Below are 86,496 nucleotides of genomic sequence, written 5' to 3'. Positions count from 1 at the left end.
GTTTTATCTCCGATAAAATTTCATACGACATAGCTTATTTTTTCTCTCGCTGATGATGCAAATTACGCAGATCGTAAAAATCTGTGCAATTCGTGTGATCTGTGGGAATAATGTATACCACTTTAAATCGTTAAGAAAATAAAAGTAAAGCCTACCACAAATCTATTTAAAATCTTATAATAAAAAAGCGCTCCAAATGAATTGAAGCGCTAATATTTTAATCTCCGATGAGATGTTTTCTTAAGCGTTTTCTAAGATATAAGAGAACATCAATGGCGCACAGATCGTCGCATCACTTTCAACGATAAATTTCGGTGTAGTGATATCCAGTTTACCCCAAGTGATCTTCTCATTTGGAACTGCTCCCGAATATGACCCGTAAGATGTAGTAGAGTCAGAAATCTGGCAGAAATAAGACCAGAAAGGAATGTCATGCATTTCCATATCCTGATATAACATTGGTACTACACAAATAGGGAAATCTCCTGCGATACCGCCACCAATCTGGAAGAACCCAACTCCTTTTCCTCCTGAGTTTTTAGTATACCAGTCAGCAAGGTAAGTCATATATTCGATTCCAGATTTCATTGTAGTAGGCTTAAGCTCTCCTTTGATGCAGTAAGAAGCGAAGATGTTACCCATTGTAGAATCTTCCCATCCCGGAACTACGATTGGTAGGTTAGCTTCTGCAGCAGCAATCATCCAGGAATTTTCTCTAGGAATTTCATAATACTGTTCCAATACTCCTGAAAGGATCATTTTGTACATGAATTCGTGAGGGAAATATCTTTCTCCTTTAGCTTCTGCGTCTTTCCAGATCTCTACGATATGTTTTTGTAATCTTCTGAAAGCTTCTTCTTCAGGGATACAAGTATCTGTAACTCTGTTCAGACCTCTTTCCAAAAGATCCCACTCATCCTGAGCCGTTAAATCTCTATAATGAGGAACTCTTTCATAGTGAGAGTGTGCTACAAGGTTCATTAAATCTTCTTCAAGGTTAGCCCCTGTACAAGAGATAAAATCTACTTTTCCCTGACGGATCATTTCAGCAAGAATCTTCCCTAATTCAGCAGTAGACATTGCTCCCGCCAAAGTAATCATCATTTTTCCGCCATCTTTAAGATGTGCAACATATCCTTTAGAAGCATCCACCAATGCAGCTGCGTTGAAGTGCAGGTAATACTTTTCTATGAATTCAGTTATCGGTTTGCTCATTTTTTTAATTTTTGCAAAGATAAAACTTAAAAACGGAATGCAGCGAAAGCACTTGAAGAAAGTATAAGAGAGGCGTCTTTTTTTATCATTTGTTAAATAGAAGCGTCTCAGTTGTTGAAAACGCAAGGGTACAAAAGATTTTAAAGCTTTATGAATATTTTAAGGCGCAAGAAAATCGAAGATTTTCAGCAAGGGAAAGCATCATTTTTGCACAAATTGCACAGATTTTTATTTTATATTATCCGAAAAATCAGCATGTGATAAAAAATAAATTGTACAGTAAAAATTTTATCGAAGATAAAACCCTTATGCCTTAAAGTAGGAGCCATGTCAAAAAATTTGCGGCTTTGCATTTTCCAACATTAAAAGTTTATAAAAAAGCGCGACCCAAAATGAGCCACGCTTTCATTAACAATCAACTTAAATAATATTTAGCAGAAATTTATCCTTCCCAGGCTTCCACTTTCAGGATTTCTATTTTTCTTTCTCCGTCTCTGAAAGGCCAGCTGATAACATCTCCTACCTTATACCCTACTACTGCAAGAGCAATATCAGACAGAATGGAGTGTTTGTTCTTTGTAAGCTTTTGTTTCGTGGAGGGTACGAAAATGTATTCATGTTCAAAATCCAGGGTATGGTCTTTTAATGTTACTTTTCTATCAACTGTAACAACATCAGCAGGCAGATCTCTTCTCAGGACCTGTTTTGCTTTTCTGAGTTCTTCGGTCAATCTTTTTTCTTCTTCGATGCTCACTTTTTTTCTTCTCAGTGTATCTTTTATAGCATCATAAATTCCGGTGGTTACAATAATATGATTAGACATTTTCTTCAATTTTTTAATTTAAAATACAGTTGTTCTCTGACGATCCAATGTAGAAGCCAGGCGTACAACAGCCTTCTTCTATAGAAAACTGCAAAAAACAATATATAAAATCCGAAATGAGTCCCTGCCTTGGATCCTGACAGGGCTTAGATAATGAAGTCCTTGGAACTTTTCAGAAAAGAATCTGTATGAAGATAAAGTAAAGACAGCAGCAATCCTGGCCGGCGGTGTTCTGCAGATAAAAAGATTGTTGCTGTCATTATCAATTATTATTAATTCAAACAAAGATACGGCTTAAAAACGGAATGTAGCGGCTGCACTTAAAGAAACTCTGTGCAAACCTTCTTTTTGATCATCATCAAATTTATAAGTCACTCCGTTATACTTCATTTTATTCAGGGTTCCGCCACTTAATCCTACTTTTGGCCCTATCATAAAATTCTTGCTTACCTGATATTGATATCCAAGATCAACTTCTGCCCCAAAAGTACTTCCAGTACCTTTTACAGATCCTGTTTTTGTAGTATAAGACAGTACTCCCAACGCCACGTCTGCAAATACCTTATGTCTCGTATCCAGATGATTATTTGAAATAAGTCCGGAGAAACCGAAAAATGTAATATGATCCTTTGTCGTTACAGGAACAGATACTGGCATTCCATCTACATAACCAAGCAGAAATCCGTCGCTTGATGCACTGTAGTTAGAATATTTTACTCCGAATCCAAGCCCGTTTTTTACTTCATAATGGGCTGCAATATCAAAGTTCAGTCCATTTTTCAGGTCTTTTACATATTCTTTTTCTTCTTTGCTAAGTCCGGGAATTGTCTTTGCAGTTCTCCATGCATATCCTATGGAAGGTCTGATAGAAAATTTCTGAGCGAAAGACATGATGGAGATTGAGAACACTCCAGCTAAAATTAATTTTTTTATCATCGTTTTAAAGTTTCCGGCATAAATAAAATTTTCTACCGGAGAAACCAATTAAAACCTGAAACGTCTGCTTTCTTTTTTATCCGAAAGCTTTTTCTTATTATCCAGTCTTTTTTGTTTCTGACCTTTTGAAGGCTTGGTTGCTGTTCTTTTTTTCGGAACAATGAGTGCTTTGTTTACCATTTCAAGTATTTTTTCAATGGCTTTATTTTTATTCATCAGTTGTGTTCTGCTTTCAGAAACTGAGAGGAATAAAAAACCGTCTGCATTGATCCTGTTTTTCAGTTTAAGCTGAATCAATACTTTTTCGTCTTCATTAAAAAACTCTGATGTATCTACTTTCCAAAGTACAGTGACTGCAGTCTCCACTTTATTGACATTTTGTCCTCCTGCACCGCTGCTGCGGGAAGTTTTAAAGCTGAGTTCTTTTGAAAAGTCTTTCATTTTTTAAGATTTTGAGATACCGGAATCAACTAGAGATCTCCAGTTAAATTTTTATACAATTCCAATCTGTTTACCTTCCCGTTGGGAGTTCTCGGAATTTCTCTGATGAAAACAATGTCTTTCGGCCTGTGGAAATTTTTCTCAAATAGTATTTCTGAAACTTTCCTTTTTACCTCATCAGATTCATTTCCTTCTATAATCAATATCAATTTCTGGCCCAAACTTTCATCCGGCAACCCCGCAAATATGGCCTCATTTGGGAGTTCTTTTTTTACCAGGGCTTCCAGGGCTTCCGGAAAAATTTTTGCACCTCCGGAATTAATCACATTATCAATTCTTCCGAGAAATTTAAACTGTTTTTTATTCTTAATCTCAACTAAATCATTAGTTTGCAATTCTGAAGCATTTACATTGGGAGCAAAGATCTTCAGACAACCTCTGTCATCTAAAGAGATCGCTACATTTTCAAAAACGGTGAAATACTCTTCCTGTTCCGGCATTAATTGTTTTAATCCGATATGGGAAAGGGTTTCAGACATTCCATAGGTTTCAAAAATCCGGTTGGAAGGACTAAGGTTCATATGCCGGATTTTATTTTTCAGGCTTTCTGAAACAGCAGCACCACCAATGATCAGGTTTTTAATCAGATGAAGTTTTTCCAGTGAGTTTTCTACCTGGAGAGGTGTCATCGCACAAAAATCTATTTCTTCATTCAGATTTTCAAGAGGCTTTAAAGAAGGATCAGTAACTTTTAATTGTAATTTTCTTTCTAGAGAACGGACAATCATCATTTTACCGGAAATGTATTCTACAGGCAGGCAAAGCAATGCCGTATCACCTCCTTTTAATCCTAAAAAATTACAGGTCATTACTGCTGAATTGACCATTTTCTTTTTTTCAATTTCAAAAATTTTCGGCACTCCGGTAGAACCTGAAGTCTGGACATTTACTCCTGTTTTTTGTGAAAACCATTCTTCCAGAAAATCTTTTACTTTCTTTTCAAATTCTGTAGAGAATGATAATTGATTAATAGTGAGATTATTGAAGTCTATCAGCATGTTTTCCGTGAATAAATTCTACAGTAAATTTAAAAAAAATTTCAAAAAGTTCTTGTATATAAAGAAAAAAGCTGTAAATTTGCACCACTAAAACAAACAGAGACTCATGGTGTAGCGGTAACACTACTGATTTTGGTTCAGTCATCTGGGGTTCGAATCCCTGTGAGTCTACAAACCATCCTTTTTTAAGGATGGTTTTTGTTTTTTTATTCTTATTCAATCTAATTTCCTATTTGCAATACAATAAATAGCCACTGTAAATTACAATGGTCATTATTCATAAAATATAATTTCTTACAGTTTACCTTGCATTTAAAAGATTTATTTTCAAACTCTTTTTTTTACAAATAATGTTTTTTTGAGACTAATCATCTTCGCTATAGCAAGCTAATTGATACATATATTTGTCAAAATCTTCATTGAAATCATTTTCAACAAAAGGTTTTAATTTAAAAAACTGTTCTTTTGTTATGTTCTGTAACAACTAAAAAAGTCTTGTAAGTATCACTTTATACTGTAAGCTTGCATCTCCATTGTTAGTAAGATCTATTGTTCCGGCTGTGGGCATTGTTAATGTATAATTAAATGCAATATTAGTACCTCCTGCAGCACAATTTGGAATGCCTGACCAAACAACTGATGTTGTATATCTGTTTACTTCAGTAAAAGCAGGCGCTTTATCGGTGGTGTCTGTGTTTAAAATTCCATCCATTCCTTTAATAGAGAAAGAATTGTTAATAGCATTATTAGTGACGTAATACTCTGCAATACCAATACGCCCACAACTATTACTGACATTGACCACAGCTTTATATACCGCATTATTGGCAAGTCCAGCAATCAAAGTATTTGTAGCACCTGGTGTTATGGTAACAGTGTTATTAATAACCGTTCCATAAATGTTATCAACAGCTTTATTCAAAACCCCATTTGCATCTGAATATACCGGCGTAATAAGGGTAGCGCCTGCTGCTACATCCATGGTTCTTACTCTGGTACTACCGGCAACATCCAAGGTATTGGTAGGAGTATTGGTAGCGACACCTATATTACCAAGGGTTAGATCCATTGCCCAATCACTTCCACCAGGAATACGGGAAATAATAAATACCCCGTTATTCCCGTTGAAATTAGGATTTATACCCATTACTGCCTGTTTCACTCCCGTAGTTCCCGTAGTTCTTAAGATCGATAATATGGAGTTATTGGTAATAGGATTTTCTATCAGTAATCCCGTATTGGTAGCTTCACCTCCTCCAATACCTGTGGCTGTTCCCCTATTTTTTATATGGAGATTCGATAATGGTGTTAGGTTACCGATACCTACATTTCCTTCAGAAGTTACTGTGAAGTCATTGGCTTGCTGGACGTCAGTTGGAACACCGGTTGCAGGATTGTCTTTTGCCCCATCTACATGGAGCATACCTTGAGGGTTTGATGTATTTATCCCTACCTGTGAAAACGCAATGATAGAAAACAATATCATTGCCAAAGAGATTAAATTTTTTTTCATTTTTTAAGATTTAAAATGGTGTAATTTGAGTATTTAATTCAATACATTTATTTATGATTGTTATTCAAATAAACATATATAAAAATCAAATTTACACTTTTAAAACGATCACAATATTAAATTAACATAAATAACTCATAATAAAAATAATATTCTCAACACAATAATTGTAATTTTTATTATATACCACGCCCTCTCAGGAAATAGTAAGATAAAAAAAGTACTTTTTTCAAAAACATCTTGAAAAAAGTGGTCTTAAGGAATTAATTGACTCTATTTCATCTGATAAATATTACAATCCTGAACCTGATGACTTTTTTATTAATTTACTGCAACCGCATAAATCGCATTTTCAGACCATACTCCTCCCACTTTACCCAATCCGGCGCCTGTCACAGTACCACTAGCCTGAGTATTCCCTACAATATATCGATACGTTTTGGTTGTCCCGGATGTATTATTAATTTGTACTGTACCCGTAGCAACACTATATTTTTGTCCACCATTAAACGGTCCTTCCAATTGAAAACTCATTAAAGTAGGTCTTATGACATCTGCTGACTGAGTGCCGGTTTGTCCAATGGTTGTAAGATTTGCATCTGAAAAAGTACTTCTTACAAACATCCAGTCACTTGCTGTAATTGTTCCCTGCGGTATTAATAGTAATGAAATGGTAACCATCCATCTTCCCGGAGGTAAAGTAATGGAAGAACCAGTATATCTAAAATCAGAAAATTGGGAAAATGGGACATCATATCCTCCGCCCAATGTTCCTACAGCAACATTTGACGCGGCTCTCTGCCATGTTGCCACGCCATTGGCATCAGAAGTTAATATCTTATTGGCCCCTTGTGTACCATCTACAATTTTTAATGCGCCATTCGTTGAGGAACGTACATCCAATACATTTGTGGGCGCCGTTGTGCCAATACCTACTCTGCCATTTTTATTCAGAGTCATTAAGGGGTCTCCTGCAGCCGGAGCTCCTGCAAACAATTGTAGTACATTGGCAGCGTTTCCCAATCCATAAAAATCATCTCCTGCAGCACTGTTCCATAATGCCAGTTTTTTTCCGTTACCGCTTCCCAAATCCAACATATTCTTAGGAGTTGTTGTTCCTATACCCACTCTGTTGGTAACTGCATCTACCGAAAATGTACTTCCATCCACTGAAAAGTGACTGGTTCCTGCGGTAGCAGTACTTGTAAAGGCTAAAGAACCGGTTCCCTGAGCTACTGTACGGGATCCTGTAAGTGTTCCGTTTGAATTGTAAATATTAGTATTTGCAGGAAGGTCCTTCCATGTTGCAACACCATTCGCGTCTGATGTTAAAACTTTGGCATTTCCCTGTGTTCCATCGACAATTTTTAGAGCTCCATTGGCTGTAGAGCGGATATCCAGTTTATTGGTAGGGTTTACTGTTCCTACTCCGACATTTCCGTTATTAAGCACTGTAAAATCATTAGACTGTTGAGCTGTAGTTGGAACTCCTGTTGAAACATTATCTTTGGCACCATCCACATGAAAAGAGCCTTGAGGATTTGGAGTATTTATCCCTACCTGAGAGAAGAATAAATTTGAGAAAAGCATTCCTGATGAAATGATTATTTTTTTCATTTGTTTAGGTTTAAAAAATGTTTGATGTTTATTTTTTTTCTTGTGTGTATTTAGAATCGTACTGAAAAACATGACCGGTCTGAAATTTCTCTGTGTCCGAATTAGATGATGCAAACTTATTGACTCTAAATAAAAAAAAATCTACATCAAAGACACTTCAAAAAATAAAACATTGATAAACAATCAATTAAAACCAAAAAGAAGTAACTTTGAAGTAAGTGAAAAAAGTGAATTATTGGCTCTCCATAAGCAAAATTCTGTGATAAAGATGGAAATTATAAAGCTCTGCAACTTCAAAAGCTTTATCATTAAAAAAGGCAGGGACGTTACTATCCCCGCCCATAAACACAAACACTTAAGAATGAAAAAAATTTTCGTAGTAAATGTATCAATATTATGCAGCCTGGCTACTACTTTAAAAATACTTCACTTAATAATGAATTAAAAGACAATATTTTATATATTCGAGGGTGTATTTTTGAAGTGTATTTTTTATGATATATTTATGTAAAAGTTTCTACTATTACTTAATTTTTTAAAACATATTCATAAAAAAGTTATTTTTGTTTTAATAATTTTAAAAAATATGTTCCCCAATTTTAGAATTAAAACATTATACCTGATTTTCTTTTCTTTCTCTGCATTTTTGATGCTCAAGACTTTTCTTTTCAGCCCGAACCCATAAAAACCACATTAGAATACAGAAAGAAATTAGATGCCAAAGGAGCTTTGCAGTTTAATATTAGTGCTCTTAAAAAGTATGAAGAAAATAATAATACTAAAGGTATAATTATGGCCTATACCAATATAGGAAGTCTATTAAACGGACTTGGCAGAAACAAGGAAAGTTTGCAGTATCTTGACAAGGCTAAAAAAGAATTGTTTCATAGTAATGATCCTTTTCTAAAGGCTAATTTGTATAATGAATACGGAAGAACCTATACAAGTCTTGGGCTTTACGAGCAATCCAATGCAGCCTTTGACCAAGCAAAATCTTTTATAAAGAAAATTCCTGACCTTAAACAGAGAGAATTTGCTGAGGCCTACAACTATTCGTGGAAACAGCAAAACTTACCAAAGGATAAAAACCTTGACTCTTTACAGACCCTAAAAAAGAAAATAATGGGTGTAAAGCCTACTATAACTTCTTATACCAGAACAGCAGATCAATTTATTGCTAAAAAAAATCATTTGGATTCTGCTGAATATTATATGAATAAAGCCATCGCTCTTTCAGGAAATGCATCTGATATTGAAAAAGCAACGGCCTGGTTCAGCTATGGAGATCTCTTTAATGTGAAAGGAGATAAAGAAAAGGCACTTCAATATTATCTGAAATCACTCGATATATTTCAAAAAACGGAAAATACTCCAACCTCCCTGCTGACGGTTTATGATACGCTTTCGAGTGTTTATAAGTCTTTAAATGAAATTGATAAATCCAATGAATATCTGAGAAAATATACTGTTCTTAATGATGAGATCAACAAAAATGAAAAAGAAGCCATCAATCTTGCTGTTAATAAACTCATTGAATTAAAGCATGAGGAGAAGGAAAAAGAAAGAAAAACATTTTATGCAATAGCGCTGGTTATTATCGTTATATTTTTAATAGTATTCTATTTTATCCGAAAAATCTATATTCAAAAGGAACTTAAGAAAGATAAAATTATTGAAAAGAAGATTCTTGAAACGGATGTTCTAAAATTAAAAGTAAATGATTCATTTGACGAAATTATCCAGCTGATGGAGAGTAGAAGTCCCTTATTTCTCACGCGTTTTAAAGAAGTATATCCTGAATTTTACGAAAAATTAATTACCCATACCCCCGAACTTACAGAACATGATGTAAAATTCAGTGCATATATCAGATTAAATCTTACGAATAAAGAAATCTGCCAATATGAAAACATTAGTTTGCGGGGAATAGAGACAAAAAGATACAGACTTAAGAAAAAACTGAAGCTGCCATCAAGCACTGAACTTCAGAAGTGGATTCTGGAGCTTTAAGATATTTTGCTTGATTTAAAAAAAGACCTCTATTCGAGGTCTTCTTTTGTTTATATGTAAATATGTATTATTTTTTGAGCTCATCAATTTCTTCCTGTATCGATTTGATTCTATCCCTTAATTCCTGGCTTACTTTCCCCGGAATCTTTTTTATCTTTCTTAAATCCAGAGCCAGCATAATGGAAGCTATTCCCATAAAAATAAAGGAAACACCGGTAAGGGTAACTAATGAAATTCCCGTAAATACCGGATTAAAAATCAGCAGCAGGGAAAATATAATGCCTCCCACACTGGCAAGAGCAACATTTCCCCAGCTCATTATCTTCATGCTTTTCAGGTCAAATGCAAAGCCCAGTAATTGAAATGAACGGAACAGCAAGGTAAATCCGATGACAAAAGGAAGTACTGCCATAGAAATCTGAGGATTTGCGATAAGATAAATTCCTATTGCAGTGGTTAATAATCCACTCACTAGAAACCAGCCCCAACCCTGCAGGGATTTGCTGTTCTGTAAGGAAAAGAATATTTCAGTAATACCCGAAAATAAGAATGAAACACTGAAAAAGATAGAAAGTGTCACATACGTTGCAAGCGGTACACTGAAAACATAAAAACCGCAGATAAGGAAAAGAATTCCGAAGATTAAAGGGATGTACCAGTGCTTTACGGTATTGGTAAAAGTTTGAAATAAATTGGCCATAAGAGTGTTTTTTGGTCATGCCTACTTTTTTGTAACGGTTTTCGGCTTCTCCGCAGGTATCACAAACAGATTATAATTTTCACCTGAATTTGAAATATAACGTCTTACTAATATATGAAAAATAAGCGGAAATACGAAGTACTCACTCAATGAATGTTGCATTTCTCCTCCACTTAGAAAGTATCTCTAAAAATTTTCAGAAACAAAAAAGGTGAAAATCTTTTAATTTTCACCTTTCCAAAAACATGTTTAAATGTGTTTATTTTTAATTCGGTTTGTACAATTTGTACATTACGAACAAAAAGCCAATCCATATCGGGATCAGAATTACCTGAATTTCCATACCTGTAATACTCATTAATCCTAAAATCAGAATTAAAAATGCAATGCAGATATAGTTGGATACCGGATAAAATATAGATGGGAATTTTGAATGTATTCCCTCTGCATTTATTGATTTTTTGAACTTTAAATGGGTGTAGCATATCATAAGCCAGTTGATGATCAGTGTAGATACAACCAAAGCCATCAAATATTCAAAGGCTTTCTCCGGTACCAGTTTATTGATTATAATACAGATTCCTGCGAAGCATGAAGATATAATGATCGCATTGGTAGGAACTGAGTTTTTGTTCAGTTTTTTCAGGAATTTCGGAGCATTTCCCTGCTGAGCCAATCCGAAAAGCATTCTGCTGTTACTGTAAACACTGCTGTTGTACACTGACAACGCAGCTGTTAAAACAATCAGGTTAAGAACATTCGCTATTAATGTATTGAACTGAATCACTTTTCCAAAAAGGCTGAATTCGAGACCATTCAGATTTTGAAATACCATTACAAACGGGCTGGATCCTTCTGTAATATCTCTCCAGGGACTTAAAGAAAATAAAATAACCAACGCTCCCACATAGAAAATAAGGATTCTATAGATCACCTGATTGGTTGCCTGCGGAATCGTTTTCTCCGGGTTTTTGGCTTCTGCAGCCGTAATTCCGATAAGCTCAAGCCCTCCGAATGAGAACATGATCATTGCCATAGCTGCAAATAGTCCTGAATATCCGTTTTCTGTTTTGTTAAATAATCCTTTGGGAAAAAAACCTCCGTCATTCCACAGATTGGTAATTGTCGCTTTTTCTCCTCCTGTCCCGCTTATTAAAAGATAGACTCCGAAAATAATCATCGCAATAATAGCCACTACCTTGATAATGGAAAACCAGAATTCTGTTTCTCCGTAAACTTTTACGGATGCCAGATTAAGCGCATTAATGACCACAAAGAAGAATAAACTGGAAACCCAGAGTGGTATTTCCGGCCACCAAAAATGGATATAGTGCCCAATTGCCGTAAGTTCTGCCATACTCACCAGAATATAGAGAATCCAGTAGTTCCATCCGGAAGCAAATCCCGGAAAATTTCCCCAATATTTGTAGGCAAAGTAGCTAAAACTTCCAGAAACGGGTTCCTGAACTACCATTTCACCCAGCTGACGCATAATAAAAAAGGCAATAATACCTGCTAAAGCATAGCCTAAAATTACGGACGGTCCAGCCAGTACCGCTGCCGGTCCGATTCCCAGAAATAACCCTGTTCCGATGGCTCCACCAAGGGCAATTAATTGTATGTGTCGGTTTGTTAATCCTCTAACTAAAGTCTCGTTTTGTCCTGTTTTATTTTCGTTGCTCATTGAATGAATTATTCGGTCGCTAAATATATAAAAACTTTTCAGAGAAATTCACATTCCATGGGGTAAATTGAGAATTCAGCCTCATCCGTATATTTTCTTTTTACATCATTATAAATAAAGTTCAGAATACAGTTACAAAAATAGTTTTAATAATTGTAGTTAAGATTCTATCCTACCTTGTTTTCCATCTCATTCAGAGCAAAAAAAATGATCACTTTCTATTGTTGGAAAGAGATCATTTTTAATACATTATCTAAGCAATTAAGGTTTATAAAAATTCTTTGGGAACTGAAATATTATTCTTTTTCATGTATTCCAAAAGATTTTGATATTTATCTTCATATTCATCGTTTCCGCACTTATGCGAAATACTGCAGATGTCAGATGGCTTGATGTCTAAAATATCAGATATTTTAGTCAGTATCTCCAGGTTGATCTTCACCTTGGAATTCTCAATATCGGAATATGCCTTTTGGGAAATGCCCATTTCAAAGGCCATGTACTCCTGCGTAAGATCTTTGCTCCTACGTATTTTCCTGATATTTTGTCCACATACTTTCATCGCTTTTGTTTTAGTAGTTTTCGGTATATTTTAGAAGATTAGCTATTAGCCTCTAACAAAGTTAATAAATACCTTTGGCAAAACATTACACACGTTACATGATATTTATTTTCAGCATAAAAAAGACTTAAAAATACGCCTTTTTTCAGAGAAAATATCACTTCGGTAAACACTATTGGAATTTATGGAGACGCAAAAATTTAATTATGACAATAATATTGTCAGAGCATTCCTCTATGCGACTATCGCATTCGGACTTGTAGGATTTCTGCTGGGGCTTACAGCTGCATTGATGCTTTTTTATCCTGAATTGCCTGAATTTTTATTCGGTACGGATGATACAACTATTAAAAGCTTGGCTTCAGGTAATATTCAGGGGCTGATCAATACACAGGGAGCCATGGGCTTCGGAAGGATCAGAATGCTTCATACCAGTGCTGTAATTTTTGCTTTTGTATGTAATTCCTTTTTCTGCGGTGCTTATTACAGTATGCAGAGGCTTCTTAAAACCAGAATGTACAGTGACACCCTTTCATGGATTCACTTCTGGTCATGGCAGCTGATGATCGTCAGTGTGGTTATTACATTCCTTATGGGAATCAATACTTCTAAAGAATATGCCGAACATGAATGGCCCATCGATATCTTAATTGCATTCTCATGGATCATTTTCGGAATCAATATGTTCGGAACTATTGCCAAAAGAAGAGTAAGACATTTGTACGTAGCCATCTGGTTCTATATGGCAACCTGGCTTGCAGTAGCAATGCTTCACATCTTCAATAACCTGGAAGTTCCGTTATCTTTCACAAGCTGGAAATCTTATTCTGTATATGCAGGTGTAAAAGATGCATTAGTACAATGGTGGTATGGCCACAATGCGGTTGCATTCGTATTAACCACCCCTGTATTAGGTCTTATGTATTACTTTATGCCAAAAGCAGCTCAGCGACCGGTATTCTCATACAAACTATCCATTATTCACTTCTGGTCGCTGATCTTCGTATATCTTTGGGCCGGGCCTCACCACCTGCAATATACAGCTTTACCGGCATGGGCTCAGGCGGTAGGAACAGGGTTCTCTATTATGCTTATTGCTCCGTCATGGGGAGGAATGCTGAATGGCCTTCTTACCTTAAGAGGAGCCTGGGATAAGGTAAGAGAAAATCCGATTCTTAAATTCTTTGTAGTAGCGGTTACATGCTATGGTATGGCTACTTTCGAAGGACCTTTACTCGCTACAAAATCATTAAATAAAATTGGTCACTATACAGACTGGGTTATCGGACACGTACACATTGGTGCACTCGGATGGAATGGTTTTATGGCATTCGGAATTGTTTATTACCTGGTTCCTATTATGTGGAGAACATCTCTTTGGTCTAAAAAACTGGCCAACTGGCACTTCTGGCTGGGAACTTTAGGAATTATCTTCTATGCAGTTCCAATGTATATATCTGGATTTACGCAAGGATTGATGTGGAAACAGTTCAACCCGGACGGAACCTTATTATGGAAAAACTGGCTGGATACTGTAACAGCTGTCATTCCTTACTATAAAATGAGATTCTTAGGAGGACTATTTTATCTTTCAGGAGCTATCCTGATGGTTATAAATGTTATTAAAACAATCAAAGCCGGTTCATTCCAGAAAGAAGTTCCTGCAGAAGCTCCTGCCTTAGCCAATATCGGAAGTTCAAGAAAAGAAGGTGAAGGCTTACACCTTTGGCTGGAAAGAACGCCTACTCTTCTTTCTGTATTAGCTTTCATTACAGTAGCAATTGGTGGATTGGTGGAGATTGTTCCTACACTGTCACTGAAGCAAAGTGTTCCGACAATTACTGCCGTAAAACCATACACGCCACTGGAACTGGAAGGTAGAGACTTATATATCCGTGAAGGATGTAACTCATGCCACTCACAAATGATCAGACCTTTCCGTGATGAAGTCGTAAGATTTGAAGGGAAAAACGGACAGTACTCCAAAGCAGGAGAATTCGTATACGACAGACCATTCTTATGGGGATCAAAAAGAACAGGACCGGATCTTCACAGAGAAGGAGGAAGAAACCCGGATTCATGGCACTTCAAACACATGTACAACCCAAGAATTACTTCTGCCGGTTCCATTATGCCACGTTTCCCATGGTTAATCAGTAATAAACTGGACAGAACACAAATGGTGGATAAAATGAAACTGATGAAAAATGTCTTCGATGTTCCTTATACAAAAGCCCAGATAGATTCTGCCAGCCAATGGGCGGACAACCAGTCCAAAGCAATTGTACAGAGAATTTATTCTGAAGCAACGGATGTAAAAGATCAGATGGCCAAAGAAAAAACAGCAAAAGGATCTGCCTATGTACCACTTGAACAAAGAGAAATTGTAGCCATGATTGCTTACCTCCAGAGGTTAGGTACAGACATCAAAACGACACAGGTACAAACCGCAAGCGTAAAGTAACATTTAAAATTAAACTGCAATGAAAACGAGAACCCCCATTTCAATATATATCGCAACAACGATAGGTTTAACGATCATGGCCTTTGAAATGTTCGCCGGAGATTCAGGATATTTTTCTTCTCCTTTTTTCTGGGCGCTGATACTAATTGCCATTATCCTGCTGCTGATCATGAATTCGATTGGTGACCTGGTAGAAAATGAAAGTTTCAACAGATTATCCGAGGAAGAAAAAAAACAATATCTGGAAGAAAAAAAGATTCCTTATTACCAGAAATTATGGAACTCTGCGTTCAAAAAGCAAAGCGCTACAGAAGAAAAAGATATTCTTATCGACCATGGTTTTGATGGAATTACAGAGCTGGACAACTCGCTTCCGAAATGGTGGATTGGCTTATTCTGGTTCGGATGTATTTTCTGTGCCGTATATCTGGTAGCCTTCTCTTTTACAGATTATGCCCATCCTGATGCAGAATACACGAAGGAAACAAAAACCATGCTGGCTTCCATAGAAGAGTATGAGAAAACGGCACCTCAGATCAATCTGGAATCTGCAAAATACAGTGCTGATAATATTGCCGAAGGACAGGAACTTTTTAAAACGAATTGTGTTACCTGCCACGGAGACGGAGGAAAAGGAGGTATAGGTCCGAACCTTACCGATACCCACTGGATCAATATTAAAGAAAAAAGCTTATTTAAAAATGTTTTCTGGATGCTTGAAAACGGCTCTCCGAACAATCCTACCATGAGACCTTTCATTAAAGAAGGAACCATTACCGGAAGAGATGCAGAGAAAATTGCCGCTTATATTTATCACATCAATCAGGAAACCGCTCCTATCACTACGGCACAAGGTGGTGCAGCTCCTCAGGGAGAAGAAGTGAAATGGGAGAACGGAAACAACTAAAATTATTATTATCTATCAATAAACCATGCCACGCCCCCTTCACAACTACTAACATTTGAATTTCATTTTTGCTAACTAACCTTTTCAACATTAAAAAATGATAAAAGGGGGCGTTTTTTAAACATAATAATCCCTGCCTTGACTCGTCTTACTCAACTATTCACTTGACAACTACAAACTAAAAATTCCATAATAAGACAGCCAAGGCAGGATTTTTGCATTCGCAAAGGGTACCACAACAAAGACCAAATAAAATAGTATTGTTATCTTTGTTAGAAACCTCATCGCATTTGAAACTGAAAATCAACACCACAAAACTCTTAAGGCGTATTGTAATAACCTTTATTTCAATATTGGTTCTTCTTACCCTGTTGATACTAAGCTTAAGGCTTCCAGCCGTTCAAAATTTCATCAAAGACAAACTCATTGTTTACCTTGAGAAAAAAATCAAAACTCCCGTAAGCCTGGAAAGAGTCTATATAGGATTCCCGAACAGCCTTGTCATGGAGAACCTTTATCTCAAAGGACAGGACGTAGATACTCTTCTGGCAGTGAAGAAACTGGATGTAGGTTTACATATGCTGAAGCTTCTTAATTCTACGGCAGATATTACTTCTGTTGAAATGGAAGGAGCACGTGCCAATGTAGTGAGGAAACCGGATGGCAAATTCAATTTTGATTATATCATTGATGCTTTTGCTTCCAGTGATAAAGAAGAAAGCCCATCCAAACCCTTTATTATTTCCCTTGATAAAATCAATTTAAAAGATGTTGGGGTAACATTTAACGACCAGCAATCGAAGAATGATATTCAGCTCTATTTTAAGTCATTCGATACCAGAGTTAAAACTTTTGATCTCAGCAAAAATAAGTATGCTGTTAATGATATCAATCTCGACGGATTAAAATTAAAGTTAAAGCAGGGACTTGTAGAAGAAGTTGCCAACAAGGTGGAGAAAAAAGTAGATTCTCTTAATGAAAAAAAGCCTATGAATATTGGCTTAAGAGGAATCAAGCTTACTCATTTCGACATTGATTACGGCGATGAAAACACCAAAACATTTGCAAAAGTTATATTCAAAGAACTTAGCACTAAGGTCAACAAACTGGATCTTGAAAACAACGCTTTCAACGTAGCGAATGTTTTTCTTTCGGGAGCAGACATTAATGCCAATCTTTATCTTCCCGCTCAGAATGCCAATCCTAAAACAACCAAAGAACCTGAAGTTTCCAAAGCCTCTGATCAGGATAAAGCTATGAAACTCCTCTTAGGAAAACTTGTTTTGAACGATGTAAAGGTCAATTATAACAATACCGCTATCGCTCCTACTAAACAGGGAATGGACTTCAACCACCTTAATTTTTCAAAGATGAACGTGGAGGTGAGAAGCTTCAAAATGGAGAACAACACCTTTGCAGGAACAGTAAACTCAGCAGAAATCAAAGAAGGCAGAGGGCTGGATATTCAAAAGTTCAATACCGATTTTGTGTATGCTGAAAAGGAGGCTTATCTTAAAGATCTTTATCTGCAGACTCCAAAAACAATACTGCGTGATGAGGTTGTTTTAAACTATAATTCTATCGACCAGCTTAGCTCAAACTTAGGTGCTGTAAAGATTTCGGCCAATATCAAAGATTCAAAAATAGGGTTTTCCGACATTCTGAATCTGGTTCCGACATTGAGAAATACGGTTCCGTTCAATAAATATCCGAATGCTATCCTAAACGTAAATGCGAATGTAAAAGGAAGCGTGAATGATCTTTTAATTCAGGATCTCAAAGTTTCAGGGCTGGATCAGCTAAGGGTAATGGCTTCCGGAAGGATCAAAAATGCGATGAATCCGGATCAGTTGTATTATGACCTGAGAATAGGGGAATTTTCATCCAATGCTAAGACGATATTCAATCTTGTCCCTAAAAATACAATCCCTTCGAATATTTCGCTTCCTTCCCATTTCAGCATCAAAGGAAATGCAAAAGGAACAACGAAAGCGATAAATACAGATCTCAACCTCTACTCTACTTTGGGAAACGCTGCCATCATCGCACAGGTAGACATGCGAAGAAAAAATCATGAATTGTATGATGTGAAAGCCAATCTTCAGGGTATACAGGTTGGGAAAATCATTCAGAATAAAGATATTGGTCCTATCACTGCACAAATTGCAGCCAAAGGGGAAAGTTTTGATTTTAAAAATGCCAATGCAGATTTAAAAGGTCACGTTGCTTCCGCAGTCTACAAAGGATATCGTTACCAAAACATGAACCTTACCGGAAAGATCAATAAAGGAGCTTATCATGTTATTTTAGATTCAAAAGACCCGAATGCCAGTTTGCAGCTGACCGCTTCCGGGGTTTATGACGAAAAAAATCCTACGGTAAAAGTGAACGGAGAAGTCATCAAACTGGATGTCAACAAACTTGGCTTCTATGAAAAACCAATGATTATTGCCGGAAAAATTGATGGAGATTTCACCAGCTTAGATCCCAATAATTTAAATGGATATCTCAACCTTAAAGATTTCGCGTTCTCGGATACCAAAGAGGTTTATCCTGTACAGGAAGTCAATCTGAAGGCTTCTTCCACAACAGATTCTACTCAGATTATTTTCAATTCCCAGATCGCAGATGTGGAACTGAAAGGTAAATATAAATTGACTCAGATTTTTGGTGCTTTAACGAAAACTGTGAATCAGTATTACCAGTTCCAGAAGCCGGATAACAAACAGAAAATTGATCCAGGACAACATTTTACTTTTACGGCTAAAATCAAAAATGATGATCTGATCAGAAAGTTTGCGCCGGATCTGAAAGATTTTGAAACCATCAATCTTGTTGGAAATTATGATGCAGATTCTCAGAAAATTGAAATTGACGGCCAAATACCAAGATTATTATATGGTGAAAATACCATTGAAAAAGGTGCTTTAAAAGTCACCAATGAAAATCAGGCATTGCAGTACAGTCTGAATGTAGCGGCTTTAAAAAGCTCAAGCTTTTCTTTAAATAAAATCAGTATTGATGGGGATGTTGCGGACAATACCATCCGATACAATGTTACCACAAAAGATGAGAAAGACGCCACTCAGTTCCTGATTGCAGGAAATGCAAAATCGTTGAATGATATTACCGAAATATCTCTGAACCCGAACGGGTTGAAACTGAATTATACGGACTGGAATGTTGCTGAAAACAATAAAATTCAGATCAGCAATAAAGGAATTCTGGCGGATAACTTCATCTTGTCTAATGGCAGCAGTGAAATTGCTGTACAGTCTGAAAGCAGCAGCCCAAGCAGCCCTTTGAATATTTCGTTGAAAGATTTTAAAATTGAAACCATTACGGAACTTATTAAAAAAGATACGGTTCTGGCAAGAGGAACGATCAATGGTACGGCGCAGCTTCGTGATGTGACTAAAAATATGACATTCACTTCCGACCTGAATATTTCAGACTTAATTGTCTATGGAAGTCCTGTCGGAAACCTTGCTGTAAAAGTGAATAATGCCTCACCGAAGGTTTTAAATGCTGATATTGCCCTTTCGGGAAATAACAATGACGTAAAAATCCTTGGGGATTATAATACCTCTTCCAGTACTTTTGATCTGAATATGGCGATCAACCAGCTTCAGATGAAGAGTATTCAGGGATTCTCTATGAATGCTATTACCAATACAGAAGGTTATCTATCAGGAAACTTAAAGATCAGCGGAACTACAGATAAACCGAATATTTTAGGAAAAGTGAAATTCAATGATGCCGGATTGGAAATTGCCAAAACGGGAAGTGATTTCAGACACCTTAGTGATGAAATAGATTTTACCAGCCGCGGAATTGAGTTTGATCAGTTCAAAATCAAAGACAAGGACGGAAATGCTCTTGTGGTGGACGGGCAGGTTCTTACCCAAACCTACAGAGATTTTGCCTTTAATCTGGATGTGAATGCAAAAGACTTCAAAGTTGTCAATTCAGAGAAATCAAATGATGCGATGATGTATGGTATTCTGGCCATTGATGCCGGACTTCATATTCGTGGAAACCTTGATCTTCCAAAAGTAGACGGAAGACTGAGCGTGGCAGACAACACTGATTTCACGTTTGTTCTTCCTCAATCCAGCCCTACTTTACAGGAGAGAGATGGTATTGTAGAATTTGTGGATCAGGATCAGGTGGTTTTAAACAAAACAATCAAAGCAGATTCTCTTAATGCGCAGAGCCGCATCAAAGGAATGGATGTAAGTGTTAATATTGAAGTCAGCAAAGAGGCAAAACTGTCGCTGATCATTGATAAAGCCAATGGTGATTTTGTACAGCTTCAGGGTGAAGCTGAATTAACCGGAGGAATAGATCCGTCAGGAAAAACTACGCTGGTAGGAGTATATGAAGTGGAAAAAGGAAGTTATGATCTTTCGGTGAGTTTCCTGAAACGTAAATTTGACATTCAGAAAGGCAGTACCATTACCTGGACAGGTGAACCTACTATGGCTCAAATGGATATTACTGCCGTATATAAAACAGAAGCACCACCTATTGACCTTGTGGAGCAGCAGATCAGTGGAGAGAGTGCCTCAACCATGAATCAGTTTAAGCAGAGGGTTCCTTTCAATGCTTTATTGAAAATGAAAGGAGAATTATTGAAACCTCAGCTTACTTTCGATATTACTACAGATGAGAAAAATAATTCTGTATCTACGAATGTAAAAGATGTTGTAGATCAGAAACTTGCCCAGATAAGAACTCAGGAGTCTGAGCTGAACAAACAGGTATTTGCCTTATTGCTTCTGAACCGTTTTATAGGAGAAAATCCGTTTGAAAGCGGTGCCGGAATGTCTGCAGAAACCATGGCAAGACAGAGTGTGAGTAAAATCCTTTCCCAGCAGCTGAATAATCTTGCAGCAGGCCTGATTAAAGGAGTAGATCTTAATTTTGGACTTGATTCTTCAGAAGATTATTCCACCGGAGAGAAAAATACCCGCACCGACCTGAATGTAGATATCAGTAAAAAATTATTGAATGACCGACTAAAAGTAACGGTAGGAAGTAACTTCGGACTGGAAGGCCAGGCACGCCAGAATGAAAACATGACCAATATTGCGGGGAATGTATCCGTAGATTACAGCCTTTCCAAAGATGGAAGGTATATGCTTCGTGCTTATCGTAAGGATGAATATCAGGTAGCTCTTCAGGGACAGATCATAGAAACCGGCGTCGGATTTATTATTACATTGGATTATGACAAGTTCCGGGAGATTTTCCAGAAATCTAAAGAGAAAAAGCAGAAAAAAAATCAAAATAACCAAGTGGTAGAATTTAAATAATGAATAATAAGTTCCATATATATTGTAAGTATCTGTTGGTTTCCGGGATGGCATCCACGGTAATCTCGTGCGGCAACACCAGGTTTTTGAAAGAGGGCCAGATGCTCTATACGGGAGCCAAAGTAAAGATTGAAAATGATACGATTTCCAAAAAAGAAAAAAAAGATCTTGAGTCTGCACTGGAAGCGAATCTCACTCCAAAGCCTAATTCCACATTTTTAGGACTACGTCCCAAGCTGTATTTTTATAATATTGCCAAGGAGCCTAAAAAAGACAAAGGCTTTAATTACTGGCTTAAATATAAAGTGGGTGAAAAACCAGTATTATTGGGAGATGTAGATCGTGAGTTCAATAAAGATATCATTGAAAATTATTCTGAAAACAAAGGATATTTCAATGCCAGAGCTACTTATGACACTGTTTCAAAGAACAAAAAAGCTCAGGTTATTTATACAGTAAGGCCTGGTTCAAGATACCTGATAGACGGTGTAAAATTCCAGAAAGATTCTACACTGGTCAATCATGAAATTCAAAACCTTACGGAGAAAACTCTTCTTAAAAACGGAAGACCATTTGACCTGGATGTCATCAAAGCAGAAAGAGAAAGAATTGACAACAGGCTAAAGGAACGAGGTTTTTATTATTTCCATCCTGATAATATTATCGTGCAGGCGGACAGTACGGTGAGTAAAAATCATAAAGTTGAACTTAACGTAAAACTAAAAGATAACACTCCTGATTTGGCAACGCAGCAGTTCAGTATTGATAATGTTATCGTATTTCCCAATTACAATATTCAGGATGTAAAAGATGGTAAATACAGTATCCCGATGGATAAAGATTCTCTTTCCAAATATCGTTTTGATGACATTTACGTCATTGATCCGCAGCATAAATTTAAACCGAAAATTTTTGACAGAGCTTTATATTTCAAAAAAGGAGATCTTTACAACCGTTCGAACCACAATTTAACTCTTAACCGATTGATCAGTCTGGGAGTATTCAAATTTGTAAAGAACGAGTTTATTGTATCTGATTCTTTAAGCCATAAATTTGATGCCTATTATTTGTTGACTCCAAGACAGGTACAATCGCTTCGTTTGGAAGCATTGGGAAGGACCAATTCCGCCAACTATGCGGGTAGTGAGCTGAACCTGAACTGGACCCACAGAAATTTCTTCAGAGGTGCAGAACAATTTAAAGCTGCCATCTATGGAGCTTTTGATTTCCAGATGGGAGGGGCTCAAAATGCCAATAATATTTTCCGTGCAGGAACAAACGTACAGCTTTCAATCCCACGAATTGTAGCACCATTTCGTTTTCATTCTTCCAGTGAATTTGTTCCCAGAACGAATATCACATTGGGATATGAATTCCAGAACAGAACACAATATTATACCCTAAATAATTTCACCGGATCATTCGGATATGTGTGGAAAGAAAACGCAAGAAAAGAACATGATCTGAAAGTGATTGATATTACTTTGGTGTCCCCGGCAAAGGTTACCGCAGAATATGATTCAATATCAAAGAAGAATCCAGCAATGGCAAGAGTTGTGGCAAAGCAGCTTATTTTCGGCCCTACCTATTCTTATACCTATACCAATACCATGCTTCCAAAGACCAACACCGTTTATTATAAAGGTACGCTTGATCTTGCTGGAAATATTACGGGATTGCTTACCGGAGCTGATGTAAAAAAAGATAAGGAAAAGAAAATATTTGGTATTCCTTTCAGCCAATATGTAAAGATTGAAAACGATTTCAGATTCTATCATAAGTTCAGTGAAAAGTCTTCACTGGCTACGAGATTTATTGGAGGAATTGCCTATCCATACGGAAACTCAGAGTATATTCCTTTCTCTAAACAGTTTTTCTCAGGAGGAAGTAACAGTATCAGGGCATTCCGTGCAAGAACATTAGGACCGGGAAGTTTTGACCCGAGAACTATAGATCCTGGGACTTACTTTGACCAGTCCGGAGATATCAAACTGGAATTAAATGCAGAGTACAGAGTCAATCTTTATAAATTTTTAAATGCTGCCGTGTTTGTAGATGCCGGAAATATCTGGCTTCTTCATGATGATGAAAACAGACCCGGGGCTAAGTTTTCAAAAGATTTTTTAAATGAAATTGCGGTGGGAGCCGGAGTAGGTCTGAGACTGGATTTTTCTATCCTGATTTTAAGACTGGATCTTGCGATGCCACTGAGAGTTCCTTACTATCAGAAAGGGGACAGATGGGCCTTCGATAAAATTAATTTCGGAGACTCAAGCTGGAGAAAAGACAATCTTGTTTTAAATATTGCCATCGGATATCCTTTTTAATATGATCAAAACCGCTAAATTTTTCTGGGAAGTTTTAAAAGATACATTCACTGAATGGAACAATTCTACTGCATCAAAAGATTCAGCAAGTCTTGCGTATTATGCCATCTTTTCTATTCCGGGATTATTGATTATTATTATCTGGGTACTTGGAAATTTCTTTGGGGAAGAAGCCATTCGCGGACAGATCAGCACACAGATCAGTGGTATTATGGGACCGGACGTGGCAAAAAGTATCGAAGGTATGCTCGCCGGTGCTCTTATTGACAAAAAGAATATTTTTATGAAGGCAGTTGGAGTTGGATCATTGGTTTTCGGTTCTACTACACTCTTCTTTCAGCTGCAACATTCATTAAATACACTTTGGGAAGTAGAAGCTGCTCCCAAAAAGGCATTAGTCAAATTTTTACTGGACAGAGCGAATTCTTTGGGAATGATTCTTATTCTGGGATTTCTTCTGATGATTACCATGATTTTATCTTCTCTGATCAGCCTTTTTAATACGATTATCACCCAATATTTTGGTTTTGAAACGTATATGTTGGTAGAGGTCGTCAATTTCGCCGTCGGTTTTGGCCTTGTGATGCTGTTATTTGCTTTGATGTTTAAAGTACTGCCCGATGTTTTAGTCAGCTGGAAACCGGTATGGAAAGGAGCATTCCTGACTACGGTTTTATTTACCCTCGGAAAATTTTTATTAAGTCTTTATTTTAATCAGGTAAAACCTACTTCAGCCTTTGGTGCTGCTGGAACAGTCATTCTGATTATGATGTGGATCAATTATTCCTGTATGCTGATATTCTTCGGCGCAGAATTTACTAAAGTATATACTTACAAAAAGGGATATAAAGTAGTTCTTTCCAAACATGCACGATGGACTCCTGCTAAGTTGTATGCGGATAGTCTGAAACAGATGCAGGGTGAAAGTAGCGATAAAACGTAGGTTCGGGTTACAGGGTTCGGGTTGCGAGATTTTGAGATCCGGGATATTTCTGATACGAGATTATTGATATATAAAAAAGAAGAAAGCCTCCTGAAAAATTTCAGGAGGCTTTCTATTTTTACATTCTGTTTACGGTTCCGATTCCCAAGAGTTCCAACGATTTTTTAATTGTCTTTGCTGTGAGATCTGAAATATTCAAACGGAATTGTTTTACATTTTCATCTTCCTGATTCAGAATCGGATTATTCTGATAGAAAGAGTTGTATGCTTTCACAAGATCGTATACATAGTTTGCCACCAAAGCCGGGCTTAAAGTTTCCGCTGATTTAGCGACTACAGTTTTAAAGTTGGCCAACTGCATGATCAATTCTTTTTCAGACTGATTTAATTCAATATCCGCTGTTTCTGTCTGCAAAGTACCTGCTTTAGACAATAATGACTGAATTCGCGCATAGGTATATTGAATAAACGGCCCTGTATTTCCATTGAAATCAATACTTTCTGCAGGGTTGAAAAGCATCTTTTTCTTTGGATCTACTTTCAGCATAAAATATTTTAAAGCTCCCAATCCTACTGTTTCATAAGATGCTTCTTTATCTTCTTCAGAAAGGTTCTCCAGTTTTCCTAATTCCTGAGCTTTGGATTTTGCTGTTTCATACATTTCCTGCATCAGATCATCCGCATCTACTACAGTTCCTTCACGGGATTTCATTTTACCTTCAGGAAGCTCTACCATCCCGTAAGAAAGGTGGAATAACTGATCTGCCCATTCATATCCTAATTTTTTCAGGATTTTAAATAAAACCTGGAAGTGATAATCCTGTTCGTTTCCTACAGTATAGATCAGTTTCTGGATATTATTTTGCTTAAAACGCTCCACTGCCGTTCCAAGATCCTGAGTCATATAGACTGAAGTACCGTCTGAACGAAGTAACAGCTTCTGATCAAGACCTTCATCGGTAAGGTCACACCAAACAGAACCGTCTTCTTTCTGATACAAAACGCCTTTATCCAATCCTGCCTGAATAAGATCTTTTCCTAAAATATAGGTATTGCTTTCATACTGAACCTGGTCAAAGCCAACGCCTAATCTCTTATACGTTTCATTGAATCCTTTATAAACCCATGAATTCATTTCCGCCCAAAGCGCTCTCACTGTTTCATCTCCATTTTCCCAATCCAACAGCATTTTCTGAGCTTCCTTCATTACCGGAGCATCTTTTTTAGCCTGCTCTTCTCCTACCCCTTGTTCTACAAGCTCTGCAATTTCTTTTTTATAATTTTTGTCAAATTCTACATAATAGTTTCCAACAAATTTGTCTCCTTTGGTATTGGTTGTTTCAGGAGTTGCTCCGTTCCCGAATTTCTCCCATGCCAGCATAGATTTACAGATGTGAATCCCTCTGTCATTGATGATCTGAGTTTTGATTACATCATATCCGGCCTCTTTTAAAATCTGAGCGACTGAGAATCCTAATAAATTATTTCTGATATGCCCTAAATGCAATGGTTTGTTGGTATTTGGTGAAGAATATTCTACCATTACCGTGGCATTTTTCTTTTCTATAGTGGAAAAATTCTTGCTTACCGATCTGAAGTTATCCACAAACAGCTGGTTTTTCACTTTAACATTCAGGAAACCTTTTACTACATTAAAGCTTTCGAAAAGTTCCGTCTGTTCTGTTAACGCTTCACCTAATTCAACCCCGATACTTTCAGGATTTTTCTTCAATTGTTTTACCAACGGAAAAGTGACAATGGTGAAATCACCTTCAAATTCTGTTTTATTTTCCTGAACTTCCAGTTTCATGTCTTTTAACTGATATACATTTAAAATAACCTCCGAAAGTTTTTCTTCTATAATATCTTTAATATTCATGTGTTCATACTTATTTTTTCATAGGCCACATGTAATTAGCCCGTATTTCATTTCAAAATTTTGAAGTACAAATATACGGAAAGAGTTCGGTAACAATTACCGAACTCTTTTATTAATTCATAAACGTTATTCCTTTAGCTTTTAAGCTATAGAGTTATTAATAACATTTGTCCGGATTGTAAATTCTACAAGGTCCATTTTCTGTATACTGACAAGTTCCTTCCGGACAACTCTGTCCTGGCTGGGGAACCCATCCACCTGCAATTTTTTTTAATTCTGATTTCGATAATTTTTTTAGATTTTTCATAATAATATTTTTTAATTTAGTTTGTAAAGGCTGTAAAAGTCTCATTAGACTAAGATAATAAATTAATATGAAATAAAAAATCAATTTAAAAATAATCTCACATATCTATCCAACCGATATCATTGACCTTACGTTATAATTACAAATAAAAAAACCGCCCGAAGGCGGTTTCTTAAGTATTTTTATTCTTTTATATAAACTAATACAGCATCATCATTACCTGTGATTCCATCTACATTTTTAGAACCGTCAGCAATTTTAAGCTCAGTAGCTGAAAAATCTTCCACTGTTTTTTGTGAGGTTTTACTCACTCCCGCTTCCGTATAAGTAAGTGTTAATTTACCATACATCTTATCGTAGGCCCATTTCCCTGAATAGGACTCAGGCTTTATACACTCTTCTGATCCAACACCAGCTTCATATCTTTCATACACTCCCGAAAAGTCGGTATTAATAAGTATCTGTCCCTTTTTTTCACAAGTGGATACAGGATAGCTTTTCCCTTTAAACTCATATCGGGATGGCTTCCATGTACCATTAATACCTACTTCTTCTGTTATAGAATTACTTCTGTCATCACCACTGCTGCATGAAATAATTCCCATTATGGCAATAAGCCCGATCAAAAACTTCATATTGTATTGTATATTTTTTTTAAACAAGATATTCCTGTATTGCTACAGGAATACCATTTATTATTAACTTCAAAGGACAATTACACTAATTTACGTCCCAGAAAATTTTTGTTGATACTTTATCTCCTCCAATTTTTGCAGCAGCTTTCTCAACATTAGTTTTGTTAAGCAAATATTCCTGATCAGAATACTTCATTCTTACCGGAACAGATTCTACTGCAGAATCTTCTGGATTTTCAAACACAGGGTAGTTTAATCTTCTCGCAAAATTCCATGCCTGGAATCCTTTATTAAACATTGCAACCCAAGCCTGGAAACCAATTGATTTTCTCCAGTTTGAAGCATCGTAAGGATTGGTGGCAATAAATGTAGCTGCAACTGTAGGAGAAATTCCATATTCTGTCATGGAGGCTGTGATTGCTTGTCCATAAAGGCCTGCTGCTGTTCCTCCTACACTAAATCCGCGTGCTGCTGCTTCAGCTCTTAAGAATGAAATTTCTGAGTAATCTAATAAAAACCCTTGAGCATTCTCTGCAATAAGCATATATCCATCTTCTCCTGCATCATTAGGTTTTGAAGAAGTCATATGGGAGTATGCACCAAATGAGTTACCAGATCCATAAACACCTCCTACATAACTTCCTCCTACTTTAGTAAACCATTTTCCTCTTCTAGGATCTGAAGTAGAATTCATATAGTTTACTAACATTTCTGATGGAATAAAGTCATTTCTACCAGATTGCACTACCTCTTGATAAACAGGATTAGCAAATAATCCCGAAGGGAAAGCAGTTAATCCAAAGTTATCCTCTTTACCCTCAAATAATCCCGCAGCATAAGCAGCTTCTGCATGGGTTTTAGCTAATGTCGGATCAACGTCTGCTAATGTTACTGCTAATCTGAATTTTAAGGAATTACCCATTTTTTTCCAATTTGTCATATTTCCCTTATAGAACAAATCGTCTGTATAACCACTTTCACTAGTATTGATCATGGCTGTAGCAGCATCTATTCTTTTGATCAAATCTATGTAAATTGTTTTTGCATCGTCATAAGGAATTTCTGAAGCCCCTGGATTTCCAGGAACAGCTTTTAAAGCTCCAAAATAAGGAACATCTCCATAGGTATCAACCAGATTTGCCCACGCGTATACGCTAATAAGTTCAATTATTGCTTCATTATTGGCTTTCTTTGCAGCACTCATTCCTTCATTTTGAAGAAATTGTTTTGCATCTCTAAGGGCAGAAAGAACCCCTGGCGAATGAACAACAGCAGAACTAGTAGCCATTAATCTGTTATAATGATTTCGTGGTATAGGTCGTGTAACCATGTCATAGTTGGATTCATCAATATAGGTTGTTTGTGCCCACTGCTGAGTAAATAACCTTGCTATATTATTATTAACGTTTGGTGTTAATAATTGTGATATTAATTCCTGCTCTGCACTTGCCACCAATAATCCTGAAGGAACAATTGACGGGTGTTTTGGGTCTTCATTCAAAGATGTGATATCACGTTCACAAGAAGTGGTGGCCACAGTTAAAGAAATTAGACTTAATATTAAAATTATCTTTTTCATGTTTTTGTTAGAATTTTAATGTTACATTGATACCGATGTCACGTGTTGTAGGAAGCACTCCAATAGAGTTTCCTTTTGAAGCCAACCCGTTTCCAGTTCCTGCTTCAGGATCTGCATAAGGTAAATTTTTGTGGATGATCCAAAGGTTTCTTCCAACTAAAGAAATTTTAGCTTCCTGTATAGAAGTATTAGCAAGAATTGATTTTGGAAGACTGTAACCAATACTAGCTTCTCGCAACTTCACGTAAGAAGCATCATACACGAATCTGCTATTCGGCATTCTTCTATATCCATCTACGTTACCAAAAGTATCAGGTGAACTTGTAGGAGTTGTATTTACCTGTCCGTTAGGATTTACACCAGGATGAACAACACCTGCAGTTCTGTAGTCACCTACAGCTGTTTCTTCATATAATCCGGTAGCAAGACCATAATACATATCTGTAGAGAATACATCTCCACCATGCTTGATATCAATTAGGAAACTAACAGAAATTCCTTTATAAGTAAAGCTGTTTCTGATACCTCCAATCCAATCCGGAGTAATATTACCAATTACCTGATTTGGATTTCTTAAATATCTACCGTTAGCTGGATCTATTACGCGTTCTCCATTAGCATTATAGACATAATCTGAACCAACCAAGGCTCCAAATGCCTGCCCTACTCTCGCGTTTAGAGAAACTCCTCCCTGATATTGTGCTAACAAATAGTTTTGAGAATCACCATAAAGGGATACCACTTCATTTTCGTTTTTAGACCAGTTGACATCAATATCCCAGCTAAAGTTAGAATTTTTAATTGGCGTACCATTTAACTGAACTTCAATACCTTTATTATTAATCTGCCCTGCATTTACAAGGAAGGTTCTATACCCAGTAGCTGAAGAAACCGGAAGATTGATGATTTGATCAAGAGTACGCGTTTTATAAACAGCAATATCAAAACCTAATCTATTTTTTAAGAATTGAGCTTCCATACCGAATTCTACTTCTTTTGATCTCTGTGGCTTAAGATCTGGATTTGCTAAGAAATACGACTGATTAACCAATCCTGTGCTTCCAAATCCTCCTCTTACTCTATAAGTATTATTTAATTGATAATTCACAGTGGATGAACCTACTTCTGCATAATTAGCTCTTACTTTCCAGAAACTTAACCAGTTTTGCTTCCATAATTCTGAAAGAATTAAAGACCCTGTTGCTGAATAGTAATCATAAGTATTATTAGCTTTTGGAAGATTTGAACTTCTGTCTACTCTATACGTTCCGTCTACAAATAATAAATTTTTATATCCGAAAGAAGCCGTTGCATATAAACTCGATGTAAGCCATTTTGCATAGTTTTCATCTGGCGGAATGATTGGACTTGCAGAGTTAGAAATTGCAAATAACCCCGGCGTTGCAAGACCACCTTCTGTACTTACATACACAGCATCACTTAGGTTCCTCCTTACGTTTCCTCCTACGATACCGCTAACATTTAAGTCTTCTATAATATCGAATTTATAATTAGCGAATAAATCAAAATTGGTTTCAGAAGTTCTTACATCCTGACGGGAATATCCTGAAGTCACATTATTTCCTGAAGCTCCAAATGCCTGTGGTAATGAGCCATTAGCCAACCTCTCTTCAATCAGCATTTGCATGTTGTCGTAAGATAATTTCCCAGTAATTCCAAAGTTCTTTGAGATATCATACTTCAACTGTGCATAACTGAATGTTCTTGTTCTGGAGTCAGTTTGATAGTTATTATATCTCTGGAAATATGGGTTATTCCAATAAGCAGGTGTTCCATCTGCTCCAGAAGTTCTGTTCCATGTATTGTTACTGTTATTTGTTCTGGCATAAGCGTCTCTTAACTCATAAATGTCAACGTTTGTCTGCCACCATTGCCTGAACCCAGTTACAATATTATCGGAATATCCTGTTTCATTTCTACCTTTCGTATCCTGAATTGTTAAAGTTGAAAATACTGTAGCATGAAGTTTATCTGTAAAGTCATAGCTGAACTTTGCCGTTAAGTTATTTTTTCTCAAATCTGAATTTGGTAATAAACCATTGGAAAGCATATTTGAATATGACAAAGATATGTTTGATGATTTATTTCCTTTCTCTAATGAAATTGAGTTAACATAAGTTACCGGAGTCTCAAAGAATTTAATTGGGCCATTTTTAGCGGCAACCCAAGGTGTTGCCTTCCCATAATAAGGAGAGGTCGGATCGTAGGAATACCATTGACGAACTAACAAATTAGGATTAAACTCGGCTCCATAAGAAGCATCTTCGGTAAATGGCACCTGAAGTTCTCCAGTATTAGGATCATGGTTGAAATATTCATTACCATTGTCTCCGTATAATGGGCCATAACCGGCTCCATATCTTGATTGATATTTAGGGAAAGTAGATTTATCAATAAAACCTACATTGATGTTTGAGTTCAATGTTACTCCCCAACTTCCGTCTTGTTTTCCACGACCACTTTTGGTAACAATCAAAATTACACCATCACTTCCTCTTTCGCCGTATAAAGCAGAAGCAGCAGCTCCTTTCAAAACATTTATACTTTCAATATCATTCTGATTGATATCAGACAAGAAGTTTCCGTAATCAAAAACACTTCCCTTAACACTTCCGTTATTCACAGGAGATCCATCAAGTACGATAAGCGGAGATCCTCCTGACAAAGATTTATATCCTCTGATCAATAAGTTTGATGATCCACCAAAGTTGTTGTTTGTGTTAACCTGAAGACCGGCTACTTTACCTGAAAGTAGTCCTGCGACGTTCCCCGTATTTGTTGTTCCACCTGTTAGTGCTTCCGCTTTTACTTCTTCAGAAGCATACCCCAGAGATTTTTTCTCTCTCTTAATTCCGAGTGCGGTTACAACCACGCCCTCGATCTCTTTTGTTTTAATAGTATCATTCTTTTGCTGGGCATTTGCAACAGCTATAGAAGAAGATAATACTAAAACAAGAAGACTTGCTGTTAGTTTCTTCATATCAAATTAATTTTGTACCCTACAAATTTGTAAAACTTTCTTAATACCACAAAGCAAAAATTAAAAAAAATACACATATTTCAAAATTCAAAAACAAAAACAACAAATAACGCACTAAAATTAGTTAAAAACTAAATATTTAACAAAAACAAGTTGTTTAATCATTATATTTTTTTAAGAAATAATAACAATCATTTAAATTGATATTATCTATATTAACAAGAATCAAATAGAAATAAAACAACCTGAATATCAATAATTTGAAAAAAAATAAATAAGAAAACAGCGTATATCCCACCAATCATACTATGCTTAGCATATTTATATACAGGAAGAGAAATTAGATCTAAAAAATAAAAAAACCGCCCGAAGGCGGTAAAATATATTAAAATTGTTTTTATAAGAATTAGTTCTGATTCCAGAATGGAGTTGTTTGGTTCTTAGTAAAACATTGAGCGTTTGAAATCTGAGGAACGTTCGCTGAGTTAGCAACATATTCAGATGAAGGATACATTAATCTGTACGGCTTATTAGGCTTCGCTGAAGTTGTTGCCATAGGAGTAATCGGGAAACCAGTTCTGTTATAATCAATGAAAGATTCTGTAGGGTTAATTCCAGCAGTAGCTAACCATTTCTGAGTCATGATTGCTTCAATCTTATTATCATTAGTACCAGTCCATCCTAAACCTACCTTAGCTTGGATTGCAGCAATATAGGTAGCAGAAGAGCCTGCTGTGGCATATAAGTAATCAAAAGATGCTTTGATACCATTTTCGAACTTAGCCTGACCATTAGCGAAGATAGATGGATATCTAACAGCTGCTTCAGCCTGAAGAAACTCACTTTCTGAACGGGTCATTAAAACCCCTGATTTAGCAGAACCTACTGAAGTCAGTTGAGCAGTAGTACTAGGACTACCTTGACCAAATATCCAACCATTTCCAAATCTTGAAACCGTTGTAAGATCTGTCGGAGCTCCTGGTTGACCAGGTGTAGCACCTTGCCTAACACCTTTTACAACAGGAAGACCATTATAAGTAACTAAAGAGAACATTCTTGCTCTTCTTCCATCAATGATACCATTAAACTTCTGATAAACATTATCTGTCATATTATAAGGATTACCATTAAGGCAAGTAGCAATATGCTCAGATGCCGTAAATAATGTATTATTCTGCAACTGAGAGTTTGAACTGTTTCTTACATAGTATCCATAAAATGGATTCTGTTGATCATCATTAGCAGCACTGTATCCAGGGTTTACTAAAACATCTGCTTCTACGAATTTTGCTCCTGATAAAGTCTGAAGTTGCTGATCTCTAAAAGCAGCCATTGATCCTGTTACTTTAGACATTCTTATCAACATTCTTAACTTCACAGTATTCGCAAGACGCTTCCAGCTATCCATTGTTCCCTGAAAAACAATATCAGTGGCACCTAGTTCAAGTGCAGCGGCATTTCCATTATCTATAAGAGTGATAGCATCATTCAGACCAAGAATTAATGATTTGTAGATTTCTTCATCATTGTCATATTTTGGAGTTGCATTAGCCTGACCCATAAATGCTTGAGAATATGGAGCATCGCCATATAAATCTACGATAGTTTGCATGTAAAAAGCTTTCATCACTTTTGCAGCAGCTACATAGTTATCATATTTGTGAGTAGAGTTATCATATTTCTCAATAGCAACGAAGTTACTTACGTTTCTGTATAATCCATCCCAAATCTGTGGATAAAAAGAACTATCTACATTCAAAGTATATTCATTCCCAAACGGAGCTCCAAAAGAATAAGAGTTACCTGCATAGGAATTCATCATAAGACCACCAAATCTATTCATCCATGTAGCTTGTGTTCTATAAGTCTGAGCAACAGCACCAGGGAACAATAAAGTTGGCGTAATAGCTTCTGCATGGATACTATTTGGATTTTCATTAATATCCAGATAATGATCACATGAAGTCAACGTCATAGAGGCAACAATTAAACCTAGTATTGTATATTTAAATTTTTTCATTTTCAAGTAATAATTAATTAAAGTTTAGAAAGATGCTTTAAGATTCACCCCAAAGCTTCTAGTTGATGGATACTGTGTTGTATAAGCAAAACCAGCAGCATTTCCTGTTGTACTTGCAGTTTCGGGATCCGCGTAGTTTCTATTGTTATCCGCATACTTAAAGAATGGGTTCCTTGAGTAAACACCTACTGTCAATGAATTCAAGAATGTAGAACTTAAGACTGATTTTGGTATATCATAGCTTAATGCAATTTCTCTAATCTTTAACGCGGTAGCATCAACTACTAAGTTTTCTCCAACAGCTCTATACGCACTACTTGAGAAGTAGTTGGTAACGTTAGTATAAGTTCCTGCTCCACCTACTGGTGTATTGTTAGGAGTGTATATCGGATTTGCTGCAGTACCCGTGTTTTGTACTGAGTTAGGAACAACATATCCTTGAGTTCTATCAAATTCAGCTGATTCTTCTAACCCTCCTGTAAAGGCAAGTAGGTTTTTCGTAAACGAAACAAATTTACCTCCTTTTCTAAAGTCTCCCATTGCAGATAATGTGAATCCTTTATACTTAATATTAGTTGAGAACCCAAGAATATAATCAGGAGTAGCTCTTCCTAAAACCTGAAGATTACTTGTTGTTAAAGGATTTCCTTTAGAGTCAACAATAATTCTTCCTTGATCGTCTCTCTGGAATGCACTTCCTTTGATAACAGGAAAATCAGATCCTTTCACAGCGAAAATACCTACTGCTGCTGAACTACTGCTTAATAAAGATACTTCATCAGCACCATCAGCCAATTCCAATACTTTAGATCTGTAAGTAGAATATGACACTTTCATATCCCAGGTAAAATCACTTGTTTTGATTGGCGTTAACCCTAAATCAAGCTCAAGCCCTCTTAATCTCATTTTACCCACATTATCAAGAATACTTGTTAATCCAGATGCACTTGATGCAGTTCTTGCAGTAATTAAGTCATCAGTTGTAGATTGATAAACAGAAGCATCTAATCTGATTCTGTCTTTTAGGAATCCTAGAGATAATCCAAAATCTAAAGTATTAACAAATTCAGGTTTAATATTTACTGATGTAGGTGTTTGATTATTAATATATGAACTTAAACCATTAAATGGAAAACCTGTTGGGAACACTCCGATTTCATCTGTTCTGTAAGGATCTACTGCAGTTGTATTACCTACTCTTGTAAATGAACCTGTAATTTTTGCGTAGTTAAGAATATCTCCTTTTAAGCTCTGAAATGCTTTAGTTGGTACAAAAGACAAACCTACTGAATAATAAGGATAAACAGGATTTGTTCTTTTCCCAGAGCTATATGGTCTTGTTGACAATACAGAAGACTGCTCAATTCTAAATGTAGAGTTTAAGAATAAATAATCATTATAGTTTAAATCCAAGTTAGCAAATCCAGCAATAATTCTACTGTTTGTCTGATAGTTATCTAAATTAGCACTTGAATAAGGATCTGGATTAAGTACATTTTTGATATGATACCATCCTGCAATATCTAAATTATTACCTCCTACAGATGTTACATTAAATGTTCTGTCCTGAATGTTATTCCCGATGTTAAACTTTAATCCGATTTTATCTGTTAGCTCGTAATTAAAGTTCACCATTAAGTCACCATAGTAATTTCTCTCCTTAGATGTACTTTCATAGAACCAAGACGTTATATCACCATTTCCTAAATCACCGAAAGTAATTCCATCAATAGATGTTCCAGGAAGATTATATGTTTTAGTAAAAATTGCACCATCATTATGTCTCGTATAAGTCATACCTCTAGTTGTAACGTTTCCGTTATACGTAATATTGATATTCTTATTCAATTCATAATCTAAACCAAGAATGGCACTAAAGTAATCACTATGTCTGTCATATCTTTCATGATCGATAGTCCAGTATGGATTTACAGCATATCCAGTGTAGTAGCCTTCAATTCCACTATTTCTATAAAGCTTAATGTTATTATTAGTAGGAGTTTGAAGAATATCATCATATAAAGATGAGTTGGTAGTGGATACTATTCTATTAATATAGTTGATATTACCATCAATTTTCAGTTTTCCAATTTTTTTACCAGCTTTAAATATAAAACTATTTTGTCTCAGTTTATCACCCTCAACTACGAAATTATTTTCTGTTCTATTCGCAGAGAATGACACATAAGAATCAGCTCCACCAGCAGTTGCTGTAATTCCATTTTGAGTTAATACTCCTGTTGAAAAGAATTTACTCATGAAATTTTTAACCGGAGCATATTTTTCATAAATAAATGATCCATCAGCCTGCGGAAGACCTGAAGGCATCATAGTCCCTCCGATAGCGGGATTATCATAAGCAGCTCCCCAAGACATGTTTTCCCATGGCACATAGTTTGTACCACCATAACTTACATCACTCCATCCTTCATCCTGAACTCCTTTACCGTATTTTTGCTGAACCTTTGGAAGCATGAAAACATTAGAAATATCAATAGATGAATTGAATGTCATCTGAAGTTTTTCAGATTTCGTACCTCTTTTTGTTGTTACGATAATTACCCCGTTAACCCCTTGTTGCCCATAAAGAGCCGCTCCCTGTAAACCTTTAATTACGTTAATATTTTCAATTGCTTCAGGTGGTATCTGCTGTAAAATATCAGCAGATGAAATTACGTTATCAATTACAATTAATGCTTGGTTATTACCTGTAATAGACTTAGCACCTCTTAAGACAACTCTATAGCTAGGATCTACACCATTATTTGTCAAATTGATTTGTAAACCTGAAACCTTACCTGTCAGCGCCTGTACAGCAGTTGGTGCAGACGCCTGATTCAATTCTTTTGTCGTTACGACTTGCTGTGTATTTGTTATCGCATCCGCCTTCCTTTTAATACCTAAGGCTCCGGTAACAACTATCTCCTCAATATTTTTGGTTTTTAGAGTATCCTTGGTGTTTTGGGCTGATACCATCATAAATGATGACGATAGTACAACCGCGAAAACACTCGCAGTTAATTTCTTCATATCAAATTCAATTATTTTTACAGATTACAAATATGTGAAAGTTTCACAAAACAACCAAAAAAAATGTTAACGTTTTATAATTTTTTAAAACCCCTATCTTAAAAACATAGCAAAACTAGTAAGTTATTAAAAAAATCGACATTATTTAATCAATATAAAAAAAACAACTAATTAGCAAACTCAATACAAATACTTAAAAACAATATTACTATACTTGTTATACTACAAAAACAATAATAATCACATAAAATATTTTCCTGCAAAATTTTATATTTTTGCAGTATAGATACAATTCATGGAGCTAATAAAAAACTGGTCAAACCTTTACATTGAGGCGGGATGTGATGAAGTAGGAAGAGGATGTTTAAGTGGTCCGGTGGTAGCGGCAGCAGTAATTTTGGATGATGATTTTAAACAAAATCTGGTTAATGATTCAAAGAAATTAACGTTCAAAACCCGTATGGAACTGGATAGTTATATTAAAGATAATGTGAAAAACTACGCCATTGCAGAGCTTCCACCGTCCTTCATTGACGAACATAATATTCTCAATGCAAGTATCCATGCAATGCATCGTGCGCTGGACAAACTAACGATAACTCCTGAGCTTATTCTGGTGGACGGGAATAAATTTCATCCTTATAACTACATCCCTCATCAATGTATTATCAAGGGAGATTCTAAAGTATTATCGATTGCTGCAGCGTCTATTCTTGCCAAAAATTATAGAGACAAGTTAATGATTCAGCTTCATGAAGAACATCCTGAATATGGGTGGGATACCAATTTTGGCTATGCTACTAAAAAACATCAGGATGCACTTATTAAACATGGACCGACCCGATATCACAGACAGTCTTTCAGACTTAAATACGATTAAAAGTTACTGATTTTCAATTATTAAATTTTCATCCACTGATTGGAAATTTAAAATTATTCTAAATAAATTACACATAAAAAAAGAGAAGCAATTGAACAATTGCTTCTCTTTTTTAACGTATTATTAAGAATTTATTTCTTTTTATTTCTTTGTTGTTCCTGAGCTTTTTGCTGCTCCTGAGCCTTCTCCATCATTTCTCTCATTCTCTTCTGGAACTTGCCTTCCGCTTTCGGTTTTTCCTTATTAGACTGAATCTGGGCATGGATTTTCTTTTCATCCAGGATCAAATACTTAATAACAAGGATGATCAGGATGTTAATCGCATTCGATACAAAATAATACCATGAAAGACCTGAAGCCGAAGTATTAAGGAAGAACAGGAATGTAATCGGGAAGATATACATTAACACCTTCATATTTGGCATTCCTTCCTGCTGAGGCTGCTGCATATTTCCTGAAGTCATAACAGTATAGATTAAAATAACAACTGTACAGGCTAAAGCGAAAATACTTAAATGGTCTCCAAGGAAAGGAACTTTAAACGGAAGCTTGATCAAATCATCATACGCTGTCAAATCTTTGGCAAACCAGAACCCTTGGCCTCTAAGATCAATAAAGTTCGGGAAGAAACGGAACAAAGCATAGAAGATAGGAATCTGAACTAATGCCGGTAAACATCCCGCCATCTGATTCACTCCAGCTTTTCTGTACACTTCCATCGTTGCCTGCTGCTTCTTCATCGGATCTGCATCCTTGAACTTCGCGTTCACCTCATCAATTTCAGGACGGATCACCTTCATCATAGCACTTAGTTTGTGCTGCTTATACATAATTGGCGACAGGATCAGCTTTACGATGATCGTCATTACAAAAATCACCCAACCTGCTGATAATCCCCACGCAGCGATAATACTGTATAACCACATGAAGAAATAACGGTTCATTGCCCCGATGAATGACCAGCCTAACGGAAGGATTTCATCAAAATTCTTATCGTAAGATTTAAGCAATGGCAAATCCAATGGCATAAAATACCATGTGAAATCCTGGTTCAGCTCGCTTCCTGTCATTTGAACGAAACCTTCGTAATTGAATTTCTTCAGATACTCTCCTTCTTCAACATTCTCCTGATTACCTTTACTTTGTGTAAATCCGTTTTTAGCTTCAATGACTGAAGAGAAAAACTGCTGTTTTACACCAATCCAGTTAAGAGTTTCTTTTTCCTCTTCCATTGTGGTTCTTCCATCATAATCATAGTCTTTATAATTATTGAAGGCATAAGAAAATTCTGAGTGAGACTGCTCCTGAGCTCTACCTTTTTCAAGGTTTCTTACATTATAATCCCAGATAAAATCTGCTTTGTTATCAGAAGTAATTTTAGAAAGTCCTTGAGTTCTTACTTTAAAATCAAGGGTATATTTTGGTAATAGTGTGTAAATGAATTGAATGACAGCACCATTGTAATCTGCAGTTAAGGTTACAGCATTTCCATTAACAGCTGGTGAGAAAACTAAATCTTTAGTATTAACGATTTTCCCTGTTTTATCTTTAAACTGAAAACCGTAGTTTGAGTTATTCTTAGTAATAAGATAAAGCGGCTGATCTGCATTATCTGTTTTGTGGTTGTAGGCTTTATATTTTAAAAGTTCTACTTTGGAAACCTGTCCTCCTAAGCTTGAAAATTCAAGTTTCAATTGATTATTCCCAAGACTTGCTGTCTGAATGGCGTTAGGAGTTACATTTGGATTGATATTGCTTGCCTGAGTTTGCTTTACGGCATTTTTTGCCTGTTCCGTTTTCTGCTCCTGAGCTTTCAACTCCGCTTCTTTCGTTTGTTTGTTCTGGAAATAGAACATAAAACCGAAGAGAACAAGGCATAAAACCGCGAAACTAATCATTTGCTTCTTATCGATTCCGTTGTTTTGTTGCATTTTATTTTATATTAAAATTTTAAATTTAAAATGTACATACTGGTGTACGTAATTTGAGCTGACAAAAATACTGTTTTTTTATCAAAACTCTATGCTTTACGTTGTTACTATATAATAAACTCAAGCTGAGAATAATCAGCCTGAGTTTATGGGTAGACGTTTATGATAAAATTTTACCTTATTTCTTTTCGCAAGCTTTGATGAAAGCTCTGAATAGCGGATGCGGTGTTGCTACCGTACTCTTATATTCCGGGTGATACTGAACTCCTACATAGAAAGGGTGATCAGGAAGTTCCAGGGCTTCTACCAAACCGGTTTCAGGGTTGGTACCTGTAGCAAGGAAACCATTCTTTTCAAATTCCTGAAGATAATCACTGTTGAATTCATAACGGTGACGGTGTCTTTCAGAGATATTTTTGTTTCCGTAGATATCGTATAATTTAGAACCGTTTTTCAATGAGCACTTCCATGCTCCAAGACGCATTGTTCCTCCTTTATCTACAACATTTTTCTGTTCTTCCATCAAAGAAATTACAGGATCAGGAGTAGCGGTATCAAATTCCATAGAGTTTGCTTTGGTATGTCCTAAAACATTTCTTGCAAATTCAATCGTCATAATCTGCATTCCTAAACAGATTCCCAACATTGGAATTTTATTTTCTCTTGCATATTTTGCGGTAAGAACTTTTCCTTCAATTCCTCTGTCTCCAAAACCTGGAGCTACAAGGATACCATTCACACCTTTCAGTGTATCTTTGATATTTTCTTCCGTAATATCTCCACTGTATACCCATCTTACTTTTACTTCAGTTTCAAGGTCAGCACCTGCATGTTTGAATGCTTCAGCAATAGAGATATAAGAATCCTGAAGGGAAACATATTTTCCAACCAATGCAATTTCAACAGTTTTCTTAGGGTTCTGGAATTTTTTAAGGAAACTCTTCCAGTCTTTAAGATCAGCATCTTTATCACTTTTCAGATCCAGCTCTTTCAGAACTACATCATCGAAATTCTGCTTCTGAAGATACATTGGAACTTCATAGATGGTTTCAAGATCTTTACATTCGATAACGTTATCTAAAGGAACATTACAGAACTGAGCTAATTTTGCTCTCTGATCTTTAGGAATCTTATGTTCTGTTCTGCACACCAAAACATCTGCCATAATTCCGCTTTCCATCAACTGACGAACGGAGTGCTGGGATGGTTTTGTTTTCAATTCTCCACTTGAAGCCAGATAAGGCAATAAAGTAAGGTGAATCACCATAGAATTGCTCTCTCCCAATTCCCATTTCAACTGGCGAACAGTTTCAATGTAGGGTAAAGATTCAATATCCCCTACAGTTCCTCCAATCTCAGTAATGATGATATCGTAGTTCTGTTTTGAAAGAATTTTAATTCTACGTTTGATTTCGTTAGTAATATGAGGAATCACCTGAACTGTTTTTCCAAGGAAGTCTCCTTTTCTTTCTTTTTCAATTACAGTCTGGTAGATTTTTCCTGTAGTAACGTTGTTGTTTTGGGATGTAGGAGCATCAAGATAACGCTCGTAGTGGCCTAAATCCAGATCCGTCTCTGCACCATCTTCAGTCACATAACACTCTCCGTGCTCATAAGGATTCAAAGTTCCTGGGTCGATATTGATATAAGGATCTAATTTTTGGATCGTTACATTAAAGCCGCGTGATTTTAGTAGAAGTCCCAGAGAAGCAGAAACGATTCCCTTTCCCAAAGATGAAGTTACACCTCCTGTCACAAAGATGTACTTTGTATTCTTTTTACTCATTAGATTAGGTTTGTGCAAAGTTAGGGGAAAAAGAAATACAAAGCAATCTTTTACATTTTGAAAATGATAAAACACCCTTCAAACAACTATAAAACCGGATAAAAATTTTTATTATTATTAATCTAAACAAATGAAACAAAGCTGCAACCAAAAGGATTTTCGCCTATCAACAAAAAAGATTTTCCATTTGAACGGAAAACCTTTTTTATATTTTATATTCTGAATATTATTGCTTAGTCAGTTCAAAGTAAGCTGTTACTTCAACATCTTTCGCGATTCCGGCTCCTGACGGGTCATATTTGATTCCATAATCCAGACGATTCACGGTAAATTTAGTCTGAATTCCCATAATTTCTTTTCCGTCCTTATTTTTTGTAATTCCTCCAAACGTAACCGGAGCAGTGATTTCTTTTTCCACGCCCTTCATCGTCAGTTTCCCTTTTACGATGTAATTATTGTTCTTATCTTTTGTAACGGAAGAACTCTTAAATTCAATCGTAGGATATTTGGTAACTTCGAAAAACTCTTCGCTGATAAGATGTCTGTCTCTCATGTCCACTCCTGTATTAATGGAAGGGACACTGATAGAAAAGCTCAAATCGGCATTATCCAGATTAGCACCACCAGTGGCTGCTTTTCCGTCAAATTTATCAAACCTTCCCTGCACAAAACTGATGCCCATGTGCTTGATATTAAAGTTGATTGATGAATGCATCTGGTCCACCTGCCAGCTTCCCTGTCCAAAAGCAACAATACTTAACAACCCAAATACGAAAGATAAAAATACTTTTTTCATTGTAATGATATTTTACATTAATATATTTTAATTGAATAAAGCTAAGATATGAAAGATATTCCTATCGCAGACGTATTAGTTTTTTTATATTAACCCCATTTACATTCTGAAAAAAAAATGCTTTTTTATAACTTCGCAGTATGGCAAAACTGAAAACAGCATATTTCTGTCAAAACTGCGGAACCCAGTATCCTCAATGGCTGGGGCAATGTAAAAACTGTGGAGAGTGGAATACATTAGTGGAAGAGGTTGTAGAAAAACCTTCTCACAAAACGCCTCCCTTTTCGAAAACCAAACAACATGTTATCAATATTGTTGAAGTGGAAACGAGCGAAGAGCCGAGAATAAAAACACCTTCCGAAGAGCTGAACCGTGTTTTAGGAGGCGGCATCGTTTTAGGTTCTGTAACTCTGATTGGTGGTGAACCGGGAATCGGGAAATCTACCCTTCTGCTTCAGCTTGCTTTAAAAATGAAGAAAAAAATCTTCTATGTTTCCGGGGAAGAAAGTGCTTCTCAGATCAAAATGAGAGCAGACAGGCTTACGGATATTCAGAATCCGAACTGTTTTCTTTTTACGGAAACTTCACTGGAAAAAATCCTTCATGAGGCTAAAAAGCTGGAGCCGGATTTCATGATTATCGATTCTATACAGACCCTTCAGTCTCAATTGATAGAAAGTTCTCCGGGAACAGTATCCCAAATCCGCGAATGCTCCAATGAGATCATCAAATATGCCAAAGAAAACAATACTCCGGTATTTCTTGTAGGCCACATCACCAAAGACGGACAGATTGCCGGACCAAAGGTTCTTGAGCACATGGTGGATGTCGTCCTGAATTTTGACGGAGACCGGAATCACCTGTTCAGATTACTAAGAGCCAATAAAAACCGTTTCGGATCCACTTCAGAAATCGGAATTTATGAAATGATCTCACAGGGATTGAAAGAGATTAAAAACCCTTCGGAAATTCTGATTACCAAAAAGTTTGAGGAACTTTCAGGGAACTCCGTTGCAGTAACTCTGGAAGGAAACCGACCGATGCTTCTTGAAATACAGGCATTGGTAAGTACCGCCGTTTATGGTACTCCTCAAAGAAGCAGCACCGGTTTTGATTCCAAAAGACTGAATATGCTTTTGGCCGTACTGGAAAAAAGAGCAGGTTTTCAGTTGGGAGCAAAAGACGTCTTCCTTAATATTACCGGAGGAATAAAGACAGACGATCCGGCACTGGATCTGGCAGTGATCGCTTCTGTTCTTTCATCCAATGAGGATATCGCTATTTCCGAACATTACTGCTTTGCCGGAGAAATTGGTCTGAGTGGAGAAATACGTCCGGTAGCCCAGATTGAACAGAGAATTACTGAAGCGGAAAAATTGGGTTATGAAAAAATATTTGTTTCCAACCTTAATAAAATCCCGAAAAGAAAATTTGGAATCAAGATTGAAGAAGTGAGTAAAATTGAGGATTTTCACGAGAGGCTTTTCTAAGGTGAATGGTTAATTGATATTTGGATAAAAAATTCACAAGCGAAGCGGATTCACTATTATCAAACATTCACATTTAATTCATACCTTTAATTTATGAATTATCTGGCTCATTCATTTCTTTCTTTTACCGACGGGCAGATCGTGGGGCAATTTCTCGAGGATTTCATCCGCAACAGAGATCGTTTTTCTTTCCCGAAGGAAATTCAGGACGGAATTACCCTGCACAGAGCGATTGATACATTTACAGATTCTCATCCTGCTATTCACGAAGCCAAAAAAGTATTTGCTCCTTTGGTAAGACTGTACGCCGGTGCATTTGTGGATGTATCAATGGACCATTTTGTAGCCAGAGATCTTTCCCTGAATTCCCTGGCAGAATGGAAAGCACATTCTCTGCATGTTTACAGTGTTTTGAATGCCCACGAACAGTGGCTCCCTGAAAATTTTAAAAAGATGCTGGCTAAAATGGAACAGGATGACTGGCTTTATAATTACCGTGAAGACTGGGGAATTAAATTCAGTATTCAGAATGTACTGAATAAAGCAAAATATCTGGATAAAGATATTCCTGTTTTTGAAGCTTTTTTAAAGAATAAAGATCATCTTCAGCAGTGTTATGACGATTTTTTTCCTGATCTTCTTGTTCATGCAAAAGGGATCAGCACATTACTCCAGCTGGAAAACTGATATTCTTAAAACTGTTTATAGAGATAACGGTTGGGATAGGTAAGTTTTTCACTGTTTCTTTGCCCGTTTACAATGATATGAACAATATTGATCTGATCATCAAAAAGGTTATATAAAAAACTGACAGCTGCTTCTACTTTTTTCGGAACGGGCACCGGTTCTGACTCAAGAAAGATATCTACAGATTCCTGATCTTCTTCATAACCAATATAATTTACTTTTAAAAATTTGTTATCAGCCTTTAACCTGAAATATTCTGAACAATATTTTTGCAGGGCATCATTCAGTTTCGCTTTATATTTTTCGTCATTAAAATGGAAAGCACTTCCATATTTTTTCCCCAGCCCATTTTCCATGTCATCAAGAAAGAATCTTCCGGTCACTTCAAAGGTTCTGGATTTTGAATTATAATTAATTTCAACAGATCCTACATGGTATGGATGAACCACATCACTGCTCACAAAGCTCTGAAAAACAATCGTCATCAAAAAAAGAAATCCCCAAAAAAACTTACCCGACATGAATTTTATTTTACAGCAAATATAAAAAAAGCAGCAGTTATACAACCGCTGCTTTTGATTATAATGGATTGATGAATTTATTGCTTCATTACTTTTTTCGTAATTTTTGTGTTATCATCCAATGCAATGGTAAACAGATACGTTCCTCTTACCAGTTCTGAAACATCAATTTTACCGGAATTTTTATCTACATTGACCGTTTTAATCAATTTTCCTGAAACATCATAAATAGTTACTGCTCCTTTAGAATATCTGCCTAACGATACATTTACAAAATCTTTTGCAGGATTCGGGGTGATGTTCACTTCTGAATTTATTTTCACATCCGCTGTTCCCAATGTTGTTCCTGTTTTTACAAAATATCCGCCAAAGCCTGTCGTCTGGAAGCTCACTTCCCAATATTGGTAAGTATCATTCCAGATAATATCTGCAATATTTGGGGTAATAATTGTGGCAGTCCCTCCAAAAGAAGCTACGGTACCTGTAGTACTGGTTCCTGTATATTTTTCGATAAGAAGATTTGCTTTATTCGCAACATCAGTAGGTGAAGTAGGTAATTTTACTCCATTGGTCAGATTATAGGCATCGAAATCACTCTGTTTGAAATATAAGGTTACTTTACCGGTAGCTGTGGTAGTGTTTGCATCCGAATTGATTTCATATCTTCTTGCCACATAGTTGGGCTGTGCATTATCAACCCACACTTTGGATGTTACATTTCCTGTTACGGTACTGGCTGTTTCTTTTTCTATTCTTGAGATAAGCTGGCAGGAATTTGTAAAATAATTGTAACCATTTGTCACCGTACTGGCTTTCGTCTGGTTGGATGTTGCTAAATTCTTTACTTCAGCAACATTTTCGTAGACCACGGCTCTCATTTTAAGATCAAATGTTCTTGAAGTCCAGGTAGTACCGTCTGTAGAAGTCTTAGATCTGTTATTCACTACTGCATTTTCAGCTTTCATGGCAATCCTTCCTCCTAATCCGTTTACGACAATATAAAATTCTTTTCCGGTTACCATTTGAATATTCAGATCTGAAAGGTTCACATAATTCCAGGTAAATCTTTGAACGTTATTAAGCCATGAAGTAATGGTTTTAGTTGCTATAATATCTCCGGGGTTTCCATTGGCATCCACTTTTCTGATTTGGATATCAACCGGAATATCCGAAGGAAGAGAAGTACCTGTTAAGAATGAAAAACCGCCCAGTTTTCCTGTCAATGTCGGCGTATATCTTACTGCCAGGGCAATATTATCAAAGTAATAATTTGATTCTGTATTGGCAATAATATAAGGTTCATCGTATCCTACAGTTTCAAAATTAGACTTTACACATCCTAATTCATCCGTAACAGCTTTGTAAATATCTAATTTCCCATATCCCCATCTCATATTGGGAACAGTTCCTGTTGCCCCATCCATTCTTGCATTGGAAGTAAGACGTGCTTTCACCTGGGCGGCTGTTAATGAAGGATTAGCCTGAAGCAGTAAGCCTACAGCTCCTGCTACCCCCGGTGAAGACATACTTGTTCCCTGGTTTTTTACATAATAATTGGTTCCGGCAATGATATCTGTTGAGCCAGGAGCGGAATCGGCTGATCGGGAAGAAATCACGTTCTGTCCTGAGCCTGCAATATCCGGTTTCTGGACACCATCTACTCTTGGCCCCTGGGCACTGAATGAAGAGATGGATTCTTGCGGAGTAAGTGTAAAGTAGCCGCTTGCTCCACTGTACCAACTGGCTCTTCCCATATAAGAAGCTACCGTAATGGCGTTGGAAGCATTCCCCGGTGATCCTACAATATATTCATTATCCCCGTTTTGTAAGGTGGTTTGCACTCCCTGACTATACAGCCAGCCGTGGGCTGTGATCTGCTGGGTTCCGTTGTTGGTAATTTCCAATGAATAATTCCCCTGAACATTGGTGGTTCCGGAGGTTCTGGTCACTACCAACTGTACATATCTTTTATTGTTGTCGTTACTCCAATAGTTGTACATGGTTGCGGTAAGACCTCCTCCTAATATAGTATGAGCGGTGTTTGTACTGATATTCTGCGTATACTGCTGTCCGTCCGGAGTGGTTAATTTTGCAGTAACGGGAGTATTGTCATTGGCATACATAATGAATGAGAATACTGAAGCTGCGGAAGTGTTGCTTGCTACGGTAAAGTTATATGTTTGTGCCGCACCGGCTGCAATATCTACTTTTCTGTGAAGATTAGCTCCGTAATCATTTCCTGCAGAAATCACAACAACTCTTCCCGCTCCTGAAGTGGTAAAACTATTCACTGCTACTTCATGGCTGGAAGTTCCGTCGTGGGCACTGCTCTGACCACCGATACTCATATTAACAACAATGGGCTTATTAAGAGCCGTTGCTACGTTCTTGAAATACGTTAAAGCATTAATGGTATTGGTTGTGGGGAAAGACCCGTTTCCACCTTTTACAAAAACAATATCTGCATCAGATGAGAATCCCTTATGTCTTTTATCGGCAAAGGCTGCACCATTCCCGGCTGCTGTACCCGAAACGTGGGTTCCGTGACCATTAATATCATTTTCACGAACAAAACCTGTTGGTGTTCCGTCCAGTTCATCTTCAATCTGCGCTCTGGTATATTCTACACCAGTAGAAAACCCTACCGGAGCAGTTTCCCCCGCCTGTGCAGTTAATGTCTGATCCCAAATAGAAACAATTCTGCTTTTGGTCTGATCATCGGCTTTTCTGAAATCCGGGTGTTTCCAGTCTATTCCGCTGTCATAAATTCCTACCAGAACACCTGTTCCGTTATAAGCGGTGTTATTGAAAACTCCCTCCTGCAAAAGACTTGCTCCGGACTGAGCTCTGCTCACATCATTATGAAGTTCATCAAATTCCGGCGCCATTACAGAGGTTACATAAGGAAGCTGCATCAGTCTTTCAATATCTTCAATGGTAACCAAAGCTGTGGAGAAAGCCGGCAGCTGGCTCTGAATAATAAAACCGTCTGCTTTCAGTTTTTCCGGTTCTTTGGTATAAATAATACATGAATACATGGTTTGTGCTCCCTTTGAAGTCACTACCAGATGCTTATCAAGTTTCATATCAGGACGTTCCAAATCTTTAACAGATCTTCCATTGGCAATATTTTCCTTATTTTTCAATAAAATATCAAACCGGGAGTCAAGTTTTTGTACCTGTCCGTAAAATGCATAGGAATATAATCCTAAAAACGCTGCTGCAGCATTTCTGAGAAGCTTCGCTCCTCCGGGTGAAATGTTTACATTTGTAGAAAATAATTTTTTAATATCCATAATTCATTTTTAAGCAATACAATTATACAATTTTTATTCAATATATCAATAAGCCAAGATATTAACAACAATCAAGCTTAAAAATTAAACCAGATAATAAAATCAACCATATTTTAACAATATATTCAAAATATAAAATTTTTTAACCAAAATGCAGGATTTTCTTTTTTATTTAAACCTTGGATGGGAACACATTATTTCACTGGATGCCCTTGATCATCAGCTTTTTGTTCTGGCTTTAATTGCTGTTTATTCTTACAGTGACTGGAAAAAAATTCTGATTCTTGTTACGGCATTCACCATTGGACATTCCATTACATTAGCACTGAGTATTCTGGATATTTTCAGAGTTCCTTCTGACTGGGTGGAATTTTTAATTCCTTTAACCATTGTTCTGACCTCTCTGGATAATATTATCATGAAAAACCAGAAACAAACTCTGATGCGGGCCAACTATTATCTTGCACTGATCTTCGGCCTTGTTCATGGGATGGGATTTGCCAACACCGCAAGAGTAATGATTGCCAAAAGCCAGAGTATAGCCTTACCTCTGCTTGGCTTCAATATCGGGCTGGAACTTGGCCAGATTGTAATTGTTTTTGCTATTTTGATCGTCCTTTTCATTCTGCTCAATCTTTTTAAAGTGAATAAAAAAGACTGGATTTTATTTGTCTCTTCAGGTGTATTTGCTTTATCCCTAAAAATGACTTTGGAAAGAATTCCTTTTTAAAATTTAAATATTCATATTAATTCAACAGGTAATTACTATCTTTGATCATTAAAAAATCATTTCGGTTATGAAACTAAAAGTTGTTATACTTTCACTTTCTGTATTTGCATATACAGGTTTCACCGCACAAAATATTCAGAATAACCCTGGCAGCAATCATGGCAACAAGTTTGAGCAGCTGGGCACTATTCTGCCAACACCCAACATTTACAGAACGGCATCAGGAGCTCCCGGTCACGGATACTGGCAGAACAGGGCCGACTACAACATTACCGCTTATCTGGATGAGGATAAAAGAAATCTGAAAGGTTCAGAAACGGTGACTTATTACAACAATTCTCCTGATGATCTGGATTATATCTGGCTTCAGCTTGATGAAAATGAACATTCCAGCATTAGAAACGCCGGGTATGATACATCATCTGTTCTTCACCCTTCAACAACAGACCAGCAGCTTAAAGTAACGGAACTTCCTGTTAAGGATAACGGGTATGGTGTAAGTCTTGAGAAAGTGACTGATGCTTCAGGTAGTCCTTTGAAATATACAGTCAACAAGACTATGATGCGTATTGATCTTCCCAAGGTTTTGAAAAAGGGCGAGAAATTCGTTTTCAAAGTAGACTGGAACTACAATATTCCCAACAGAATCAAAATGGGCGGCCGCGGCGGTTATGAAAATTTCCCAGAAGACGGCAACGATCTGTATACCATGGCACAATGGTACCCAAGAATGTGCGTGTATAGTGATTTCCAGGGCTGGCAGAACCATCAGTTTACCGGAAGAGGTGAATTTGCGCTGGTTTTCGGAGACTTTAAAGTGTCAATGAATGTTCCTTCCGATCATATTGTTGGCGGAACCGGAGAGTGTAAAAATTACGACCAGGTATTAACACCTGATCAGCTGTCAAGATACAGAAAAGCTGAAAATGCTTCTGAACCTATCGAAATTGTAACTTTGGACGAAGCCAAGAAAGCGGAAAAAAATCATTCAAAACAAAGAAAAACATGGGTTTTTGAAGCGAAGGATGTTCGTGATTTTGCATGGACTTCTTCCCGAAAATTTGTCTGGGACGGAATGCTTGTAACCATTCCTGAAAACAATAATAAAGTAATGGCCATGAGCTTTTATCCAAAGGAATCTTACGGTCTTTACAGAAAGTTTTCCACAAAAGCGGTTGCTCATACCATTAAAACCTACTCAGAATTTACCATTCCTTATCCATACCCGGTAGCCCAATCTGTAGAAGCGGCCAGCGGAATGGAATATCCGATGATCTGTTTCAACTTCGGAAGAACCGAGAAAGACGGAACCTATTCTGAAGGAACCAAAAACGGAATGCTTGGAGTGATTATTCATGAAGTAGGACACAACTTCTTCCCAATGATCATCAATTCTGATGAAAGACAGTGGGCATGGATGGATGAAGGTCTGAACACCTTTACAGAATACCTTACAGAAGAAAAATGGGATAATAAGTTCCCTTCCAAAAGAGGACCGGCATGGACCATCGTAGATTATATGAAACTGCCGAAAGATCAGCTGGAACCTATCATGAGCAACTCTGAAAATATTGTTCAGTATGGACCGAACGCGTATTCAAAACCTGCGACAGGACTGAATATTCTTCGTGAAACAATCATGGGAAGAGAGCTTTTCGACAAAGCTTTCAAAACGTATGCTAAAAGATGGGCTTTCAAACACCCTGAACCTGCAGATTTATTCCGTACCATGGAAGATGCCAGCGGTGAAGACCTTGACTGGTTCTGGAGAGGATGGTTTTACGGTACAGACCCTGTAGATATCGCTATTGATAAAGTAACGGTAGCCGTTCCTAATCTTGAGAGTGATCCTAAAGCTGCTGCTGAAATAAAATATCAGGTAGAAAAACCATTGGTCAACAATTTTGAAGATCTTTCAAAAATCAGAAACAGAGAAGATAAGAATATTAAATTCTATGTAGACGGCGATAAGGAGGTTCAGGATTTCTATTACAAATATGACAGAGGCCAGGAAAAGGTAGATAATAATAAGCAATACAGCATCAAAACCGAAGCTGGTCTTCCTTTAGATGCTAAGGATAAAGAGAAATTCAAAAATATTACAGGATATCAGATCGATTTTGTCAACAAGGGCGGATTGGTAATGCCTATCATTCTTGAGTTCACATTTGAAGACGGTTCAAAAGTGTATGATAAATCTGCTGCACAGATCTGGAGGCTGAATGAACAAAAAGTTTCCAAGACCTATTATTTTGATAAGAAAGTGAAATCTATTCAGCTTGATCCCATGAGAGAAACGGCTGATATTGATACCAGCAATAATTTCTGGAGCAGTACCGGAACGGGTACTGAAACTTCTAAATTCCAGCTTTTCAAACAAAAACAGGAAGGCGGAAATGTAAGAGGAGGCTCAACCGGAAAGGTTAATCCAATGCAGGCTGCAGGAAAAAGTTAAAACCAAGAAGTTGTAAACTTTAACAAATATAACACTACTTCGTATGAAAGATGATAGAATTATTGTTTTTAATATGAGGTAGTGTTTTTTTGCTTAAATCTGCCTAACCAAAAGTTCAGGAATCAATTGAACTTCTATACAATACCAACACCTGTTTTCCGTCTATAAAAAAATATAACAACCTGACTTAAAAAGTTTTATATTTGAATAAACATCAATGTCAAAAACCTGATTGACAATAAATGTTCAGGATAAAAAAAACAAAATATTACTTATGAAAAATGCCAAATTACTAAGCAGAGATGCTCAGAAATCGATCAATGGCGGACTTGCTGCCAGACTTGTATGCTGCGAACGCGATGAAAACGGAAAATGTACTTTATGGATCGGACCGGGACAAAATTGTCCTTAATCTGCAACCTGATAACAATTAAAATAAAGCCGGAGTTTTCCGGCTTTTCTGTTTTATATTCTCAAGCTCCGGATTTCGGATAAAAACCTTTAATAACTGATAATCAAAATTTTATTAAAAAATCACGAACAAAAATATATCACATTACAAGGAAAAACAGTATCTTTGATATACTTCTTTTACACCAAATGTCAAAATCCTGATTGACTTTAAATGCTCAGGATGTACAAACCAAAATATTTTTAACTATGAAAAATGCCAAAGTATTAAGCAGAGATGCTCAGAAATCTATCAATGGCGGAGCAGCAGGACGTATTTGCTGTGAGTACAATTACAAAGGACAATGTATCCTGTGGATCGGACCTGGACAATATTGCCCATAGTTCAATCCTTAGATAACAACTAAAAAAAGAGGCTGTCTCAAAGGTTAAATAATTTGACTTTTGTCATTCTGACGAAGGAAGAATCTTGCTTCTAACCATATAAGATTCTTCACTTCATTTTATTTCGTTCAGAATGACACTTTGGAACAACCTCTTTTTAACTTAAATGTTCTTTTACATTCTTTTTATAGGTTCTTCCCAAAGGAAGTTCATCACCATTTTTCAAAAAAACATGGCTGGAATTATACGAATTAATATGTTCTGATAATACAATATAAGACTTATGGATCCGGATAAATCCCAAATGCTGAAATTTCTCTTCAAAATTGGACATTCTCTCCAGAATCATATATTTTTTCAAAGGCGTCATCAAAACAATATATTCACCGAATCCCTGTATCCACAGAATATCTTTAAGGAAAACCTTGTTCATCACATAATTGGATTTGAACATAATAAAATCTTCCTGCTGCCGGCTGCCGGCCGAACTTTTAAACTGAACAAAATCCCTTGCTTTATGGACTGCTTTTTTAAAGGTATCAAAATCCACAGGCTTGATAAGATAATGAACGACATCCAGCTCAAAGGCTTTCACGGCATACTTTGTTTCCAGGGTAAGAAAAATACACAACGGCGGATCAGGAAGCTGCTGCAAAAGCTCTACTCCATTGATTCCAGGCATATTGATATCAAAAACAACCAGATCTACTTTATGGGCCTTCAGAAATGCAAGCGCTTCCTCCGGTTTCTGAAATGAAGCCAGCAGATCAACTCCTTCAAGCTGATCACAATATTGTTTTACAAGCTGTAATGCAGGATATTCATCATCTACATTAACGATAGTCAGGTTAGCCATTGATAATAATTGTTAAAGCAATTTTATACTGATCATTTTCTTTCGGGCCGGAATAAAATTCATACTGATCAGGATAAAATTTTTCCAATATATGAATTATGGCTTCATTTCCCAACCCGTGATAATCAGATTCAGCGACAAGAGTTCTATCTTTCCCGACAGAATTTATAATTTCAAAATACAGTTCAGAACGCTCGATATTACAGAATAATCTGATAAAACCATGAGCATCTTCCCCTATTGCTGAATGTTTTAAAGCATTTTCAAATAATGTAAGGAGTATTGCAGACGGAATTTCAGCAATGTCAAATTCTTCCTGATCTTCGATATCCATGACAATATCCAGCTGATCATTATATTTAAGCTGATACAAAGCAGCAAGTGCCTTCAGGGAAGAAAATTCCTGGGAAACGGTTACTTTTTCTTTTCCGCTGTCATAAATAATATATTTCAAAAGCTTGCTCAACTGCAAAATAGAATCCGATGTCTTCTCCGAATGGGTGACACTGTTGGCATAGATATTATTAAGGGTATTCAGCAAAAAATGAGGGTTCAGTTTAGACTTCAGCAAATCAAGATAAAGCTGATCTTTTTCTTCTCCAAGGCTGATCACATCCTGTTCTATTAAAAATTTGTCTTTGGTAATTCCCAAAAAAGAACCCACCAGAATGATGATTCCCTGTGAGATGTACACGTTATACAAAAACCCGACGTGGTAGCCTTTACCACTGAAATCCATTTGAAAAACGGCAGGTTCCCAAAGAATTCTGAAAAGACTGGACCCCAGAAAGAGGATCAGAGCATAGAGGATAAACTCCGGGTATTTATTGGACAAATAGAACCGGGGAACCAGATAATAGTACACCAGATAGTAAATTCCCACATTGAAAATGGTGTTCAAAATAATGCTTATTACCAACTGAGTTGAGTCCAAGAAGTAGTTTTCGGTGAAATAAGTCATCAAAATGAAGATAAAAAGGAAAAAAATGTGCTGAAACCTCAACAAAAATTTCCAACGGTATTTCATAAGGCTTTCCAGAATTTTACCACTAAATAAAATTCTGATAATCAATAATATAAAAATAAAATTAATGATTAAAAACATAGTCCATACCTTATTTTGAAACGCCTCAAATATAAATATCTTTTTGTCTCAAAATGCAGTTCGTTGAGAAAAACTGTCATTGATTGAAAAATTCCAGAGCCGCTCTTTCTAATAAATATATTTGAAAAAGTACAATATTAACCCAATATTCTATGAAAATCAATATAAAATTAACCCTTATTTTATCATTATGCTTATTCAACGGACTTTACAGCCAGAGTAAAGATAATTACAATATGTGGTTTCAGTACCTGATGTCGGCAAAACTTACCGATAAAAGTACTTTAACTGCACTTACCCAGTACCGTTCCTTCGATCTGGCTTATGACACAAGACTTTTTCTGGTAAATGCTTATGTAGATTATGAAGTGGCTGAAAATATAAGACCTGCTGCAGGAGCTATGTTTCTGATCCTCGAATCTTACAATGCTGACGATTCTAAAAAAATACGGTATGAAAAGAGACCATTCCAACAGGTAACTGCTGATTATTATATCGGAAGGACATCAGTTTCCAACCGCCTTAGGGTGGAAGAGCGTTTTCTCAGCAACCCCGATGAATTCGAGGTAAGACTCCGGTATCTGATCTCTGTCCGCATTCCTTTCAACAAAAAAGGAGAAAAAGAAAAACTCTACGGTATTCTTAAAAATGAAATAAGAATGAATATGGATAAAGCAGAACCTTTCGACAGCAATCGTATTACCGCAGGCCTTGGAATAAAAGTGGGCAAAAATTCTGCTCTGGAACTGGCCTTTATCAATCAGATGGAAACCGGAAAAACAAGCAATTACGGATTTATAGGCTTCAGAAACAGTTTTGACTGGAGAAAAAAGAAACAACAATAACCTCATTAATATTTATAGATAACTATGCTTACATTTCTTGGTTTTTTAATGATTTTCATCTTCATGATCCTGATCATGAACAAAAAGATGACCCCGCTTACGGCTTTGGTCATTGTGCCGGTAACTATAGCCCTTTTTGCAGGCTTTGGTCCTCAGTTGGGAGACATGATGAAAAACGGTGTCAAAGAAATAGCTCTGACCGGTGTTATGCTGATCTTTGCCATCCTTTATTTCAGTTTAATGATAGACACGGGGCTTTTTGAACCGTTAGTGAATATAATTTTAAAAGCAGTTGGCGACAATCCCATCAAAACAACAATAGGAACTGCTGTTCTTACTGCGTTGGTTTCATTGGATGGTGATGGTTCATCCACCTATTTAATTGTCGTGGCCGCTATGCTTCCGTTGTATAAAAAACAAGGAATGAATCCGCTGATTCTTACATGTATTATTATGCTTGCCGGGCAGATTATGAATATTCTTCCCTGGGGAGGACCAACAGCAAGGGTAATGAGTTCCCTGAAGCTTGGCCACACTGAAATATTTGTGCCTATGATTCCTATTATGGCTATAGGTATCCTGTGGGTTATATTTGTTGCCTATATTTTGGGCAGAAGGGAAAAAATACGAATTGCAAAACATGGTAAATTTACACGCTACAACAGCAATGATATTATTGGCGAAGCAGATCCTGCACTTCGCCGCCCGAAACTGATTCTGATCAATCTTGCCCTTACCATTACCCTTTTGGTAGTCATGATTCTTGATATTGTTCCTTTAGGAATTGCCTTTATGATTGCTTTCTGTATCGCTTCCATCATCAATTATCCAAAATTAAAAGACCAACAGAAAATCATTTCCAAACATGCAGGAAATGCCCTATCAGTGGCCGGAATGATCTTTGGAGCCGGAATTTTTACGGGAATTCTGAACGGATCGGGTATTATGCAGGCAATGGGAAACAGTATGATAGAAATAGTTCCTAAGAGCTGGGGCGGTTATATGAATATTGTGACAGCCTTATTCAGTATACCGTTTACTTTTTTCCTATCCAATGATGCCTACTACTTTGGGATATTGCCCATTATCGTTGCTACCGGTCATCAATTGGGAATTTCACCGGAAATATTGGGAAGAGCAAGTCTTATCGGGCAGGGTTCTCACCTTCTCAGTCCATTGGTTCCGTCTACTTATCTGTTGGTATCGCTGGCGGGTGTGGAGTTTTCAGATCATTTGAAATATACATTAAAGTGGGCCTTAGGATCATCAGTCATCATGTTGCTGAGTGCATTGATTCTTGGTATTATATAAGGTTATATCTTTGAATTTCGTAATCTTATTATCTATAAAAAAGTGAATGATGAAAACTGTTAAGCAAAAAACATTTACAGACTCCTATTTAAGAAACCTTACCCTGTATGTTTTCACGGCTATTATCTGTGGCGCATTAACGGGTTATTATTTTCCGGAAGTCGGTAAACAGCTGGAAAAGGTAAGCAGTTACTTTTTTATGCTTCTTGAGGTGCTGATCATTCCTGTTATTTTCATTGCGGTGACCTATGGCGTAAGCTATATTTTCAGTACTAAAAATGCTTTTAAAATTGTAATCCAGATGGTTCTGTATTTTTTAATCATCACTTCCATAAGCATTGTATTGGGAATCGGGTCCGGTCTTCTTTTAAAGCCGGGAGCCAACACAGGAATTATTATTTCTTCGCACAAGGCACTTCCGGAAAGATTTTTAACAACGGCCAGCAACCCACTGCATATCAGCAACTATGTACTTTTTCTTTTCATATCCATATCTGCGGGAATTGTGATTGGTGTTTCGAAGAAGAGAAATAACATCTTTAAAGCTTTAGACGCAGGAAGAAATCTGTTTTTCAGGCTCATCAAATATGTGTATCTGTTTCTGCCGATAGTCATTTTCTGTAATATCGCTTATGGCATTTCTGTATATGGAATCAATACTTTGCTGCCCTTAAGTAAAATTGTGGCCACCGTATATCTTACCAGTGTATTTTTTATTTTCGGAATATTAGGGATTGTAACGGCTTACTTTAAGATCAATCTCTGGGATTTTTTAATCAGCATCAAAGAGGAAATTATTCTGGTAGTAGCTACTTCTTCTTCCAAGATGGCATTCCCTATGATTTTTGATAAAATGGAATCTCAGGGCTATGACCGGAAAATTCTTCGTCTTATAATTCCTCTCGGATACAATTTTAATCTGGCGGGCGCCTGCATTTATCTTTCAATATCGTGTATTTTCCTGGTCCAGTTATATAATATTCCTCTTACGTTACAGGATTATTTCTGGCTTTTTATCACCATTTCCATTGCTTCCAAAACGGCTTCGGGAGTACCGGGATCAGGTTTTCTTGCGCTGATGTTTACCCTAAGCAGGTTTGGAAAAATTCCCACCACAGATCTTGCATTGCTGTACAGTGTAGACCGCTTTATGAATGAAGCCAGATCTGTCACCAATTTCATCGGCATTTCGGTTTCCGCTGCCATTATTTCAAAACTTAATCAAAATTCTATTCCTTTAAAAAATGATGTTTCCTGATTTTACCCACCTTCTCAATGACATATTACAAAACCCTGCAAAATCGATAGCCATTATCGGCAATCTGATCCTTATCGAAAGCCTTCTCTCCGTAGACAATGCTGCCGTATTGGCGACCATCGTCATGGACCTGCCCGAACATCAAAGAAAAAAAGCCCTGAAATATGGAATTCTTGGAGCTTATATATTTCGAGGGCTTGCTCTTATTTTCGCCTCCGTACTCATTTCCGTCTGGTGGCTGAAACCACTGGGAGGGTTGTACCTGATCTATATTTCCTTTGACTGGTTTGTCAAAAAAATAAAAAACACAAATGATGAAGAAAATCCGGAGGAAAACCCGGACAAAGAATCCAGCTGGCTGTATAAAAATTCGATCGGGCTGCTGGGGCAGTTCTGGGCAACGGTTGCTATTGTGGAGGTAATGGATCTTGCTTTCTCCATAGATAATGTCTTTGCGGCAGTCGCTTTTTCAGATAATTTACTTCTGATTACGTTGGGGGTTTTTATTGGAATTTTAGCCATGAGATTTATTGCGCAGTGGTTTGTCCGTTTGATGCAGGTATTTCCTTTCCTGGAAACGGCAGCTTTTATTGTCATTGCTATTTTAGGAATTAAATTAAGCCTGTCCTTATACGAGCACTTCTACCCTGCTACGGCATTCGCTCATTTCTTAGGCAGCCATACCATGGAAATTTTAGTTTCCGCCATTACCGTCCTGTTGTTTGTAGTACCGGTAACAACCAGTTATCTTTTCGGATTTCCGGCCCGCAAAAAATAATTTTTCTGCCAAATTTTCACATTCGGAAATAAAAATCTGCCATTTCAGCCATCAGCGTCTCATGGCATACATTTAGAGAATTACAACACAGAAATAATTAAAAAATTAAATATATTATGTCAGTAAACTTTAAACCATTGGCAGACAGAGTTCTGGTAGAGCCAATCGCAGCAGAAACTAAAACAGCTTCAGGAATCATTATCCCGGACACTGCAAAGGAAAAGCCGCAAGAAGGTACTGTAGTAGCAGTAGGTCCTGGTAAAAAAGACGAGCCTACAACGGTTCAGGTAGGTGACAAAGTACTTTATGGTAAATATTCAGGTTCTGAATTGAAGTTGGAAGGTAAAGATTATTTGATCGTAAGAGAAGCTGATTTATTGGGAATCATTGGGTAAAAGCAGCAGGCATTAAGCTATAAGCAGTAGGCAATGAGAGACTACAAAAAATATGATACCTGGAAAATTTCTCATGAATTGGTAAAAGAAATTTATATTATTTCTGAAAGTTTTCCTAAATCTGAGTTTTTTGGTCTTACTTCTCAAATAAGAAGGGCCGCTGTTTCTATTCCTACCAATATCGCAGAAGGCTGTGGCAGATCCACAGATAAAGAATTTGCAAGATTTATAGAAATAAGTATAGGTTCTACAAACGAAACCGAATATCTTCTTTTTCTTTCTTGTGATTTAGGATTTACTTCTGAAGATAAAATAGCAGCACTTAATGCAACGCTCAATTTAACCCGGCAAAAACTTATACAACTTAGAAAAAAATTATTAAATAATAATTAATTGCTAAAGGTAAAAAGCTTATCGCTTAAAGCCTATAGCCCAAAGCTTAAAAATTATGGCAAAAGAAATAAAATTCGATATTGAATCAAGAGACGCTCTAAAAAGAGGGGTTGATGCATTAGCAAATGCAGTAAAAGTAACTTTAGGTCCTAAAGGGAGAAACGTAGTAATCGAAAAATCTTTCGGTGCTCCACACGTAACTAAGGATGGTGTTTCTGTAGCAAAAGAAATCGAACTTGAAGATAAGGTAGAAAACATGGGAGCTCAGATGGTAAAAGAAGTGGCTTCCAAAACCAATGATATCGCAGGAGACGGTACTACTACCGCTACTGTATTGGCACAGGCTATCGTAAGAGAAGGTCTTAAGAACGTAGCGGCTGGTGCTAACCCGATGGATCTTAAAAGAGGAATCGACAAAGCGGTAACTGCTGTTGTGGAAAACCTTAAATCTCAATCTCAGGAGGTTGGAGATTCTTCAGAAAAAATCAAGCAGGTTGCTTCTATTTCTGCCAACAACGATGATACCATCGGTTCTTTAATCGCTGAAGCGTTCGGAAAAGTAGGTAAAGAAGGAGTAATCACTGTAGAAGAGGCTAAAGGTACTGATACAACCGTAGACGTTGTAGAAGGTATGCAGTTCGACAGAGGATACCAGTCACCTTACTTCGTGACCAACCCTGAGAAAATGTTAGCTGAACTTGAAAACCCATATATCCTTTTAGTAGAGAAGAAAATCTCTTCAATGAAAGAATTGCTACCGGTTCTTGAACCAATTGCACAAGGTGGTAAGTCTCTATTAATCATCTCTGAAGAAGTTGAAGGAGAAGCTTTAGCTACTCTGGTAGTCAACAAACTAAGAGGTTCTCTTAAAATTGCTGCTGTAAAAGCTCCAGGATTCGGAGACAGAAGAAAAGCAATGTTAGAAGATATCGCGATCCTTACAGGTGGACAGGTGATTTCTGAAGAGCAAGGTTTCACTATGGAGAACATCTCTTTAGATATGCTTGGAACTGCTGAGAAAGTAACGATCGACAAAGACAACACTACAGTTGTAAACGGTGGTGGTGACGAAGCGAAAATCAAAGGAAGAGTTGCTCAGATCAAAGCTCAGATGGAAACTACAACTTCTGACTACGACAGAGAAAAACTTCAGGAAAGATTAGCTAAGTTAGCTGGTGGTGTTGCTGTACTTTACGTAGGAGCTGCTTCTGAAGTAGAAATGAAAGAGAAAAAAGACAGAGTAGATGATGCCCTACACGCTACAAGAGCTGCTGTTGAAGAAGGTATCGTTGCCGGTGGTGGTGTTGCTTTAGTAAGAGCCATCTCTGCACTTGACAATCTTTCAGGATCTAACGCTGACGAAACTACAGGGATCAAAATCGTTAAGAGAGCTATCGAAGAGCCATTAAGACAAATCGTTGCCAATGCAGGTGGTGAAGGTTCTGTAATCGTTGCTAAAGTAGCAGAAGGATCAGGAGACTTCGGGTACAACGCGAAAACTGACGAGTATGTTCACATGCTTGAAGCAGGAATCATTGACCCAACTAAAGTAACAAGAGTTGCCCTTGAAAACGCAGCTTCTGTATCTGGAATGCTTTTAACAACTGAATGTGTTATCACTGAAGTGAAGAGCGCTGAACCAGCTATGCCAATGGGTGGTGGAATGCCAGGAATGATGTAACAGCGTAAGCTGAGACAATTTAATATACTAACCGCTCTGCTTTTTGTAGGGCGGTTTTTTTGTATGTAAATCTAAGGCAAGATATTTAGATTGGAATCCTTGTCATGGTTTAAAACCTTGACAAGGATCTGCTTAATATACTTGAAAACGTAGCTTCTGTATCTGAAATGTTTTTAACAACAGAACGTATAATCATTAAAGTGAAGAATGCTGAACCAACTATCCCGGATTTAGGACTAACATATTCTTAATTCTATATCTAAATAAAAACTGCTCTTTTTTTAGAGCAGTTTTTCATAATTCTTGATTATAATTTTCTAATATACTAATAAATTTTGCTTCATTTTTATATCTATTTTTAACATCAGGTAAAAACATTTTAGCTTCTACTCCATCTTTCAATATTTCTTCCAAGAGTTTGTAAAAATTATCATCATCTCCCATCGATGCATATATAGCAGCTTTAGTGCCTACAATTCTTTTATCATCAGAGGTATTTATAACTTTTTCAATAGTACTTATAGCAGATTCATAATCTCCTTTCAATCTATAGTAATTTGCAAGTGCATTAAAATACTCTTCATTTTTATTTTTAATCTTAGACAAAGTTGAATATGATTCCTCAATTTTATTTGAATTTAATAGAAAGTAAATTTTCCTAAAATAATATTTATCTGAATTTTCGATAATCAAAGCTTTTTCAATATATTCTATTGCTGTTTCGTAATCTTCAATATCACCATATAAATCTGCTATATGCGCATAAAATTCAGGTCTCTTATTATCTAACGATATTGCTTCTTCAAAAGATTTTAAGGATTCCTTGTATCTTCCTAAATGACTATAAATCAACCCATATAGATCATAGAGTATAGCTTTATTCTTAAAAGATAATTCATCTGCTTTTTGAACGGAAACTAAAGCATCATCATATTTCTTTAAATCTATTAATACACCAGCCTTTTTGAAATGGATTAATGGATTTTCTGATTCATATTTATCAATTATTTCCAAAGCTAAATCATCATCCCCTTTAGAAGAATATATGTCTACCAATCTAATTAAATTATATTCATTTTCGGGAAATTCCTCAAAAATACGTATTGACATATCCTTTGCTTTCTCATCTTCCTTATTATTTAAATAGCAAGTCACTAAATTATCTAAAATCATTATATCATCAGATTGTAACTGAAGATATTTTTCGAAGTTGATTATTGCTTGTCCCCAGTTCTTATCTTTTTGAAAGTGAATTCCCAATACACGATATTTTTCTTTATCACTTAACAAATAATCTTTTAATGGTGTAGAAGTAATTTTCAATTGTGTATCAATTAACTTTTTATGCTGTAATGCTGGGAAATTAATGATAAAACTAACAAACTCCTGAATATAACCAGCATAAGGATAGTAAGCACCATTAATATTATAATGCCTTTCTAGATTATACATATTATCAGGATCATCATCTTCTGTTTCATTCTTTTTATATGTAGTATTGCATACTATATATTTGAAAGAATCTGGATAAGGTGATTTTTCTAATACTTCAATGAACTTTTCAATATTTTCTCCATCATAATTATCATAAATGTTATCAAACAATGGATTATTCTCCTTAAAAAAAGGTAAAAAATAATTATATGGGTTTTCTTTAAAATAGGGGTTTTCAAAAACTTTTTCTGTAAAATTGTATTCTCCAATACCAACAACAAGAATATATTCAACTATTTGCTGACAAGCTTCTTGTGCTTTGAGGTTTAAAGTTAAAGATTTAACTTTCTTCTTAATTGGATCAAATCTTAACCACTTATTACCTAAATGATTTAATATCATAACTAAATACGTAAGTGCTCTTTTCCATACTCTATCTTCATTATCATTTATAAAGTCAACTAATAATGAAATTTTTTTTTCATCAGCTTTATTAAATATAAATAAACTACAAGTTAATGCACTTACTAACTGACATCTTTCAAACCATTTATGGTTCTCATAATCATGCCTAATTCTATTAATTTCATCAAATGTTTCCTTTGATAATTTTTCTGTTGCATATATAGTATCAAAGAGCATCTGAAGATGAGTATTTTTATACTCTTTATCAAAAGTTTTAAGATAATCTAAATCGCCATAAATAAGTTGATCAATTTTTGTTTTTATATCATGCATTTCAGACGCTAATGACTTATTACCTGGATCATTCTTAAGTTCATCAATTTTATTCTTTATTAAAAGAGTTAATTCTTCAATACTATTATCTTTTGTATCCAATATATTGGCACTTACATCATCAATAATGCTAGCAGTTTTTTCTTGAATAAGCGCATTCAAATAACTAACTAAAGAATCATTCCAATTATCAATAAAAATTTTTTTTACATCATATTCCGAAAAATCTCCAGTATCACTTGTTGAAAAAATAAAATGATTTGCAATTGTATGATTGTTATATAATTTTTTTATTTTAGTAAAAAGTTCATTTACGAACGGATCTGAAAGACTAAATCCCAAAAATAAAAGAGTATAATTTTTAAAAAATGTACTTAGAGCATCTTCATTAGAATTGTTTTTTGAATATATAGACTTATAGTCACTTTCAAATAAGACTATTGTTTCTGGGTTCTTAAAATCACCATGAATTTTATAGAGAAATTTAGCATTATCTTTTTGAGCTTTTAAAGTCATGAAAATATTTTCATTTCCAAAAATATCAATTCTTGGATCTTCTGGTTTATTGTATTCTAAAATCCTGTCGTAATTAGTTGTAACAATTCTTGAAGAGAGTTCCCAAAGTAATTTATGTACACCAGAATCTAGCCTATCTTCATTATTAAGACTATTAAAAACCTCATAAACATATTCCTTAGCCTTTGTTCTATATTGATCACCACTTTTAGAATCTTGTTCAATCTTATTCAAAATCTCTAATGGGCTTCTTGAACCATTTAATATAGAGCGTTTTAAGTTGGTAAAACTTAAATCCGAAGTATCTGAAAAATTAGAATTAAGATCATCTAAAATTCCTGCAACTAAATTTTGCCACGAGGGATAGTTTAATGGTAATGATGCTCCTGCACCTATAAAAAGCACAAGTTTATTATTTCTAATAGCTTTCTTTAAATTTTCATCAATCATTAGTTATAAATTATTCACATTTAAACAAAAGTAATAATTTTACCTATAAATTATATTAAGCAAAATAATATTTGGATTCTAAAGCAAAATAAAATTGGCCACAGCTGGTGTGAGCATCATGCTAGTATCCTAGAAATTCAATAATCCCCTGCTGCGCAAAGTCTCCCGACTTTGCGTAAAAAAATTAATAATCCAAAGTCAGGACACTTTGGATAGCAAATGCCAGCACATCATCTTTTAACCTGAATAAAATACCCTCACTCTCCCATTTCCTATCCCCCAACTTTTACTTATATTTGTTTCTATAACGTACACAAATATGCAAAACAAAAAAATACATCAGGGGAGAAATATCAAGCGTTTTCGGGAGATGTTGGGCATCAAGCAGGAGGCTTTGGCTTTTGATCTTGGTGAAGACTGGAACCAGAAGAAGGTTTCGCTTTTGGAGCAGAAAGAAACTGTAGAAGAGGATATTTTAGAAAAGATTTCCCAGATTCTGCAAATTCCGGTGGAAGCCATTGAAAATATGGATGAGGAACAAGCAGTAAATATTATTGCCAATACTTTTAATAATAGTCCACTTTTGAATGGGACAAATGTAAATAGTACAATTTATCCCTTAGATAAGCTCATCCAACTACACGAAGAAAAAATTGCGCTGTACGAAAGAATGCTGAAAGAAAAGGATGAAATGATGGCCAGGCTGGAGCAATTGATTCAGAAATAAAAAAACAAAACTAATAACCAACCCTTCATGAAACTCTATACTTTCATAGCAGTATTATTCTTGCTGTCCTTCAGCTGTGCAAGAAAAGACCAATACCGTGTCGGCCAGCAATGGAACTACAAAACCCGTCCTACCGAAAAAAGTTCTACCCTTACCATATTAAAGATTGAAGAATATCCTGAAACCGGAAAAGTGATTCATATTTCTGTCAGCGGTTTGAAGATGAAAAACCCTGCCAGTCCTACTGGGTATGCAGAAAACCTCAGCCATCTTCCCCTATCAGAAGAAGCTTTGAACAAAAGTGTCATCAGCCTGAAAAAAGAGGCCTACAAAAAACCAGACTCCCTTGAAATGGATGGATATTCTTACTGGAAAAAAGAATTTGATAAAGGAAATGCCGGGATATTTACGATTCCTGTTTCTGAGATCGTAAGTACAATGGAAAAATCTATTGTTGCAGGGGATTATATTAAGTAAAATAATAATATTACCAGCTCTACAAAGTCACCGATTTTGCACAATAAAATATCAGAAGTAACCAACTCAAGTATTATAATCAATGAGTATAAATAACTACAAATTGAAACTTAAGTATATTTTTCCAGTATTTTTAACTATCTATTTATATAGCCACAATTCATGTTCTTCTGGTTCTTCAAAGGAAAATAATATTGAAGCTATCCAAAAAAAAGAAATGGAAGCAACCAATAAAATGTATCAAAATACCGGAAAATTAATTAGTGGATTTGAATTCAAATTAAAAGCAACTAAAGAACAGGAAAAAGAATGGAGTGATGGATATATTCCCTGGATCAGCTTAAGTAATCCTGAATCTCAAATTAAACAATTAGTTGATGCAGATGAAAAAATTATAAAATATCAAACTATTAATATTATTTTTGATTATCCACTAAATAACCCTGCTATTTTTGAATTTAAAAATTCAAATTATTTCAGTAGAAAAGATTTGATTCTTGCTATAAGTAAAAAATATCATGAGATATACAATGAAGAAGAAAAGTCTTCAAAAATCAAAACAATTCCATTAGATGAGAGAACTGGAATAATAAACAGAAATGAAACTCAAGGAAAATATGGGATTTGGGGTCATGACTTATCCGATTTAGATTTAAGCAGTATTGAAGTCTACGAAACAGATGAAGGAAAAATTAATATTCTTTTAATTATTGAATCTTAATATTTAAAGCCCAGATCCGCAAGTCTCAGATACGACTGACAATTTATTGTGATTAAGAATATTGTCATGAACAGAAGAACATTAATAAAATAAAGCTATACATGAAAAAAAAATTACTATTAGGAATCTTGTTCTCTGTTTCAATTTCTTTTCACATTAAAGCTCAGGATTTTCCACAAAAATTTGAAAAGGAATTTTGCACTTGTTTATCTGGTAAAACAAATTATACTGATGAAACATTTAAAACTTGTTCCTATGAAGTAATGTCAAAACTTCAGAAAGATTTTGAAAACTTCCATAACAGCACAGCTAACAAAAACAGAGATGATTTCATGAAAGATTTTATGATCAGATTAATAAATAATTGTGATCCTTTCTATATTCATATGGCTGATGTAAAGAAAACAGGAATGGACAAGTTTAGAAATGATTACAAAGAAATAAGTATCGATTCTCTAAAAAATAAATTTACTGAAACAAAGCTTTTATCTGATTATTGGGAAATAGCGAACTGGTATTTTGCTCATAATGAAAATGAACAGGCTGAAAGGATGTATAAAGAAATTTTAAAAAATGAACCTGATCAAATAGAAGCTGCTTATATGTTAGGGGCACTCTATGATGAATTGGGAAAATACAAAGAAGCAAAAGTATTATACGACAAAGTATATAAAAGTACTGGAAATATACAGTATAGATTATATTCGGAAATGGATTTGAAAAAGATAGAATAATGATTACATGATTCAGAAATAAAAATTGGCCATAATTATCAAAACGACGAAAGGATTCTTGCAGCAACGTGGACATTCAGCAGCCTCTAAAAAAATAAAGAAACCCGAAGTCTGGACTTCGGGTTTCTTATACGTATATAATCTCCAATTAGTCTGAATATGGAAAATGTAAGGTATTCACTATAAATAGGCATTTAAAGTGAATATTGGGCCGTTTAATACTGCTGCAATAAATACTTTAAAATATCTGTAGTAGTCACAATACCTTTTAGCTGGTCATTTTCTACCACTGGGACAGAATGAAAACTATGTTCGGATAAAATCTCTGCTACCTCTTTTATGGTAGTCTCAGGATTTACAGTGAGAGGAGCTTTTGTCATCACCTGCGAAATAGTAAATACGTCGTATACCACTGCTGACACTGGAATATCTTCCGCATCATCCGATTGTTCTACATCCGCATAGCTGATTTTTAATAAATCACTATAACTTAATACGCCTAATAACTTTTGATTTTCGACAACCGGAATATGCCTGATTTTATTTTTTTTAAATAAGTTTTCAGCCTCATACAATGATTGTGTAAGATTGAGTATAATCAGGTCTTTCGTCATAATTTGGGAAATTGGAACTCTTTGTTTCATAGCATTTTTGTTTAGATTATTGTGAAAATTAACAATGAAAAACGAACCATAAATCCCTTTTTCATACTCAAAGTTAGCGAAGAAACACCTGCCTCATCATACCATTGCAGCTGATATTTATCAATTTTCCCCGCTGTATGATATGTTAAATATCATGGTTTCATTTTTGTAATTTTTCGAAGAAGCCCGCAACTTTAGTATTTAATTTTCAACAACTTACAAAAACAACCCACTCCGCAAAGTCTCCCGACTTTGTGGAAAAAAATAAAGCATCTCTACCCTGCTTGTCTGAATAAAGTAATTTTAAAATTCTCTTCAACTTTTTCCTATCTTTAAACCATGATTATTCTCTTAAAGTCCGGTACTAAAATAAATCCGGACTTCTATAAAGAAAATCTGATAAAACAAACACACTAAACCTTATACCATTGAAAACAAAATTATTATTCCTTTCATTTTTGGGCTCACTGCTCGCCCATGCACAAACACTTCAATTTAAAACGCTCGCCAATATGTCTGCAGGCAGAGGAGCCATATCCAGTGTCATCGTAGACGATAATATCTATGTGAGCAACGGATATCAGGAAAGCGGAGGTATGGCCAATTATATTGAAAAATACAATATTACAGACAACAAATGGAGTGTTCTCAATGCAACTATAAGTCCTAAAAAATTTGCTAATTCGGAGACTTACAATAATAAAATTTATATTTTCAATGGTTGGGGAAACAGCCATCTTGAAATTGTAGATCTTGAAACCCTGAAAGTAACAAAGGGTGCTGTGAACCGTTCGTATACAGGAAATGCAGGTTCTGCCATCCATAACGGGAAAATATATGTGTTCGGCGGAAGCGGACTGAACGGCGCTGCAACCACTGCATTTTCCAACAGATTCCAATATTATGATATTGCTTCAGATACCTGGCATCCATTGCCGGATATGCCCACCGCCAGAGAAGCAAAGGGCAAAATTGTGAATGATAAATTGTATGTCATTGGCGGTTTCAACGGTACTTCATCCCGCCTGATCAATATCTACGACATCAATACCAATCGCTGGACCGATCAGATTACGATGCCAGCCGGGATATCAGGACATACATTAGCGGTATCCGGTGATAAGATTTTCATTGCAGGAGGTTATAATAATCAGACGTTTCTGGCTTACTTTGATACAACAACCAATAAATTCCACCAGCTATCATCCAATATGATTCCCAGAAGACATGCTGCAGCGGAAGTTTATAACAATAAATTATATATCATCGGCGGAAGTACAACGTCTGTAACCAAATCAGCTATTAAAAGCTTACAGGCAGCTGATATTTCTGAGAATGCACTCTCATCAAATACAGCCAATGACGATCGTGAGACCAAAACAAGAGTGTATACCAACGCATCCAAAGACGGTTTTATCATCAGCAATAAAAATAACAGCAATCAATTTGAGTTTACCGTCTACTCTTTAGATGGAGAAGTGATCAACAGGGGCTTTGCCTATTATAACAGAAATATAGATTTATCTAAAGTACAAAGAGGAACTTATATTTTCAGTTTTAAAGATGAGAAAGGGGTTTTGCAGAAGATTAAAATTGTAAGATGATAGTAAGTGCTATTTATTAAATATTTGCTTTGAAATCCTATTCACAAATAAAACACAAATGACCCAACAGATTCGTGATTCATTATTCTATGAAGGAAAAGAATATTATCTGAATAATGAAATTTTAGAGTATTACTTTAATGAATTTCCGGAATACAGACCGGAACATACAGGAGCGTTCAGTGCTTGCTGGAGAGGATATGTAGCATTCTTTGAAATAAAAGACAATGAATTGCTGATCAAAAATGTTAAATGGATGTTCAGTAAGGAAAACAAAACTCACAAATTAAAAGATTTATTTCCTAATACAAAGTTTGATTGGTTTTCAGGATTAATTCGGATCGATGCCTTTCGTGGAGAATATGATGATGAAAATAATGAAGAAGCCATTTATGAATTACTTGAAATAAGAGAAGGAAATCTGCTCAATCATTGGAAACTAAATTTTGAAGAATTTAATGATTTCAAGGAAATCCTGTTCAGAGATTTTAAAACTACAACTGACTACGAAAAATTGTTTCTCAAATGGAAAAATAATAATCCCGGAATTACAGAAACAGAAATAGACCACTATATTTTTCAAAATATTATTTATAATGTTCGTAAAATATAATACTCTTCTCTTCTTTTAAGTACAAGGGAAAACAAATAGCAATGTAATTTGATTAACAAGTAAATCTGTACTTTCGTAAAATATTTCTTAATCAGATTTTACAAAAAAATAAGCCAAAATGAAAATTGAATTAAAGACAATACTCGCAGTGGAACACGATGAGTTTCCTCAATTTATTGATATCGATATTGATGAAAACTCAGCTTCAATCGGAGAACTGATTTCAAAGGTTCATGAACTGACAAAAATCCCAACTCATATTGAACTAAAATGGGATGATCAAATTGAAAATATATCCTGTATGCATTATGTCATAGAAAATAAGGAATATGTAGACTATGTTATGATTACAGATTTAGAAGAAAAAATCTGTAATTTTCCTAAACATGGGCAGGACGGATCATTATTCATATTTATAGATGGAAATACAAGACTTGTTAATTAACTACAACTGGAAGCAAGATCTTAATCTCCAGGAAATAACAGAAGATTTACGACAGGGAAAATCTTTGGTAATTGTAAAAGATTTTCCACCACATGATGATGAATTACAATCATTTATCGGTCGTTTAGGAGTAGTATTAAATGAGAAACGGAATAATAATGGCAAAGCGGTTTTTGATGTAAAAATAACCCGCCGTAATAATTTTTTCACATCAATTGCCAACTCAAATCTAATTTTCCCATTACATACAGACTGTGCCGATTTTGATCAAATTCCTGATACCGTAGGATTGTTGTGTGTGGAACCTGCAGAAGAAGACCAGGGCATCAATACATTTATGTTCCTGAATGACCTGTTAAGACATTTATCAGTAGACGAAAGACAGAAGCTTTTGAATAAAAAATGGAAATTCAAAAATCAGGAACGAAGTATTTTAGAAATAGAAAACGGAAGATATAAAATCTGTTACGACAGAATTACGATGGAATCTTTTTCAAAACTTACTGAAGTCGAAATTGAGGAATTAAACAATCTTGATAAGCTTTTCAAACATCTTTCTTTTAATATTAAATTAAAAAAAGGAGATTTGATTTTATTTAGAAATGATTTAATGCTGCATGGTCGAAGTGCTATTGATACCAACTCTCATAGGCTGATGAAAAGGATCAGATTTACGATCCTTAATGAGTCTCTTATCCCCTAGCTTTCCCCTATATTTGTTTCCACAACCCATGCAGTGATGACGGCACAAACCAAACAAAAAAATATGACAACAAAAGAAGATTTCTGGGACAGGAAAAAGAAATTAAATGATGATTTTTTCGTAATGAGTTCCCTGGCAAATCCAGCCACCGAAGAACAGATTACAAAGTATGAAGAAAGTACAGGTTTTACATTCAGTGAAGATGTTAAGGATTTCCTGACAACATTTGGATCCTTGCTTCTTGAAGTTAAAGAAGAAGTATGGAAGCGGCCCGAAGAATTTGATGTTCTTCCGGCCTGGAAATTCGGATACGCCTTTTTTGTATATGGCCTTTCACAGGATAAAGAAATGCCTTCATGGATGGGTTTTGAAGAGAAACATGCCGAAGCGCTTGAATATAAAGAAAAACCTCTGGGCCAATTATTTTTCAAACGCAGCGGAAATCTGTACAGAGCTTATACCGACAACGGCATCATCAAAGTGGAGTACGACAAATATGACGAGGAAGATTACGATATATTTGAAGGAAATATTTATGATTTCCTGATAGAGGAAATTAACAAATTAGAAGAAGATTATCAAGAATATATCAACGAAGGAAAATCCTGATCTGAATATGAAAAAAGCATTTGAGTTTCTCACCCATCTGAAAGGAAATAACAACCGGGAATGGTTCGCAAAGCACAAATCTGAATATGATACCATTGTAAAGGAAAATAAAGTTTTATTTACCCAGATCTACAATGAACTTCAGGAGCATGATCAGCTTAAAGGAATGCATATTTTCAGGATTTATAATGATGTCCGTTTTTCCAAAAACAAAACACCCTATAAAACCAATTTCGGGGTGGGATATTCCCGTTCGAAGCCTATGCTGAGAGGCGGATATTATATTCAGCTGGAACCGGGTAACAGTTTTGTAGGAGGTGGCTTCTGGGGTCCAGAGCCCAAAGATTTGCTTCGCATCCGTAAAGAATTTGAAATCAGCAGTAAAGAAATTGAGAAAATTATCTCTGATAAAACTTTCATCAAATATTTCGGAGAATTGAAAGGAGACGCTGTAAAAACGGCACCTCGTGGGTTTGATAAAAATCATCCGGCTATTGATCTGATCAGGAAAAAACAATTCCTGGTGATGCGGAAATTTACGGATAAGGAGGTTCTGTCAGACAGCTTTCAGAAGGAAGTCATTCTGACTTTGCTTGCCATGCGGCCTTTTTTTGATTATATGAGTGAGGTACTGACTACGGATCTCAATGGAGAGCCTTTGTACTAAATTTATACTTTACAAAGTAAAATGATAATCAAAGTATTGCCTTTGATGCCTATGCCTTCCCAATTTCTGAAGATGGAATTTATGATATTGTCCTCGACATGACCGATGTTGTAAAACCACGATACAGCATTAAAAAATCAAATCCATAAAATCAGCATTCACAAAGTAAAAAATACACTTTTTCAAACCATTCTGTTTAAGAGTGGTTTTTTATTTTGGATATCCATTACTAATTTTCACTACTTTTATCTCACACAAAATCAAACACAAAATAGAATCTATGCCTCATTTTATAATAGATTGCTCACAGGATATTCTTCTGCAGAGAACACCGGATGAATTAATGGATGCTGTTTACGAAGCAGCAGACGCAACAGGACTATTTGCTCCCAACGACATCAAAGTAAGGCTTCAGCCTTATCAATATTACCGATTAGGCACAGGTAAGAAAAATTTTCTACATGTGTTTGGGTATATCATGCAGGGACGCAATACAGAACAAAAAGCTAATCTTTCCAAGAAAATCTGTACGGGGCTTTCAGAATTGCTGCCTGATATTTCTTTTCTTTCTGTAAACATCAGTGATTTTGAAGCGGCGACCTACAGCAACAAAGCACTCATCAATCCTGAAAACTCAGACCAGGACAGGCATTTTGGTTTATAACATTCACCCTTACACACACAACTAAACATTAATATTATGAGCTTAAAAACATTAGTCAGCAAAAGTGCGCAGTACAACAATTGGGTAGTCAACAAATACATCGACTGGCTATCCACAAAGTCTGACGAACAGCTGAATCAGGAAACCATTTCCAGTTTTCCAACTATTTTAAAAACATTACATCATATCTGGCAAACCCAGGAATACTGGTGGAGCCATATTTCTGAAAAGGATGATTTTGATTTTGTAAAAACAACAGAGACTACCAGCAAAGAAGATGTTTTCAATGCCATAAAAAACAATTCGCAGAAACTGGCAGATTATGTAGAAAGCTTGTCTGAAGAAGATCTTACAAAAAATGTAAAAATAGAATCCCAATGGTTTCAATGCGATTTTTCCAAATACGAGTATATCCAGCACGCTATTCTTCACAGTACCTATCACAGAGGACAAATAGTAACAATGGGAAGAAATATAGGAATTACTGATGCTCCTATGACGGATTTTAATTTCTGGAATATTTATAAAGATCAGCAGTAAAAGCCTCCAATTTTGTGGATAAGTCTGAAATAAAATCTCCGGACATCAATCCAACTCAATTAAGATATTGATTTTAAATATTTTAAATCAAAAACAGACAGTTATCCACATTTTCAAGTATTTGTGGATAATTTTCTATGATCCTTTTTTCCATTGTGGATAAACTATGGATAAGTTTTTAACCCATTGAAAACAAGCTTTATAAACATCTATAAACCATTGTCTTATAATGAATATAGTTTTTTAAGGATTTTCCACAATAGAAAATCATGTGGATAAGTTTTGTGGATAAAATTAACCCCAGTTTTTCAGCCTTACTCTTTTATTTATTTAAAGTAATAATTTAAAATTTTATCTATTTATTCATAAATCTTTATGAATATTTTTTATAAATTGCATCAAAAACAAATCACCAAATAAAGAAATACATACCACAAAATATTTATATTCAATTAATTAAAAATATATTTATAAAAAACACTATCAGAATAACAATGATTGGCAATTGTTTTTTCTGATTCCTGAATAAAACGGTTTAAGAACATAAACCATAATCAGCACAGATGATGTTTTACACAATGATGAAAAGTTATCCACAACCGAAAAAGTTTAATAACCCAATAATCCCTCATCAAAATGACAACAATCAACATCAAAAACATCATTCCTTTTCTCGGAGAAACGGCGCCGTACCTCTCTATTCCTGAAGGTATAACTTTCAGAGACCATACAATAGAAACAGAGATAGAAGACTGGAATTTTGAAAATGAAAATTTCTCACAATTAATAAAACTATTATTTTCGTTTGGAAGTCTCAGCCTGTATAACATTCTGAACGATAAAACCGGAGAAAAAATGTATTTCCTCGGCGAAAAAATCAGGATCAGAAAGTTATCTTATAAAGAACCGGCTGCCATTACCATTACCAGCGAATGTATTCTTGAATCAGACAGAAAGGGAAAATCTCACATTTATATAAGAGAGATTGATTCCAAAGAGCTCCTTTATTCTGCAGAGCTGGACTATTATATTATCACCCGTGAAGCATTCGAACTTTTTTATAAAGACCTTTTCAGTGCAGTTCCGGTAGAATATCATGACAAAAATCTTCCTGAAAGCAAAATAATCAATACCGGAATACCTCATCATTTTACAATTTCAACAGATCCTTTTACTCCTAATCAATGCAAAGGGCATTTTGAAAATCATCCCATAGTACCATTTGTGTTTATGACTCATTGTATTCTAAAGGAGATTTTCCGTTTCCTTGGAGATGAAGTATCATACGAAATAGAAAGCTTTGAAGGATACGCTTCTAATGCACTCCCAACAGGAATTACCTTCCTGACCGAAGTCTTTTACCAAAAGTATTTAAAAAATCTGCTGTATTTTAAATGTGAAATAAAAGATACTTCCGGAATCCTGTATGGAGTTATTATTTTTAGCATCAAATCAAAAAAATAAAATAAAAACGTAAACACTGTAAATTGCAGTGTTTGCTTTTCTATTAAGTTTAACAATACAGAACCATTATGATTGAAGCCTTTTTGTAAATTTGATCTAAAATATAATATACTTAATTACTCTTGTTGAAATGGAAAAATACGCAATATCATCAGACGGTCAGAAAATTCATTATAAAGAATCTGGAAATGGAAATCCTGCGCTGATCTTCATCCATGGATGGCTTGGCAATACCGAATGGTGGGAAAGCCAGAAAGAATATTTCAAAGACCAATATCATATTGTTTTGATGGATCTTGCCGGACATGGAAAATCAGATGCTTCAAGACAGGAATGGACAAGCGAAAGATATGCTGATGATATTAAATCAGTGGCTGATGCTGTTAACACGCAGGAAATAATTCTTGTAGGACATTCGATGTCCGGAGCTTATGTCCTGGAAGCTTCTTTAAAAATTCCTGAGGTAAAAGCCATCATTCTGATAGACACTCTAAAAAATCTGGACGAATCTTTTACCAGGGAACAAACTGAAGAAGTGCTTTCTCAGTACAGAAAGGACTTCAAACACACTGTAGAAAACTTTCTGCCGCAATTTTTGTTTGCAGAAGGAACACCGCCTGCGGTAAGAGAAAGAGTACAGCATGAATTTCTTCAAAATGAACCTGAATTGGCCATCAATGCTCTGTGGCCTTTATATAAAACAGACTTCAAAACAATTGCAAAACAGATTCAGGTACCCGTTATAGCTATTAATTCCGATGCTTCTCCGACTCACCTGGAAAACAACAGAAAATATTTGAAAAATTATGATTATGTAACCATTGAAGGTGTCGGACATTATCCTATGCTGGAGAAACCTGAAGAATTCAATACCATTTTGGATGGAGTCATCAAAAAATTAATCTAATATATTCCCATGCAGAACACCAGAATTTTCACAACTGCTTTTGCCAGTGTTTATCCACATTACGTTCAAAAAGCTGAGAAAAAGGGACGTAGCCGAGAAGAAGTGCATGAGATCATATTCTGGCTGACGGGATATGATGAAAGTGATCTGCAGAACATCCTTAACAACAAAACCGACTTTAAAACTTTCTTTGAACAGGCACCTCAACTCAATCCAAATGTTTCATTGATCAAAGGAGTCATCTGCGGATATCGTGTGGAAGAAATTGAAGATGAACTGATGAGAAACATCCGGTACCTGGACAAACTGATTGATGAACTGGCCAAAGGAAAGAAGATGGAAAAAATATTAAGAACAGTCTGAAAATATAATTTCAAAAAGAGTCATTGCTTAAATATGATTAAAAAGCTTCTCCAATTCAAAAAACTTCCCGAAATTAGCGGTCTGTGCGTTAAATACTATTAATGAAATAAAAATTTAATTACAACATACAGCAAAACTTAGTATAAGTTTTCTTCGGGGCAGGGTGAAATTCCCTACCGGCGGTTACAGTCCGCGACTCCTTTCTTCGGAAGGGACTGATCTGGTGAAATTCCGGAACCGACAGTTAAAGTCTGGATGGGAGAAGAAAATGAGATGACCAATAAGATTCCTTATGGACTCTTGTTGTGTTGTATTTCATTTCCATGTACCGAAGTGTATTTTAACTTTTAAAAGTAAAATAACATGGAAAAATTATTAGAACAATTCGGAGCAACCTCCAAAGAACGTGTAGAAAGAGCACTTCAGACATTACAACAGGGAAAAGGAATTCTACTGGTAGATGATGAAAACCGCGAAAATGAGGGCGATATCATCTTTCCCGCCTCCACTATTACAGAACAGGATATGGCACTTCTGATCCGCGAATGCAGCGGTATCGTGTGCCTTTGTATTTCCGAGGAAAAAAGCCGCCACCTTAATCTTCGTCCAATGGTGGAAAACAACAATTCAAAAAACCAGACCGCATTCACGATTTCCATTGAGGCAAGAGAAGGCGTAGAATCGGGAGTTTCTGCCAAAGACCGCGTGACAACAATCAGAACCGCTGTAGCAGCAAATGCCCAGGCAGAGCATATTGCAAGTCCGGGCCACGTTTTTCCTCTGATTGCAAGAAAAGATGGTGTATTTGAAAGGCGCGGCCATACTGAAGGCAGTGTAGATCTTGTAAAAATGGCCAATCTTGGTGAAGATGCCGTACTTTGTGAACTGACGAATGAAGACGGTTCCATGGCAAGACTTCCTGAAATTGTGGACTTTGCCATCAAAAAAGAAATGAGTGTCGTAACCATTGAAGATATTTATGCTTACCGTAAAATGGTAATAAACAATTAAACCCAAGCATTTTTAACGCACAGACCGCCTGTTGATCCGATCAGCAGGCGTTTTTATTAAAAATATAATTAAAAAGGAAAAAAATTAACATTTGAATACTATTTTTTAATTATTTTTAACAAAAAAAATTTTGACTATGAAAAAATCTTTACTCCTTTTACTAGGAGCATCTGCCATGATGTCTGCGCAGATCACGCTTACAAAAGCAGCCAATGACCCTATTTCCGGAAATATTGTTAATTACAACAACACAGCCGGCACCGTAAACAACTCTGCAACAGGTCCTAACGCAACATTTTCCAATGGAGGGCTTACGATGGGAGCAGCATCACAAACAACATATTCAACTCCTAGTTCTACTGAAATAGCAACTTTCCCGGGTTCTACTCTTAAAATGGTAGACGGAGCAACAACCGTTTATTACAAAGCTTCAACTTCTAAACTGGAAATTACAGGAATTGTAAATACACAGGCCACTTTAAACTTTAGTGTGGATAACGGTACTCATATTAATTATCCAACAACGTACGGACCGACACAGAACGACACCGCCAAAGGTACTTTTTCCTCATCTTCTGCCAGCGGATTATTCAGTGGCACAATGACAGCCATTGCTGATGCATATGGAACTTTAATTATAGGCAATCAAACATACAGTAATGTTCTTAGAGTAAAATTCACACAGAATTTCAATCTGTATTCATCTCTGGATGTTACTTATTCTAACCCTATCGGAGCAATAACCAATACAGCCTATTCTTATTACGATGCTTCTCACAGATATGCCCTGCTTAATTCTACAAGCGGAAATATCAGCATTCCACTGTTGAGCATCAACCAGAATGTAAAAACTACATTTGCATTAAGTGAAACATTCCTGGGCGTAAACAGTGCAGTAAAAAAAGAAAACTTAGTGGTTTATCCTAATCCTGCACAGGATTTTATCGGTTTCAAAGGAAATACGGATAATTATTCCAGGGCCAATATTTACAGCCTGGATGGCAAACTGGTTAAAACTTCAGATGTAAAGTCCGGAAACATCCAGATTTCAGATCTTCCTCCTGCATCTTATTTTATTCAGATCAGCGGAAAAAATGCTGCAGATACAAAGAACACAAAATTCATTAAGAAATAATAAAACAAAATCCCCGCTCCTACAAATGAGCGGGGATTTCTTATTAACATTCAAATTAGCATCTAAAAGGTAGCTGCAGGAGCCGTTTCATTATTAAGCTTTCGCTGAATTTCTGTCTTTTTCCCTTTCGAGAAATCATAGCTCAGCCCTAATACAAACATGGATTTGTTGTTCATAATCTGTGTATGAACTTTATAATCTACGAGACTTTCCGGTAAGCTTTTCGTTTTGTATTCTGAAGGCATTCCTATCCAGTACATTCCTGTAGAAAATGTCCAGTTCTTATGTTTATAGCTCACAAAAATATTATTCTGGTTTTCATTCGTATTAAGAAATGCTCCATTAAGGCTGTATACCGGAATATTGAACTGGTACTGAACGGAGAAAGATTTATATTCTGAAGAAAGCGAAAAGTAATTTCCTAAATAGTCATTTTTTATCAGAGCACCTTTACTAGTTCTTACTGTTTCAGAAGTTGGTGTGATTACAGCTTTTATGACCAAAAGAGTATTCCCGAAAGGTTTATAAGATCCTGTTAACTGAACTCCATATCTCTGAGCATTCTTCCCGTTTTCATAAGTCAGGGCATACCCATTCAATACATCATCGTGAACGTAGTACTGATTGATTACCCTGTTGGTATACCGGTAAAATAAGCCTGCATTAAAATCAAAATACTTATTATTAAAAGAATAAGTCAGGTTATTAGAAAAAACCTGCTGAGATTGTAAAAAGGGGTTTCCCCTCTGAACAATATTAGGAGCCAATTGCACCACGTTACTACTCAAAGCATTACTCCATGGACTTACCGGATTATAACTTGCTGTAAAACGTAGGTTCTGATTTCCTTTAAGCTGATAAGCTAAAATAACCTTTGGAGTAAAAGTCCATTCATCAAAAGTATTTTCTGCACTTTTATTGTGAATATTGGTAAGCCCTGCACCGATACGGTAGCTGAATTTATCAACCTTTCCTGCAAATTCAGTATAAAAATACTGTTCCAGATAAGTAACATTATATTGAGAATATCCGGCAAGATTATTCAGATCATTGGAAATAGAAGACCTTGAAATCCGGTATCCGGATGAAAGTTTTCCTGACTTGAAATCATGGATATGTGCAAGTTCCCCAACCAAACTCGTTTGTTTTGCTTTCAATACCATATCATTATCATATACAGACAATCCTGAACCTACAATCCATTCTTTGGCCGTTTCTGTGGTATTGGTGGTGTAATGAGAACCTACTACATTAATACTCAACTCATCTTTTTCACCGATCTTTTTAGAATAATATAGATCCAGCTTAGGAATCACATAATCCGAGCCATTATTTTTAAACATATGGTGTTCTTCTTTCAGATTATCTTCGGTAAAGACGCTCTGCCCTGTTCCTTTCGAAAACCTGCTGAAAATATCCATATTCAGTTTAGCCTGAAAAGCATAGTCGTCAGGAACAAGTCTGGTATAGCGCAAAGCTATACTCTGAAAGGTATATCCAAAATGATCTTTGCGGTTTTCATCAGACCGGTAATGCTTCCCGTTCAGCTGATAATCATAGATGCTGTTGACTCTTCTGTCATTATAATCCCTAAGATTCAGGGAATACTCAAGTCCGAAATTATTTTTCCCTTTTGTATAATTGGCGTAGGCAGAACCGTTCACAAATCCGGTATTCAAAGCCGTAGATACATCAGCCCCGAAAACATATCCTGTTTCTGTGGATCTTGTCAGAATATTAACTACCGTATCTGCTCTCGTAGCCCATCTTGCTGGCGGAATATCATAATATTCTACTTTCACCACTTCACCGGGTGCAACACTTCGGATCTGCATATCTGTCGCTTCAATCCCGTTGATAAGAAATAGTGTGGTTCCGCCTTTCGTACTGGTAATGGTATTTTCTACTGGATTCAGTTGTAACTCCGGAAGTGTACTGAGTAAATCTTTTGCATAGCGTGCTCTGGCAAGCGCTTCTTTGTCAAAAGTATAAACAGCTTTGTCTGCAAACTGTTTTTTACGCTGTGATTTCAGAATAACTTCCTGAATTTCTTTAGGGGTCCCTGCATCAGCCGTATCATTTTTCTTCTCCTGCGAAAACATAAAAGCACTGCAAAGAAAGAAGATGGTATATATAGTTTTTTTCATGTCTGAAGATGAATTATACTATTAGGACAATCAATTACCGATGAATATTACATTTATCACTTCAAACAGTTAAGGAATTGCATAATCTTTCCTCAAATTCGAATTATTATGTTAAATTCAGCCCGTTTTTTGCTGGTATTTTTTACATCACAAAATATAGAGTCATGAAAAAAGCATTCATAGTAATTCCGTGCTTCCTGTTTTCTGCCCTGGGAGCTCAGGAAATTCAGAACAGCCCGGCAGAGAAAATGAATATCATCAAGACCAATGTCACGGCTTATGCGTTCAGAAATATCAATCTGTCTTATGAAAGAGCTATCAGCCAATGGCTTTCTGTGAATATCGGTTTCGGAACAATGCCCGAAGGAAAAGTACCTTTTATCAATGCTTTTCTGAAAGATGAAGATGAAAAAAGATTCCAGAATCTGAGAGTAAAAGCTACTAATTTTACAATAGAACCTAGATTTTATATTGGAAAAGGCTATGGAAAAGGTTTCTATTTTGCACCTTATTACCGCTACTCAAGTGTTACTTCCAATACTTTTGATTTTTATTATGATTATAAAGGTCCGAACGGAGTTACTTATCCAATTCCGCTTAAAGGACAGGGAGACACCAAAGGAAACAGCGGTGGGTTAATGGTTGGTGTACAATTCTTTCTGACCAGAAGCCAGAATCTTGTCCTTGATTTCTGGATCGCTGGAGCCCATTACGGAAGCGGAAAAGGTGATTTTACCATGACCTCGGATTATGTACTGACGCCTGATATGCAGACTCAGCTTAAAAAGGAAATTGAAAACCTGGATATTCCTTTTGTAAAGTATACGGTAGAAACCAATGCCAATGGTGCCAGAATAAAAGTTGACGGGCCATGGGCAGGCTTCAGAAGCGGGCTTTCCATTGGATATCGGTTTTAAAAACTCATTCTTATATAGTATTAAACCGTTCTTTTTAGGAACGGTTTATTTTTTTCTGAAATTTGTATCTTGGATGTCATTATAAAAAAACTTTCTGGAAACAACATCTATGGACTCAACCTCAATCTCCACAGGTCAAAGAATCAAGGCCATTATTGGCGGATCTATCGGTAATCTCGTTGAATGGTACGACTGGTATGCTTACGCCGCCTTCGCCATTTATTTCTCCCATTCATTTTTTCCTGATTCTGATTTGAATGCCCAACTGATGAATACCGCAGGTATTTTTGCCGTAGGTTTTCTTATGCGCCCTATCGGCGGTTGGATGTTCGGAAGCATTGCAGATAAGATCGGAAGGAAAAAAGCAATGACGCTCTCCGTCCTGCTGATGTCTTTTGGATCTCTGCTGATTGCCCTTACTCCCACTTATCAGTCTATTGGTATTCTGGCTCCTTTGTTACTTTTACTGGCAAGATTGCTTCAGGGATTAAGTGTGGGTGGTGAATATGGAGTTTCCGCCACTTACCTCAGCGAAATGGCCACCCAGGACAGACGCGGATTTTATTCAAGTTTTCAATATGTCACTTTGATTGGCGGACAGCTTATAGCTTTAGGTATCCAGCTTATTTTACAAAAGTTATTACTCACTGAGGCCCAGCTTGAAGAATGGGGCTGGAGAATTCCTTTTGTGATCGGAGCTATGCTTTCTATTATTGCCTTATATCTTAGGGCTAATCTTCATGAAACCGAAGCTTTTGAAAATAAAAAGGAAGTCAGCGAAAAGAAAAAAGGAACCGTAAAAGAACTTCTGAAACATCCAAAAGCATTACTTACCGTTGTGGGACTAACTTTAGGAGGAACGCTGGCATTTTATACCTACACCACTTATATGCAAAAATTTCTGGTGAATACCGTACACCTTACAAAGGAAGAATCTACATTAGTCTCCTTTATTTCACTCTTTATATTTGCCTGTCTCCAGCCTGTATTTGGAGGATTATCAGATAAAATCGGAAGAAGGCCGCTCCTTTTAGGATTCGGGATCCTGGGAACTTTATGTACGGTTCCGCTCCTTACAGCCCTCAGTACTACCACTTCAATATGGGTTGCATTTTTCCTGATTATGGCAGCTTTAATTATTGTAAGCGGTTACACCTCCATCAATGCAGTAGTAAAAGCAGAACTTTTCCCATCTGAAATCAGGGCATTGGGTGTAGGTTTGCCCTACGCAGTTACGGTTGCTGTATTTGGCGGCACAGCAGAATATATTGCGCTTTGGTTTAAAAAAATAGGGTCTGAAGAATATTTTTATTGGTATATAACAGGCTGTATTCTTTTTTCCCTGCTCGTTTACATCGGCATGAAAGACACCAAAAAGACCTCTACACTGGATAAAGATTAATATTACAAATTTTACAAAAAACATGCGCCACAGAAAATCTGCGGCGCATATTCTATTTTTAATGATAGGCCTGTTTAAATTTTTCAATCATATGATCCAGATTATGACGCTGGACATAGATACTTTTTACCTCTTCATACCTCGGCGATTTGTAGAAAACTTCATGGAAATCCATGCTGCCGTTTCCTACTTTCACAACTTTCTGTACTTCGATATTCAACTTTCTTAATTCGTCTTTGAAGACTTTAAATTCATCTTGTATACTACTACTGCTCATTAATATTTTTAGTTTTTTAGTTAAAAATTCCTTCTACCCCTTCAAATGTCAGGGGTAACATCTCAAATTCCGAATAAAGTTAGTAAATTTATTGACACAAAGTAGCAGTTTGGCAATATTTTATTATTTTTTTTACAAATAGTAAGTTGATATTATCCGATTGATGCATATTTCGTATTTTTAATCTCACAAAAAATTGTAACAACCTTATACAAACTATGAGTATCAAAGCATTTTTCTCTTTATTCTTTCTAACACTGCTGACTTTTCTGCATGCTCAGAAAATGGAATTCAAAGCACCGGATTATGCTGCCATTCAAAAAAATATTGAGGATAAAAATTCAGAATTCTATTATCCAAAGCTTTTAAAAAGATTAAAACAGAATGATACGCTCCTTACCAGCAATCAGTACCGCCATCTTTATTTCGGATATACATTTCAAAAAGAATATCAGCCTTATAAAATAGGAAAGAAAGCTGAGGAAGTAGCCAAATATTACCGAGGCGAAGGTATTTCACAAAAAGATCTTTCCAAGGGAATAAAGTTGTTCCTGGGTGCTTTGGAGGAAAATCCACTGGACCTGCGGGCTATGAATTATCTCGCTTACTTGTATCATTTGAATAAAGATGATGCTACCGCCGAAAAAATTGCAGGAAATTTTCACGGATTATTAAATGCCATTCTTACTTCCGGTGATGGTCTGACATGTGAAACAGGTTTTCATGTGATTTCTGTAACAGATGAATACGTTCTTTTAAACAGATTTCAAATGGAAACCAAATCTCAAAGCCTGAAGGGAAAATGCGATTATCAGGAGTTTGAAAAGGACCAATATAAAGTTCCCGGATTTTATTTTGACATCAGCAGGTTCTATGGAAGGATATTGGATTAATCATTCCGAATAAATACTTATCAATTTAATATTATTGAACCATTTAACAAAAAATAGCTAAAATAAATTTCATATGATTTTGCCCTGAACAAAAGGGTTGAGAAGGAGGAGAAATATTTTTTTTCAAAAAAAATATAATAGTGTGTAACATTTTTTAAAGGTTCGTCTCTAAAAGACAAATACACTTTAAAACTTTAGAAATCATGAAAAAATTTACATTCCTTTTAATTATCATGTTATTTTTTTTAGCAGTATGCAATATATTCGGTCAGCAAAAAGCCTATCCGTTTGAAGTAAAGAAAACAGGAAAAGGAGATCAGGCATTAATTTTCATTCCCGGATTTGCCTCTTCAGGTGACGTCTGGAATGAAACCACCGCAAAGTTTGAAAAAGATTTCACCTGCTATACTTTAACAATGGCTGGCTTTGCCGGAACAAAACCTCAGACAGATGCCAGTTTTACAGATTGGGAAAGAGGAATTGCCGCTTATATCAAAGACAATAAAATTGAGAAACCCATTCTTATCGGACACAGTATGGGAGGCGGCCTTGCCCTGGCCATAGCGGCAGATTATCCGGAGCTTGCAGGTAAAATTATCATCGTAGACACGCTTCCCTGCCTGGCAGCACTATCTGATCCCCATTTTACATCGAAAGAAAATAATGACTGTTCGTCTGCTATTGCTCAATTGACAGCTATGAACGATGAGCAGTTCCGGAAAATGCAGGCACAGGCGATGCCCCGTCTTCTGGCAGATACTTCTATGCAGGAAACGGTAATCAACTGGAGTATGAAATCGGACCGAAAAACATTTGCTAAAATGTACTGTGATTTTTATAATACCGATCTCAGAGAGAGAATAAAAAACATCCAATGTCCTTCTCTTATTCTTCTGGAATCTTATTTTGTCACTCTAAAGCCAACGATTGAAAACCAGTACAAAAATTTAAAAAATGCCAATATGCAATATGCTTCAAAAGGTTTGCATTTTATCATGTACGATGATAAGGATTGGTATTTTAATCAGCTTACTCACTTCTTATCTGCGAAATAATGGTTTTTGAAGAGATATATGAACTCTACTGGCAAAGGATATTCCGTTTATGTATGGGATATGTGAATGATACCGAACTTGCTCAGGATCTTGCCCAGGAAACCTTTATCATCGTCTGGCAGCAGCTTCCGAAATTCAGGAATGAATCCAGTATAGGGACGTGGATTTTCAGAATTGCATCCAATAACTGCCTCCGGCAGATTGAAAAGGAAAAGAAATTCAGCAAAACCGATCTGCCCATCAATCTGGAAGAGAAAAAACAGGAATCTATAGAACCTCAGATTCAGATGCTCTACCAGTTTATTTCGGAGCTGCCTGAAACGGACAGAATTATTATTTCATTGGAACTGGAAGAGGTGAAACAGGCTGAGATAGCCCATATCGTAGGACTTTCAGAATCCAATATAAGGGTAAAGATTCACAGGATAAAAGAAAAATTAACGCAAAAGTTTAAAGAAAATGGATTCTAATATAGATTTTAACAATATATGGAAGCAGCAGACTTCTAACAGACCCAATATGGAAGAGCTTCTCGGCAAGCTGAAAAAATTCAGAAACCAGAACCTGCGCAGACTGATCTTTGCTAATATTGCATTAATCGCTACTTCCTTATTGATTCTTTTGATCTGGTACCGTTACCAGCCTGAAATGGTCACTACAAAAATCGGGATTGTACTTGTCGTGCTGGGAATGGTTATTTTTCTGCTTGCCTACAACAAAATGTTTATGATATTCTACAAAATTGATCAGACCCAATCAAACCATGAATATCTGCAAAGTCTGTATATAGTAAAAAATAAGCAGAAATGGATGCAGACCACTATACTCAACCTTTATTTTGTCATGTTGTTTCTGGGAATATGCCTGTATATGTACGAATATACTTCAAGAATGACCCTTAGCTCAGGTATTCTGGCCTATGCTTTAACATCTGTCTGGATTGCTTTCAACTGGTTTTACCTGAGACCGCGAACAATAAAGAAACAGCAAGGCAAACTTGACGAATTAATTAATAAATTTGAAGAGATCAATAATCAATTAAAAGAATCATGATATCTTCTGACAACAAAAATCACTGGGAAAATGTATATGAAACCAAAAATCCGGATCAGGTAAGCTGGACCCAGAAAAAACCTCAGACTTCCCTTGATTTTATACATTCTTCCGGATTGGGAAAAGAGGCCAGCATCATAGACATTGGTGGTGGAGACAGCAACCTTGTTGATTTTCTTCTTGAAGAAGGTTATGAAAATATTACAGTTCTTGATATTTCTGCCAAAGCTTTGGAAAAGGTACGGAAACGACTTGGAGCAGCAGCAGACAAAGTAAAATGGATCACTAGCGACATTACGGCTTTCGAACCTATGGAAACCTATGATATCTGGCATGACAGAGCAGCCTTTCATTTCCTGACCACCCCGGAACAGGTTTCAAAATATATTGATATTGCAGAAAAGAAGGTAAACCATTTTATGATTGTCGGAACTTTTTCGAAAAACGGTCCCACCAAATGCAGTGGATTGGATATTCAACAGTATGATGAAGAATCATTATCCGAAAAATTTGAAAAAAGTTTTAAAAAAGTAGACTGTATTACTGAAGATCACACCACTCCTTTTGACACGGTTCAAAATTTTGTATTCTGCAGTTTTAAAAAGTAGTAATGAATTGTATGTAGTTA

72 protein-coding genes, 1 tRNA gene and 1 riboswitch are annotated in these 86,496 nt (G+C 36.1%); of the genes, 45 read left to right on the top strand and 28 right to left on the bottom strand.

What is annotated here, in order from left to right:
• Positions 1-240: 240 nt before the first annotated feature.
• The 5 genes from AC5YGI_RS19890 to AC5YGI_RS19870 form a co-directional block, all read right to left on the bottom strand.
• Positions 241-1,215, bottom strand: coding sequence for a deoxyhypusine synthase family protein (locus AC5YGI_RS19890; protein WP_002976594.1), 975 nt, complete (start codon positions 1,213-1,215; stop codon positions 241-243).
• A gap of 442 nt (positions 1,216-1,657) precedes the next feature.
• The gene (locus AC5YGI_RS19885) at positions 1,658-2,038 is read right to left on the bottom strand and encodes a GreA/GreB family elongation factor (protein WP_330743272.1); all 381 of its coding nucleotides are present in this window, start codon (positions 2,036-2,038) and stop codon (positions 1,658-1,660) included.
• 294 nt (positions 2,039-2,332) lie between these two features.
• A complete protein-coding gene (locus AC5YGI_RS19880) occupies positions 2,333-2,974 on the bottom strand; it encodes a DUF2715 domain-containing protein (protein WP_330743274.1) in 642 nt (213 codons plus the stop codon).
• Between the two features lie 48 nt (positions 2,975-3,022).
• Positions 3,023-3,415, bottom strand: a complete 393-nt coding sequence (gene arfB / locus AC5YGI_RS19875; protein ID WP_330743276.1) for an alternative ribosome rescue aminoacyl-tRNA hydrolase ArfB — start codon at positions 3,413-3,415, stop codon at positions 3,023-3,025.
• A gap of 29 nt (positions 3,416-3,444) precedes the next feature.
• Entirely contained in the window at positions 3,445-4,473 is a 1,029-nt protein-coding gene (locus tag AC5YGI_RS19870; protein ID WP_330743278.1) for an AMP-binding protein, read from the bottom strand.
• A gap of 100 nt (positions 4,474-4,573) precedes the next feature.
• On the opposite strand from AC5YGI_RS19870, the gene AC5YGI_RS19865 reads away from it, so the two are divergent.
• Positions 4,574-4,644 (top strand) — tRNA-Gln (locus AC5YGI_RS19865).
• Positions 4,645-4,957: 313 nt separating this feature from the next.
• On the opposite strand, the gene AC5YGI_RS19860 is transcribed toward AC5YGI_RS19865, so the two are convergent.
• Both AC5YGI_RS19860 and AC5YGI_RS19855 read right to left on the bottom strand, forming a co-directional pair.
• On the bottom strand, positions 4,958-5,986 hold the full coding sequence (locus AC5YGI_RS19860; protein WP_330743280.1) for a hypothetical protein: 1,029 nt from the start codon (positions 5,984-5,986) through the stop codon (positions 4,958-4,960).
• A gap of 321 nt (positions 5,987-6,307) precedes the next feature.
• Positions 6,308-7,603 carry a hypothetical protein gene (locus tag AC5YGI_RS19855; protein ID WP_330743282.1) on the bottom strand — a complete coding sequence of 432 codons (1,296 nt, stop codon included), beginning with the start codon at positions 7,601-7,603 and terminating at the stop codon, positions 6,308-6,310.
• 792 nt (positions 7,604-8,395) lie between these two features.
• Here AC5YGI_RS19855 and AC5YGI_RS19850 point away from each other — a divergent pair.
• Positions 8,396-9,613 (top strand): tetratricopeptide repeat protein, encoded by a 1,218-nt coding sequence (locus AC5YGI_RS19850; protein WP_496169384.1) that lies wholly within the window; start codon positions 8,396-8,398, stop codon positions 9,611-9,613.
• 67 nt (positions 9,614-9,680) lie between these two features.
• Here the strand turns inward: AC5YGI_RS19850 and AC5YGI_RS19845 are convergent, their stop codons facing one another.
• From AC5YGI_RS19845 to AC5YGI_RS19835, 3 genes are all read right to left on the bottom strand, one after another.
• Positions 9,681-10,313: an HdeD family acid-resistance protein gene (locus AC5YGI_RS19845; RefSeq protein ID WP_330743288.1), complete on the bottom strand. Its 633-nt coding sequence runs from the start codon at positions 10,311-10,313 to the stop codon at positions 9,681-9,683.
• A gap of 265 nt (positions 10,314-10,578) precedes the next feature.
• Complete coding sequence (locus AC5YGI_RS19840; protein WP_110008126.1) at positions 10,579-11,997, bottom strand: amino acid permease; 1,419 nt, start codon at positions 11,995-11,997, stop codon at positions 10,579-10,581.
• 268 nt (positions 11,998-12,265) lie between these two features.
• Positions 12,266-12,559, bottom strand: a complete 294-nt coding sequence (locus tag AC5YGI_RS19835; RefSeq protein WP_167022761.1) for a helix-turn-helix domain-containing protein — start codon at positions 12,557-12,559, stop codon at positions 12,266-12,268.
• A gap of 184 nt (positions 12,560-12,743) precedes the next feature.
• Between AC5YGI_RS19835 and ccoN the strand changes: the two genes are divergently transcribed.
• The 5 genes from ccoN (at position 12,744) to AC5YGI_RS19810 (ending at position 24,518) form a co-directional block, all read left to right on the top strand.
• Positions 12,744-15,023: a cytochrome-c oxidase, cbb3-type subunit I gene (gene ccoN / locus AC5YGI_RS19830; RefSeq protein WP_330743295.1), complete on the top strand. Its 2,280-nt coding sequence runs from the start codon at positions 12,744-12,746 to the stop codon at positions 15,021-15,023.
• A gap of 19 nt (positions 15,024-15,042) precedes the next feature.
• Entirely contained in the window at positions 15,043-15,930 is an 888-nt protein-coding gene (locus tag AC5YGI_RS19825; protein ID WP_110008128.1) for a cbb3-type cytochrome c oxidase N-terminal domain-containing protein, read from the top strand.
• Positions 15,931-16,220: 290 nt separating this feature from the next.
• Positions 16,221-21,248, top strand: coding sequence for a translocation/assembly module TamB domain-containing protein (locus tag AC5YGI_RS19820; RefSeq protein WP_330747687.1), 5,028 nt, complete (start codon positions 16,221-16,223; stop codon positions 21,246-21,248).
• Positions 21,248-23,575: a translocation and assembly module lipoprotein TamL gene (gene tamL / locus AC5YGI_RS19815; protein ID WP_496169379.1), complete on the top strand. Its 2,328-nt coding sequence runs from the start codon at positions 21,248-21,250 to the stop codon at positions 23,573-23,575. The genes AC5YGI_RS19820 and tamL overlap by 1 nt, the downstream gene beginning before the upstream one ends.
• A 1-nt stretch (position 23,576) precedes the next feature.
• Positions 23,577-24,518, top strand: coding sequence for a YihY/virulence factor BrkB family protein (locus AC5YGI_RS19810; protein ID WP_114819348.1), 942 nt, complete (start codon positions 23,577-23,579; stop codon positions 24,516-24,518).
• A gap of 118 nt (positions 24,519-24,636) precedes the next feature.
• Here the strand turns inward: AC5YGI_RS19810 and argS are convergent, their stop codons facing one another.
• The 7 genes from argS to AC5YGI_RS19775 all read right to left on the bottom strand — a co-directional run bounded on the left by argS (position 24,637) and on the right by AC5YGI_RS19775 (position 36,969).
• Positions 24,637-26,397, bottom strand: a complete 1,761-nt coding sequence (gene argS / locus AC5YGI_RS19805; protein ID WP_496169376.1) for an arginine--tRNA ligase — start codon at positions 26,395-26,397, stop codon at positions 24,637-24,639.
• Positions 26,398-26,554: 157 nt separating this feature from the next.
• Positions 26,555-26,704 (bottom strand): bacteriocin-like protein, encoded by a 150-nt coding sequence (locus AC5YGI_RS19800; protein WP_330743303.1) that lies wholly within the window; start codon positions 26,702-26,704, stop codon positions 26,555-26,557.
• A 182-nt stretch (positions 26,705-26,886) separates the two neighbouring features.
• Positions 26,887-27,339 carry a lipocalin-like domain-containing protein gene (locus tag AC5YGI_RS19795; protein WP_330743306.1) on the bottom strand — a complete coding sequence of 151 codons (453 nt, stop codon included), beginning with the start codon at positions 27,337-27,339 and terminating at the stop codon, positions 26,887-26,889.
• An 85-nt stretch (positions 27,340-27,424) separates the two neighbouring features.
• A complete protein-coding gene (locus AC5YGI_RS19790) occupies positions 27,425-28,876 on the bottom strand; it encodes a SusD/RagB family nutrient-binding outer membrane lipoprotein (RefSeq protein WP_496169373.1) in 1,452 nt (483 codons plus the stop codon).
• A gap of 49 nt (positions 28,877-28,925) precedes the next feature.
• Positions 28,926-31,919, bottom strand: a complete 2,994-nt coding sequence (locus AC5YGI_RS19785; RefSeq protein ID WP_330743310.1) for a SusC/RagA family TonB-linked outer membrane protein — start codon at positions 31,917-31,919, stop codon at positions 28,926-28,928.
• Positions 31,920-32,325: 406 nt separating this feature from the next.
• The gene (locus AC5YGI_RS19780; protein ID WP_496169370.1) at positions 32,326-33,939 is read right to left on the bottom strand and encodes a SusD/RagB family nutrient-binding outer membrane lipoprotein; all 1,614 of its coding nucleotides are present in this window, start codon (positions 33,937-33,939) and stop codon (positions 32,326-32,328) included.
• Positions 33,940-33,963: 24 nt separating this feature from the next.
• On the bottom strand, positions 33,964-36,969 hold the full coding sequence (locus AC5YGI_RS19775; protein WP_496169368.1) for a SusC/RagA family TonB-linked outer membrane protein: 3,006 nt from the start codon (positions 36,967-36,969) through the stop codon (positions 33,964-33,966).
• A 295-nt stretch (positions 36,970-37,264) separates the two neighbouring features.
• Between AC5YGI_RS19775 and rnhB the strand changes: the two genes are divergently transcribed.
• Positions 37,265-37,849, top strand: coding sequence for a ribonuclease HII (rnhB, locus tag AC5YGI_RS19770; protein ID WP_227943271.1), 585 nt, complete (start codon positions 37,265-37,267; stop codon positions 37,847-37,849).
• Between the two features lie 131 nt (positions 37,850-37,980).
• On the opposite strand, the gene yidC is transcribed toward rnhB, so the two are convergent.
• The 3 genes from yidC to AC5YGI_RS19755 all read right to left on the bottom strand — a co-directional run bounded on the left by yidC (position 37,981) and on the right by AC5YGI_RS19755 (position 42,362).
• Positions 37,981-39,780, bottom strand: coding sequence for a membrane protein insertase YidC (yidC, locus tag AC5YGI_RS19765; protein WP_496169366.1), 1,800 nt, complete (start codon positions 39,778-39,780; stop codon positions 37,981-37,983).
• Positions 39,781-39,958: 178 nt separating this feature from the next.
• A complete protein-coding gene (gene pyrG, locus AC5YGI_RS19760) occupies positions 39,959-41,566 on the bottom strand; it encodes a CTP synthase (protein WP_110008139.1) in 1,608 nt (535 codons plus the stop codon).
• A gap of 226 nt (positions 41,567-41,792) precedes the next feature.
• Positions 41,793-42,362 carry a YceI family protein gene (locus tag AC5YGI_RS19755; RefSeq protein WP_330743321.1) on the bottom strand — a complete coding sequence of 190 codons (570 nt, stop codon included), beginning with the start codon at positions 42,360-42,362 and terminating at the stop codon, positions 41,793-41,795.
• Positions 42,363-42,502: 140 nt separating this feature from the next.
• Between AC5YGI_RS19755 and radA the strand changes: the two genes are divergently transcribed.
• Both radA and AC5YGI_RS19745 read left to right on the top strand, forming a co-directional pair.
• Positions 42,503-43,852 carry a DNA repair protein RadA gene (gene radA, locus AC5YGI_RS19750; RefSeq protein WP_110008141.1) on the top strand — a complete coding sequence of 450 codons (1,350 nt, stop codon included), beginning with the start codon at positions 42,503-42,505 and terminating at the stop codon, positions 43,850-43,852.
• Positions 43,853-43,945: 93 nt separating this feature from the next.
• Positions 43,946-44,539, top strand: a complete 594-nt coding sequence (locus AC5YGI_RS19745; protein WP_330743325.1) for an acyl carrier protein phosphodiesterase — start codon at positions 43,946-43,948, stop codon at positions 44,537-44,539.
• Positions 44,540-44,544: 5 nt separating this feature from the next.
• Here the strand turns inward: AC5YGI_RS19745 and AC5YGI_RS19740 are convergent, their stop codons facing one another.
• Both AC5YGI_RS19740 and AC5YGI_RS19735 read right to left on the bottom strand, forming a co-directional pair.
• Positions 44,545-45,060, bottom strand: a complete 516-nt coding sequence (locus AC5YGI_RS19740) for a DUF6702 family protein (protein ID WP_330743327.1) — start codon at positions 45,058-45,060, stop codon at positions 44,545-44,547.
• A gap of 77 nt (positions 45,061-45,137) precedes the next feature.
• Positions 45,138-48,356 (bottom strand): S8/S53 family peptidase, encoded by a 3,219-nt coding sequence (locus AC5YGI_RS19735; RefSeq protein WP_496169362.1) that lies wholly within the window; start codon positions 48,354-48,356, stop codon positions 45,138-45,140.
• 151 nt (positions 48,357-48,507) lie between these two features.
• Between AC5YGI_RS19735 and AC5YGI_RS19730 the strand changes: the two genes are divergently transcribed.
• From AC5YGI_RS19730 to AC5YGI_RS19715, 4 genes are all read left to right on the top strand, one after another.
• Positions 48,508-49,086: a HupE/UreJ family protein gene (locus AC5YGI_RS19730; protein ID WP_227943265.1), complete on the top strand. Its 579-nt coding sequence runs from the start codon at positions 48,508-48,510 to the stop codon at positions 49,084-49,086.
• A gap of 67 nt (positions 49,087-49,153) precedes the next feature.
• On the top strand, positions 49,154-51,541 hold the full coding sequence (locus AC5YGI_RS19725) for a M1 family metallopeptidase (RefSeq protein ID WP_496169359.1): 2,388 nt from the start codon (positions 49,154-49,156) through the stop codon (positions 51,539-51,541).
• Positions 51,542-51,815: 274 nt separating this feature from the next.
• Positions 51,816-51,953 (top strand): hypothetical protein, encoded by a 138-nt coding sequence (locus AC5YGI_RS19720; protein WP_330743336.1) that lies wholly within the window; start codon positions 51,816-51,818, stop codon positions 51,951-51,953.
• A 248-nt stretch (positions 51,954-52,201) separates the two neighbouring features.
• On the top strand, positions 52,202-52,336 hold the full coding sequence (locus AC5YGI_RS19715) for a hypothetical protein (RefSeq protein ID WP_330743338.1): 135 nt from the start codon (positions 52,202-52,204) through the stop codon (positions 52,334-52,336).
• Between the two features lie 157 nt (positions 52,337-52,493).
• On the opposite strand, the gene AC5YGI_RS19710 is transcribed toward AC5YGI_RS19715, so the two are convergent.
• Together AC5YGI_RS19710 and AC5YGI_RS19705 are read right to left on the bottom strand one after the other, a co-directional pair.
• Positions 52,494-53,192, bottom strand: coding sequence for a LytR/AlgR family response regulator transcription factor (locus AC5YGI_RS19710; RefSeq protein ID WP_330743340.1), 699 nt, complete (start codon positions 53,190-53,192; stop codon positions 52,494-52,496).
• Positions 53,185-54,093, bottom strand: coding sequence for a sensor histidine kinase (locus tag AC5YGI_RS19705; protein WP_496169356.1), 909 nt, complete (start codon positions 54,091-54,093; stop codon positions 53,185-53,187). The genes AC5YGI_RS19710 and AC5YGI_RS19705 overlap by 8 nt, the downstream gene beginning before the upstream one ends.
• 356 nt (positions 54,094-54,449) lie before the next feature.
• Between AC5YGI_RS19705 and AC5YGI_RS19700 the strand changes: the two genes are divergently transcribed.
• From AC5YGI_RS19700 to groL, 7 genes are all read left to right on the top strand, one after another.
• A complete protein-coding gene (locus AC5YGI_RS19700) occupies positions 54,450-55,142 on the top strand; it encodes a DUF2490 domain-containing protein (RefSeq protein ID WP_330743344.1) in 693 nt (230 codons plus the stop codon).
• A gap of 24 nt (positions 55,143-55,166) precedes the next feature.
• Positions 55,167-56,453: a CitMHS family transporter gene (locus AC5YGI_RS19695; RefSeq protein ID WP_330743346.1), complete on the top strand. Its 1,287-nt coding sequence runs from the start codon at positions 55,167-55,169 to the stop codon at positions 56,451-56,453.
• A gap of 46 nt (positions 56,454-56,499) precedes the next feature.
• Entirely contained in the window at positions 56,500-57,711 is a 1,212-nt protein-coding gene (locus AC5YGI_RS19690; RefSeq protein ID WP_330743349.1) for a cation:dicarboxylate symporter family transporter, read from the top strand.
• Positions 57,698-58,489: a TerC family protein gene (locus tag AC5YGI_RS19685; protein WP_330743351.1), complete on the top strand. Its 792-nt coding sequence runs from the start codon at positions 57,698-57,700 to the stop codon at positions 58,487-58,489. The genes AC5YGI_RS19690 and AC5YGI_RS19685 overlap by 14 nt, the downstream gene beginning before the upstream one ends.
• A 116-nt stretch (positions 58,490-58,605) precedes the next feature.
• Complete coding sequence (locus AC5YGI_RS19680; RefSeq protein ID WP_002976538.1) at positions 58,606-58,884, top strand: co-chaperone GroES; 279 nt, start codon at positions 58,606-58,608, stop codon at positions 58,882-58,884.
• A gap of 33 nt (positions 58,885-58,917) precedes the next feature.
• Complete coding sequence (locus AC5YGI_RS19675) at positions 58,918-59,277, top strand: four helix bundle protein (protein WP_330743363.1); 360 nt, start codon at positions 58,918-58,920, stop codon at positions 59,275-59,277.
• Between the two features lie 55 nt (positions 59,278-59,332).
• Complete coding sequence (groL, locus tag AC5YGI_RS19670; RefSeq protein WP_062675889.1) at positions 59,333-60,958, top strand: chaperonin GroEL; 1,626 nt, start codon at positions 59,333-59,335, stop codon at positions 60,956-60,958.
• A 294-nt stretch (positions 60,959-61,252) separates the two neighbouring features.
• On the opposite strand, the gene AC5YGI_RS19665 is transcribed toward groL, so the two are convergent.
• On the bottom strand, positions 61,253-64,096 hold the full coding sequence (locus AC5YGI_RS19665) for an SIR2 family protein (RefSeq protein WP_496169351.1): 2,844 nt from the start codon (positions 64,094-64,096) through the stop codon (positions 61,253-61,255).
• A gap of 319 nt (positions 64,097-64,415) precedes the next feature.
• Between AC5YGI_RS19665 and AC5YGI_RS19660 the strand changes: the two genes are divergently transcribed.
• From AC5YGI_RS19660 to AC5YGI_RS19645, 4 genes are all read left to right on the top strand, one after another.
• A complete protein-coding gene (locus AC5YGI_RS19660) occupies positions 64,416-64,823 on the top strand; it encodes an XRE family transcriptional regulator (RefSeq protein WP_496169349.1) in 408 nt (135 codons plus the stop codon).
• A 27-nt stretch (positions 64,824-64,850) separates the two neighbouring features.
• On the top strand, positions 64,851-65,300 hold the full coding sequence (locus AC5YGI_RS19655) for a hypothetical protein (RefSeq protein ID WP_330743371.1): 450 nt from the start codon (positions 64,851-64,853) through the stop codon (positions 65,298-65,300).
• Positions 65,301-65,382: 82 nt separating this feature from the next.
• Positions 65,383-66,021 (top strand): hypothetical protein, encoded by a 639-nt coding sequence (locus tag AC5YGI_RS19650; protein ID WP_330743373.1) that lies wholly within the window; start codon positions 65,383-65,385, stop codon positions 66,019-66,021.
• A 101-nt stretch (positions 66,022-66,122) separates the two neighbouring features.
• The gene (locus AC5YGI_RS19645) at positions 66,123-66,755 is read left to right on the top strand and encodes a tetratricopeptide repeat protein (protein WP_330743374.1); all 633 of its coding nucleotides are present in this window, start codon (positions 66,123-66,125) and stop codon (positions 66,753-66,755) included.
• A 215-nt stretch (positions 66,756-66,970) separates the two neighbouring features.
• Here AC5YGI_RS19645 and AC5YGI_RS19640 read toward each other — a convergent pair whose 3' ends face one another.
• On the bottom strand, positions 66,971-67,399 hold the full coding sequence (locus AC5YGI_RS19640; RefSeq protein ID WP_496169346.1) for a CBS domain-containing protein: 429 nt from the start codon (positions 67,397-67,399) through the stop codon (positions 66,971-66,973).
• A 428-nt stretch (positions 67,400-67,827) separates the two neighbouring features.
• Here AC5YGI_RS19640 and AC5YGI_RS19635 point away from each other — a divergent pair, with 428 nt between their 5' ends.
• From AC5YGI_RS19635 to AC5YGI_RS19575, 13 genes are all read left to right on the top strand, one after another.
• Positions 67,828-69,003, top strand: a complete 1,176-nt coding sequence (locus tag AC5YGI_RS19635) for a Kelch repeat-containing protein (RefSeq protein ID WP_496169344.1) — start codon at positions 67,828-67,830, stop codon at positions 69,001-69,003.
• 58 nt (positions 69,004-69,061) lie between these two features.
• A complete protein-coding gene (locus AC5YGI_RS19630) occupies positions 69,062-69,616 on the top strand; it encodes a hypothetical protein (RefSeq protein WP_330743380.1) in 555 nt (184 codons plus the stop codon).
• A gap of 118 nt (positions 69,617-69,734) precedes the next feature.
• Entirely contained in the window at positions 69,735-70,061 is a 327-nt protein-coding gene (locus AC5YGI_RS19625; RefSeq protein ID WP_278352435.1) for a hypothetical protein, read from the top strand.
• On the top strand, positions 70,036-70,764 hold the full coding sequence (locus AC5YGI_RS19620) for a TauD/TfdA family dioxygenase (RefSeq protein WP_330743384.1): 729 nt from the start codon (positions 70,036-70,038) through the stop codon (positions 70,762-70,764). Before AC5YGI_RS19625 ends, AC5YGI_RS19620 begins: the two co-directional genes overlap by 26 nt.
• Positions 70,765-70,827: 63 nt before the next feature.
• Positions 70,828-71,373: a hypothetical protein gene (locus tag AC5YGI_RS19615; protein WP_330743387.1), complete on the top strand. Its 546-nt coding sequence runs from the start codon at positions 70,828-70,830 to the stop codon at positions 71,371-71,373.
• Between the two features lie 7 nt (positions 71,374-71,380).
• Positions 71,381-72,040, top strand: coding sequence for a DUF2461 domain-containing protein (locus AC5YGI_RS19610; RefSeq protein ID WP_330743389.1), 660 nt, complete (start codon positions 71,381-71,383; stop codon positions 72,038-72,040).
• A gap of 280 nt (positions 72,041-72,320) precedes the next feature.
• A complete protein-coding gene (locus AC5YGI_RS19605; RefSeq protein WP_330743391.1) occupies positions 72,321-72,704 on the top strand; it encodes a 5-carboxymethyl-2-hydroxymuconate Delta-isomerase in 384 nt (127 codons plus the stop codon).
• A gap of 36 nt (positions 72,705-72,740) precedes the next feature.
• Positions 72,741-73,244, top strand: coding sequence for a DinB family protein (locus AC5YGI_RS19600; RefSeq protein WP_330743393.1), 504 nt, complete (start codon positions 72,741-72,743; stop codon positions 73,242-73,244).
• A gap of 636 nt (positions 73,245-73,880) precedes the next feature.
• Complete coding sequence (locus AC5YGI_RS19595; RefSeq protein ID WP_496169338.1) at positions 73,881-74,708, top strand: hypothetical protein; 828 nt, start codon at positions 73,881-73,883, stop codon at positions 74,706-74,708.
• A gap of 130 nt (positions 74,709-74,838) precedes the next feature.
• Positions 74,839-75,615 carry an alpha/beta fold hydrolase gene (locus AC5YGI_RS19590; protein WP_330743396.1) on the top strand — a complete coding sequence of 259 codons (777 nt, stop codon included), beginning with the start codon at positions 74,839-74,841 and terminating at the stop codon, positions 75,613-75,615.
• Between the two features lie 9 nt (positions 75,616-75,624).
• Positions 75,625-75,978, top strand: coding sequence for a DUF2200 domain-containing protein (locus tag AC5YGI_RS19585; RefSeq protein WP_330743399.1), 354 nt, complete (start codon positions 75,625-75,627; stop codon positions 75,976-75,978).
• 145 nt (positions 75,979-76,123) lie between these two features.
• Positions 76,124-76,249: riboswitch (FMN riboswitch) on the top strand.
• Between the two features lie 92 nt (positions 76,250-76,341).
• Positions 76,342-76,989: a 3,4-dihydroxy-2-butanone-4-phosphate synthase gene (ribB, locus tag AC5YGI_RS19580; protein WP_330743401.1), complete on the top strand. Its 648-nt coding sequence runs from the start codon at positions 76,342-76,344 to the stop codon at positions 76,987-76,989.
• Positions 76,990-77,125: 136 nt separating this feature from the next.
• Positions 77,126-78,124: a T9SS type A sorting domain-containing protein gene (locus AC5YGI_RS19575; RefSeq protein WP_330743403.1), complete on the top strand. Its 999-nt coding sequence runs from the start codon at positions 77,126-77,128 to the stop codon at positions 78,122-78,124.
• 62 nt (positions 78,125-78,186) lie between these two features.
• On the opposite strand, the gene AC5YGI_RS19570 is transcribed toward AC5YGI_RS19575, so the two are convergent.
• The gene (locus tag AC5YGI_RS19570) at positions 78,187-80,271 is read right to left on the bottom strand and encodes a TonB-dependent receptor domain-containing protein (protein WP_330743405.1); all 2,085 of its coding nucleotides are present in this window, start codon (positions 80,269-80,271) and stop codon (positions 78,187-78,189) included.
• Positions 80,272-80,435: 164 nt separating this feature from the next.
• On the opposite strand from AC5YGI_RS19570, the gene AC5YGI_RS19565 reads away from it, so the two are divergent.
• Positions 80,436-81,188 (top strand): DUF3575 domain-containing protein, encoded by a 753-nt coding sequence (locus AC5YGI_RS19565; protein ID WP_330743406.1) that lies wholly within the window; start codon positions 80,436-80,438, stop codon positions 81,186-81,188.
• 109 nt (positions 81,189-81,297) lie between these two features.
• Complete coding sequence (locus AC5YGI_RS19560) at positions 81,298-82,590, top strand: MFS transporter (protein ID WP_330743408.1); 1,293 nt, start codon at positions 81,298-81,300, stop codon at positions 82,588-82,590.
• A gap of 58 nt (positions 82,591-82,648) precedes the next feature.
• On the opposite strand, the gene AC5YGI_RS19555 is transcribed toward AC5YGI_RS19560, so the two are convergent.
• Positions 82,649-82,867: a hypothetical protein gene (locus tag AC5YGI_RS19555; protein WP_110008184.1), complete on the bottom strand. Its 219-nt coding sequence runs from the start codon at positions 82,865-82,867 to the stop codon at positions 82,649-82,651.
• A gap of 218 nt (positions 82,868-83,085) precedes the next feature.
• Between AC5YGI_RS19555 and AC5YGI_RS19550 the strand changes: the two genes are divergently transcribed.
• The 5 genes from AC5YGI_RS19550 (at position 83,086) to AC5YGI_RS19530 (ending at position 86,476) form a co-directional block, all read left to right on the top strand.
• Positions 83,086-83,760, top strand: coding sequence for a DUF4919 domain-containing protein (locus AC5YGI_RS19550; protein WP_496169332.1), 675 nt, complete (start codon positions 83,086-83,088; stop codon positions 83,758-83,760).
• Positions 83,761-83,963: 203 nt separating this feature from the next.
• The gene (locus AC5YGI_RS19545) at positions 83,964-84,815 is read left to right on the top strand and encodes an alpha/beta fold hydrolase (RefSeq protein ID WP_496169330.1); all 852 of its coding nucleotides are present in this window, start codon (positions 83,964-83,966) and stop codon (positions 84,813-84,815) included.
• On the top strand, positions 84,815-85,285 hold the full coding sequence (locus AC5YGI_RS19540) for an RNA polymerase sigma factor (protein ID WP_496169328.1): 471 nt from the start codon (positions 84,815-84,817) through the stop codon (positions 85,283-85,285). The genes AC5YGI_RS19545 and AC5YGI_RS19540 overlap by 1 nt, the downstream gene beginning before the upstream one ends.
• The gene (locus AC5YGI_RS19535; RefSeq protein ID WP_496169325.1) at positions 85,275-85,868 is read left to right on the top strand and encodes a hypothetical protein; all 594 of its coding nucleotides are present in this window, start codon (positions 85,275-85,277) and stop codon (positions 85,866-85,868) included. Before AC5YGI_RS19540 ends, AC5YGI_RS19535 begins: the two co-directional genes overlap by 11 nt.
• A complete protein-coding gene (locus AC5YGI_RS19530) occupies positions 85,865-86,476 on the top strand; it encodes a class I SAM-dependent methyltransferase (RefSeq protein ID WP_496169322.1) in 612 nt (203 codons plus the stop codon). The genes AC5YGI_RS19535 and AC5YGI_RS19530 overlap by 4 nt, the downstream gene beginning before the upstream one ends.
• Positions 86,477-86,496: the final 20 nt, after the last annotated feature.

The sequence above is a fragment of the Chryseobacterium sp. CS3K3.1 genome (genome assembly GCF_059515165.1).
Note: the sequence above shows the minus strand (reverse complement) of the source record. Positions and strands in the feature narration are given on the sequence as shown.

Excerpts from the sequence above, each read along its gene's own strand:
- AC5YGI_RS19890 (WP_002976594.1), bottom strand. The coding sequence starts at position 1,215 with ATGAGCAAACCGATAACTGAATTCATAGAAAAGTATTACCTGCACTTC.
- AC5YGI_RS19885 (WP_330743272.1), bottom strand. The coding sequence starts at position 2,038 with ATGTCTAATCATATTATTGTAACCACCGGAATTTATGATGCTATAAAA.
- AC5YGI_RS19880 (WP_330743274.1), bottom strand. The coding sequence starts at position 2,974 with ATGATAAAAAAATTAATTTTAGCTGGAGTGTTCTCAATCTCCATCATG.
- arfB (WP_330743276.1), bottom strand. The coding sequence starts at position 3,415 with ATGAAAGACTTTTCAAAAGAACTCAGCTTTAAAACTTCCCGCAGCAGC.
- AC5YGI_RS19870 (WP_330743278.1), bottom strand. The coding sequence starts at position 4,473 with ATGCTGATAGACTTCAATAATCTCACTATTAATCAATTATCATTCTCT.
- AC5YGI_RS19860 (WP_330743280.1), bottom strand. The coding sequence starts at position 5,986 with ATGAAAAAAAATTTAATCTCTTTGGCAATGATATTGTTTTCTATCATT.
- AC5YGI_RS19855 (WP_330743282.1), bottom strand. The coding sequence starts at position 7,603 with ATGAAAAAAATAATCATTTCATCAGGAATGCTTTTCTCAAATTTATTC.
- AC5YGI_RS19850 (WP_496169384.1), top strand. The coding sequence starts at position 8,396 with ATGGCCTATACCAATATAGGAAGTCTATTAAACGGACTTGGCAGAAAC.
- AC5YGI_RS19845 (WP_330743288.1), bottom strand. The coding sequence starts at position 10,313 with ATGGCCAATTTATTTCAAACTTTTACCAATACCGTAAAGCACTGGTAC.
- AC5YGI_RS19840 (WP_110008126.1), bottom strand. The coding sequence starts at position 11,997 with ATGAGCAACGAAAATAAAACAGGACAAAACGAGACTTTAGTTAGAGGA.
- AC5YGI_RS19835 (WP_167022761.1), bottom strand. The coding sequence starts at position 12,559 with ATGAAAGTATGTGGACAAAATATCAGGAAAATACGTAGGAGCAAAGAT.
- ccoN (WP_330743295.1), top strand. The coding sequence starts at position 12,744 with ATGGAGACGCAAAAATTTAATTATGACAATAATATTGTCAGAGCATTC.
- AC5YGI_RS19825 (WP_110008128.1), top strand. The coding sequence starts at position 15,043 with ATGAAAACGAGAACCCCCATTTCAATATATATCGCAACAACGATAGGT.
- tamL (WP_496169379.1), top strand. The coding sequence starts at position 21,248 with ATGAATAATAAGTTCCATATATATTGTAAGTATCTGTTGGTTTCCGGG.
- AC5YGI_RS19810 (WP_114819348.1), top strand. The coding sequence starts at position 23,577 with ATGATCAAAACCGCTAAATTTTTCTGGGAAGTTTTAAAAGATACATTC.
- argS (WP_496169376.1), bottom strand. The coding sequence starts at position 26,397 with ATGAATATTAAAGATATTATAGAAGAAAAACTTTCGGAGGTTATTTTA.
- AC5YGI_RS19800 (WP_330743303.1), bottom strand. The coding sequence starts at position 26,704 with ATGAAAAATCTAAAAAAATTATCGAAATCAGAATTAAAAAAAATTGCA.
- AC5YGI_RS19795 (WP_330743306.1), bottom strand. The coding sequence starts at position 27,339 with ATGAAGTTTTTGATCGGGCTTATTGCCATAATGGGAATTATTTCATGC.
- AC5YGI_RS19785 (WP_330743310.1), bottom strand. The coding sequence starts at position 31,919 with ATGAAGAAACTAACAGCAAGTCTTCTTGTTTTAGTATTATCTTCTTCT.
- AC5YGI_RS19780 (WP_496169370.1), bottom strand. The coding sequence starts at position 33,939 with ATGAAAAAATTTAAATATACAATACTAGGTTTAATTGTTGCCTCTATG.
- AC5YGI_RS19775 (WP_496169368.1), bottom strand. The coding sequence starts at position 36,969 with ATGAAGAAATTAACTGCGAGTGTTTTCGCGGTTGTACTATCGTCATCA.
- rnhB (WP_227943271.1), top strand. The coding sequence starts at position 37,265 with ATGGAGCTAATAAAAAACTGGTCAAACCTTTACATTGAGGCGGGATGT.
- yidC (WP_496169366.1), bottom strand. The coding sequence starts at position 39,780 with ATGCAACAAAACAACGGAATCGATAAGAAGCAAATGATTAGTTTCGCG.
- pyrG (WP_110008139.1), bottom strand. The coding sequence starts at position 41,566 with ATGAGTAAAAAGAATACAAAGTACATCTTTGTGACAGGAGGTGTAACT.
- AC5YGI_RS19755 (WP_330743321.1), bottom strand. The coding sequence starts at position 42,362 with ATGAAAAAAGTATTTTTATCTTTCGTATTTGGGTTGTTAAGTATTGTT.
- radA (WP_110008141.1), top strand. The coding sequence starts at position 42,503 with ATGGCAAAACTGAAAACAGCATATTTCTGTCAAAACTGCGGAACCCAG.
- AC5YGI_RS19745 (WP_330743325.1), top strand. The coding sequence starts at position 43,946 with ATGAATTATCTGGCTCATTCATTTCTTTCTTTTACCGACGGGCAGATC.
- AC5YGI_RS19740 (WP_330743327.1), bottom strand. The coding sequence starts at position 45,060 with ATGTCGGGTAAGTTTTTTTGGGGATTTCTTTTTTTGATGACGATTGTT.
- AC5YGI_RS19735 (WP_496169362.1), bottom strand. The coding sequence starts at position 48,356 with ATGGATATTAAAAAATTATTTTCTACAAATGTAAACATTTCACCCGGA.
- AC5YGI_RS19730 (WP_227943265.1), top strand. The coding sequence starts at position 48,508 with ATGCAGGATTTTCTTTTTTATTTAAACCTTGGATGGGAACACATTATT.
- AC5YGI_RS19725 (WP_496169359.1), top strand. The coding sequence starts at position 49,154 with ATGAAACTAAAAGTTGTTATACTTTCACTTTCTGTATTTGCATATACA.
- AC5YGI_RS19720 (WP_330743336.1), top strand. The coding sequence starts at position 51,816 with ATGAAAAATGCCAAATTACTAAGCAGAGATGCTCAGAAATCGATCAAT.
- AC5YGI_RS19715 (WP_330743338.1), top strand. The coding sequence starts at position 52,202 with ATGAAAAATGCCAAAGTATTAAGCAGAGATGCTCAGAAATCTATCAAT.
- AC5YGI_RS19710 (WP_330743340.1), bottom strand. The coding sequence starts at position 53,192 with ATGGCTAACCTGACTATCGTTAATGTAGATGATGAATATCCTGCATTA.
- AC5YGI_RS19700 (WP_330743344.1), top strand. The coding sequence starts at position 54,450 with ATGAAAATCAATATAAAATTAACCCTTATTTTATCATTATGCTTATTC.
- AC5YGI_RS19695 (WP_330743346.1), top strand. The coding sequence starts at position 55,167 with ATGCTTACATTTCTTGGTTTTTTAATGATTTTCATCTTCATGATCCTG.
- AC5YGI_RS19690 (WP_330743349.1), top strand. The coding sequence starts at position 56,500 with ATGATGAAAACTGTTAAGCAAAAAACATTTACAGACTCCTATTTAAGA.
- AC5YGI_RS19685 (WP_330743351.1), top strand. The coding sequence starts at position 57,698 with ATGATGTTTCCTGATTTTACCCACCTTCTCAATGACATATTACAAAAC.
- AC5YGI_RS19680 (WP_002976538.1), top strand. The coding sequence starts at position 58,606 with ATGTCAGTAAACTTTAAACCATTGGCAGACAGAGTTCTGGTAGAGCCA.
- AC5YGI_RS19675 (WP_330743363.1), top strand. The coding sequence starts at position 58,918 with ATGAGAGACTACAAAAAATATGATACCTGGAAAATTTCTCATGAATTG.
- groL (WP_062675889.1), top strand. The coding sequence starts at position 59,333 with ATGGCAAAAGAAATAAAATTCGATATTGAATCAAGAGACGCTCTAAAA.
- AC5YGI_RS19665 (WP_496169351.1), bottom strand. The coding sequence starts at position 64,096 with ATGATTGATGAAAATTTAAAGAAAGCTATTAGAAATAATAAACTTGTG.
- AC5YGI_RS19660 (WP_496169349.1), top strand. The coding sequence starts at position 64,416 with ATGCAAAACAAAAAAATACATCAGGGGAGAAATATCAAGCGTTTTCGG.
- AC5YGI_RS19655 (WP_330743371.1), top strand. The coding sequence starts at position 64,851 with ATGAAACTCTATACTTTCATAGCAGTATTATTCTTGCTGTCCTTCAGC.
- AC5YGI_RS19650 (WP_330743373.1), top strand. The coding sequence starts at position 65,383 with ATGAGTATAAATAACTACAAATTGAAACTTAAGTATATTTTTCCAGTA.
- AC5YGI_RS19645 (WP_330743374.1), top strand. The coding sequence starts at position 66,123 with ATGAAAAAAAAATTACTATTAGGAATCTTGTTCTCTGTTTCAATTTCT.
- AC5YGI_RS19640 (WP_496169346.1), bottom strand. The coding sequence starts at position 67,399 with ATGAAACAAAGAGTTCCAATTTCCCAAATTATGACGAAAGACCTGATT.
- AC5YGI_RS19630 (WP_330743380.1), top strand. The coding sequence starts at position 69,062 with ATGACCCAACAGATTCGTGATTCATTATTCTATGAAGGAAAAGAATAT.
- AC5YGI_RS19625 (WP_278352435.1), top strand. The coding sequence starts at position 69,735 with ATGAAAATTGAATTAAAGACAATACTCGCAGTGGAACACGATGAGTTT.
- AC5YGI_RS19620 (WP_330743384.1), top strand. The coding sequence starts at position 70,036 with ATGGAAATACAAGACTTGTTAATTAACTACAACTGGAAGCAAGATCTT.
- AC5YGI_RS19615 (WP_330743387.1), top strand. The coding sequence starts at position 70,828 with ATGACAACAAAAGAAGATTTCTGGGACAGGAAAAAGAAATTAAATGAT.
- AC5YGI_RS19610 (WP_330743389.1), top strand. The coding sequence starts at position 71,381 with ATGAAAAAAGCATTTGAGTTTCTCACCCATCTGAAAGGAAATAACAAC.
- AC5YGI_RS19605 (WP_330743391.1), top strand. The coding sequence starts at position 72,321 with ATGCCTCATTTTATAATAGATTGCTCACAGGATATTCTTCTGCAGAGA.
- AC5YGI_RS19600 (WP_330743393.1), top strand. The coding sequence starts at position 72,741 with ATGAGCTTAAAAACATTAGTCAGCAAAAGTGCGCAGTACAACAATTGG.
- AC5YGI_RS19595 (WP_496169338.1), top strand. The coding sequence starts at position 73,881 with ATGACAACAATCAACATCAAAAACATCATTCCTTTTCTCGGAGAAACG.
- AC5YGI_RS19590 (WP_330743396.1), top strand. The coding sequence starts at position 74,839 with ATGGAAAAATACGCAATATCATCAGACGGTCAGAAAATTCATTATAAA.
- AC5YGI_RS19585 (WP_330743399.1), top strand. The coding sequence starts at position 75,625 with ATGCAGAACACCAGAATTTTCACAACTGCTTTTGCCAGTGTTTATCCA.
- ribB (WP_330743401.1), top strand. The coding sequence starts at position 76,342 with ATGGAAAAATTATTAGAACAATTCGGAGCAACCTCCAAAGAACGTGTA.
- AC5YGI_RS19575 (WP_330743403.1), top strand. The coding sequence starts at position 77,126 with ATGAAAAAATCTTTACTCCTTTTACTAGGAGCATCTGCCATGATGTCT.
- AC5YGI_RS19570 (WP_330743405.1), bottom strand. The coding sequence starts at position 80,271 with ATGAAAAAAACTATATATACCATCTTCTTTCTTTGCAGTGCTTTTATG.
- AC5YGI_RS19565 (WP_330743406.1), top strand. The coding sequence starts at position 80,436 with ATGAAAAAAGCATTCATAGTAATTCCGTGCTTCCTGTTTTCTGCCCTG.
- AC5YGI_RS19560 (WP_330743408.1), top strand. The coding sequence starts at position 81,298 with ATGGACTCAACCTCAATCTCCACAGGTCAAAGAATCAAGGCCATTATT.
- AC5YGI_RS19555 (WP_110008184.1), bottom strand. The coding sequence starts at position 82,867 with ATGAGCAGTAGTAGTATACAAGATGAATTTAAAGTCTTCAAAGACGAA.
- AC5YGI_RS19550 (WP_496169332.1), top strand. The coding sequence starts at position 83,086 with ATGAGTATCAAAGCATTTTTCTCTTTATTCTTTCTAACACTGCTGACT.
- AC5YGI_RS19545 (WP_496169330.1), top strand. The coding sequence starts at position 83,964 with ATGAAAAAATTTACATTCCTTTTAATTATCATGTTATTTTTTTTAGCA.
- AC5YGI_RS19540 (WP_496169328.1), top strand. The coding sequence starts at position 84,815 with ATGGTTTTTGAAGAGATATATGAACTCTACTGGCAAAGGATATTCCGT.
- AC5YGI_RS19535 (WP_496169325.1), top strand. The coding sequence starts at position 85,275 with ATGGATTCTAATATAGATTTTAACAATATATGGAAGCAGCAGACTTCT.
- AC5YGI_RS19530 (WP_496169322.1), top strand. The coding sequence starts at position 85,865 with ATGATATCTTCTGACAACAAAAATCACTGGGAAAATGTATATGAAACC.